99 protein-coding genes, 1 tRNA gene, 1 other RNA gene and 1 riboswitch (1 of these 102 running past the window's edge) are annotated in these 115,343 nt (G+C 29.5%); of the genes, 97 read left to right on the forward strand and 4 right to left on the reverse strand.

Annotated elements, in window-relative coordinates:
- The 58 genes from dnaA (at position 1) to S100390_RS00285 (ending at position 74,643) form a co-directional block, all read left to right on the forward strand.
- Positions 1-1,353 (forward strand): chromosomal replication initiator protein DnaA, encoded by a 1,353-nt coding sequence (gene dnaA / locus S100390_RS00005; protein ID WP_070406263.1) that lies wholly within the window; start codon positions 1-3, stop codon positions 1,351-1,353.
- 160 nt (positions 1,354-1,513) lie between these two features.
- On the forward strand, positions 1,514-2,635 hold the full coding sequence (gene dnaN / locus S100390_RS00010; protein ID WP_070406264.1) for a DNA polymerase III subunit beta: 1,122 nt from the start codon (positions 1,514-1,516) through the stop codon (positions 2,633-2,635).
- A gap of 237 nt (positions 2,636-2,872) precedes the next feature.
- Complete coding sequence (gene gyrB / locus S100390_RS00015; protein ID WP_070406265.1) at positions 2,873-4,795, forward strand: DNA topoisomerase (ATP-hydrolyzing) subunit B; 1,923 nt, start codon at positions 2,873-2,875, stop codon at positions 4,793-4,795.
- Positions 4,796-4,810: 15 nt separating this feature from the next.
- Positions 4,811-7,264, forward strand: a complete 2,454-nt coding sequence (gene gyrA, locus S100390_RS00020; RefSeq protein WP_070406266.1) for a DNA gyrase subunit A — start codon at positions 4,811-4,813, stop codon at positions 7,262-7,264.
- A 13-nt stretch (positions 7,265-7,277) separates the two neighbouring features.
- The gene (gene serS / locus S100390_RS00025) at positions 7,278-8,549 is read left to right on the forward strand and encodes a serine--tRNA ligase (RefSeq protein ID WP_070406267.1); all 1,272 of its coding nucleotides are present in this window, start codon (positions 7,278-7,280) and stop codon (positions 8,547-8,549) included.
- A 118-nt stretch (positions 8,550-8,667) separates the two neighbouring features.
- An RNA gene (gene ffs / locus S100390_RS00030) (signal recognition particle sRNA small type) lies at positions 8,668-8,758 on the forward strand.
- 16 nt (positions 8,759-8,774) lie between these two features.
- Positions 8,775-9,218 carry a deaminase gene (locus S100390_RS00035; RefSeq protein WP_070406268.1) on the forward strand — a complete coding sequence of 148 codons (444 nt, stop codon included), beginning with the start codon at positions 8,775-8,777 and terminating at the stop codon, positions 9,216-9,218.
- A gap of 59 nt (positions 9,219-9,277) precedes the next feature.
- Positions 9,278-11,353: a DNA polymerase III subunit gamma/tau gene (gene dnaX, locus S100390_RS00040; RefSeq protein ID WP_070406269.1), complete on the forward strand. Its 2,076-nt coding sequence runs from the start codon at positions 9,278-9,280 to the stop codon at positions 11,351-11,353.
- Positions 11,354-11,371: 18 nt separating this feature from the next.
- Positions 11,372-11,953, forward strand: coding sequence for a recombination mediator RecR (recR, locus tag S100390_RS00045; RefSeq protein WP_070406270.1), 582 nt, complete (start codon positions 11,372-11,374; stop codon positions 11,951-11,953).
- A 19-nt stretch (positions 11,954-11,972) separates the two neighbouring features.
- Positions 11,973-12,617 carry a dTMP kinase gene (tmk, locus tag S100390_RS00050; RefSeq protein ID WP_070406271.1) on the forward strand — a complete coding sequence of 215 codons (645 nt, stop codon included), beginning with the start codon at positions 11,973-11,975 and terminating at the stop codon, positions 12,615-12,617.
- Complete coding sequence (locus tag S100390_RS00055; RefSeq protein WP_070406272.1) at positions 12,610-13,446, forward strand: DNA polymerase III subunit delta'; 837 nt, start codon at positions 12,610-12,612, stop codon at positions 13,444-13,446. The genes tmk and S100390_RS00055 overlap by 8 nt, the downstream gene beginning before the upstream one ends.
- A 1-nt stretch (position 13,447) precedes the next feature.
- The gene (locus S100390_RS00060; protein WP_070406273.1) at positions 13,448-14,170 is read left to right on the forward strand and encodes a tRNA1(Val) (adenine(37)-N6)-methyltransferase; all 723 of its coding nucleotides are present in this window, start codon (positions 13,448-13,450) and stop codon (positions 14,168-14,170) included.
- Between the two features lie 9 nt (positions 14,171-14,179).
- Positions 14,180-15,487 carry a tRNA lysidine(34) synthetase TilS gene (gene tilS, locus S100390_RS00065; RefSeq protein ID WP_070406274.1) on the forward strand — a complete coding sequence of 436 codons (1,308 nt, stop codon included), beginning with the start codon at positions 14,180-14,182 and terminating at the stop codon, positions 15,485-15,487.
- 72 nt (positions 15,488-15,559) lie between these two features.
- Positions 15,560-17,581, forward strand: a complete 2,022-nt coding sequence (gene ftsH / locus S100390_RS00070) for an ATP-dependent zinc metalloprotease FtsH (RefSeq protein WP_070406275.1) — start codon at positions 15,560-15,562, stop codon at positions 17,579-17,581.
- Between the two features lie 89 nt (positions 17,582-17,670).
- Positions 17,671-18,540 (forward strand): Hsp33 family molecular chaperone HslO, encoded by an 870-nt coding sequence (locus S100390_RS00075; RefSeq protein WP_070406276.1) that lies wholly within the window; start codon positions 17,671-17,673, stop codon positions 18,538-18,540.
- Positions 18,541-18,654: 114 nt separating this feature from the next.
- The gene (locus S100390_RS00080) at positions 18,655-19,590 is read left to right on the forward strand and encodes an ABC transporter ATP-binding protein (protein ID WP_070406277.1); all 936 of its coding nucleotides are present in this window, start codon (positions 18,655-18,657) and stop codon (positions 19,588-19,590) included.
- 92 nt (positions 19,591-19,682) lie between these two features.
- Entirely contained in the window at positions 19,683-20,534 is an 852-nt protein-coding gene (locus S100390_RS00085; protein ID WP_070406278.1) for a hypothetical protein, read from the forward strand.
- Between the two features lie 46 nt (positions 20,535-20,580).
- Positions 20,581-23,931 (forward strand): ABC transporter permease, encoded by a 3,351-nt coding sequence (locus S100390_RS00090; RefSeq protein ID WP_070406279.1) that lies wholly within the window; start codon positions 20,581-20,583, stop codon positions 23,929-23,931.
- A gap of 177 nt (positions 23,932-24,108) precedes the next feature.
- The gene (gene dusB, locus S100390_RS00095) at positions 24,109-25,098 is read left to right on the forward strand and encodes a tRNA dihydrouridine synthase DusB (RefSeq protein WP_070406280.1); all 990 of its coding nucleotides are present in this window, start codon (positions 24,109-24,111) and stop codon (positions 25,096-25,098) included.
- 16 nt (positions 25,099-25,114) lie between these two features.
- Positions 25,115-26,617 carry a lysine--tRNA ligase gene (gene lysS, locus S100390_RS00100; RefSeq protein WP_070406281.1) on the forward strand — a complete coding sequence of 501 codons (1,503 nt, stop codon included), beginning with the start codon at positions 25,115-25,117 and terminating at the stop codon, positions 26,615-26,617.
- Between the two features lie 8 nt (positions 26,618-26,625).
- Entirely contained in the window at positions 26,626-27,630 is a 1,005-nt protein-coding gene (locus S100390_RS00105; protein WP_070406282.1) for an asparagine synthetase AsnA, read from the forward strand.
- Entirely contained in the window at positions 27,631-28,317 is a 687-nt protein-coding gene (locus S100390_RS00110) for an IspD/TarI family cytidylyltransferase (RefSeq protein ID WP_070406283.1), read from the forward strand. It abuts the gene before it with no gap.
- A gap of 113 nt (positions 28,318-28,430) precedes the next feature.
- Positions 28,431-28,880, forward strand: coding sequence for a 30S ribosomal protein S6 (rpsF, locus tag S100390_RS00115; protein ID WP_070406284.1), 450 nt, complete (start codon positions 28,431-28,433; stop codon positions 28,878-28,880).
- A gap of 20 nt (positions 28,881-28,900) precedes the next feature.
- Entirely contained in the window at positions 28,901-29,350 is a 450-nt protein-coding gene (locus tag S100390_RS00120; protein WP_070406285.1) for a single-stranded DNA-binding protein, read from the forward strand.
- Positions 29,351-29,365: 15 nt separating this feature from the next.
- On the forward strand, positions 29,366-29,593 hold the full coding sequence (rpsR, locus tag S100390_RS00125) for a 30S ribosomal protein S18 (protein WP_370281048.1): 228 nt from the start codon (positions 29,366-29,368) through the stop codon (positions 29,591-29,593).
- Positions 29,594-29,681: 88 nt separating this feature from the next.
- Positions 29,682-31,715, forward strand: a complete 2,034-nt coding sequence (locus S100390_RS00130) for an ABC transporter permease (RefSeq protein ID WP_070406287.1) — start codon at positions 29,682-29,684, stop codon at positions 31,713-31,715.
- A 21-nt stretch (positions 31,716-31,736) separates the two neighbouring features.
- Positions 31,737-33,590 carry an ABC transporter gene (locus tag S100390_RS00135; protein WP_070406288.1) on the forward strand — a complete coding sequence of 618 codons (1,854 nt, stop codon included), beginning with the start codon at positions 31,737-31,739 and terminating at the stop codon, positions 33,588-33,590.
- A gap of 107 nt (positions 33,591-33,697) precedes the next feature.
- The gene (locus S100390_RS00140; protein ID WP_070406289.1) at positions 33,698-35,245 is read left to right on the forward strand and encodes a dicarboxylate/amino acid:cation symporter; all 1,548 of its coding nucleotides are present in this window, start codon (positions 33,698-33,700) and stop codon (positions 35,243-35,245) included.
- A gap of 74 nt (positions 35,246-35,319) precedes the next feature.
- Positions 35,320-36,663 (forward strand): FAD-dependent oxidoreductase, encoded by a 1,344-nt coding sequence (locus tag S100390_RS00145; protein WP_070406290.1) that lies wholly within the window; start codon positions 35,320-35,322, stop codon positions 36,661-36,663.
- A gap of 21 nt (positions 36,664-36,684) precedes the next feature.
- Positions 36,685-37,329 (forward strand): nitroreductase family protein, encoded by a 645-nt coding sequence (locus tag S100390_RS00150; protein ID WP_070406291.1) that lies wholly within the window; start codon positions 36,685-36,687, stop codon positions 37,327-37,329.
- An 84-nt stretch (positions 37,330-37,413) separates the two neighbouring features.
- Positions 37,414-37,719: a 50S ribosomal protein L31 gene (gene rpmE / locus S100390_RS05510; RefSeq protein WP_070406292.1), complete on the forward strand. Its 306-nt coding sequence runs from the start codon at positions 37,414-37,416 to the stop codon at positions 37,717-37,719.
- A 99-nt stretch (positions 37,720-37,818) separates the two neighbouring features.
- A riboswitch (cobalamin riboswitch) is annotated at positions 37,819-37,987 on the forward strand.
- Positions 37,988-38,066: 79 nt separating this feature from the next.
- Positions 38,067-38,534 carry a hypothetical protein gene (locus S100390_RS00160; protein ID WP_070406293.1) on the forward strand — a complete coding sequence of 156 codons (468 nt, stop codon included), beginning with the start codon at positions 38,067-38,069 and terminating at the stop codon, positions 38,532-38,534.
- Between the two features lie 51 nt (positions 38,535-38,585).
- The gene (locus S100390_RS00165) at positions 38,586-39,485 is read left to right on the forward strand and encodes a hypothetical protein (RefSeq protein ID WP_070406294.1); all 900 of its coding nucleotides are present in this window, start codon (positions 38,586-38,588) and stop codon (positions 39,483-39,485) included.
- Positions 39,486-39,593: 108 nt separating this feature from the next.
- Positions 39,594-41,519 (forward strand): hypothetical protein, encoded by a 1,926-nt coding sequence (locus S100390_RS00170; protein ID WP_070406295.1) that lies wholly within the window; start codon positions 39,594-39,596, stop codon positions 41,517-41,519.
- Positions 41,520-41,535: 16 nt separating this feature from the next.
- Entirely contained in the window at positions 41,536-42,501 is a 966-nt protein-coding gene (locus S100390_RS00175) for a DHH family phosphoesterase (protein ID WP_070406296.1), read from the forward strand.
- Entirely contained in the window at positions 42,501-43,085 is a 585-nt protein-coding gene (locus S100390_RS00180) for a thymidine kinase (RefSeq protein WP_070406297.1), read from the forward strand. The genes S100390_RS00175 and S100390_RS00180 overlap by 1 nt, the downstream gene beginning before the upstream one ends.
- Positions 43,086-43,102: 17 nt before the next feature.
- Positions 43,103-43,411 carry a hypothetical protein gene (locus tag S100390_RS00185; protein WP_070406298.1) on the forward strand — a complete coding sequence of 103 codons (309 nt, stop codon included), beginning with the start codon at positions 43,103-43,105 and terminating at the stop codon, positions 43,409-43,411.
- Between the two features lie 111 nt (positions 43,412-43,522).
- Positions 43,523-44,599, forward strand: a complete 1,077-nt coding sequence (prfA, locus tag S100390_RS00190; protein ID WP_070406299.1) for a peptide chain release factor 1 — start codon at positions 43,523-43,525, stop codon at positions 44,597-44,599.
- Positions 44,599-45,456 carry a peptide chain release factor N(5)-glutamine methyltransferase gene (gene prmC, locus S100390_RS00195; RefSeq protein ID WP_070406300.1) on the forward strand — a complete coding sequence of 286 codons (858 nt, stop codon included), beginning with the start codon at positions 44,599-44,601 and terminating at the stop codon, positions 45,454-45,456. The genes prfA and prmC overlap by 1 nt, the downstream gene beginning before the upstream one ends.
- 34 nt (positions 45,457-45,490) lie before the next feature.
- Positions 45,491-46,915 carry a polypeptide chain release factor methylase gene (locus tag S100390_RS00200; protein WP_070406301.1) on the forward strand — a complete coding sequence of 475 codons (1,425 nt, stop codon included), beginning with the start codon at positions 45,491-45,493 and terminating at the stop codon, positions 46,913-46,915.
- 20 nt (positions 46,916-46,935) lie between these two features.
- The gene (locus S100390_RS00205; protein ID WP_070406302.1) at positions 46,936-47,475 is read left to right on the forward strand and encodes an L-threonylcarbamoyladenylate synthase; all 540 of its coding nucleotides are present in this window, start codon (positions 46,936-46,938) and stop codon (positions 47,473-47,475) included.
- Positions 47,476-47,485: 10 nt separating this feature from the next.
- Complete coding sequence (locus S100390_RS00210) at positions 47,486-47,830, forward strand: hypothetical protein (protein WP_070406303.1); 345 nt, start codon at positions 47,486-47,488, stop codon at positions 47,828-47,830.
- A gap of 120 nt (positions 47,831-47,950) precedes the next feature.
- The gene (locus S100390_RS00215; protein WP_070406304.1) at positions 47,951-48,964 is read left to right on the forward strand and encodes a hypothetical protein; all 1,014 of its coding nucleotides are present in this window, start codon (positions 47,951-47,953) and stop codon (positions 48,962-48,964) included.
- A 21-nt stretch (positions 48,965-48,985) separates the two neighbouring features.
- Positions 48,986-51,859: a hypothetical protein gene (locus S100390_RS00220; RefSeq protein ID WP_070406305.1), complete on the forward strand. Its 2,874-nt coding sequence runs from the start codon at positions 48,986-48,988 to the stop codon at positions 51,857-51,859.
- A 644-nt stretch (positions 51,860-52,503) separates the two neighbouring features.
- Entirely contained in the window at positions 52,504-53,904 is a 1,401-nt protein-coding gene (locus S100390_RS00225; protein WP_070406306.1) for a BMP family ABC transporter substrate-binding protein, read from the forward strand.
- 18 nt (positions 53,905-53,922) lie between these two features.
- A complete protein-coding gene (locus tag S100390_RS00230; protein ID WP_070406307.1) occupies positions 53,923-55,488 on the forward strand; it encodes an ABC transporter ATP-binding protein in 1,566 nt (521 codons plus the stop codon).
- Positions 55,472-57,637: an ABC transporter permease gene (locus tag S100390_RS00235; protein WP_070406308.1), complete on the forward strand. Its 2,166-nt coding sequence runs from the start codon at positions 55,472-55,474 to the stop codon at positions 57,635-57,637. Before S100390_RS00230 ends, S100390_RS00235 begins: the two co-directional genes overlap by 17 nt.
- On the forward strand, positions 57,637-58,551 hold the full coding sequence (locus tag S100390_RS00240; RefSeq protein ID WP_070406309.1) for an ABC transporter permease: 915 nt from the start codon (positions 57,637-57,639) through the stop codon (positions 58,549-58,551). Before S100390_RS00235 ends, S100390_RS00240 begins: the two co-directional genes overlap by 1 nt.
- Positions 58,552-58,655: 104 nt before the next feature.
- Entirely contained in the window at positions 58,656-60,305 is a 1,650-nt protein-coding gene (locus S100390_RS00245; protein WP_070406310.1) for a hypothetical protein, read from the forward strand.
- Positions 60,306-60,368: 63 nt separating this feature from the next.
- Positions 60,369-60,524, forward strand: a complete 156-nt coding sequence (locus tag S100390_RS05475) for a hypothetical protein (RefSeq protein ID WP_197490512.1) — start codon at positions 60,369-60,371, stop codon at positions 60,522-60,524.
- Between the two features lie 170 nt (positions 60,525-60,694).
- Positions 60,695-64,609, forward strand: coding sequence for a DNA-directed RNA polymerase subunit beta (rpoB, locus tag S100390_RS00250; RefSeq protein WP_070406311.1), 3,915 nt, complete (start codon positions 60,695-60,697; stop codon positions 64,607-64,609).
- A gap of 15 nt (positions 64,610-64,624) precedes the next feature.
- Positions 64,625-68,377 carry a DNA-directed RNA polymerase subunit beta' gene (gene rpoC / locus S100390_RS00255; RefSeq protein ID WP_070406312.1) on the forward strand — a complete coding sequence of 1,251 codons (3,753 nt, stop codon included), beginning with the start codon at positions 64,625-64,627 and terminating at the stop codon, positions 68,375-68,377.
- 135 nt (positions 68,378-68,512) lie between these two features.
- Positions 68,513-68,935 (forward strand): 30S ribosomal protein S12, encoded by a 423-nt coding sequence (gene rpsL / locus S100390_RS00260; RefSeq protein ID WP_070406313.1) that lies wholly within the window; start codon positions 68,513-68,515, stop codon positions 68,933-68,935.
- A gap of 22 nt (positions 68,936-68,957) precedes the next feature.
- Positions 68,958-69,425: a 30S ribosomal protein S7 gene (rpsG, locus tag S100390_RS00265; protein WP_070406314.1), complete on the forward strand. Its 468-nt coding sequence runs from the start codon at positions 68,958-68,960 to the stop codon at positions 69,423-69,425.
- A 23-nt stretch (positions 69,426-69,448) separates the two neighbouring features.
- On the forward strand, positions 69,449-71,527 hold the full coding sequence (gene fusA / locus S100390_RS00270) for an elongation factor G (RefSeq protein WP_070406315.1): 2,079 nt from the start codon (positions 69,449-69,451) through the stop codon (positions 71,525-71,527).
- A gap of 115 nt (positions 71,528-71,642) precedes the next feature.
- Positions 71,643-72,833, forward strand: coding sequence for an elongation factor Tu (tuf, locus tag S100390_RS00275; RefSeq protein WP_070406316.1), 1,191 nt, complete (start codon positions 71,643-71,645; stop codon positions 72,831-72,833).
- A 122-nt stretch (positions 72,834-72,955) separates the two neighbouring features.
- Positions 72,956-73,570, forward strand: coding sequence for a LemA family protein (locus S100390_RS00280; RefSeq protein WP_070406317.1), 615 nt, complete (start codon positions 72,956-72,958; stop codon positions 73,568-73,570).
- Positions 73,571-73,623: 53 nt separating this feature from the next.
- Complete coding sequence (locus S100390_RS00285; protein ID WP_070406318.1) at positions 73,624-74,643, forward strand: DUF3137 domain-containing protein; 1,020 nt, start codon at positions 73,624-73,626, stop codon at positions 74,641-74,643.
- On the opposite strand, the gene S100390_RS00290 is transcribed toward S100390_RS00285, so the two are convergent.
- A complete protein-coding gene (locus tag S100390_RS00290; protein WP_070406319.1) occupies positions 74,633-75,127 on the reverse strand; it encodes a hypothetical protein in 495 nt (164 codons plus the stop codon). The genes S100390_RS00285 and S100390_RS00290 overlap by 11 nt on opposite strands.
- 111 nt (positions 75,128-75,238) lie before the next feature.
- On the opposite strand from S100390_RS00290, the gene S100390_RS00295 reads away from it, so the two are divergent.
- The 6 genes from S100390_RS00295 to S100390_RS00320 all read left to right on the forward strand — a co-directional run bounded on the left by S100390_RS00295 (position 75,239) and on the right by S100390_RS00320 (position 84,975).
- Positions 75,239-76,147, forward strand: a complete 909-nt coding sequence (locus S100390_RS00295) for a type I phosphomannose isomerase catalytic subunit (protein ID WP_070406320.1) — start codon at positions 75,239-75,241, stop codon at positions 76,145-76,147.
- A 139-nt stretch (positions 76,148-76,286) separates the two neighbouring features.
- Positions 76,287-78,494, forward strand: coding sequence for a PTS fructose transporter subunit IIABC (locus S100390_RS00300; RefSeq protein ID WP_070406321.1), 2,208 nt, complete (start codon positions 76,287-76,289; stop codon positions 78,492-78,494).
- 83 nt (positions 78,495-78,577) lie between these two features.
- Complete coding sequence (locus S100390_RS00305; protein ID WP_231918049.1) at positions 78,578-78,823, forward strand: hypothetical protein; 246 nt, start codon at positions 78,578-78,580, stop codon at positions 78,821-78,823.
- Positions 78,824-78,840: 17 nt separating this feature from the next.
- Entirely contained in the window at positions 78,841-79,998 is a 1,158-nt protein-coding gene (locus S100390_RS00310; RefSeq protein WP_070406323.1) for a TMEM164 family acyltransferase, read from the forward strand.
- Positions 79,999-80,065: 67 nt separating this feature from the next.
- A complete protein-coding gene (locus tag S100390_RS00315; protein ID WP_070406324.1) occupies positions 80,066-81,742 on the forward strand; it encodes an MATE family efflux transporter in 1,677 nt (558 codons plus the stop codon).
- 167 nt (positions 81,743-81,909) lie between these two features.
- Positions 81,910-84,975 (forward strand): 2-oxo acid dehydrogenase subunit E2, encoded by a 3,066-nt coding sequence (locus S100390_RS00320; RefSeq protein WP_070406325.1) that lies wholly within the window; start codon positions 81,910-81,912, stop codon positions 84,973-84,975.
- A 33-nt stretch (positions 84,976-85,008) separates the two neighbouring features.
- Here the strand turns inward: S100390_RS00320 and S100390_RS00325 are convergent, their stop codons facing one another.
- The gene (locus tag S100390_RS00325) at positions 85,009-85,614 is read right to left on the reverse strand and encodes a YigZ family protein (protein ID WP_070406326.1); all 606 of its coding nucleotides are present in this window, start codon (positions 85,612-85,614) and stop codon (positions 85,009-85,011) included.
- A gap of 561 nt (positions 85,615-86,175) precedes the next feature.
- On the opposite strand from S100390_RS00325, the gene S100390_RS00330 reads away from it, so the two are divergent.
- The 5 genes from S100390_RS00330 (at position 86,176) to S100390_RS00350 (ending at position 90,083) form a co-directional block, all read left to right on the forward strand.
- Complete coding sequence (locus S100390_RS00330; protein ID WP_070406327.1) at positions 86,176-86,649, forward strand: hypothetical protein; 474 nt, start codon at positions 86,176-86,178, stop codon at positions 86,647-86,649.
- A gap of 333 nt (positions 86,650-86,982) precedes the next feature.
- Positions 86,983-87,058 (forward strand) — tRNA-His (locus S100390_RS00335).
- A 287-nt stretch (positions 87,059-87,345) separates the two neighbouring features.
- Positions 87,346-87,888: a DUF402 domain-containing protein gene (locus tag S100390_RS00340; protein WP_070406328.1), complete on the forward strand. Its 543-nt coding sequence runs from the start codon at positions 87,346-87,348 to the stop codon at positions 87,886-87,888.
- A 163-nt stretch (positions 87,889-88,051) separates the two neighbouring features.
- On the forward strand, positions 88,052-89,458 hold the full coding sequence (locus S100390_RS00345) for a glycoside hydrolase family 1 protein (RefSeq protein WP_070406329.1): 1,407 nt from the start codon (positions 88,052-88,054) through the stop codon (positions 89,456-89,458).
- Between the two features lie 10 nt (positions 89,459-89,468).
- A complete protein-coding gene (locus tag S100390_RS00350; RefSeq protein ID WP_070406330.1) occupies positions 89,469-90,083 on the forward strand; it encodes a hypothetical protein in 615 nt (204 codons plus the stop codon).
- 50 nt (positions 90,084-90,133) lie between these two features.
- On the opposite strand, the gene S100390_RS00355 is transcribed toward S100390_RS00350, so the two are convergent.
- A complete protein-coding gene (locus S100390_RS00355; protein ID WP_070406331.1) occupies positions 90,134-90,328 on the reverse strand; it encodes a hypothetical protein in 195 nt (64 codons plus the stop codon).
- A 148-nt stretch (positions 90,329-90,476) separates the two neighbouring features.
- Here S100390_RS00355 and S100390_RS00360 point away from each other — a divergent pair, with 148 nt between their 5' ends.
- Entirely contained in the window at positions 90,477-90,767 is a 291-nt protein-coding gene (locus S100390_RS00360) for a PTS sugar transporter subunit IIB (RefSeq protein WP_070406332.1), read from the forward strand.
- Between the two features lie 54 nt (positions 90,768-90,821).
- The gene (locus S100390_RS00365) at positions 90,822-92,912 is read left to right on the forward strand and encodes a PTS sugar transporter subunit IIC (RefSeq protein WP_070406333.1); all 2,091 of its coding nucleotides are present in this window, start codon (positions 90,822-90,824) and stop codon (positions 92,910-92,912) included.
- Positions 92,913-92,975: 63 nt separating this feature from the next.
- Here S100390_RS00365 and S100390_RS05375 read toward each other — a convergent pair whose 3' ends face one another.
- Positions 92,976-93,176 carry a hypothetical protein gene (locus tag S100390_RS05375; RefSeq protein ID WP_156768761.1) on the reverse strand — a complete coding sequence of 67 codons (201 nt, stop codon included), beginning with the start codon at positions 93,174-93,176 and terminating at the stop codon, positions 92,976-92,978.
- A 73-nt stretch (positions 93,177-93,249) separates the two neighbouring features.
- On the opposite strand from S100390_RS05375, the gene S100390_RS00370 reads away from it, so the two are divergent.
- The 26 genes from S100390_RS00370 to S100390_RS00495 form a co-directional block, all read left to right on the forward strand.
- Positions 93,250-94,734, forward strand: a complete 1,485-nt coding sequence (locus tag S100390_RS00370) for a glycoside hydrolase family 1 protein (RefSeq protein WP_070406334.1) — start codon at positions 93,250-93,252, stop codon at positions 94,732-94,734.
- Positions 94,735-94,744: 10 nt separating this feature from the next.
- Positions 94,745-95,779, forward strand: a complete 1,035-nt coding sequence (locus tag S100390_RS00375) for a Gfo/Idh/MocA family protein (RefSeq protein WP_070406335.1) — start codon at positions 94,745-94,747, stop codon at positions 95,777-95,779.
- Positions 95,780-95,796: 17 nt separating this feature from the next.
- Entirely contained in the window at positions 95,797-96,750 is a 954-nt protein-coding gene (locus tag S100390_RS00380; protein WP_070406336.1) for an ROK family protein, read from the forward strand.
- A 19-nt stretch (positions 96,751-96,769) separates the two neighbouring features.
- Positions 96,770-97,102 (forward strand): PTS lactose/cellobiose transporter subunit IIA, encoded by a 333-nt coding sequence (locus tag S100390_RS00385; RefSeq protein WP_070406337.1) that lies wholly within the window; start codon positions 96,770-96,772, stop codon positions 97,100-97,102.
- 5 nt (positions 97,103-97,107) lie between these two features.
- Positions 97,108-98,226 carry a MupG family TIM beta-alpha barrel fold protein gene (locus S100390_RS00390; RefSeq protein WP_070406338.1) on the forward strand — a complete coding sequence of 373 codons (1,119 nt, stop codon included), beginning with the start codon at positions 97,108-97,110 and terminating at the stop codon, positions 98,224-98,226.
- Positions 98,227-98,333: 107 nt separating this feature from the next.
- The gene (gene upp / locus S100390_RS00395; RefSeq protein ID WP_070406339.1) at positions 98,334-98,957 is read left to right on the forward strand and encodes a uracil phosphoribosyltransferase; all 624 of its coding nucleotides are present in this window, start codon (positions 98,334-98,336) and stop codon (positions 98,955-98,957) included.
- A gap of 49 nt (positions 98,958-99,006) precedes the next feature.
- A complete protein-coding gene (locus tag S100390_RS05665; protein WP_370281053.1) occupies positions 99,007-99,387 on the forward strand; it encodes an MG406 family protein in 381 nt (126 codons plus the stop codon).
- Positions 99,377-100,195 carry a F0F1 ATP synthase subunit A gene (locus tag S100390_RS00405; protein WP_083258380.1) on the forward strand — a complete coding sequence of 273 codons (819 nt, stop codon included), beginning with the start codon at positions 99,377-99,379 and terminating at the stop codon, positions 100,193-100,195. Before S100390_RS05665 ends, S100390_RS00405 begins: the two co-directional genes overlap by 11 nt.
- A gap of 51 nt (positions 100,196-100,246) precedes the next feature.
- Positions 100,247-100,534 (forward strand): ATP synthase F0 subunit C, encoded by a 288-nt coding sequence (gene atpE / locus S100390_RS00410; RefSeq protein WP_040094327.1) that lies wholly within the window; start codon positions 100,247-100,249, stop codon positions 100,532-100,534.
- A gap of 61 nt (positions 100,535-100,595) precedes the next feature.
- Complete coding sequence (gene atpF / locus S100390_RS00415; RefSeq protein WP_231918050.1) at positions 100,596-101,111, forward strand: F0F1 ATP synthase subunit B; 516 nt, start codon at positions 100,596-100,598, stop codon at positions 101,109-101,111.
- Positions 101,112-101,117: 6 nt separating this feature from the next.
- A complete protein-coding gene (locus S100390_RS00420; protein ID WP_070406342.1) occupies positions 101,118-101,663 on the forward strand; it encodes a F0F1 ATP synthase subunit delta in 546 nt (181 codons plus the stop codon).
- Positions 101,664-101,680: 17 nt separating this feature from the next.
- Positions 101,681-103,252, forward strand: coding sequence for a F0F1 ATP synthase subunit alpha (gene atpA / locus S100390_RS00425; RefSeq protein ID WP_070406343.1), 1,572 nt, complete (start codon positions 101,681-101,683; stop codon positions 103,250-103,252).
- A 15-nt stretch (positions 103,253-103,267) separates the two neighbouring features.
- The gene (gene atpG / locus S100390_RS00430; protein ID WP_070406344.1) at positions 103,268-104,125 is read left to right on the forward strand and encodes an ATP synthase F1 subunit gamma; all 858 of its coding nucleotides are present in this window, start codon (positions 103,268-103,270) and stop codon (positions 104,123-104,125) included.
- A 15-nt stretch (positions 104,126-104,140) separates the two neighbouring features.
- Positions 104,141-105,538, forward strand: coding sequence for a F0F1 ATP synthase subunit beta (atpD, locus tag S100390_RS00435; RefSeq protein WP_070406345.1), 1,398 nt, complete (start codon positions 104,141-104,143; stop codon positions 105,536-105,538).
- 1 nt (position 105,539) lies between these two features.
- Positions 105,540-105,803 (forward strand): FoF1 ATP synthase subunit delta/epsilon, encoded by a 264-nt coding sequence (locus S100390_RS00440; protein WP_070406346.1) that lies wholly within the window; start codon positions 105,540-105,542, stop codon positions 105,801-105,803.
- A gap of 99 nt (positions 105,804-105,902) precedes the next feature.
- Positions 105,903-106,733 carry a Cof-type HAD-IIB family hydrolase gene (locus S100390_RS00445; RefSeq protein WP_070406347.1) on the forward strand — a complete coding sequence of 277 codons (831 nt, stop codon included), beginning with the start codon at positions 105,903-105,905 and terminating at the stop codon, positions 106,731-106,733.
- Positions 106,734-106,747: 14 nt separating this feature from the next.
- Positions 106,748-107,599: an HAD-IIB family hydrolase gene (locus tag S100390_RS00450; RefSeq protein WP_070406348.1), complete on the forward strand. Its 852-nt coding sequence runs from the start codon at positions 106,748-106,750 to the stop codon at positions 107,597-107,599.
- Between the two features lie 84 nt (positions 107,600-107,683).
- On the forward strand, positions 107,684-107,980 hold the full coding sequence (secG, locus tag S100390_RS00455; RefSeq protein ID WP_070406349.1) for a preprotein translocase subunit SecG: 297 nt from the start codon (positions 107,684-107,686) through the stop codon (positions 107,978-107,980).
- 76 nt (positions 107,981-108,056) lie between these two features.
- Positions 108,057-110,174, forward strand: coding sequence for a ribonuclease R (gene rnr, locus S100390_RS00460; protein WP_070406350.1), 2,118 nt, complete (start codon positions 108,057-108,059; stop codon positions 110,172-110,174).
- A gap of 17 nt (positions 110,175-110,191) precedes the next feature.
- Positions 110,192-110,623: an SsrA-binding protein SmpB gene (gene smpB / locus S100390_RS00465; protein WP_070406351.1), complete on the forward strand. Its 432-nt coding sequence runs from the start codon at positions 110,192-110,194 to the stop codon at positions 110,621-110,623.
- Between the two features lie 148 nt (positions 110,624-110,771).
- Positions 110,772-111,530 carry a hypothetical protein gene (locus tag S100390_RS00470; RefSeq protein ID WP_070406352.1) on the forward strand — a complete coding sequence of 253 codons (759 nt, stop codon included), beginning with the start codon at positions 110,772-110,774 and terminating at the stop codon, positions 111,528-111,530.
- 104 nt (positions 111,531-111,634) lie between these two features.
- Positions 111,635-112,636, forward strand: a complete 1,002-nt coding sequence (locus S100390_RS00475) for an alcohol dehydrogenase catalytic domain-containing protein (RefSeq protein WP_070406353.1) — start codon at positions 111,635-111,637, stop codon at positions 112,634-112,636.
- A 28-nt stretch (positions 112,637-112,664) separates the two neighbouring features.
- Positions 112,665-113,651, forward strand: coding sequence for a signal recognition particle-docking protein FtsY (ftsY, locus tag S100390_RS00480; RefSeq protein ID WP_070406354.1), 987 nt, complete (start codon positions 112,665-112,667; stop codon positions 113,649-113,651).
- A complete protein-coding gene (gene ylxM, locus S100390_RS00485) occupies positions 113,651-113,971 on the forward strand; it encodes a YlxM family DNA-binding protein (RefSeq protein WP_070406355.1) in 321 nt (106 codons plus the stop codon). Before ftsY ends, ylxM begins: the two co-directional genes overlap by 1 nt.
- 12 nt (positions 113,972-113,983) lie before the next feature.
- Positions 113,984-114,784: a TIGR00282 family metallophosphoesterase gene (locus S100390_RS00490; protein WP_070406356.1), complete on the forward strand. Its 801-nt coding sequence runs from the start codon at positions 113,984-113,986 to the stop codon at positions 114,782-114,784.
- 16 nt (positions 114,785-114,800) lie between these two features.
- On the forward strand, positions 114,801-115,343 hold the 5' portion of the coding sequence (locus S100390_RS00495) for a hypothetical protein (RefSeq protein ID WP_070406357.1). 402 nt of this gene lie beyond the right edge of the window; only the first 543 of its 945 coding nucleotides appear in the window; its start codon is at positions 114,801-114,803; its stop codon lies off the right edge, out of view.

The raw sequence follows: 115,343 nt of genomic DNA on the forward strand, positions 1-115,343 counted from the left end.
ATGAACACAAAAGAATTATGAAGTGAGGTTAAAGAAATTCTATCCCGCGATGAATCAGTTTCCCCAGAAATTTATAATTATTATATTAGTGATACTAATCTATATACCGTATCTGATAATAATTGCTTAATTACAACAAAATCAGAAATTGCAATTGGAGTTTTTGAAGCAGGATTAAATGATAAAATTAAAAATATCTTAAAAAAATTAACTGGAATTGAATATAACATTTCTTTTGAATTAGAAAAGAATATTAACAAACAAGCATCTGTTATTAATAATATTGATACCTTAAAGGAAAATAATAATAGTACTTATTATGAAAATTATACCTTTGAAAACTTTGTTCGTGGTGATTCTAATCGTGAAGCAATGCAAGCAGCACTAGCTGTTGCGTTAGATTTGGGAAAAAAATGAAACCCTCTATTTATTTATGGTGATTCTGGATTGGGAAAAACACATTTATTACATGCAATTGAAAATAAAGTAAATGAAATTTATAAAACAAATACTAAGGTTAAATATTTAAAAGCTGATGAATTTGGAAAAATTGCAATGGATATTTTAAATCAAGGTCACGAAATTATAGAAGCTTTTAAAACATCATATGATATTTATGATTGTTTACTAATTGATGACATTCAATTATTAGCAAAACGAAATAAAACAAATGAATTATTTTTTCATATTTTTAACTCATATATTGAAAAAAACAAACAAATTGTTATTACTTCAGATAAATATCCTGATGATCTTGGCGGTTTTGAGGCTAGAATTATTTCTCGTTTTTCATATGGCTTAAGTATTGGTTTAGATTCACCTGATTTTGAAACTGCTCTTAAAATACTAGAACAAAAATTAAAATATCAAAATAACTTAGCATTGTTTTCTGAAGAATCATTAGAATTTATTGCCTTAAATTTTAATAGTGATGTTCGAAAATTGGAAGGGGCAATTAAACGTTTATTATTTTTAGCAGTTATGAATAAAAAACCAGATGAAATTATTACATTAGTTGATGTTGAAAAAGCCTTTAAAAATGCTCCTTTGCAAAATAATGAAAAGATTACCCCAAAAAAAATTAAACAAATTGTTGCTGACAACTATAATATTACTGTTAAAGCAATGATGAGTAAATCTCGAGTTAGCAACGTAATGCAAGCTCGGCAATTAGCAATGTATTTTTGCCGAACATTATTAGATGATCCTTTTACAAGAATTGGAACTGAATTTGGGGGAAAAGACCATACAACAGTAATGAATAGTGTAAAAAAAGTTGAATCTCAAATTGCAACAAATAAAGAATTTAAACATTTAGTAAATACGATTCGTAAGAAAATTGAAGGAAAATAACACAATGTTTTCCACCGCTTTTTTCCCAGAAAAAATTATATTATTCAAAATTTTGTAAAGTTTTCCACATTTTCTACATTATAATAATAATAAATAAAAAACAATTTTTAACAATAGTATATAATTTAAGTATACTATATGTTTAGTAAGGAGTAACAAAATGATTGTAAGCATTAAAAGAGATAAAATATTAGACGAATTATTAAAAGTAAGTCGAATAATTTCTCAAAAAACATTAATTCCATCATTATTAGGAATTCTAATTGAAGTTAAAAAAGATAAAATTACTTTTACTACTTCTGATGGTGATACATCAATTAAATCAGAAATATTGGTGGGAAATGATTTAGTTATTAAATCAATTGGAAATGTCTTAATAAAGAATAAATTTATTATTGAAGTTATTCGTAAGATTGAGGATGATTTTATTACCTTAGAAGCAGTGGAAGGTAGTTTAATTAAAATTAAAGCAAATAACTTTGACTCAATTTTAAATACTTTAAATGCAATTGATTATCCGCATTTATCGTTTGATACAGAAGGGAAAGAAATAATTTTTACTAGTGTTTTATTAAAAGAAATTATTTCACAAACAAGTTTTGCAATTGGAGAAAAAGAAAAAAGAATTGTTTTTAATGGTTTAAATATTAAAACTGATCAAAATAATAAACAATTAGTGATTACAGCAACTGATTCATTCCGATTGTCATGTAAAAAAATTAGTTATAACAATAGTTATGATTTTGATGTTATTATTCCAGGAAAGTTTATCAATGAAATTGGGCGATTAATTTCAGAAAATGATCAAGAAATTAGAATGAAAATTACAGATAAATCAGTTAGTGTTATTATTAATAATACAATTGTTCAAACAAAAATTATTGAGGGAAAATATCCTGATACAAGTAAAGTTATTCCAGAAACCTTTAATACTTCATTAACAATTAATAACCGTGAATTAATCAAAATTATTGAACGAGCTAGTGTTTTATCAAATGAAGCAATGACAACAATTGTAACATTAAAAATTAAAGAACAAAAAGTTTTAGTCACTTCATTTACGCAAGAAATTGGAAATACTGAAGAGGAAATTAAAGAATTTAAAATTGAAGGTTCAGATCAAACAATTGCTTTTAATTCAAAATATATTTTAGATGCTTTAAAAGCATTTAAAACAAAAGAAATTACTATTAAAATGATTGATGAGACAAAACCATTGATTATTACGGCAAATGAAGATGATTCATTGCAACAATTGGTTTTACCAATTCGATCATATTAAAAATTGAAATAATAAACAATTTAAATGATAGGAAATAAAATTAATAAAAGGTTAAGTTATATTAAAAATAGAAACTTGACCTTTTATTTTTTATTTTATAAGTTTTTTAAAGGGTAAAATTAGACACTAAAAATAAAAAATATATTTTTTAATATATTTTAAAATATATTTGATAATTTAACCCTAAAATTAGGTAATAATGGTAAAATAATATTGAACAGAAATGGAGAAAATTATATGAGCGATAATTATAATTCAGGTTCGATTCAAGTTTTAGAAGGTTTAGAAGCAGTTCGTAAACGTCCTGGAATGTATATTGGAGCTACTAATGTAAGGGGTTTACATCATTTAGTTTGAGAAGTTGTTGATAATTCTATTGATGAAGTATTAGCAAATTTTGCGAATAAAATTACAATTACAATTAATAAAGATGAGTCAATTACAGTTACTGATAATGGGCGGGGAATTCCAATCGAAATCCATCCAAAAACAAAAGTTTCAACCTTAGAAACTGTTTTCACTGTGTTACATGCAGGAGGAAAATTTGATTCAAACACTTATAAAATTTCTGGAGGTCTACATGGAGTAGGAGCTAGTGTTGTTAATGCTTTAAGTAAATACTTAAAAATTGAAGTTAAAAAAAATAATAAACAATATTTAATGGAATTTCATAATGGCGGTCAAATTTTAACACCAATTAAAGAAGTTGGGACAACCAATGAAACTGGGACAACAGTTACTTTCTTACCGGATGAAAAAATTTTTAAAGAAACAACAATTTTTAGTTTTTCAACAATTCAAAATCGGATTAAACAATTGGCTTTTTTAAACAAAGGGTTAGAAATATCATTAGTTGATTTACGTGAAGAAGATGAAGAAAAATCAGTTGTTTATCAATTTAATAATGGAATTAAAGATTATGTTTTAGAGTTAAATAAAACAATTGGAACGCCATTGAATGATGTTTTTTATGTGGAAGGCATTGAAGATAATATTATCGTTGAATTTGGGTTACAATATAATGATAATTATTCTGAAAATATTTTTTCTTTTTGTAATAATATTAATACCCACGAGGGAGGAACACACGAAGAAGGAACAAAGTTAGCAATTGTGCGCGAATTAAATAATTACTTTAAAAATATTAATAAAAATAATAAGGGAAATGAAGATAAATTTACTTGAGATGATGTAAAAGAAGGAATGACAACAATTATTTCAATTCGCCATCCTGATCCACAATATGAAGGACAAACAAAAACAAAATTAGGGAATAGTGAAGTTAAAAAAATTGTGTCAAATATTGTCGGGAAAGGATTAAATAGTTATTTATTGGAAAATCCAGAAGATGCTAAAAATATTATTGAGAAAATAAACTTGTCTTTAAAAGCACGAATTGCGGCACAACGAGCAAAAGAAACAACTCGCCGAAAAACAGTAATGGATAGTTTTTCTCTACCAGGGAAATTAGCTGATTGTGAAACAAAAGATTCTAATATTGCTGAACTTTATATTGTCGAAGGAGATTCTGCGGGAGGAAGTGCAAAGGCTGGACGAAATCGAAGATTTCAGGCAATTCTACCATTAAGAGGAAAAATATTAAATGTTGAAAAAGCAAAACAATTAAAAGTTTTTGAAAATAATGAAATTAATTCAATTATTACAGCATTAGGGGCTGGTGTTAAAGACAGTTTTAATGAAAAAAAACTACGTTATCAAAAAGTAATTATTATGACTGATGCTGATGTTGATGGTGCTCATATTCGGATTTTACTATTAACGTTCTTTTATCGCTATATGAAAGATTTAATTGAAAATGGAAATGTTTATATTGCACAGCCACCATTATATAAAATTCAAAATGGTAATAATATTCGTTATGCTTATACTGATAATGAATTAGAAACTTATAAAGAAGAATTATTAGTAAAAAATATTAAAAATTATATGATTCAACGCTACAAAGGATTAGGGGAAATGAATCCCGAGCAATTATGAGAAACAACAATGGATCCAGAGCGACGATTATTATTAAAAGTCTCGGTCAATAATGCCTTTGAGGCAAATTTAATTTGTAATGAATTAATGGGAGAAAATGTTGAACCACGTAAAAAATTTATTCGTGAAAATGCAAAATATGTTAAAAATTTAGATATATAAGAGGAGGTGAGTAAATTGAACCCAGAGAACGATACATATGATTATAATGGTAAAATCCGTGATATTGATATTGCTGATGAAATGAAAAGTGGCTTTTTAGATTATGCAATGTCAGTTATTGTTTCACGTGCAATTCCTGATGTTCGTGATGGATTAAAACCTGTTCATCGTCGAATTATTTATGCAATGTGAGACTTAAATATGACATATGATAAACAACATAAAAAATCAGCGCGAATTGTTGGGGAAGTAATTGGGAAATATCATCCCCATGGTGATACTGCTGTATATGAAGCAATGGTGCGAATGGCACAAGATTTTTCTTATCGTTATCCTTTAATTGATGGTCATGGTAATTTTGGATCAATGGATGGTGATGCGCCAGCGGCAATGCGATATACTGAAGCAAGAATGAGTAAAATTGCTGGTGAATTAATTAAGGATATTGAAAAAGAAACAACAATTTTTATTGATAATTATGATGGTAGTGAACAAGAACCAACTTTTTTACCAGGTTATTTTCCAAATTTACTAGTTAATGGTGCAAGCGGAATTGCTGTTGGAATGGCAACTAATATTCCACCGCATAATTTAAATGAAGTAATTGATGGTGTTATTGCTCTTACAAAAAATATGGATATTACAACAGTTGAATTAATGAAAGTTATTAAGGGACCAGACTTTCCAACAGGAGCTTTAATTACTGCTGGAAATAGTCTAATTAAAGCTTATGAGACAGGGAATGGGACAATTACAATTCGTTCAAAAATTGATATTGAAGAAAATAATAATAAACGTCGAATTATTGTTTCTGAAATTCCATATCAAGTGAATAAAGCAAAATTATTAGAACGAATTGCAGAATTAGTACGCGATAAAATTATTAATGGTATTTCTGATCTTCGTGATGAATCAAATATGGAAGGGGTTCGTGTTGTTTTGGAATTAAAACGTGACGCCCAAGAAAATGTTATTTTAAATAAATTATATAAATTAACGCCATTACAAACTAATTTTTCGTTAAATATTTTAGCTTTGTATAAAAATCAGCCAAAAGTAATGGGGTTAAAGCAAATTTTAAAATATTTTATTGAACACCAAATTGATATTATTGTTAAGCGTAGTCAGTTTGAATTGCATAAAAATCAGAATCGGTTAGTGATTTTAGAAGGATTAAAAATTGCCCTTGATCACATTGACGAAGTAATTACAATAATTAAAAAATCGCAGACAACACAAATTGCTTTAGAATCTTTAATTGATCAGTTTAAGTTAGTTACTGAACAAGCACGAGCAATTTTAGAAATGCGTTTACAACGTTTAACAGGTTTGGAAATTGAAAAAATTAATAATGAAACTAGGGAAATTAAACTTGCAATTATAGCATTAGAAGAAATTATTAATAATAATGAAAAACAAATTGAAATTATGATTAATGAGCTAATTGAAATTAAGAAAAAATACGGTGATGAACGTCGTAGTCAAATTATTAAAGAGGAACTAACTGAAATTGATCCAGAAGAATTAATCCGTCGGGAAGATATTTTAATTATGTTAACCCAAGATGGTTATGTTAAACGTGTTGCTGATGATACATTTAAATTACAAAATCGTGGTGGAAAAGGGATTACTGGTTTAGCAAATATGGAAGATAGTTTGAAAAAAATTGTTAGTGCTAATAGTATTGATTCTTTATTGATTTTTTCAAATTTTGGGAAGGTTTATAAACTGCGAGCGTATCAAATTGAAACTTATTCACGACATGCACGAGGATTACCAATTATTAATTTAATTGCAATTGATAAAACTGAAAATATTCAAACAATTCTAGCTTTAGATGAAACAATTTCCGAACAAGATAACTTATTCTTTGTAACAAAAAAAGGATTGATTAAAAAAACAAAATTAAGTGAATTTAATCAAATTCGCCAAACAGGGAAAGTTGCTATTGAATTAAAGGAAAAAGACGAATTAGTAAGTGTTATTATTACAAAAGGAACTGATGATATTATCATTGGAAACAACATTGGGAAAGTAATTCGTTTTAATGAAAAAGAAATTAGGGCCATGAGTCGCCAATCTGTTGGAGTTAAGGGAATTTCTAACGATAAATCAGGGATAACAATTGGGGTAAGTTCTGGCCGATCCGTAAAATATGTGTTATCTGTAACAGAAAATGGTTATGCAAAAAAAACACCAATTGAAGATTACAGGTTGACAGGGAGAAATACAAAAGGTGTTAAGTCAATAAACTTAACAGGAAAAACAGGATATTTAAAATTTGCTCAAACAGTTGTTGGGGATGAAGATCTTTTGGTAGGAACAAAGAATGGAAATGTTATTCGTGTTTCATTAGAACAAATTCCGTTGTTTGGTCGAACAACATCGGGTGTTAAAATTATGCGATTAGATCAAGATGATAAATTAGAAGTTATTGAAATTTTAAAAAAGAAAGATAGTAGTGAATAAGGAGAACAAAACAATGTTAGATCAAAAAAAAGTGGTTGAAAACCTTGACGAAATAATCAAAAAGTTAAGTCGTCGTCAAGATGATTTTTCATATTTACAAGATGTTAAAAAATTATCAGAACAACGTCGTGAACTTATTGTTAAATCAGAGAAATTAAAAGAACAACGAAATCTTGAGTCAAAAAAAGTTGGAGCATTAGTTGCTGAAAAAAAAGATCATGAAGCGGAAAAAATTAAAGAATTAATTGTTACAATGAAAAAAGAAATGGAAATAGTTGATGATCAATTAAACCAAGTCGAAGAAAAAATTAAAGCAATCTTGGAAGTTACGCCAAACATTCCGGATGATTCAGTTCCAACTGGTCAAGATGAAAATGATAATCTTGAAATTCGAAAATGAGGGAAAGCCACATCAAACCTAAACATAAAAGAACATTGAGAAGTAGCTTCAAAATTAGATATTATTGATTTTGAAAGAGGTACAAAATTATCAGGATCACGTTTTGTTGTTTATAAAGGCATGGGAGCTAAATTAGAACGGGCTTTAATGAATTTTATGTTAGATGAGCACACAAAACGGGGGTATGTTGAAATTGAGCCACCAGTGTTAGTACAACCACAAATTATGTATGGTACAGGAAATTTACCAAAATTTAAGGAAGATACATATTATATTGAAAAAGATAATTTGTATTTAATTCCAACGGCAGAAGTACCGTTAACTAATTTATATCGTGAGGAAATCTTGGCAGGAAAAGATTTACCAATTTATCATACTGCTTATACACCATGTTTTCGACAAGAAGCTGGGTCAGCAGGGCGTGATACAAAAGGGATCATTCGTTTACACCAATTCAGAAAAGTTGAAATGGTTAAGTTTACTAAACCAGAAAGTTCATTTGATGAATTAGAAAAAATGGTCCTAGATGCCGAAAATATTTTACAATTATTAGAAATTCCATATCGAGTAATATTATTATGCTCAGGTGATATGGGGTTTTCTTCGGCAAAAACATATGATATTGAAGTATGAATGCCAGGGCAAAATAAATATCGTGAAATTTCATCATGTTCAAATTGTCTTGACTTTCAGGCACGAAGAATGAAAATGCGTTATCGCGATGATAATAATGAAACAAACTTTGTTCACACTTTAAATGGTTCAGGATTGGCCGTTGATCGTTTAATTGCAGCAATTTTAGAAAATTATCAAAATGAAGATGGAACTATTAATATTCCCCAGAAAATACAAAGTTATTTACAAGGGCAAACAGTTATTGCTTAAAATGTTTCACGTGAAACATTTTAAGACAATAGTAGTTTAAACAACATAAATGTTTCACGTGAAACATTTGACTATTTTAATTAAAACATAGTCAAACAAAAATTATATGTTATAATTATTTATGTCATTACAATAGTTACATTTGAAACTGGTCAGGACCGGAAGGTAGCAGCCATAAGACTAAGGACTATGTGTAATGACATTTTTTATGATAAGGGTGAGTTTATGAAGGAAAGCGAACTAATTTTTAATAAATTATATAAATTATCACAACGAGCATACAAGAAAAAACATGTTCCAATTTCTGCATTAGTTGTTGATCAAAAAGGTAAAATTATTGCAATCGGTTATAATAAAACAACAAAAAACTCAGTTACAACACATGCTGAGATTTATGCTTTAAATAAAGCTTGTCGCAAAAAAAGAACAAATAAAATTAATGATTGTTCAATTTGAGTGACTGTTGAACCATGCATGATGTGTTTAGGAGCAATAATTAATTCAGGAATTAAAGTTATTAATTATTATTTATCAAATGAAAAATTTGGTTTCGTAAAATCAAATCATACTTTTGACTTATCAAAAATGAAAGTTCACCATGTTCGAAAAAATGAAGAAAATATAATGTTTAAAAATTTAATGAAAAAATTCTTTGAGCAATTAAGATAGAATATTTTAAATTAAAAGAGTAAAATAAAACTATAAATAATAATTATGGGGGTAAGGAAATGGATTATATTTCGTTATATCGTAAATATCGACCAAATACTTTTGATAAAATTGTTGGTCAAGTTGAAATTAGAAAAGCTTTGAAAAATGCAATTACTAACAACACTTTTTCACATGCTTATTTATTTTCTGGCCCACGTGGTACAGGGAAAACTTCGATTGCAAAAATATTTGCAAAAGCAATTAATTGTACTAGTTTAGATAATGGTAATCCTTGCAATACTTGTTCAAGTTGTAATGAAATTAATCGTGGTGGAGCAGTTGATGTTTTTGAGATTGATGCGGCTTCAAATAATGGTGTTGATGAAATTAGAGAAATCAGAAATAATGTCCAGTTATTACCAACAATGGCAAAATATAAAGTTTACATTATTGATGAAATTCATATGTTAACTAATTCAGCTTTTAATGCCTTGCTAAAAACATTAGAAGAACCACCTCAACATGTTGTCTTTATTTTGGCAACAACAGAGAGCCACAAAATTCCGGCAACAATTATTTCACGTTGTCAACAATATAATTTTCGAAAAATACCAAAAGTTGAATTAGAAAATAACATAATTGAAATCTTACGAAAAGAAGGAATCAATTATGACTTAGTTGCAATCAAAGAAATTGCAATTCTAGCAGATGGGAGCGCACGTGATTCATTAAGTATTTTAGAACAAGTAATTATGTTTTCTGATCGTAATATTACCCTAGAGAGTGTTAATATCATTTTTGCAACAGTTTCAAAAAATGTTAAGTTAAAATTATTAAAAGATATTTTAGAAGATAAAACAGAAGAGGTTTTACTAACTAGTAAAAAAATTTATGAGGCTGGTTCTGATTTTGAAATTTTAACATTAAATTTGTTAGATATTTTAAAAGAAGTTTTTGAATATAAACAAACTGGGAATATTGTTTTTTTAAATTTATTATCAGAAAATCAAGCAAAAGTATTTGCAAATAAAGTAACCTCAGAAGAGTTATTAATGTTACTTGATTTATTTACGGAGGCATCAACCAAAATGCGTAGTAGCAGAACACAAGAAATGTATTTTGAATTAATCTTGTTAAAAGCTTTAGCCATGTTTGAAGGTAATGTTAAAAACTTAGATGATCTGGAATTAAGTGATCTTACTATTGCTACTGGTGTTGAAAAAGTAGCAGATAGTAAAATGGATAATTCAGATATAATTACCAAAAATATAGAAATAATGGAAAATAATTCCGATAGTAATAAAACCATTAGTGAAACACTTTCAGAGCCACAACAAGTTAAGGAAAAAAATGCTGAAAATGTTGAACATCATTCAGAAAGAAAAATACCAAATTCACAACCGTTATTTCGTAATATTTCATTATTTGATGATGAAGAATCAAACAATGTTTCTTTTACACAACCAGCACCATCAACATCAGGAAAAATAACTGAGGATATTATGACAGAATTTAATGCTAGTAAAGGTTCTCAACAGGAAAATAGTTTTCCAACAGAATTAGAACAAACTCCACATGGGAAAGAGTTAGAAGGTATAACTGATTTGCAGAAGTATCGTGATGATATGAAAAATAAAATTAATATTTATGAACTTACTAACATTAATTACTCAATTAATCAAATTTTTAATATTTTAATTAAAGCTAATAAAGAAGAACGAGAAAAGTTTGAAAGTAAGTTTATGGAATTAATCAATGAAAAAGGAAAAGTTGTTAAATTAGATAAACTAATTAGTTTTTATGATGTTAAATATGCTGCTGCATCAGAACAAGGTTTAATCATTGTAACAAATACGAAACCAGAAGCGAATTGAATTAGTTTTGAAATGTGTGATTGAGAGTTCCGCAATAAAATATTTCAGGCATTTGATTTTGATTTTGTTATCATTGCTTTAAGCGAAAGTGAATGAAATAATGTCCGTGATGATTATGTTAAAATTCGTCAAGCAAACAAATTACCAGAAGCAACGCTAACGGATGTGGAGGAATTTTATCAAAATTTATTGGTTAAACAAATTGATAATTATGATGATCATAAAGATCTCCTTGAGACAGGAAAGCAAATTTTTGATAATATTAAGATAATTGATTAATTTATAGGAGACTTAATTATGACTTACGAAGAATTAGTTATGGAATTAAAAACTACTTTAGGTGTTGGTAAAAAAGTGGCAGAAAGAATTTTTAATAAGTTAATTATTAAGCCAGAATTATTTGACTCGTTAGAGAACGTTTTTAAAGAAATAAAAGATAACTTTCAACAATGTCCAATATGTTCAACATTAATGCAAAATAATATTTGTTTATTTTGTCAAAATGATTTACGAGATCAAACAAAACTTTGTGTTGTTAGTAATTTTTTTGATGTAATAAAAATTGAAGCAACAAAAGTTTTTAATGGTGTTTATCATGTTTTAAATGGCGAAATTAATGTTAAAAATGGTATTGCACCGGATAAATTAACTTTTCCTGTTTTAGAATCTCGAATGAATGATAAAATTATAAAAGAGGTTATTATTGCTGTTGGTGCTACTTTTGAAGGTGAAGTAACAGCACAATATTTAAAAACAGTCTTGCAGTCTTTTAATGTGAAAATATCACGTTTGGCTCGAGGAATTCCAATTGGAGGATCGTTAGATTATGTTGATGAAGTAACTTTAAAACAAGCATTAGAAGGTCGAAAAGATATTTAAGAACGGAGAGTGTGTAATAATGCTATTTATAACATTAGAAGGAATTGATGGTTCTGGAAAGACAACAATTTCAAAATTACTAAAAGAAAAACTACGTTCAGAAGGATACCAAGTTGTTTTAACAAGAGAACCAGGAGGCAATGAAATTGCTGAACAAATTCGAAATGTTATTTTGAGCAAACATAATTTAGGAATGGATCCGTGGACAGAAGCTTTATTATATATTGCTGCACGAAAACAACATGTTATGGAAGATATTTTGCCAGCGTTGAAAGAAGGGGCGATTGTTATTTGTGATCGTTTTATGGATTCAACATCAGCTTATCAAGGTTATGCTCGTGGTTTAGGAATTCGGACATTAGATGAAGTTCAATCAATTGTTTTAGGAACGACAAAACCAGATTTAACTTTGTTTTTTGATATTGAACCAGCAATGGCAAATGAAAGGATGAAAGTTAGAAATGAAAGTGAAATGAATCGTTTAGACTTGGAACAAGAATCATTTCATGAAAAAGTATATGAAGGGTATCAAGTTTTAATTAGCGAACATTCTGAGCGAATTAAAGTAGTTGATGCTCGTAAGTCAGTTAACGAAGTTTTAGAACAGGTTTATTATTATGTTGATGAAATAATTCAGAAAATAAAGGATAAGAAAAATGAATAATTTATTTTCGCAAAGTGATGCAGAGAAAATGGCATTATTTAAAAATTTAATTTTAAAAAATAATTTATCAAATCAACTTTTAATTTCTTGTAATAATAAAATTAAGTTAGAAACTTTTACAACTGAAATCATTAAGTTTTTATTATGTCAAGAGAAAAAAGATTCTGATTGTCAATGTGAAACTTGTCAACGTATCAATAATAAAACCTATTATGATTTAAAAATTAGTGGCGATTTTGAAACAACAATTAAAAAAGAGACGATTCAAGAAATCATTCAAACTTTTAGTTATTCAGCATTAGAACAAACTGGAATTAAAGTATATGTTATTAATGGTGCAGATTTATTAACATTAGAAGCTGCTAATTCATTATTGAAATTTTTAGAAGAGCCTAGTAAAAATACATATGCTTTTTTATTAACAACAAATAAAACAAAAGTCATTGATACAATCAAATCACGTTGCTTAAATGTTATTTTAGAAAACACAGCTGATGAATTAGATATTGATGACTTTAAAACAAAGTTTATTCAAACTTTCTTTAAAAATTTTGCAAGCACACCAGAAAATAATTTTATTCATATTCGTCAATTAAATGGTTATGATCATTTAGAGTCTCGTCAACTTTTTTTAGAGATTGCTAATATTTTAAAAAGAAAAGAATGAAGTAAATATGAAATTATAGATCAAACTTTAATTAAAAAATTAAATGATAAAAATACTAAATTAATTGAAATTTCTTATACGATTGCTAATTTATTGTTAGAGAATTTAAATAAAGAGTTAGTTTTAGAAAAAGGATTGATTGATTTATATAACGAGGTGTAAAGTGAAAGTTTTAAATGATTTGTTAGATTATGAAGGAATTAAAATTAACCAACGAACAGATATGTTTAACTTTTCATTAGATACTGTTTTATTGGCACGGTTTGCAACTTTAAATGCTAAAACTAAAAAAATTCTTGATATTGGAACTAATAATGCTGCAATTCCATTAATTTTATCAAAATTAACTTCAGCAGAAATTACTGGAATTGAGTTACAACAAGAAGCAGTTCAATTAGCAGAAGAAAATGTGGTATTGAATCAAAAGACCACGCAAATTAGAATTGTTCATGATGATATTAACGAATATGTTAAGATAAATGCGAATTTTAAATATGATTTGATTTTATGTAATCCACCATTTTTTAAAATTGGTGAATCAAAATTAAATGAAAAAAGTAAATTACTAATTCCAGCACGGCATGAAACAACTTTAACATTAGAAGATATTATTTTAGCTGCAAAGAAATTAATTGCTAACCGGGGTTATTTTACAATAATTCATCGCACAACAAGACTATTTGAAATTACTACTTTATTAACTAAAAATGGTTTTAACATTAAACGGTTACAATTTATTCATCCGTTTCAAGAAAGTGAAGCTAATAATGTTTTAATTGAAGCACGGTTTCAAGGTGGCGATGGTCTTATTATTGAAAGACCAATTATAGTACATAATAATGATTATCAATATAGTGACACAGTTTTAAAATTATTTCGAAAATAGGTGATTAAAATGGATGACAAACTTTTAAATCGTAATGAAAAATATATTATTGGGGTATCAGGTGGTCCAGATAGTATGTTTTTGCTTGACAACATTTATCATAATCCTGAATTAGATATTAATAATTTTATTGTTTGTTTAATAAATTATCAAAAACGAGAGGATAGTGATTATGATGAACAAATTGTTATTGAATATTGTAAAAAACGAAATATTAAAATTTATGTTAAAAGAGTAACACCAGCAGATTACGATCAGTACCAAACAATTTCTCATAATTTTCAAAATATTGCTCGTGATATTCGTTATGATTTTTTTTTCCAAATTAGTAAAAAACATCACTGTCAGGGTGTTTTAATTGCTCATAATTTGACTGATCATATTGAAACATACATCTTGCAAAAACAACGCAACGGAATTGTTGAACATTATGGTTTAAATCAAATTAGTTATTATCATTCACACTTATTAGGTTCTGAACTTAAAATAATTCGAATAATGTTGCAAATAACTAGAGAAGAAATTATTGAATATCTTTTTCATAATCAAGTTAACTATGCAATTGATTCAACTAATATTCTAGGAATTTATAATCGTAATATTATTAGAAATGAAATTCAACAAATTAATTTACAAGATATGTTATTAGAAATTAACCAAAAAAATAGTGAAAATGAGCAATTGAAATTAATGGCAAAAAATTATTTAATTGATAATTTTGGACAAATTAATGTTGCTAGTTTTAATATTATTAATAATATGCAATTGCAAAAGATTATTATTTTTAATTATTTTAAAATGAATAATCTTGTTCAGTTAATTAGCAATAAAAAAAGAAAATTTTTAAATGAAATAATTAAAGAACTAAAAAGTGAAAAACCAAATATTATTATTAAAGTTAATAATGATTATTCTTTAGTTAAATCATATGATAATGTTGAAATTATTAATAATAATGCTTTACAGCCAATAACTGTTAAAATTACAATGACAACAAAGTTTCCTATTAAATGAAAAGAAAAGATAATTTCGCAAGGAACAAACAAAAGTTATGCTTTTAAAATAGGAGTCGATCAATTTCCATTAACAATTACAAATGATGTTCTTTTTTTACAGAAAGTGATTCTTGCAAAAACACCTTTGAATCGATGGTTTATTAAAAATAAGATCCCAATTTTAGCTCGAAAAAGTTATTTTATTTTGGATGCTCAAAATAAACTTGTTTATGTTAATAATTTGATTGATTTAAAAATTAATAAATTTATTAATAATACTTGACCGGAAAAACACAATTTATTTTTTTTTATGATAAAATAGTTTAGAATTGGGTCATTATTTTAAATGACTTAAAAAGATTAGTTTCAGAGTCTTGATGGAGAGGAAATGATTATGAATAAAAAAAGAATGTGGTTTGCTGTTATAAGTTCATTTATTTTTATTGGGTTAATTGTGTTAACAATTCTGTTATGAACACGCTCAGATGTTACAAAAATTAGTGAAGGCGATATGAGAACCATTGGTAATACGCAAAAGTATAATGATAACCAAATTGAGGAAATCACTATTACTGCTGGTGTTGGTCGTAATAGTGTTCAAATGTCAGGTGTTATTAAATATGTTGACAATGGTGTTACAAAAACTGTTCGTTATAGCTCAGAGTGAAATCGTGAAGGATTTAACAATTATTCTTATCCAACAGGTCAAACTCAAAACACTTGAGATAAAAACTTTGCTGATAAATTAAAAGGTGGTCTTGTTTCAGTTGACCGTGAATTTGTCCCACCATGACAAGTAATGTTAATTCAGTTAATTCCATGGTTACTATTAATAGGAGTTGCTGTCTTTATGGTTATGCGATTATCAAAAATGTCAGGTGGAATGGGTGGCGCAAATCCATTCTCAATGGGGAAAAATAAAGCTCGTCAAATTCAATCAACAGTTAAGTTTTCGGATGTTGCTGGAATTAACGAAGAAAAAACAGAATTAGTTGAGTTAGTTGATTACTTAAAAAATCCACAAAAGTATTCAAGTATGGGAGCACGTGCACCAAAAGGAGTATTAATGGAAGGTCCACCGGGAACGGGTAAAACCTTGTTAGCAAAAGCTGTTGCTGGTGAAGCAGGAGTGCCCTTCTTTTCAATCTCAGGTTCTGAATTTGAAGAAATGTTTGTTGGGGTTGGTGCTTCAAGAATTCGTGAAATGTTTATTGCGGCAAAAAAAGCAGCCCCATGTATTATCTTTATTGATGAAATTGATGCTGTTGGGCGAAAAAGAACTGTTTCAATTGGTAGTGGTGCTAATGAACAAACATTAAACCAATTATTAGTTGAAATGGACGGTTTTGGCACTAATACCGGAGTTATTGTGATGGCAGCAACAAACCGTGTTGATGTTTTAGATTCAGCGTTATTAAGACCTGGTCGTTTTGACCGCCAAATTCAAATTTCATTGCCAGATATTAATGAACGTGAAGCAATTTTAAAATTACATGCCCGTAATAAAGCTGTTTCAACTGAAGTTGATTTTAGACGAATTGCAGAAAGAACACCTGGTTTTTCGGGAGCTCAATTAGAAAACGTCTTAAACGAAGCAGCAATTTTATGTGTTCGTAATAATTTAAAAATTATTACAATTAATATTATTGATGAAGCGATTGATCGTGTTGTTGGGGGACCAGCAAAAGAATCACGTAAATATTCAGTTATGGACAAAGACATTGTCTCATATCATGAAGCTGGACATGCTTTAATTGGATTAAAATTAGAAGCAGCTAGTAAAGTTCAAAAGGTAACAATTATTCCACGTGGACAAGCTGGTGGATATACAATCATGACACCAAAAGAAGAAACAATGTTTCATAGTAAAGAAAACTTATATGCAACAATTACTGGTTACTTGGGTGGGCGTGCTTCAGAAGAAATTATTTTTGGAAAAACTAAGATAACAACTGGAGCACATGATGACTTAGAAAAAGCAACAAATATTGCTCGTCATATGGTTACTGAATATGGAATGAGTTCATTAGGATTAGTGCAATTTGAATCACCAAAAGATGAATACACTGGTGCAACAAAACGTTATTCAGAAGATGTTGCTGCTAAAATTGATACGGAAGTTCGTAAAATTTTAGATGACTGTTATGTTACAGCAAAAGCATTAATCTCAGAAAATCGTGAGTTATTAGATTTAATTGCTGAGAGTTTAAAAGTGTTAGAAATAATTACTGCTGAGCAAATTGAATATATTAATAAATATAATAAAGTACCAGATGAAGTAATTCGTGAAAAAGAGCGTGCAGCTAGACATAAAGAAAAAGAAGAAAAAGGTGAAATTTTAGAAGTTAAACCAAAAGAACGAAAAAAAGATCATCCTGAAGAAGAAAATAAAAAAGAATCAGATGATAAAGAGTAGGAATAATCAAAACCTACTCTTTATTTTACTTTTAAAAATAGTTGTACTATAATTGCAGAGTGAACAGAATTATGAAGGAGTTTGATAAAATGAGTAAAGATAAAGTAATTAAGGCAATTAGTAATTCCCACAATGTAAAAATGACTGTTGTGGATGCAACTGAAGCACTAAATAACATTATCAAATTACATGAAACTAATCCATTAGCAACAATTGCTTTGTCAAGAGTTGTATTAGCAACAATTTTAATTGGTAGTGATATGAAAAATGCAACGGATAAAATGACAGCTATTATTAATGGAAATGGCCCAATTGGAACAATTATGGCAGAATATACTGGTCATAAAGTTCGTGCTTTTTGTGGGAATCCGCAATTTGATGTTGAACAAATTGATCGTAGTAACAACGTAATCTCGCAAGTAGTGGGAACTGATGGTTATTTACGAGTAATGAAAGACTTGGGAATGAAAGACAGCTTTTCTGGTCAAATTGAATTGATTTCTGGTGAAATTAATTTAGATTTTACTTATTATTTAGCACAAAGTGAACAGATTAAATCAGTAATTGCTTGTTCAATTAAAATGAATGATGATAATACAATTGCTAAAGCAATTGGCTTTTATGCGCAATTATTACCAGAACATAAGGATGAAGATATTGATTATTTAGAAGAAAAAGTTGGTAATTTAGAAAGTATTAGTCAGAAGTTGATTACCGAAAGTGATCTAACTAATATTTTTAAATTAATTGATGAAAATGCAAAAGTATTGGAAACTGATTCTGTGGCATTTGAATGTAGTTGTTCATATGAAAAAGCCTTGTCATCAGCTAAATTATTAGGTGATGAACAATTGAATGAAATTTTAGAAAAAAATAGCGAAGTTGAAATTGTGTGTGATTTTTGTCGTAAAAAATATGCAATTAAAGCTGCTGACTTAAAAAGTCTTTTAAAAGAATAACTTTAATAAATATAAATAAGTTGATAAAATTAAAATAATTTTGTTATGATATTAATATGATAAAAATTAATTGCAAAATGTAATGTGATATTTACCAGGGGAGGAAAAAACAAAATGGCTGAAATGGGAAAAGCACCTAATACAGAAGAAACAAAAACTAAAGGAAAGCAGTCTAAAGTAAAAGAACCAAAAGAGAAAAAAGAAAAAATCGATTATACTGCAGTTAAAGAATTTAAACAAAAACTAAAAGAACAAAAGAAACAAACTAAATTATATTCAAAACAAATTTTAAAAGGGGAAGTAATTTCAACAACTAGTACAAAACCAGATACAAGTAAGTATGTTATTGAGTTAGTAGATGTTAAAAAATCATATATTACCGGAGAAGTTGAAACACCAGTTTTAAAAGGAATTGATTTAAAATTAGAAAAAGGAGATTTCATTGTTATCTTGGGTCCTTCTGGATCAGGGAAAACAACCTTGCTAAATATTATTTCAGGATTAGATAAAGTTTCAAGTGGTGATGTTTTTGTTATTGGTTATAATTTGTCTTTATTAAAAGATGTTGATTTAACAAAATTCCGAAGAGATAATGTTGGTTTTATTTTTCAACAATATAACTTATTAACTAATTTAACTGCAAAAGAAAATGCCGAAGTTGGTGAAAACCTAAGTAAAAATAAAAATAAAGATATGACAATTAAAGATATCTTTGAGACAATTGGAATGGAAGAACAAATGAACAAGTATCCTCATCAAATGTCGGGTGGTCAACAACAACGGGTTTCGATTGCTAGAGCATTAGCAAAAAATCCTGACATTCTATTTGGTGATGAACCAACGGGAGCTTTAGATGAAGAAATGGGTCGGAAAGTACTTGAGATTTTAGTTGATGTTAATAAAAAATATAAAACAACAGTTATTATTGTTACTCATAACCCAAATATTGCTGATATTGCAAATACAGTTATTCATGTTCGTAATGGATTAATTGATCAAATTAAGAAAAATACACATCCAAAAAAACCAAGTGAAATTGATTGATCTTAATCTATGAAACGCTATTATTAGCGTTTTATAGATTTTTTTATTATAATAAATATAAATGTTTAAAAACAAAAAGGAAAGGAGTAGTGTCAATAATGAGATTGTATCAAGATTATGTTAATGAAAAAATGATTTGAAATAATGATGTTCCTTATTCTTCTAATATTGGTAGTTATGCTTTTTATGTTGCTTCTTTTCTAATCATTACGGGAGTTACTTTATTAATCAACTCCAAGTCAATGTTTAAATATAATAATCATAAGAACCAAAATTTTAACCAAGTAAATTATTTTTTTAATATTATTTTTATAGTTGTATTTTGTCTTCTTAATGCCAGTGTTTTTTTTACACGAATAAAATTTGAAAGTGCAACTTTTTTATTACACACATATTTTTGATATTTTTTTATTCCAACCTGAATTTTATGGATTACTGCCATTTTAACTAAAAACAATTTTTTCTTTTTAATTACAAAAACAATTTTGTTAATTATTTTATTTTTAATTTTAACACCATGAACATTTTTAGTATCATTTAAAACTATTAATTACCTTTTGAATTTTATTTTATTTAATGTCTTAACTAACATTCTACGTAGTATCTTAGTATTATGTTTTATGCTTGTTGTTTTATTAATGGTAAAATTATGTTTCTTAAATTTACTGCAAAAAGTAATTACCAAGATTAGTGCTAATAAAATGGAAAAAACAATCTTTTGCTTACTTAAAATGCAACAAGCAACGGCAAAAACATTAGCAACAACATATGCAATGGATTTCTTTTTAATTTATCTTAATAGTTTGATTAATGATAAGAATAGCAAAGTTAATCTAAATGATGAAGATAATCTTAACGAAAAATGTGAGTTATTATTAACACAAAATGATAATAGTATTAAAGAAACAAAAATTATTATTAATGGTTGAAAGTTAACTTTACGAAATTAATTTTTTCTTATTTTTTAGTAAAAATTTAAGAAAAGAGGAAAAAAAGATGAAGAAAGTTTTAAAAAGTTATATTAGAACCTATCTTAAACAATGAGTTGAATCATTAGGTTTAATTTTATTTGTGACAATTTTATCTTTGGCAGTAATTGGAATTTTAGCATCACCATTACAGTTGTCAGGTAAAAACAAAAGTATTAATCGAGAAGCAAATACTTGAAATTATAGTTTAATTAGTTCACCAACCAAATTTGAAAATGAGTTTACGTATAATTATTTTGTTAGTGAATCAACAGCCTATAATTTAGCACCAATTAAAGATCCAAATGGATTAGGAATTTTATCACAAGTTGGTTATGATGCTTTAAAAAGTAAAGATAATGATCCAATTGGAAATGTTGAAAACCAATTGGCATGGGGAGAAGATTTAAAAAATATTTTAAATAATTATTTTAATTATCCCGAAACACCAACTAATCTTAGTTATGGGGGAAGAACATTATTAGCTAGCGAAGTTTTTAATGATGTTTTTAAAAACATCATTAAAAATTATTATAATGATGCATCTTATTATGTTAATAGTAAGATTATGGAAACATATCAAAATCAATTTGAATTATCAGTTGATTTAGAATTTTATTATGAATCATATCCAACCCCAACAACAATCACCCCGGATGGTTATTATTATATTACAAGTGGAACTAAAAAGGTTAATCCTATTTTAGGAAAATGAATTAATAATTTAGTTATGTTAAAAGGAGAAAATAAAACACAAAATAATGAAATTGTTGTTACTGATAAATTTGCAAAAGATAATAATTATCAGTTAAATGACAAAATTAATTTTTATAGTTTAGGAACATTGGTTCCAGAATTAAATCATCCAGTTATTAGTGGATTTGGAACAAAAGTCGATACTTTATCACAAGCCGATTATTTTTCAATGACTGGTGATGCTTCTAAATATGCTGCAGTTTTTGTTAATGACAATATTTTAAATACAATGTATCAAAAGGTTTGACTAAGTCAAAACAAATTAAAAGGTTTTAATTTTGGAATAAATCAAAAAGTTAATTTTTTAAATAATTCATCATTTGTTACTTTGCGTAATGCTTTTGCTCAAAAAAATAACTTTGATAAATCAGTTTATTTAGCAAGTAGTGGTGTTTTAACGGCCTATGATTCATTAGGGCCAGTTTCAAAGATTAGTTCAATGAAAGTAACAACAACAATTTACACTTTATTAGGAATTGGAATGATTGTTTTAGCATTTATTTTTATTAGCTTCGTGATGAAAAAAGAAATGAATAAAACAAGAAAACAATTAGGAATTTTTAAAGCACTAGGATATCGTACTAGTGAGTTGGTTTGAATTTTTACTGTTAAAACATTAATAACGATTATGGGTGGTCTAATTTTTGGATATTTACTTTCAATTCCGTTGCAAATTTACATGTATGGGCAATTTGAAACAATGGTAACCATTAGTTATGATAAAGTTTATGCTGGATGAGGATTCATGGGAATAATTTTTATCGTAGTTCCTGTCTTCTTCACCATTGCTTCGTATATTACAACCTTTTTATATATTAAAGAGCCAATTCTATCATTAGTAAATAATGTTGCAAAAAGTAATAAGGCAGTTCGTGCTGGTATTATATCACGGTCATTGTCAAAACGCGGCAAAGCATTTACTTGACGGTTACAACTTGCTTTTACTTCTCGGAATAAAGGTAAATTTACTTTAACAATTATTTTATTTTTCTTTTCATCATTATTATTAATATTAATGTTGGGCGCAACAAACATTGCTAAATCAATTACTGGTGGGATGTTTAATATGTTAAATAGTAAATTAGATCATACTTTAACATTTAATAATTTCCCACGAATTAACGGAAATGGTCAGACAAATGGGCAATTGGTTGTTAATGATCAAGAATATCACCAATATGATTTTAAGTTTAAAACTTATCATAACCTTAGTGATATTACAAAAACCAACCAGACAGCAGCGAATTTTCATGATGCCTTTAATAAAATTGATCCAACTTCACCAACGGCAGGACAACAATATATTGTTTTACTACAAAAATATAATGTTCAAAACCAAAGTGGTGATAATCAATATCTGTATTTAAAAGATTTAAAAACAATTTTTAGTGTAATGAATATTAATAATATTTTTCTTCAAAATAGAATTGATCCAAGTATTTATCCAAACTTAATGAGTTTAATGTTGAATGCAATTATGATGGATGATAGTACTAATCCAGTTGTAACCTTTAATGATTTTTGATACAACCCTAACCAAGAAACAACTTTCTATTCACTACCAGTTGTTTTAGACAGCAATCTTGATGAACCAGGGATGACAATTAAGGGACTTAATAATAATGGTAGTGTTGGAGGTTATTATAATAATGCATTAAATTGAGAGGGAGTTTCCCAACAACAAGTTGATGAAATTTTTAAATCAACAAATGCACCAAATAAAATTAAAGGACTGATCTCTTACAAATTAGCACGGAATGCTAACTATAAAGTTGGTGATACTTTTAAAGTAAAAACAGAGACACCAAATAAAACTAGTGTTGAAGTTGAAGTTGTTGGGGTCATTAAAAATAATACGGTTACTGATGACATTTATACTAGTTATAATAATGTTATGTATAATTTATTTGTTGCAAATACAATTGATCCGAAACAACCAGAAACAAATATTTATAATGGTTTGTATTCACAACAAAAAATGTATCATGGTAAAATTGATTTAAAAAATATGGCACAATCAATTAAAAATTTAAAATTTATTGGCAATAATTTAGTAATTGCCGCTACGCATAATCAATCAATTTGAGACGCGTTACTTAACATCAATACGAAAACAGTAACCGCTACCTTAATCAGCAACATGGCAGGGGCAGGAACAACAGGGAATGATTTTGGAATGTTGCCATTAAATATTCTTCGAACATCAGTTGATGAGATGTTAACAAAAATGAATAGTTCAATGTTGATGTTTGAATTATTAGTTGCGTTAATTATTTTAATCTTATTAGTAGTTGTAGTAATGGTTATTATTGATGAGTTAATTCCAATTATTTTAACAATGAAAGCAATTGGATATAACAATGGTAAAATTAACTTTGTTGTTATGGGTAGTTATGTCATTGGAGTTGTTATTACTTTTGTTGTTGCTTGGATTGCTTCAATATTAATTTGACAAGGGATTGGGGTTTTAATTTACAGTCTTTTTAAAATTGTTTTAAATATTCCAATTGATATTAAAGGCCCATTAATTGCTTTAGCTATTATTACTATTATTTTATTAACATCGTGATTTGTTGCAATGAATTCAATTAAAAAGCGACGAGTAACAGAAATTACTAATTAAAATTACTTTGTTATTATAAAAAAGAACTAATTAAAATAGTTTTAATAACAATATTATTAAAACTATTTTTAATGTTGTTTAAATTAATATTAAAAATAACTCTATATTTATTGAATTTGTAGTTATTTTTTATTAAGATTTATCTAATGACTATTAATTAAAGAAGGAATTAAAAAGATGAAAATAGGGAATATTGAAATTAAGGGGCAAGTTTTTTTAGCACCAATGGCAGGGATTACAAATGAGGCATTTCGGATTATTTGTCATGAATTAGGGGCAGGATTAGTTTATGCTGAAATGGTTAGCGATAAAGCAATTTTGCAACGAAATGAACGAACTTTACAAATGATTAAAGTAAATAAATTAGAACACCCAATCTCAATGCAGATTTTTGGTACTGACGTTGAAACATTTGTTGAAGCAGCTAAATATGTTGATCAAAATAGTGACTGTGATATTATTGATATTAATATGGGCTGTCCGGCACCCAAAATTGCAATTAAATCGCAAGCAGGGTCATTTTTATTAAAACATCCCCAACGTGTTTATGAAGTTGTTAAAGCAGTTGTTGAAAACGTTAGTAAACCAGTAACAGTTAAAATTCGCATTGGTTGAGATGAGGAAAATATTAATTGTGTAGAAATCGCAAAGTATTGTGAACAAGCAGGAGCAAAAGCAATTGCAGTGCATGCTCGTACCCGTAATCAATTTTATTCAGGAAAAGCTGATTGAAGTTGAATTAAAAAAGTAAAAGAAAATGTTAGTATTCCAGTTATTGGCAATGGCGATGTTTTTAGTTGTGAAGATGCTAGACGAATGCTAGACGAAACGGGGTGTGATGCGATTATGTTAGCTCGCGGTGCGCAGGGAAATCCCTGAATATTTAAACAAATTCAACATTTTCTTGATACTGGTGAAAAAATTGAACAACCGCCATTAGATGAATGACAAAAAATTATTTTCCGTCATGCTGAATTATTGTTAAATTTAAAAGGAGAACGTGTTGCTGCTAGTGAAATGCGAAAAAATTTAGCATTTTATTTTAAAGGAAAACCAGAGGCAACAAGTTATAAAACACGTGCAACACAAATAAATACAATATTTGAGTTAAAAACGCTTGTTAATGAATATATTGACTATTATAATAGTAGTAGTTTTGTTAAATAATAAAAGGAGAGTTAAAATGGAGAAACGTGATTTTACAGAACAAGAACAAATTAGACGCGATAAATTAGAAAAGTTAGTTAAAGATGGTCATAATCCTTTTATAATTGCAAAGTTTGAACGAACACATACTAGTAAAGAGATTAATGAACAATTTAATAATTTGTCGAAGGAAGAATTAAGTGCAATTGTTGGTAAAACAGTAGTAAAAATTGCCGGACGAATTAAGACATTTCGTGAAGCAGGAAAAGCTACTTTTGCAACATTACAAGATCAAAATGGCATTTTTCAAATTTATGTTCGTAATGATGAAGTTGGTGATGAAAAGTACCAAGAATTTATTGACTTTGATTTAGGTGATATCATTGGTGTTAGCGGGATAATGATGAAAACAAATACTGGTGAATTAACAGTTCGGGTAGAAGACTTTGTGTTATTATCAAAAGCGTTACGTCCATTACCAGATAAGTACTATGGAATGACTGATATTGAAGAAAAATATCGTCGTCGTTATGTTGATTTGATTATGTCAGCTGAAACAAAAGATATTTTTATTAAACGAAGTAAAATAATTGCTTTAATGCGCGACTTTTTTAATAACAAAGGATATTTAGAAGTCGAAACACCAGTTCTTCAACCAATTCATGGCGGGGCTGCAGCAAAGCCATTTACAACGCATCATAATACATTAGATATGAATTTTTATTTACGAGTAGCAACTGAATTACCATTAAAACGATTAATTGTTGGTGGTTTTGAAGGGGTATATGAAATTGGGCGTTTATTTAGAAATGAAGGAATGGATACTCGTCATAATCCAGAATTTACAACAGTTGAAATTTATGTTGCATACCAAGATATGAGTTTTCTAATGCAACTAACAGAAGATACAATTTGTTATATTGCAAAAAACATTTTAAATAAAGATGAAACAGAATATGGTGGAGTAACAATTTCATTTAAGCAACCTTGGAAGCGTTGACATATGGTTGATGCAATTAAAGAAATTGTTGGAGTTGATTTTTGAGAACGAATGACTTTTGAAGAAGCAAAAAAAATTGCTAAAGAAAAAAATGTTCCAATTGAGAAATTTCATACTTCAGTCGGTCATATTATTAATTTATTTTTTGAAGAATTTGTTGAAGATAAATTAATACAACCAACATTTATTTATGGTCATCCTGTTGAAGTTTCACCATTAGCAAAAACAAATGCAGAGGATCCTCGTTTTACTGACCGTTTTGAATTGTTTATTAAAGGTCGTGAATATGCGAATGCTTATTCAGAATTAAATAATCCGGTTGAACAATATGACCGTTTTGTTAGTCAGTTAGCAGAACGTGACAACGGTAATGATGAGGCACAAGAGTTAGATATTGATTTTGTTGAAGCATTGGAATATGGAATGCCACCAACAGGTGGTTTAGGAATTGGAATTGATCGTTTAGTTATGTTACTAACAGGACAAGACTCAATTAAGGATGTCTTATTATTCCCTCACATGCGTCCAAGAGGAAAATAGGTGATTATATGGCATATGATATCCAAATTGGATATAGTTCAATTTTAACATTACGTGAAACAGTAGAAGCAATTAGTTTAGCTAAACGTGAATTGGTTCGTCGTTTTATTATTCAATTTAATCTTTTAAAAGTTGATGCTCCTTTAATTAGTAGCGAAGAAAAAGGATTAAATGATGATTTTCAAATGACAGAGCGGCCAATTGATTTTGATATTTCACCAAGTAATTTAGTTGGTGAAATTTTGCAATCACACAATAAATGACGAAGAAGTGCAATTGTTCGTTATGAGTTAAATGAAAATGAAGGAATTTTAACAACAGCAATGGTGCTTAGACGTGATATTAAACAATCAAATAGTCAGGCCGTAACTTTTAGTGAAATTGGGTTTGACTTATTATTAGATGAGAAAAAGATAACGTTATTAAAAATCCAAGAAACAATTGATAAAGCAGTTAATATTATTAGTGAAGTTGAAGATATTTTATTATTAAAATTTCCGCAATTAAACAAAAAATTTGGAAAGAAATTAAATTGAACAAGCCATACTGAATTGCAAAAAGCAATGCGGTTATTAAGTCATCAGGAACGTTTAAACCGTTATACACGAGAACATGGGGCGACAATTTTATATGGATTAAAAAAAGTTATTACGAACAATACAATTGGGATTAGTGAATCACAAGATGTTTTTAATTGAGAATTATATGCAAAAATTTTTGTTTATGATTTTGTTTTAGAAAAAGCAATCTGTATTGGTTATTGTGCTGCTAGTGTTAATCGTGATGTTTTAAAAGAACAACTAGCTGTAACAAAAGAGACAACTAAGTTAAAAACAGAATATGATGCAAAAGTAGCAACAGATGAACTACCAGTGACATTATCATTTGGTCTTTATAAATCACAGTTAGATTTGTTTTTATTAGAAAAACAACATATTGGAGAAGTAATTGCTTCAGTTTGAAGTGATGATTTTTTAGAATATGCTGAAAAAAATGGAATTGATATTTTATAGATGAAAAATTATACGGCAATTATTGTAGCGGCAGGGAATTCATCGCGGTTTAAACAAACAAATAATAAACTATTATATAAAATTAATGATACTAATACAGTTATTGAAAAAACATTAGCATTATTTTTAAGCGATCCTTTTTGTACGGAAATTATTGTAGGTGTTAATGATGAAATCTTAAACTTTTTATTAAAGAAAAATTATCAATCTCAAAAACTTCACTTTGTGATAGGTGGTTTAGAACGGGTTGATACAATTTATCATTGTTTAATTAATCATAAAATTAAAAATGAAATGGTGATGATTCATGATGGTGTTCGTTGTTTTGTTAGTTTAGATTTTATTAATAAATTAAATCAAACTTTTTCCAAAGCAAATTATGAAGCTTTAGTTCCAATGTTGCCAATAACAGAAACGCTTAAAAAAGTTAATAATTGTCTTGTTGAAAAAACAATTAACCGAGACGAGTATTTTACAATTCAAACACCACAAGTTTTTAAAACAACATTATTATATAATGTTTATGATGAATATTTTCATACTAAAAATAAGAAAATAATTTATGATGATAGTTATTTAGTTGAATTATTTGCTGAAAAAACGGAGATTCATACAATACTAGGAGAAAAGCAAAATATTAAAATAACTTATTTAGATGATTTAAAATTATTAAATTTAGGTAAATAAACCTTACAATTATAGATAATATAAGGTATAATTGACAACGAGTTAATAATGCTTTAATGATGATTATTAGCTCCTTGTCCGAATAGGACCTAGACCAAGAGGAGGAAAATAAAGTGCGCAAGTACGAAGTTATGTATATCTTAAACCCAGAAGCAAATAATTTAAACGAATTAGAAGGTCGTCTACATAAAATTTTAGAAGCTAATGGTGGAGGAATTGAAGAACACGGTAAATGAGGAATTAGAACTCTAGAATATCCGATTAAAAAGAAAACAAAAGGATATTATGGTGTATTAATTGTTAATACGACATCAGAAAATATTGATGAGTTTGTTCGTATCAGTCACATTGAGCAAGATGTATTACGAATTTTAGTAATTAATACTGAAAAAGAAAAAGGATATATTCAATCAACTGTTTATGCAAAAACAGAAGTTAAGAATGATAAACCAGATCGTGAACGCAAACCAGGAAATAAAAGACCAGATTATTACAGACGTAATGAACAACGCGTTGAAGGTGAAGAACCTAAAGCAACAAAACCAGTTGAAGCAAAAGAATAATTGAGGAGGGTGAAAGAGTTATGTTAAATCGAGTTTCATTAGTAGGAAGAATAACACGTGATTTAGAATTAAAAAATTCTGTTAATAATAAGCCTTTTGTAGCTTTTACCTTAGCAGTAAATAATAATTTTAATGATCAAGCATCATTTATTTCATGTTTCGCTTGAAATAAGACAGCAGAAAATATGGCCCGTTATTTAAAAAAAGGTTCATTAATTGCTTTAGATGGTCGTTTACAAACAAGGTCAGATAATGTTAATGGACAAATGACAACAATTATGCAAGTAGTTGCAGAAACTGTTTCGTTTTTAGATTCACGAGGAACAGGAACTGCTGCTAATATGGGAACCCCAGCTCCAAATCCTAATGATTTTAATAATATGACTTCTTTCAATCAAACAGAATCACAAGATAATAATAACAATGATAGTATTAGTTTTGATGGTGATGATGCAATTTTATGAGATTAAAAGGAAAGGAAACAAATAATGAATCCAAAATTTAAACGTTTTAAAAAACAATGTTATTTTACAAAAAATAAGATAACATATATTGATTACAAAGATATTGAATTATTAAAAAAATTTATTTCTGGTAATGGACAAATTTTGCCAAAAAGAGTTACTGGAACAACAGCTAAAAATCAAAGAATGTTAGCGATAGCAATTAAGAGAGCACGTCAAATGGCATTATTACCATTTGTTATTGATTAAAAATACTTACAAAAATAAGTATTTTTTCTTTTTTAGTGTAGAATTAATATGATGTAAGGCACAGTAAAAAAAGTTAAGGGATGACATTATGATAGAGAATCCAAAGTTTAGTAATGTTTTTAAAACAGAAGCAAAAGAGAAAATGGGGAAGAGTCGGTTACAAATAATTAAGTACATCTTAATTTGTTTTGTACCATTTTTATATGGTTTTATTTGTGCATGAGCTTTTTGGAATCCATTAGCTAAAATTGGGAGTATTCCAATGGCAATTGTTGATAATGACAATCCTCCTTGTGTTGCTTATGCCGTTAAAAAAACTGGTACTGATGAAAATAATTTATTAACATCGCCATTTGTTGAATATTTGCATGTCGATAATGCCGCAGAGTGTCAAGAAAAAAGCCAAGAATGGTTTGACAATAATTCAAAGATTGATAAAAATATTTATAAATTACAATATCGTTTTGATAGTATGGTTAATTTATCAGTGACTAATAATGAATTTTATAATGTTAATTCAAAAGCATTAGAATTAAAACAAAATGGAATGACAATTAAATTAAACTATTTACATGATCGTGAAACTAGTTTTAAACCAGCAGACAAATATTGGGCCCAATTACAAGTTAGTCCTGGGTTTACAGAAAATATCTTTAAACTAATGCGTGCAGTTGGTAATCATAGTCCAACCGAAGTTATTAAGAGTTTAGAATATTTGATTAGTAATATGCCACAGTTTTGATCAACATATAAACAAAACTTTTTAGCGGGACAAGTTTTATATACTTTTACTCAAATTAAGACAGCTCTGGTGCATTCGGCTTTACCAGAAGTTTTAGGAACTTCAATGTTTTGGGCTTTTGCAAAATGAGATGAAACAGCCAATGTTCACTATTTAACTGGTCGTGATTTTAGTAATTATTTAGAAAATATTTTATTAATTATTGGTCCAAATACAGCAATTGGAAAAGCAATTTTAAATTATGTGCAAGATAATCATCCACAATATTATGATATTGCTAAGAAAGTTTTAGAATTAGTGGAAACAACTGGAAAACAATTTCTTGATGAGTTTGTTCGTGAGATTTTTCCTAATTTAGATGCCCATGTTACTTGACCTGAATATAGTGAGAAAGCACAGCGCGTAATTCGAGATTGAACAAATTTAAATTCATCGCTTTTCCAAATTCCTGTGCACATTCAAGGTTATCAATATGGTGAATACGGAATTGGTTTAGGAGAATTTTTTATTGCCATTGCGATGTGGGTTGGTGTTTTAATGCAAACATTTATTTTTGACCGTACTTGCCGTACAAAACGGGCAAAATGATATCAACATTATTTTTCAAAATTATTATTAATGTTAATTACAACAACAATTCAAACAACAATTTTAGCTATTTCGTTAGCAATATTAGGATATAGCAAGATAGGAGCTAGTTTTGGTTTATTGTATGTTTGATTATTATTATGCAGCCTTATTTTTACTATTATTGAGCATGCAATTTGGTTTGCTCCTGCTGATGGTGATGTTGGAAAATATTTAATTGTTATTTACTTAATTTTAAATTTAACGGCAGGTTGAGGAACATTCCCATCATTTATGCAAGCTGGTTTCTTCAATGTTGTTTCATTCTTAACCCCGTTCAAGTATGCAATCCATGGAATGGGCAATATTATTTATGGAATTGGAACAGGAGAAGGTTCATTAATTCAATATCAAACTGAAATTTTACAAAATATGGGAATATTATTAATTTGAATTCCAATTTTATTAGTAATTAGTTTAAGTTTAACTTATTTATGACGACAAAAAGAAAAATATGGAACTTTTAACTTGAGAGCATTAAAAAAAGTATTAATGGAAAACAATATCAATATTAATAAAAATGTTGCTCGTACTTTGAATAATTTAAGTAATCAAGAAGTTGAAATAGTAAAAGAACAAGTTCTAATAAGTCAATATCAAACATTTGAAGAACAAAAGAGTCAAAAGATAAAGCGGATGGAAATAAAATTTGATCTTACAAGAAATCCAAAATATTTATATAAAATTAAAAAAATTAAAGCAAAAGGTTATTCAATTGAAACAGAAGAGGAAGACCGCGATAGCATAATATAATTATTGTTGAGGAGAAAAGTTATGGATAACAAAAATAATTTGCCAACTTTTAAAGAAATTTTTAAAAAAGAATGACAAGAACAAACAGTTAAAAATAAGAAACGAATTACAAAATTCATTGCAATCTGTATTGTGCCATTTTTGTATGGTTTCTTTTGTGTTTGAGCTTTTTGAAATCCATTTCTTAAAACAGACCAAATTCCAATGGCAATTGTTAATCATGATGCAAACTTATGTGTGATTTATAAACCTAAAAACGCTACTGATCAATCAATTGCAAATGGAACTGATATTCATTATGTTAATGTAACCGATGAAGCAAGTTGCAACGCTGCAGTTAAACCAAACGAAATTGCACGTTTTACAAGTGTTAGTGATAATGTTGTTACTGGTCCAAACTATTATGATAAAGAACATAATAATGTTAAGATAGATGTTAGCACTATTACATTAAAATTAAATTATTTAAAAAATAAAACCACTAATTTTGAACCAACTGACAAATATTGAGTCCAATTACGAATTCCTGAAAATTATTCTGTTCATCTAATTAATATTTTAAAAAACATTGCTAATTCATCATTTGACCATAATCAATTTTTAACCGATATTACTTGAATGAGCAATAATCCAATTAACTTGTGAGCTACTTATAAACAAAACTTTTTAATTGGTTATTTTGCAACAACTTTTACCAATTTACGAGAAAGTTTTGTTCGTGAAGCTGTCCCCCAACTGATTCTGCCAATGCTTTATACCATTTTGTCTAATCCTGATGGAACAGTAAACCGCACTACTTATGATGATTATGTTAAAAGTATTAAGACAAGTAATTTAATTAATGAAACAAATAATTTAGTTAATCAAGGTAAATTAACTTCAGCCCAAGGGAAGATTATTACTTCGTTGTTAAAAGTATTTGGTCTAGTAAAAGGACAATTAGTACAATTTATTTTTGGCTCAGAAAATGTTGTTAGTAAGGACCAATATTTTACTAATAGTAATGAATTGGGGAAACACTTAAAAGATGTTGGGAGCATTATTGATATCCCATATAATGTTCAGGGTTATCAGTATAATAAATATGGAATTGGATTGGGAGAATTGTTTATGTTAATTGGTGTTTGAGTCGGAGCTTTAACACAAACATTTGTTTATGACCGTAAAGGAAGAACCAAAAACACATTATCTTATCAACATTATTTTAGTAAATTACTTTTAATGTTATCTACATCCTGAATTCAAGTTACAATTATGATGCTTTCATTATTAATTTTAGGTTTTGGACAAATTGGTCCAACTTATGCTTTGCTGTGGCTATGAATGCTCTTTTTAGGTTCACTTTTCAATGTTATTATTTGTTCTATTTGGTTAGCAATTCCAGACGAAATGATCGGCCGTTTTATTGCTGTTATTTATCTAATTATTAATTTATCAGCTGGATGAGGAACATTTCCATCATTTATGCAAAATAAATTTTTTGATGTTTTATCATATATATCACCATTCCGCTATGGTTTGCATAATATTGGCACGATAATATATGGCTTATCTTCGCCAACAAGTATTGGTATTGGTGAATATCAAACTGAAATTGTCAAAAATATGGGGATTCTATTCATTTGGGTTATTGCTTTTGTTATAATTGGATTAGTAGGAACCTACTATCGTTTCTTAAAAATGAAATATGGAACAATTAGAGTAAAAACAATTTATCAGGCAATGAATAACATTGATAATATTAAGGATTATGAAAAAAGTATTAGTACCTTAAACTATTTAACAGTAGAAGAACAAATTCTAATAAAAGCAGAAGTAGCAGTCCAATTATTAGCGAAACAAACAAAAAAGCAGTTAAAAAAGCAACATAAATAATTGTACAGGTAATCTTAATATTTTTTGCCTTCTTTTTTAAATGAATCACCAGCTATTTTATGGTATTATTTAAATACTAATTTATTTTATGAAAGAGAGAAAGTCAAATGTATTTAAATTTATTATATAGTACAGATAATAGTAACCCTTTACATGACTTTTTGTCAATTTCAACTTGGCAATCATTTGTTAGTATTTTTCTTTTCTTTGGGATTATGCTTTTACTATGATTTTGAATTAAGAAAACAAAAATGCGTTTTATTTTTCGTGTTTTATTAGGGTTAGCTCTTGGTTTAGTTTTTGGGATTATTGTTCAAGCAATTAATGGTTTCCCATATAATACAGCTGATCCATCAGGTTCAATGATTAATCCAACGATTCCAGATCCAAGTCCAACTGATCCTAAGAAGACAATTCCAAATGATATTTATGTCCTATGAGTTCATGAATTTTCAATTTGAGTTAACTTGTTTAGAATGATCTTCTTAAATGCGATTTTACTAATGACTGTCCCAGTTGTTTTCCTAGCAATTGCACGAGCAGTATCAAAACCAGGAAAAGATGCAGCGTCAAAAAAAGGAACAATTATTACAATTGCGATTTTATTATTGAATGTTGCAGCAATGTTTATTATTACATTATTTATTGGAATTGCTTTTAATATTGGGAATGGTTTTACAATTTCAGGAAGTGGTAGTTACGATAAAGCGGCGTCTAAACCATTGCCAGAAATTATTTGAGATTATGTACCTTCAAACTTTGTTTCGCCATTCTTTTTGGGAGCAATTATTCCAGTAATGGTTGTTGCCGGATTAATTGGTCTTGCGGTTAAAAAATCATCAAAAAGACACCCTGAAGATATGCAAAAAATTCGTGATGGATTTGACCGTTGATGAACAGTTATCATGTCATGTTTAATGTTTATTATTAAGTTAATGCCTTATGCTGTAATGTCAATGATTACCTATGCTATTGTTTCACGTCCAATTGGATATTTAGCTCAAATTGGAATTGTAATTGGGGTTGGTTACTTATGTTTAGCGGTTGCTTTAGTTTGACATTCATTGTTATTAACATTATCAGGAATTAATCCATTTAAATGATGAAAATATGCTATTAAGCCAGTAATTCAAGGATTTACAACACAGTCTTCAAATGCGACGTTGCCTTTAACAATGGAAGTTTTAAAAGATGAGATAAAAGTGAAAGAAAATTTAGTTGGGATTTCCGCACCATTAACAACGACAATGGGCTTAACTGCTTGTGCAGGGGTACAAGCAGGGATTATTGTTTCATTTATTGTAACAGCAGGATTATTTGACTTAACAGTTGCTAATTTCTTTATTGCTTTAATTGTTGTTGTTGTTGCATCATTAGGAATTGCTGGTGTTCCAGGAACAGCTAGTGTTGTCACAGCTGGAGTGCTGGGGGGGCTTGGCTTAGGGACTTTATATGTTCCTGTTTATGCAATTATTGGGGCATTAGATGGTTTATTTGATATGGGTCGAACAGCAGTAAATGTTGCGGGAGGATTACAAGCAACAACAATTGCCGCCCGGTTAACAAATTGTTTAGAAAACGAAGAGTTAATTCTGTTTAAATGATCACGTTTACGGCGAAAACGAAACAGAAAAAAAGAGTCAAAACAAGAATAAAGGTGCTACCTTTATTTTTATTTTAAAGGGGAAAGGTTATAATATTATTAATAAGACAGAAAGAAGGGAAAAAGATGAAGGTAATTATAATTGGTGGGTCAACCGCCGGAATGACAGCAGCTAGTAAGTTAAAACGAACTTTAAAAGATAATGTTGAAATTATTGCTTATCAAAAATTAAAATATCCATCGCTGGGTAGTTGTGGGATTCCTTATTATGTGGGGAAACATTTTGATAACCCAGAAAGGATGATTGCACGAACTGTTGAACAATTTGAGAATAATAGAATTTTTGTAAAAACTTCATGTGAAGTAACAAAAGTTGATTTTAAAACAAAAACAGTTTATGGAATCAATCTTGAAACAAATGAAGAATTTATTGATACTTATGACAAGTTAATTATTAGTGTCGGAGCAACACCACGCAAATTAAATTTAATGGGTGAAGAAGCATCAAATGTTTTTACAGGAACAACTTTAGAAGCAGCAGTAGCGCTTCGTGATAGTTTAACAAAAATTAAGAATGTTACTATTATTGGTGGTGGTTTTATTGGGCTAGAATTTTGTGAAAGTTTTTGTTTGGCTGGGAAAAATATTACGTTAATTGAAGCTGATAAATGAGTTTCACGAAAATTAATTGATGAAGATATCGCACAATTATTAGTAGCGGATTTAGAAAATAAGGGAATTAAAATTAAGACAAATGCTAAAGTAGCGGAATTTATTATTGAAAACAATAAAGTAAAAAAAGTTAGATTAGCATCTGAAGAAGAGATTGCAACAGACTTAGTTTTAGTTGGGATCGGAGTTACACCAAGTACTGCTTTTTTGAAAGAAACAGATTTAAAAATGAATGAATTTGGTGCAATTTTAGTTAATGACCAGTTTGAAACTAATATTAAAGATGTTTATGCTGTTGGTGATTGTGTTATGACAAAAAATGTAATTGATAATAAGTTACAATATATTTCGTTGGCAACTGTTGCTGCAAAAAATGGGAAGGTTTTAGGTAATATTTTAGCAGGAAAAAAAGACCATTTTCCAGGAGCAATTGGAACTGCTATTATCCAAGTTTTCGATAGTGAAATTGCGCGGACAGGATATACAAAGGAACAAGCAATTGCAAATGGTTTTACTGTTAAAGAAGTCGTAATTACGGGAACTGATCATACCCATTATGTTGCTGATGCTAAACTAGTTACAGTTAAGGTTATTTATGATCAAAAAGCAAAAATTATTGTGGGAGCGCAAATCTTTGGTTATAATAAAGCTAGTTTAAGAATCAATGCTTTAATTCCATTAATTTGAACAAAAACTAAAATTAATGAAATTGAATATTTGGATTTACCATATTCGCCACCATTTGCAAAAAGTGTTGATGTATTAAATGTTGTTTTAGCGAAGATTAATGAAAACTAAAAAAGGAGAAAAAGGTATTAAATGACAGTAAAAAATGCTATTAATTGACGAAAAACAATTAAAAAATATGATAGTAGTAAAACTATTAACAATAATGATTTATCAACAATTATTGAAGCAGGACGTTTGGCACCGTGTTCATTAGGTTTAGAAGTTACTAATGTTGTGACCATTACTAACAAAGAATTAAAAACTAAGTTTGCAGAAGAGGTCATGAGTGGCTCAAATCAGGAAAAAGTTCAAGATGCTAACTGTATTATGATTGTTGCTGGGGTTAATCCAGAACATTTAGTTTCAACGGAATTTTTAACAAAACGATTGGAACGAAATATTATTCAACCTGATGTGTTAAAAATAACAATTGATAAATATCAAACTTTTTTAACGCAAAAAGAAAATTTGTTTGCCTTTGTGTCAGAACAAGCCCACATTGTAACTAGTTTTATTACTCTGCAAGCTGCGGACTTAAAAATTGGGTCAACAATTATGGGAGGCTTTAATGTTAAAAAATGTAACGATTTATTATCACAACATTGTTTTTTTGATCAAACTAAATTACATTCGGTGTTAGTTTTAGCTTTAGGATATTATGATGAAACAGATGAAAAGACAAGTTTACCACGAGTAAGGATTGATTTTAATGAATTTGTAAAGATTATTAAATAATTTTTGTTTTTATTGACAATATGTGTTATCATTATTTACGTGCAAATAATATGCATCCATATTATTAAAAGAGAGGTGAATTATATGGCAAGAGAAGGAATCCATCCAAAATATTTTGATACTAAAATTATGTGTACAACTTGTGGAACAGAGCGGATGAGTGGTTCTACTAAGGGGGAAGAATTAAAAGTTGATACTTGTTCTTCATGCCATCCCTTCTATACAGGTAATCAGCAATTTGCTAATGCCGCAGGACGTGTTGAACGCTTTAAATCTAAATTTAATAAAAAAGAAAAATTAGCGAAGCAAACAGAAGAAGCATCAAAAGTACAAAAAGAACTTAATAAAAAAACAGCAAAACCAAAATCTGATAATCAAAAAGCAGAATAATGGGGGAAAACTTTTATCTTAATAAGATAAAAGTTTTTTTTTTTTTTTTTAAGAATAATTCTAGGTCATTTTATTTTTTTCGTTATAATGAAAATAGACTACTTTAAAAGTTTATAAAGGATTAAAGGGAATTAAGTGCAAGTCTTAAGCTGTCCTAGCAACTGTAAAACTGACGAATGTTAAATAAACCACTGAATAACATATTTGGGAAGGATTAACTAGTAGGATGAAGTAAAGCCAGTAGACCGTCCTTATAAATTTAATAAGAGTCCTACTAGGTAAATAGGATTAATTTATTTTGGAAATAAAATAAAAATATAAGCATAAAAACAAAAGGAGAAAAGAAAATGGTTAAAAATATTTTGACTGTATTAACAAGTTTAACAGTGAGTACAACAACTATAGCAAATGTTACGATGCAACAAGCAACTTCGTTAAGTGGTGAGAAATTATTACAAAAGAATACTGATGGGTACCATGTTAATAGTGTTAAAATCACAGTAAAAAATGAAAGTGGAGCAGTTGTTGATACAGTTACTTTTTATAATTCATTAGTAAGTTTAGGTGATATGTTAGCATCAGATTCGGATTTTTTTGGACTTAACGAAACATCATTTGGACGTTTATTAATTAGAGTTGACAATAGAACAACAGATTTTAATAAGAATTATTGAGCGATTTACTCAAGCACACATCCATTTTGTAAGTTTAATACTAATCCAGCAAATTATTGTTCAGTTGGAATTGATGGTCTAATTTTTCGTGATGTTTGAGAACAAGATCAATTATTTGATTTTGTTTTAACTAAGATTTAATTTAAATAATAATCCTATTTATCCTTTTTAAGAAAGGGGTTTTCAATAATTATGAAAAAAATATTAACTAATTTATTAGTTTTATCGTTGAGCTTAACATCAACAACAAGTTTAATTAGTTGTCAAAATTTAAATCAAAATAATACAAGCAACGAAGATAAAAATGAAGAAGATTTACCAACCTTACCAAATTATTTTACAATTATACAAGGTGATATTTATCCCTCTTTTGGTATTAGTAAACAAGAGGGAACTCAAAAATACTTTTTTAAACCCACAAGTGATCAATTGAGTACCCTTTTTTTAAATTTGCCACAACGTAAAATTGCCCCATTAGGATTTGCAAAGGATGTTGCAACTATTAAGGATTTTCGATTTTATTTAGAATATCAATTTGCGGCAACTTTTACCATTCTTAGTGATCAAGAATTGACACTTGATGAAAATCAAATGGTTAATGTTACTTTGGCTGTAAAGTGTTTAAAAGTAGCAGAAAAATGATTAGAGAGTGGAGTTTGGAAAATGCGTTTTACTGATATGAATGTTGAACAAAAAATAACTTTTAAAATTCCAATTATTCCAAATGAAGCTGATGAGTTAAATAAATTTATTTTTAAAAAATATAATGAATATATTGGGCAAAATGAGATTAAAATTGATAAAAGCAAATTAGATTTTAATGATTTAGATAATGTTGCAAATACAAAGTATTTGCAAGAAGAAGCAACTACTTTCATTAATACTTTTATTAGTAAAAATTCAGGGCTTGACAAAAAACTTAATCTTAAAAAAATTATTCCACCAAAAGGTAATCAAATTAAGAGTTTAGATGAGCCTTCTAATAGTTTAGTAAAAATTAATACAACATTTAATTTTACGTTAAATATTGAAGGACTAAATTATCATCCACGATTAAATTTGGGGATGGAAATTAGATATAAAATTATGTAAGTTACGTAAAACACTACGGAGGTTAATAAAATCATTAACTTAATAATAAGTGTTTTTTTATTATTTTTATTTGGGTATAATAAAAATAATTAGAAGAGTGGTGTTTAAATGGGATTAAAAATTAGTAATTTAAAATATAAACGCTATAAAAAAAATATTTTTACTGATTTAAGTTTTGAGGTTAACAGTCAAGAAGTTTTAGGAACTTATTTTGAAAATAAATTTTCACAGTTATATTTTTTAAAACTTCTACTAGGAAAGAAAAAACCTCGCAGTGGGAAAATTTATTTAAATAGTCGAAACATTACCGCTTTACTTCCAAAAGAGCGAAAAATTGGTTATGTTTCACCAGGAACACTACGATTAGGGTTTTTACCAACTAAGTTACGATTAGCTTATCATATTTTAAAAACACCAAAATTTTTACATGATAGTTCTTTAAAATACATCAAAAATAAATACCGTTATAAAAATTTAGTTTTTATAGGTAATGATTTAAATAAAAAAGACTTAATATTAAAAACAGATAAAATTATTAATGAGTATTTTCATAATTCAATTCGAATTAAGGAAGAATGAATCGAAACCTATTTAACACAAATTAGTGAATTTCATAAAAAGGAAATTGCCAAAATTTTTGAAGATGATAAGGATTCAATTTTAATTCAAAGTTTACATACGTATACTTATAAAAAAGAAGAGATTCGTGTTTACGAAGGTTTTCTTGCGTTTTTGCAAGCCTTATGAGATAAGATTTATTATATTTCAGAATTAGATTACTTATGTGATTGTTATGAAATTGCCAAAAAAAGAAAAATTAAAAATAAAAAATTTGGATTTACTGGGGCAAAACTTGTATGCGAAAAGTATTTAAAAATTTTACAAACTGAAATTCTTTATGAACGATATAAGTTAATTAAAGCAAGGAAAGCTTTAAAAAAATATCGCCTTAATGTTCTTAACACCGTTATGCGTGATAGTGAACGAAAAAATATTATTAAAGGGATTTTGCATAAAAGTAATTCTGTTAATGTTGTTACTTGATTAAAATTAGCAGAAGACCAATGGTTTAATTATAATCAAAAACAAGAGCAACTAATTTCTAATTTGTTGCCAGATGAAGCAACAATTATTAAAGGAAAAGTTTTAGAATATTTTCATAAGTATCATTTAGCATTATTGAATAATAAATTAATCCAACGTGAAGAGGATAATTCTCTTGCGATTGCTGCAGCAAACGAAAAAATTGTAACAGTTTATAATCAGGCGTTTGAACAAGTAAAAGAATTAATGAGTAATTTAAATATTAAAATGAATTGATTTAAAATTACTAAAAATTTAAGTAGTTTTGATCATACAAAAATTAGATTAATTAACGCAATTTTAACTAATAAGGAATTGATTATTTTACACAATACTTTTGATAATTTAACACATAATGAAGCTATTGAATTAAATGAAATTTTATTGACTCTAAAAAATTATAATCCACAAATAACGTTTTTAGTTTTAACAAGAAATATTGAAAATATTAAAAACTATGTTACTAAATTATTGTTCTTTGATGAAAACAATAATTATAAATTAATGTCAAAAGAACAGGCTGAGTTTTTTCCTGAAACAATGCACTTATATCAAACAATGTACAACAGCTCTGAAAATATTTTTTCAGTGCAATATTTTGAAAAAGATAATATGCTTGTAAATGAAAAAATTAAGATTAAGTTACCAAAAGAGATTAAATTAGTTGATCAAAAGGACTATTCATTGGCTATTAACCCAAATTTAATTTCTTTTGAAAAAACAAAATTATTTAATAAGGATTTATATTTAATGTATAAAGGACAAGTTAAAACAATTAAAAAAATTGTTAAGTCAATTGTTTGTTTTTTTGAAACTAATAGTGAAGTAGTTTTTAAAGTCTTAGTTCCTGAAAAAGAATTAAATTTGAAAAAAATGACTACAATATATTTTGATAAGCACGCCTTATTAATTTATGATAAAATTAACAATAATTTAGTTGTTAATATTTAAAGTGAGGAAATTTTAAATGCAAGATTTAAAAAAAGCAATTTTACAAAAAATTAAAGATTATAATACTATTATTTGCTTACGTCATATTTCACCAGATGGTGATGCATATGGTTCGGCGTTTGGGTTAGCACAATTTATTAAGGATAATTTTCCTTCTAAAAAAGTTTTGGTTGATGGTGAATCAAATAAGTATTTGGCTTTTTTAGCAACACCTGATTTTGTTAAACAAGAAGATTATCGTGGGGCTTTAGTAATTGTGACAGATACGGCTAATGTTGAACGGATTGATAGCAAATATTGGCAGGAAGGAAAGGAAATTATTAAAATTGATCATCATCCAAATGTAACACCATATGGAGATTTACAATGAGTTGATGAAAAGAAAATTGCAGCTAGTGAAATGATTGCTGAGTTTGTTTTAACATCAAAATTAGAAGTTTCAGCAGCAGCGGCAAGATTAATCTTTACGGGGATTGTAACTGATTCTAATCGCTTCATGTATAATAAAACTTGTGGTGAAACCTTTATGTTAGCAGGTCAATTAGTTGCAAAAGGATTTGATTTACAAAATATTTATCAAAATTTATATGAAGAACAATGAGCAAATGTTTGTTTTAAAAATTATTTATTATCACAAGTAATGATTTATGATGATCAAATTAGTTATGTTAAAATAACAGATGAAATGTTAAAAGAACATCAAATGGATTATGAAACTGTTAAACCGTGAGTTAATATTATGGCTAATGTTAAGGAATTTAAAATTTGAATGTTCTTAATTGAAAATAAAGTAGAAGGTTATATTAATATTAGTATTCGAAGCAATACTTATATTGTTAATGGCGTTGCTGAAAAATACCATGGTGGAGGTCATCAATTGGCAAGTGGGGCTAAGATTTATCAGTGAAAAGATACTGAGAAAGTTCTAACTGATTTAAGTCTTTTAATTAAAAATAATGTTAAATATGTGGGAGGTCAATAATGTATTTTTTAAATAATAAGGCACAGATGGGGTGGATTGAAGTAATTACTGGTTGTATGTTTGCGGGAAAAACAGAAGAGTTTATTCGCCGTTTAGTACGATTAAGTTATGCTAAATTTAAAATTCAAGTTTTTAAGCCTGAAATTGATAATCGTTATAGTGAGAATAAAGTTGTTAGTCATAGCCAAAATTCAGTTGAAGCAATCCCAGTGAAAGATTCAGCAGCATTATTAGCGCAAGTTGATTCAGCAACAAATGTGATTGGAATTGATGAGATTCAATTTTTTGATAACAATATTGTTAAAGTTGCAGATTCGTTAGCAGATAAAGGAATTATTGTCATTGTTAATGGTTTAGATAAAGATTTTCGTGGAGAATCATTTCTAAATGTTGAACAATTAATGACCCGAGCAGAAGAGGTTAAAAAATTACATGCAATTTGTGTTAAATGTGGGAATTTAGCAAATCGTACTCAACGTTTAATCAATGGTAAACCAGCTAATTATCACGACCCCATTGTTTTAATCGGTGAAAAAGATAAATATGAGGCACGTTGTCGTCATTGCCACGAAGTAACATATTAACTTGGGGAGGAGAAAAAATGTTAACAAAAGCAGGATTAAATGCAGAAGCATATTTTATTACAAATAGTAGACCAAAAACAGTTATTAAACTTAAAGCATATTTTGTTGAAAATTTACCAGTTAATTCTAAAATTACAATTATGGAAGATTTAGTGGTTAAGGAAAACGATAATGTTGTTGTTAATGGAAATGTTTTTAAAATTAGTCAGAAGATTATTAGTAAACATCCCGTTAAAAAAACTTTTGAAAGTTGTGAATATCGTTTAACTTTACTTGACCAATTAAGAAAATTGCCAAAATTTCAAGAAATTATTGCGAACCAGTAAATAAATCATTAATTATTATGATTTATTTTTATATAATAGATTAAATCGGACATTATGATTTAAAATATATTATAATAATTGTTAGGTGTTTGAATAGGTAGAGGTGGTAAAATGAATCAAAAAACAGTTGAACGATTAGAGGCAATGTTAAAACGATCGAATTTAATTAATGAAGAATTAACAAAGCCAGAAATAGTTAATGATGTAAAAAAATTAACTAGTTTGGCAAAAGAACAATCACAATTAGAAGATACTGTTGCTTTGTATTTAAATTATAAAAATGTTTTAAATAATATTAATGAGGCAAAAGCAATTTTAGAAAATGAAAAGGATGAAGAACTAATTGATTTAGCTAAAGATGAAATAAAGGCTTCAGAAATTAGAAAAGAACAAATTACGGCACAGTTAAAAGTGATGTTATTGCCAAAAGACCCTAATGATGAAAAAAATGTTATTTTTGAAATTCGAGGTGCTGCTGGTGGTGATGAGGGAAATATTTTTGCCGGTGATTTATATCGAATGTATCTAAAATATGCTGAACAGCAAAAGTGAAAAATTGAAGTAATTGAGGAAAATGAATCAGAAGCAGGTGGGTTTTCAACAATTTCATTTATTGTTAAAGGTGATCGTGTTTATTCAAAAATGAAATTTGAATCGGGTGCGCATCGGGTACAACGAATTCCAAAAACAGAAAGTAAAGGACGGGTTCATACTTCAACAGCAACGGTTGCTGTTTTGCCTGAAATTGAAGAAGTGGATTTTGAAATTAAAACAGTGGATTTAAAAATCGATACATATCGTGCTTCTGGTGCCGGAGGGCAACATGTCAATACAACTGATTCAGCGGTACGAATTACACATTTGCCAACCGGTGTTGTAGTTACATCACAAGATGGTCGTAGTCAACACGATAATAAAGCATTAGCAATGCAGCATTTACGTAGTAAATTATATGAAGAACAACAACGCAAAATTAATGAAGAACGAGGAACATTGCGGAAAGATGCAGTAGGAACTGGTGATCGCAGTGAAAAGATTCGTACATATAATTATCCACAAAATCGGGTTACGGATCATCGCATTAATTTAACTTTGCAAAAATTAGATCAAATCATGGAAGGTAATCTTGACGAAATTATTACAGCTTTAATTAATGAAGAACAAAGACTGAAAATGGAAGGTAACTAATGACAGTTAACGAATTAATTGAAAAATCAGAAGATTATCTGAAAGAATCTAATATTGTTAATTATCTTGCTGATGTTAAAACTTTAATAGCATTTTTTATGAAAATATCCTTAGCCAAATTGTATGCTGTTCAAAATGAAAAAATTAATTTTAAGGTTGATGATTATTGGCAAAAATTAGTTGAATATCAAAATGGAAAACCAATTCAACATATTACTAACTTACAGAGTTTTTATGGTTATGATTTTTATGTTGACGACAATGTTCTTATTCCTCGGTATGAGACAGAAGAATTGGTGGATAATATTAATGTTTTAATTGATGATATTTTTCTTGAAGGCAAAAAACCATTAACTTTAATTGATGTTGGAACTGGTAGCGGGGCAATCGCAATTAGTTTGGGACTAGAAAATCCAAATTTAACAATTTATGCTAGTGATATTTCGCCGTTAGCTTTGGATGTTGCAAAAAGAAATATTAAGCAATTAAATTGTCGTAATGTTCAATTATTAAAAGGCGATATGTTAGAACCTTTTCTTAAGAATAAGATTAAAGCTGATATTTTAGTATGTAACCCACCTTATATACCAAAAAACCAACAAATTAGTCATCGTGTTAAAAATTATGAACCGCATGTTGCTTTATTCGGTGATAATGATGGCTTATATTTTTATCGTCAAATTTTTCAGAATTGACAAAAAATTGTTAACAAAAATGGTTTTTTATGTTTTGAACATGGATATGATCAAAAAAAGGCATTAGAAAAGTTAGTTAAAGAATATTTTCCAAACCAAAGATATTATTTTAGAAAAGATATAAATAAAAAATGACGAATGTTATTTGTTAATATTTTGTAGTAAAATAAGAGGAGCTCAGGTGTGAGGTGAAAGTATGGATGATAAGATTAAAAATATTAAAAGAATCCGCATTACTAGTATTGCATTTTTAGTAGTTTTATTTATTATGATGCCATATTTTGTTTTTATTGTTGTTTCGCACAGGGATAGTATCTTAAATAATTTCTTTGTATTTACTGAAGCAACACCAAAAGATGTGTTAGAAACTTTTACGACATCTGATTTACCAAACCGATTTTTAATTTTTGGTTTGCCCTATATTGCTTTAGCAACTTTAGCGTGTGCAATTATTAGTACCGTTTTCTATATTTATTATCAAAAACGAACAATTAATTTTAATAATCGTATGTTATTAATTGGAACAATTACTATTACTTCTTTTATCTTTATTACGTGTTTATTGTTTTCATTTGCCGAGTATTACTATGATTTATTTACCGAATGATGTCGTTCCTTAAAAGGGGGATATTCTGGACCAGATTACATTGAAAACATTAATAATATGATTAAACCAGGGACTCCTAATCGCGATGCGATTATTGCAGCGTTAATTAACTTAGCAACAGGTCCTGGAACGAAAAACCCTTATCCGTTAACATGAATTGGAATTAATGTAATTTGATGAATTACAGGTTTACAAATGATTTTTGTTATTTTTATTATGTTAAAAGTTGGTTTTAAATTGGAGTGATTATTAAATACTAATGTTAACCTAGGAAAAAAGGAAGAATTAGTTGTCTTAAAAGATACGTTTAATCAGAGTGTTGCTAAAAAAATTATTAGTCTATTTTTAATTCCAAATGAATTTAACATTTCATTATGAGTTATTTTCTTTTCTAGTATGGCTTTTATTCCACAATTAATTTATACAATCATTGTAGGTAGCAGTTTTACAGATGCAAATCGATTTATTTTGTATTCTTATTTATATCCAGAATTAACGATTAATGTTATTATTCCTGGGACAAATAGTATTTTAGATCAGCCAAATCTTGATTACTTTCATATGACAAGTAAAATGCCAGGATCGCCATTTTTCATTAATATTGCCCCAATTATTTTCTCATCTTTAATTATTTCAATGTTATTTGCATTTAGTTTTGTAATGATTAAAAAACCAAATTTAACCAAAAAAGGATTTATTAGTTTTTATATTAGTTTTTTAATTGTAACTGGAGCGTCCTTGGTAATGTTTTTAATTTCACAGTATCAAATGACACAAGCAGTTGACTATTGAAATAGTCAAGATCAACATTTTAAAGAGACAGTTATGAAACCACTTTTTGGAACTACTAAACTAGATTATTTTTGACTGCAAGGAAGTGAATTAATTGCAAGTGGTATTTTATTATCTTCTTTTATTAGTGTGTTATCAATTATTGCGATTTCACATATTTCAAAAATTAAAAGTAATAATAATCGGGAGGAACAAATTAAAGTGAATTCTAAAAACTTATAAGATGGGAGGCTAGATAGATAATGAAAGTATATACAATAAAAGATCGTAAAGAGGTCATTGCGGGTTATTTGGCAGAAAATGTAATTATTATTCCAACCGATACAATTTATGGGATGACATGTATTATTGGTTCACAAACAGCAAAAGCAAGAATTTTTAAAGTTAAAGGTCGTTCAGAAAGAATGTATTTATCAGTAATCGTTAGCTCTGTTCGAATGGCAAAAAAATTTATTGATTTAACCCGCGAAGACTTAAAAATTTTTAGAAAAAATGAAACTATTACTATAATAGGTAACATAAATAGTGAAATTAATAGTCGTTATAATATTACTAATGATAATACAATTGGACTTCGAATTACAAAATCAAAATGATTACAAAAAATTATTAAAAAAGTAGGACCAATTTATGGGACAAGTGTTAATATCAGTGGGCAAAATTATGCCAAAGAATTTAATGAATTAAAAAAATTTGATGTTGATATTATTGTCAATGATGGGTATTTAGATAATCGTCCTTCAAAAATTTACAATTCTTTAACCAAAGAATTTATTAGATAAGAGGTAAACAATGACAAAAGAATCAAAACTAAAAAAATGATCATGATATAAAATTGTTAATCTTGTTGTTTTAATTATTTTAATTATTTTAACTATTGTTTTTACAGTGTTGTTTGTAATTAATCAAAAAAAATATACAATTGCATTTTTAATTAGCGTCTTGTTGCTAGGAATTTGAGTAACTGGTTATTTTATGGGCCATTTTTTATTTATGAATAAAGAAAACATTAAAGATGGAACAAGAAAGTTATTTGATGATTACCGTAAAAAAGATAAAAATAAAGAATCAAAAGCAGAAAAAATTAAGCAATTAGAAAAAGAACTAGCCGAGTTAAAAAAAGAGGAAGAAGATTAATTTTATAAAAAAAGAATAATATCATACCAAATTGCACTTTAAATTGCAATTTTTTTTATAAGTTTTTTTAGTAAATATGATATAATTTAAATATGGAGAAATGATGCAGGAGGGCTAAACATGTACATCAATCCATTCGAACGAATGAAAAATTTAAAATTAAATACAGAAGAAACAAAACCAAATAATTCAAAGAACAATGAACAAAAAATGAATTCAACACAGGTTGTTAATGGGGACAAAGATATGACAGTAGAGTTATTTAAAAATAGTGGTCATGAGGTTAAAAAAAATAAAAACGAAGAAGAATTAGGTAAGATTGATGGCATGGTATTATCAAATTATGAAATTGTTCGTGATTTAATAAAAACATTTAAAGAAAAAAATAATGAGATGCAGTTTTTCTTAACAATAGTTGATAATCAACATCAAGATTCAATGCCCGAAATTGTTAGTTCATTTTTTTCAATGCCACTGGTTAATATTGATTTGTTACGTATTGAGTTATATGCTTCACCATTCTTATTCTTGCTTAAAAGAATTATTAAAGGGTTACCAAAAGTTAGTTTAGAAGATAAAAAAGTTTTATGAGATCGTGTTAAATTGTTTGCAAGAACTTTAAAAAACAATGAATTATCAGAACAAACTAATGATTCAAATTCAGTGGTAATTATTAATGAATTAGAATTTGATGATCCACTAGAATATATTAAGAAAGAATTTGAAGAAATTTTACGAGCATATGAAATTAAAGATAATATTGTAATAATTTTTAATAACATTGATTTAGTTGGATATGCTAAGTTTAAAACGGTTTTTAGTTTAGTGCACGCAATTTTTAAAGGAATTATTCAATTCAAGTTTATTGTTGCATTGAATCCAGTCTTAATTGAAACTTATGTTAAACAAATTTATGGTAATAATTTAACGGACCAATTAATAAAACATGAAATTAGTGTTTTTAATAAATGCTATATTATTAGGGATGATGATGAAGGTAGTTCTGTAGAAAAAGTAACATCAAAAGTAGAAGAAGAGACGCAGCATTCAATGCAAAATTTTGCCCCAGTTGAAGAGGAAGAAGATGACGACACAATTGGGTTTGATTATTGAGCTATGCGTGGCGGAAAGTAAATTAGAGGAGGATAAGTTGATATGTTTACATTTTTAGTAACTTTAGGATGAGTCCTAATCATAATTGGCGCAATAGTTCAAATTTTTGCGGCAATATTAAATCTTTTGGTAATTCAACAAGTTGCGCTTCCAACAATTTTAAATTCAATAAACGATATTTTTCAAACATCAATTTTTAAACAAGAAGAAATTTTAAACCAGTTAACTGGGGATGCATGAGCATATACTATTATCGCATTATCAATCTTTGTTGCTTTAGCAACAATTACATTAGTATCATTTCAAATTAACCGCGTTAAAAAAGGACAACGAATTGCAAAACCATATATTAAGATGATTTTTGTGGCATTAATTATTGCTTCATTAGTATATGGAAAAGTAGCTGTTTTAGTTCTTGCTGCATTCATCTTTCTTGGTTTATTATTTATTGAATCATCATTATTTGATGTAGAAGCTTTACAAAATTTTGTTGAAGAACGAAACATGATTGTTATTTACCATCAGGATAAAAAACTTGAAAGAGAGGTAAATAAAGAGGGAAAGTATCATGGAAGCGCAACTATGGGAGTTGGCGCGACTACCGCAGGGATCGAAGATACCGGAAAAAATTTCAAAGACAATGATTACGTAAACGTGGATGATAATAAAAAATTATTTACGCAGAAATCAAATGCAATTTTTACATCAAATGAATTAAATAATTTATTTAATTCCGGTAAAAATGATGTTGATGAAAATGAATTAGCTAATTTAATTAGTGATATGACACACACAGTGTCTAGTACTTCTAATTCAGAATTGAATAAACCTAATGATTTAACAAAACCACCATTGCCAACAGATATTGTTAAGGATGTAACAATAGAAACAGCAAAGGCGGAAGAACTATCGGTTGCACCAACAGCAGATGTTGAACCTGAGGCAAGTACGTTAGAAAATAAAGATGTTAATGTCTTTAACAAAGAAACTAATATTAACGCTGATTATGCAGTTAATGCTGATGTTGAGTTTTTTGTTGATAAAACAACAGCTTTAGAAGAAAATGATAACTTAAGTGATGAGGGGTCAAAAGAAGATTCAACGGCAGCTAAAGAAATTGATTTTGATTTCTTAAACGATGAATTATTAAATCCTTCATCAGTATCTGATGCAAGAGTATTAACAAAAAAAGAGAAAAAACTTTACAATAAATGAAGTGAAATGTACCAACAAGCTCTTAATATCAAAAACTTGATAGAAGAAGAAGTTCAAAATAATAATGCGCCAACTAAATCAATTAAAAAGAAAACTAAAATTTATAATTTAATTGCGAAAGAAGCAAATGGGTTGGTAACAAAGTTAAAATTGGGGGCTGACCAGCATTTGGAAATAATGCATATTGCTGAAATCTTCGGGGATAATTCACAAGCAACAACTGATTTTCTTAACGAAAACGTTATTGCACCAACCGATGATCTTTTAGATAACATTTCTAATGAAACAATTGCTAGGGAAGAAGATAATAATGTTGTTGATAGTTCAATAAAAACAGATGATCTAGTGCTTGATGAATTCAATGATGGTAGTGATGCTACTACAATAGAAAATTCTAAAAATGATGCAGTTATTCTTGAAACAACTGTTGCAGTAGAAACAGCACAAGATAGTCCACAAGAAGATCTTACCTTTATTCCAAAAAAATATAATATTGATAAATTGGAAGGGGAATTATTATCGGATATTCAAACTTCAGATAATCAGACGAAGGAAGTTATTAATTATGTTGATGATAGCCATGGTTATACATTTGCTGAATTAGAAGGATTAGATGATTTTAATAATGAAGCAGATTCAATTGTAACTGCAAATAAATTTGATGATGATAAAGTTGCAACATTGAAAAATGATGAACATGTTGAAGAAATGTCAAAAGAAGCAGCCGGAAATGTAAATGATTCAAGTTTACCCGAACAGCCAGAATCTCCTGTTGAGCCAGAAACGACCACAGCAACTACTGAAAAAATAGCAAGTTTTAGCGCAACAGTTACCGATAGTAAAATAGCATCTTTTCCAACAGAAGCAGCAACAGTAAATAATTTGGAACATATTAAAGATAAGTTAGTTATGAACAATGTCGATAATGAAGGTGAGTTATTAGATGATTTGGTTTTAAGTGGACCAATTAAATCATCACCATCAGAAATTAAACCAATTTTAGATGATGAAATATCATATAGTTTAGATGAATTAGATAATAAAATTTTGAATGGTGATTTTTCAAATCTTGATGATGAAGTAATTGAATATGAAACTGAGCAAGTAGCCGCACCAGTGGCCAAAACAACAATGAAACAAGAACTAGGACCAGAACAGGTGCCAGTACCATCTCAACCAGAAGGTGATAATAATCTTGAATGTCGATTTGAAAAACTGGAAGACTTAATTAAAAATTCAATTGATTTACAATCAGCACATACAAAAACACTAGGTGAAGTACAAGAATATTTAACTAGTTTAACTTTAAAAGTGGAAACATTGGAGACAAAAGCAGTTGATTTTGCAAAAAAAATTGCCGATGTTGAAACAAAAAAATATATTAATTATCATGGGGTAGTTCCAATTGATCAGTTTTATCCACAAATTGATAATCTTAACTTAGCTTCAACACGTTATAATTTATACAATAAAAAGGGATATTCAAATACATATGGCGCAGCTAGTGCTAGTGATGTCCCGTATGGTTTGGGAAGTTATTATCGTGCAAAGAATCCTTCATCAGGACAAGATGAAGTGATGATAAATAATAATCAACGTGTCGATTATAATCATCTTAATTTACATAATATTTCAAAATATACAAAACAAGATATTCCTTTTGAGACCAATTGTCCATTTTGCAAAAAGAATAGTAAATAAAAAATACCCTAGTTTTATCTAAGGTATTTTTTTATTAAGGTAATTTATTATAATTTTAAAATGGAATATTATACCATAAAAAATAGTAAATTTGACAATTTTATTTTTTTCTGTTATACTTACCTTAGTAGATAATCAGGATATCTACATTAATGGAGGTGTTATGTATGAACTTCCCTTCATTAATGGCTTTACCAGTTAAATTACAAAATCATGTTGTTAATGTTTGTATTAATATGAATATTAACTAAATTAACCTAATAAAAAACTCAGTCGCTTTGGAAACCTGACTGAGAATCGTAGTTTATTTGACTGGTAAAGTCATTTTTTTAACCACAAATTAATTATATATAAATTTTAATAATAATGCAATATTTTTTAATTTTTTGTTATAAATTATGTTATTTTTGGCAAATAGTTAAAATAATAATAAATTTATCAAAAAATAAATCCAGATTAAGATGGATTTATTTTTTATTAGCAGAAAGTAAAATTATTTGCTTTTCTTTCTTTTAAAAATATGTTAAAAATAAATTAGCAATGATATATTACATTGTTGGGGCGTCAAAAATCATAAATATAATATAAAAGAAAATATTCAATTGCCAAAAGAAAATTAAAAATATAATAGGAGGAAATACACGATGAGAAAATTGCTCAGTTTTTTAACGGCAGCAACGTTAGTAACTACTTCAGGTATTTCTCTTGTCGCTTGTGCAAAAAAATACACTTTTGATAGTGATATTTGGGTTATTACTGATGCTGGAACAATTACTGACGCATCATTTAATGAATCGGCATGAGATGGAGCAAGTAAATATGTTGTTTCACAAAAAGACCCGAAAGTTTCCGCTGCAGATTGGAAAAAAAGTAATTGACGGGCTAGTTATTTTGAACCAGCAAGTCAAACCCCTTCTGACTTTAGAGCGGCCTATGTAACAGCAAACATTGCTGGAGCTAAAACTATGATTTTACCAGGGTTTGCCCATGGTAATACAATTGGTTGGGCAGCAGAAGTGGCACAAAATATTATTTATATTGATGGAAGCAGTCAAAACATTCACTTGGGAATGGATGCAACAAGACCATTAGCGAAAAATATTATTGGAATAACTTATGAAGCTGAATCTTCTGGTTTCTTTGCTGGAATTGCAGCAGCCTTGTGATTGAATGCTAATCAAGAAAGATATCCTGATGGTTTAAAAATTGCAACTTATGGTGGAATGGATAACCCTGGTGCTGTTTCAAACTATATGTGAGGTTTTATTGTTGCAGCTGATATCTTTAATACTATTATTAATAATAGTAGTTTTCCGAAACTACATCAGATTAAAAATGATGTTTTAAAACAAGTTCAAAAAATGAATCCAAAGGTTAACACATTACAACCAATTGGCAAAGTTCAAAATGTTGTTAAGAGTAATGAATCGTGGTTTTCACAATCATTTGAGGTTGGACATGGAAAAGATATTTCTGACGAATTAATTTCCCGTAAAGCAAATATTATTTTCCCAGTTGCTGGACCCCAAACACAAGACACAATTGATCGCATTAAATATAATAAATCAATGGCAAAAGTTATTGGAGTTGATACTGAGCAATCAAAAATTTATGGGGAAGAAATTATTGTGACAAGTGCTTTAAAAGAAATTGCAACTTCAACTTCAGAAGCATTAAAAAATATTTATTCATCAACATGTGGTTATCAAGAAAATAATAAAACATGAGATAATAGTAAAGCAACTTCTGATTGTTGAATTAATACTGATCAATCATCAATTCAGCATCCAACTTGAACGGGAATTGAAAAAACAAAAGCAATTAATGCAGATACTGTTGCGTTCATTCATAATGAAACAGATGAACACGCAAAAGATACTGTTTTTGATAAAATCGTTGAAGTATTACAAGATGTTTATTCACGCGGAATTAGCGGGCAGCCACCAGTTGCTGCTGAAGCATTTTCACATACATTAACAAATACTTACCAAAGTAGTGATAAATTAAAAGATTATATTTTAAATGCAATTGAAGCAGCTTTATAGTTAAGAAAGGACATAATAATGGCAAATAATAATGAATATGCAATTGAAATGAAGTCAATTACAAAAGTTTTTGGTGATTTAATTGCAAATGATGATATTACCCTGAAAGTTAAAAAAGGTGAAATTCATGCTTTAATTGGTGAAAATGGTGCTGGGAAATCAACCTTAATGAGTATTTTATTTGGGTTATATGAACCAACTAAAGGTGAAATCCTTGTTAATGGTAAACCCGAATATATTAGTGATCCAATTAAAGCAAACAAATTAGGAATTGGAATGGTTCACCAACATTTTAAATTAATTGATATTTTTACTGTTTTAGACAATATTACATTAGGGCATGAAAAAGTAGTTGGTAAAGTGTTTCTTGATCGACAAAAAGAAACACGAGATATTGCACAAATTGCGATTAAATATAATTTACAAGTTGATTTTCGTTCGAAAATTGCCAATATTTCAGTTGGAATGCAACAACGAGTAGAAATTTTAAAAATCTTATATCGTGGTGCTGATATTTTAGTGTTTGATGAACCAACAGCAGTTTTAACACCGCAAGAAATTGAGGGGTTATTAAAAATTATGTTAGATTTAAAAAAGGATGGAAAAACAATTATTTTTATTTCGCATAAATTAGATGAAGTTAAAAAAATTGCTGATCGGGCAACTGTTATTCGGCGTGGAAAAGTTATTGAAACATTTGATGTTAAAGATAAAAATGAAAAAGAAATTGCAGAAGCAATGGTGGGGCGAAATTTGGTTGCCATTAAAAATGCTGGAAAAGCACCACGAAAGGAAACCTTATTAAAAATTGAAAATTTGTCAGTAAAGAAAAAAGGTTTAACCCGTCTAATGGCTTTGGATGATTTTAATTTGACAGTCCAAGCTGGTGAAATTGTTGCTATTGCTGGTGTTGAAGGAAATGGTCAAACTGAGTTAGTTAATGCTTTAGCAGGATTAGAAAAAGTAACATCAGGAAAAATAATTTTTAATGATATTAATGTTACAAAAAAAAGTATTTATGAACATTATCAAAATGGAATGTCACATATTCCTGAAGATCGTCATAAATATGGTTTGATTTTGGATTTTAATGTAATTGATAATGTTGTGTTACAAAATATTAATCAAAAACCATTTTCGAATTATGGGTTATTAGATAAAGCTGCAATTCAGTTATATGCCCAACAAATTGTTACAAAATATGATGTCCGAGGGGCGAATTCAGGTTTTGCTATGACAAGAGGGTTATCAGGTGGTAATCAGCAAAAATTAATTATTGGTCGTGAATTATCACGCCAACATAATATTTTAGTTGTTGTTCAACCAACGCGGGGATTAGATGTTGGGGCGATTGAATATATTCATAATAAAATTTTAGAAGAAAAGGCACAAGGTAAAGCAGTTCTCCTTGTTTCTTATGAATTAGAAGAAATTATCAGTTTAGCTGATCGGATTGTTGTTTTACATAATGGTCGGGTGACAGGAGAAGTTTTTGGAAACAAGGTTAAACGTGAAGAAATTGGGCTAATGATGGCTGGCACATATCAACAGAAAGGAAGTCAAATTGATGCAAAAACAAATTAAAAGTTATGGTTGATTGTTAAGACAAAAAACTAAAATTTTCTTTCGTTCAAATGAATTCAAAACAAAAATGAATTATTTTAAGGCATCTATTTGTGCCATTATTGCTGGAGCTATTCTTAGTTTTATTATTATTGGTATAAATGCTTCAAATCCATTGCTATTTTTTAGTTATGTTTTTCGTTTAGCTTTTCATCCTTTATTAAAAGATCAAACGTTAACATATTGAGCAATTTATATTGTTGCAGGATTAGCTGTTGCGGTAGGGTTTAAAGCGGGATTATTTAATATTGGAGTTCCTGGACAAATGCTACTTGCTGGTAGTATGACGATTGTTTTAGGACTAAAAAACCCAGCTATTAGTCAAGGGGCTGGTGTTGTTGGAGCGTTACTTATTTCAATTTTAGTTGGAGCAGCTTTAGCAGCGATTGCTGGAGCATTAAAAGCGTATTTTAATATTCATGAAGTAGTTTCAACAATTATGTTAAACTGAATTGTTTGATATGTAATGAAATGAATGTTTATGAATCCAGCTCATGGAATGTGAAATTCAAATCATAACTCAACAATTGACATTGTTACAGCAGCACCTAATTTTAATTTAATATTAAATGGTCAAACATGGATCATTCCGTTTATTATTGCAATATTATTGTTAGTAACAATTATTTTTATTATGAATTACACAGTATTAGGATTCCGCATTAAAGCGGTTGGAAAATCAAAAAATGCATCATTATATGCTGGAACAAATGTTCGTGCCTATATGATTGTTTCAATGGCCTTATCAGGTGGTCTGGCTGGGGTCTTGGGAATGTTATATTATATGACCCAATCAACAGTTTTACAGTTTACAACGGATGCTTTACCAGTGGTCGGGTTTGATGCGATTGCTGTTGCGTTAGTTGCTTTTACCAATGGAGTTGCAATTTTACCAATTGCCTTATTATGAGGAATTATTAAGACAGCAGCTTTACAAGCAACACAATTACCAGATTTTCAAATGTCAAAACAAATGGGACAGTTAATCTTTGGAATTATTATTTATATGACTGCGATTTCGGCATTGTTTATTTACTTTAAACCAATCTTTTGAATTCGTCGTTGGTGAAATATTCGGCATCATGTTGATTGAAAACAGGAATATGATGAATATAAACAACAAATTAGAACATATGAAAAAGAGATTAAAGCGCTTAATAAAACCTATCGGGCTCAAATTCATAAATTAAAACAACAAGGGGATAAGGAACTAATTAAAAATTATCGAAATGAAATTAATGATCAGTTAACATTATATGTTGGGAAGATTACAACTTTAAAAACAGAAATGCGTTTTTTTAAAAATTCAAAATATAAAGAAGCGGCAAAAATTGGTCAACGAGGAATTAAAACAAAATATGATTTAGCTGTTTTTATTGCTCTTGGTTCAGCAATGGATCATTTTGTGCAAGTAAAAAACGAGTATTTAGTAAAAAAACAAGAAGCCACTTTTTTAAAACGAAATTATGCTCAAGCAGTTAAAAAATGCAAAGGACAAACAAGACAGGAACTTTCACAGCTTTATAGTTTGCCTAAAAAAGATTTATATGCTAAATTAGCGCAATTACAAACACAATATGGTGATTTAGTCTTAAGACAAGAAGAAGTTATTAAAAAATTACGAGAAAGTTATTATCCTGTCTTTGATGAAATTCAACAAAAATATTTAACTGATTTTAAAACATTGCAAAGTAAAGAAAAGGTTGTTATTAAACAATTAAATCAAGAAATCAAAAAACTAAAACAACAACAGCGGCAAGAAATGCATCAGTTTAAAATAACAAATCGTCAGGTGCGAAAAGAAATTAAGCAGGAATTAAAAACAATTGATGTTAAATTAAGAAATGATCCTGGTGTTCAAAAAGAAGTGATGGTGTTAAAACAAAACTTAACAACACAATTAGCAACAATGAAACAACAATTTAATGCTGAAAATAAAGTTGCTCAAGAAAAACATCGTCTAAATTTACCACAATGAAGAAATGAATTAAATCAAAAGTTAAATACAATTATTACGGCTGTTGGTGAAGATAATAAAATTTTAAAAACAGAGTATCTTCGTCAAAAGACGGCATATCATAAATTAATGCAAGAAGGAGGAAAAAACTAATGGAAGCAGTTTCACAATTATTTGCCAATGGTTCAGTCCTTTTTGCTGTACTATTAATTGCTGCAATGGCTGGATTATATTCTGAACGAGCCGGTGTTGTGAATATTGCGATTGATGGAATGATGATTATTGGGGCTTTAGTTTATGCTCTATTAGGAAAATTTCTTTCGCAATATGGCAATGGTATGCAAATTATTGCTTTACTAATTGCAACGATCGCTGGCGGAGCATTTGCCTTATTACATGGTTTTGCTTCAATTACTTTAAAAGCACAACAAGTAATTTCGGGGACAGCCTTAAACTTATTAGCAACTGGATTAGGATTATTCTTTGTCAGTATTCCAGCTTTAGCTGCCGGAAATATGATTCAAACTGGTTTTAGTACAATTGGGATTGATCGAGCGCAAATTATTAATATTTTCTTAATTATTGCAATTATTCTAGCCATTTTTACCTTTGTCTTCTTTAAATTTACTAAAACAGGAATTCGTTATGCTGGGTGTGGAGAAAACCCAAATGCAATTGATGCTGCTGGAATCAATGTGATTAAAACAAGATATAAAGCAGTTATTATTTCAGGATGTTTAGCTGGTTTGGCAGGAGCAATGTTTACCCATTATGTTTCAGGTCAATTTCGTGGCGATGTGCAAGGACAAGGTTATATTGCCTTAGCAATTATGATTTTCGGTCAGTGAAGAATTCAATACATCACTTTGGGGGCCGTTTTATTTAGTTTCCTAATTGCGTTAGCAGGAACATTATGACGATTTACTGGTTGAAATATTGCTGACCCATCAAACCAATTGCTAAAAATCTTACCATTTGTTTTAGCATTAGTAACAATGGTCGCGTTCTCCAAATACTCTAAAATTCCAAAAGCATCAGGAATTCCTTTTGACAAGTCCCTTCGTTAAAAAACAACCATTGGTTGTTTTTTTATTAATTATTGTTCATTTCCTTGCTTTTTTTTTTTTTTTTTATAATATAGAAAAGGTATTCTTTTTGGAGGAAATAAAGTATGAGAAAACTATTAACTATTTTAACCATTTCGGTTATAACAACTAGTGGAACAGTCAATATGGTTGGTTGTTATAAGAAAAATGTTGTTAATGATTATGACAATTCGAATTTGCAAAATGATATGATAAGTTTAACTAAAATTGCTAGTAAAGTTAGTTCTGTTATTACTGATTATGATAACAATGGTAATGTAAAGGATTCAAATGCCTTTCCAGAATTAACAGCGTTTTATGATTTAGTTAACAAAGATCAGTCGACCGTTGAACTTGATCAAACAAATCCAAATATTAGTTCGGGGTTAGAAAATATTGAGAATGGTTTTCGTTCTGTTTTTGATAATCTAAATTTTGAAATCATTCGTGAGTATTCGAATTATTATTTAGATACGGTGCCATTAACTTTTGACAAAAACCAAACTAAGTTTGTCCTAAATTATATTGATTTAGATAAAATTGGTAAATTAACCAATATCCCAGTAGCAGGTGTTAAAGCGGTACAATTACAATACAAGTTTGTATTAAATTTAAGTTTTAAAAATTTAAACCAACTGATGCCTTTTACTGTGACCTATATTATTACAAATAAACCAGAAGAAATTCAAAAACTTTTACAAAATTCGATTCAAGTAGTAACTAAAATTTTAATTAAATTCTTTAATAATTATCAAAAAGTGGTTATTGATAACGATGACAAGTTTCGCTTACTTTATACTAATTTTCAGATTAATTATAATACAGATGTGAAACCATTGGATGAGATTTTTGTTAATAATTTAAAGAAGATGATTAGAGAAGATTCTGAGATTGAGCAGGCAGTTCGTGATGCGATTGTATTTGACGATAATGGCAATAAAAGATTAATGCGCTTAGTTTCTGGAACAATAACAGCAGAAAATTCCGGCCAAATTCCAGAAAAGGCGGATATTGGAAATTATCAACCTGCGCTTTGAGCGGGTGAAGGTGTTAATCCACCTGGTTTAACAGCAGAGAACTTTGTGACAGCATATAAGAAAAGTCTGCCAATTTTTAATGTTGATCACAACAATATGATGTTAGCAAAATTAAATGTTAATTTAAATTATATTTCATTATATGGCTTACCATTAGCGGGGGCTTTAAAAATTAATAATCAAACTTTTGAAAGTAATATTTTAATTAGTCGGCAAGGGTTAGAAAACAAATTAATTAATTTTGGAAAAATTATTGTAGCATTTCATCAATATTATAATATTGAGTTGAAAAAACGAGTTCTTGGAAGCAATGATGCTAGTAATTTTAAAAATAGTAGTGTCTTCCATGTTGGTGATATCTTTACAGAATTTAAAAATGATATTAGCAGTGCAAATGCAATCTTTAAAAAACTTCTGACTAATTTTAAACGTAGTCAGATGGCAAAAGAATTACCTGACCTTGGGTTATTTAATATGTATAACCTAGTTAAAGACAAACCATTGTGGATTGGGGGGCAAAATGATTATGAATCAATTCGAGACAAAATAGTTTTCAATTTTAAAAACGGGTCATTTTGTTTAGCATTTGCTTTTGGACAAGATCGGATAAATTCAATTTTTTATACGGCATATGGTTCAAATGCGGGGGATATTAAGGTACAACACGGATGATGAGCATGAATTTTAATTGATAAATAATTAAGTTACTAAACTTAATTATTTTTTAGTAAAATTAAGGAGACCTTAAAGGAGGTAAAACAGATGGCAAATTTTAATCCAAAATGTTTTAAATGTGTTGCAGAACAAGAAAAACAAGGTGTCGCTGGCGGCGCAGCAGGAGTTTTATTTGGAAAGATGAAACAAGCAATGGTTGGTTCAGTTGATGATGAGATTTTTGTCTGTGATCGTCATAAGTAATAAAACTTGTGATAATTAAAAAAAGCACAATGTGCTTTTTTTAATTATCACAACAAGAAGGAATAAAAAACTTATAAAAAAAATAATGAAATAACAAAAATGATTGACTTTTCTTTTAAACCAATATAAAATTTATAAGCGTATATTGTGAAAAGTGAGGTTAATAATTAATGGCATTAAAAGAAAAAGAATTTGGGCATTACGCTAAAAGAATTGATTATACGAAAGTAAGTGGGAATTTAGATTTACCAAACTTAATTGAAATTCAAACCGAAACATATGATTGATTTAAGAAAATCGGTATCAGCGAAGTGTTCAGTGAGGTATTTCCAATTGTGGGACATGAGGGAAATATTGTTTTAGAGATGTTAAATTGAGAATTTAGAGAGCCACGACGAACTATTTCTCAAGCAAAAGATGAATCAAAAATTTTTGAAGCACCAATTTATTCCAATTTAAAATTAACAATTAATTCAAAAGATTTAGAAGTAGAAAAATTAATTGTTAAAGGGGAACCAGAATTAATTAAATCATGAATTGAAGAACGTGTTGGGCACATGATCACAATTTTAAAAAAATCAACAGATGTTATTTATTATGATATTCACTCTGGCGATGAAACAGCAACATGTACGGTAACAATTAAGGAAAGACTAGAAGATAAGTTATTAGTGGATATTACAATTGAAAAAGAAGGAGAGGTCTTTTTTGGCGACTTTCCATTAATGACTGGAAAAGGAACTTTTATTGTTAATGGTTCAGAAAAAGTTGTTGTTTCACAATTAGTTCGTTCACCAGGAGCATATTATAAAATTGATTTAAACCGTAAAAATGGAGAAAACGTTTATTATGTTGATTTAATTCCATCGCGAGGAACATGGTTAGAGTTTGAATCAGATCATAAAAAAATTAAAGTTGGGAAAGAAGAACGCTTTGATAATGTTTTTTATGTAAAAATTGATAAATCACGAAAAGTTTCGGTTGCTAATTTCTTAACAGCATTAGGAATTATTAAAGAAGATGCGTTAGATATCTTTGGGGATAATAAACTAGTAAAAAGTACTTATGAATTAGACCCATATACTGGTGATATTGCATATGATCAAAGTGTTGCTGTTCAAGAAATTTATAAAAAAATTCGTTCGGGAGAGACAGCAACCCCTGATGGAGCAACAAAATATTTATATGGATTATTATTTGATAAACGTAAATATGATTTAACAAAAGCGGGACGCTTTAAATTAGTTCAAAAATTATCAGTTGAAAACCGAATTTATAATAAAGTTTTAGCTGAAGATATTAAAGATGTTAATGGTAAAGTTGTTTTTAAAGAAGGAACTTTAATGGATAAAGAGGCCATTAATAAATTAAAAGGAATTTTAAAAGCAGGAGCTTGTTTAGAAGAAGTGAAATTTAGTGATGAAATTTTTTGTTCAAATAAAATCCAAAAAATTAAAGTTTATGTTGATAATGAGGTTCGCACTCGCGTAGCGAATATTATTGGAATCGATCCAAATGCAACAGATGAATATGTTACTGTACCAGACATTTTGGCAACATTTTCATACTTATTAAATTTAACAGATGGAGTTGGTGAAGTTGATGATATTGATCATTTAGGAAACCGTCGTGTTCGAACAATCGGGGAATTGTTACAAAATCAATTTCGTATTGGTTTATTAAGAATTGAAAAAAATGTTAAAGAAAAAATGTCAACATCAAACTTATTTAAAATGAAACCATCAAATATTATTAATAATAAACCGTTGTCTGCTATTATTGGAGAATTTTTCAATTTGTCACAGTTATCACAATTTATGGATCAGACAAATCCATTAGCAGAGTTGACAAATAAACGTCGTTTAACAGCTTTAGGACCAGGGGGGTTATCAAGAGAACGTGCTGGATTAGAAGTGCGGGATGTCCATTATTCACATTATGGTCGAATTTGTCCAATTGAAACACCAGAAGGACCGAATATTGGGTTAATTAATAATTTAGCAACATATGCTAAGATTAATGCCTTTGGGTTTATTGAAACACCATACCGTCGTGTGATTGATTGTAAGGTTACTGCTGAAAATGATTATTTAACAGCAGATCAAGAAAAAAATTATGTTGTTGCGCAAGCAAATATTCGTTTAAGCGATAAAGGAGAAATTCTAGACGAGCAAGTAGTTGCACGGTTCCAGGGAGAAAATATTATTGCAACACGTAATGATGTTGACTATGTTGATGTTTCGCCAAAGCAAATTGTTTCAATTGCGACAAGTTGTATTCCTTTTTTAGAAAATGATGATGCTAACCGTGCGTTAATGGGAGCCAATATGCAACGTCAAGCAATTCCTTTAATTTCGCCAAATTCACCATATGTTGGAACAGGGGTTGAATATGCGGCGGCACGTGATTCAGGATTAGCAATTGTGTCACAATATGATGGTAGTGTTGATTATGTTGATGCAACAAGAATTGTTTTAAAAACAAAAGAAGGTCTAAAGAACTATAATTTAGATACTTTTGTGCGTAGTAATCAAGGAACTTCATTAACACATGTTCCATTAGTAAAACATGGGCAAAAAGTTGAAAAAGGCCAAGTTTTAGCTGATGGACCATCAATTGATAAGGGTGAGTTAGCGTTAGGGCAAAATGTTGTTGTTGCCTTTACGACTTGAAATGGTTATAACTATGAGGATGCTATCATTGTTTCTGAACGTTTAGTATCAGAAGATGTTTTTACATCGATTCATATTGAAGAATATACAATTGAACGTCGTCAAACAAAACAAGGGTCAGAAGAAATTACCCGTGAAATTCCAAATATTTCAGAAAATGCTCGTAAATTCTTAGATGATGATGGTTTAGTTATTATTGGAACAGAAGTTAAACCAGGTGACATTTTAGTTGGAAAAGTAACCCCAAAAGGTCAAACACAATTATCACCAGAAGATAAATTGTTACAAGCAATTTTTGGTGAAAAATCAAAAAATGTTAAAGATAATTCATTACGAGTACCAAATGGTGGGGAAGGAATTATTCAAGCAATTAAACGCTTTCCGCGTGAAAAATATGAACTATCTGCTGATGTTTTAGAAGTAATTAAAATTTATATTGTTCAAAAACGAAAAATCCAAGAGGGAGACAAAATGGCCGGACGTCATGGGAACAAAGGGGTTATTTCGAAAATTTTACCATTAGAAGATATGCCACATATGGAAGACGGAACACCAATTGATATTATGTTAAATCCATTAGGAGTACCATCACGGATGAATATTGGTCAGGTGTTAGAAATTCACTTAGGAATGGCTGCCAAAAAATTAGGACAAAAAGTTTCTACTCCTGTTTTTGATGGAATGACAAATGAAGAATTAATTGAAATTATGGAAAAAGCTAATATGAAAAACTTTGGGAAAGAAGTTTTAATTGATGGTCGTAGTGGTGAAAAATTTGATAATCCAGTTTCGGTTGGAGTAATGTATATGTTGAAATTATCACATATGGTTGATGATAAATTACATGCCCGAAATGTTGGACCATACTCATTAATTACCCAACAACCATTAGGAGGAAAAGCCCAAAATGGGGGACAACGTTTTGGAGAAATGGAAGTATGAGCGTTAGAAGCTTATGGAGCGGCACATACATTACGAGAAATTTTAACAATTAAATCAGATGATATTAAAGGAAGAACTCGTGCTTATGAATCAATTGTAAAAGATAAAAAAATTCCTGAACCAGGTATTCCAGAATCATTTAATGTTCTAACTCGTGAAATTCAAGGGTTAGGATTTAATATTCATATGATTGATGAAGAAGGAAACATTAAAAATATTAAAAGTTATGATGAATCAGATTATGTTGATGAAGACTTATTAACAGATAGTGATGAATTTGAAGATGAATTTGATATTGACAATTTTATTTTAAATACAAATCGTGAACCACAACAAGATGACATTTTAGATGGCTTTGCTAAAATCGAAGATGAGTTTGATTTGCAAGATAATTTAGAAGAAGATTCTTATGGTAACGGTGATATTGAAAGTGAAGTTGATTATGTTGATGATCAAGAAGAATTAAATTAAGGGGGAAAGAAAAAAATGATTGAAAATAATGAAAAAAATAATCGTATGATTAAGATCGGTTTAGCGAACCCCGAAGATATTCGCAGTTGATCATATGGAGAAGTAAAAAAACCAGAAACAATTAATTATAAAACTTTAAAACCAGAACGAGATGGTTTATTTGATGAAAAGATTTTTGGGCCAACTAAAAATTTTGAATGTGCTTGTGGAAAGTATAAAAAATCAAAAAATAAAGGAAAAATTTGTGAACGTTGTGGGGTTGAAATCACTGAAGCAATTGTTCGCCGTGAACGAATGGGACACATTGAATTAGAAGAACCAGTTAGTCATATTTGAATGTTAAAAGCAGCGCCAAGTCGAATTGCGTTAATTTTAGATATGAAAACAAAAGAACTAGAAGAAGTTGTTTATTTTGTGTCGTATATCGTTTTAGATTCTGGTGATGCTAAATCATTAAAACAAAAAATGGTTTTAGATTTAGGAAATGCTAAAACTTCGGCGGCAACTCGTCAACGTTTAACAAAAACCTTACGAGAAATTTTAGATACATTAGAACAAGGCACTATTGCTTATGAAGCTGGTGAAACAATGATTGAAGATTTAAAAAATACTTCATTACCTTTTTCAATGGATGAATGTGCCCAGTTTATTAATCGTCATACTAATGCTCGATTTGGAATTGGAGCTGAAGCAGTTGAAATATTATTAAAAAATTTAAATATTGATGATGAGATTGAAAAAATTAAACAAGATTTAAAGGATAAAAAAACGCAATTAGATCAAAATAAATTAATGAAACGTTTAGAAGTGTTAGACTCATTAAAAAAATCAGGTTCACGCCCAGAATGAATGATTTTACGAGCAGTTCCAGTTATTCCACCAGATATTCGTCCAATTATTCAATTAGATGGTGGTCGTTTTACTACTTCAGAAATTAATGATTTATATCGTCGTATTATTATTCGAAATGAACGATTAAAAAAAGTTAAAGCAATGGGGGCTCCAAGTGTTATTGTTAATAATGAAAAAAGGATGTTACAAGAAGCTGTTGATGCATTATTAGATAATGAACGAAAAGCACGTCCAGTAACCGGAAAAGACAAACGACCATTAAAATCATTAACAAGTATTTTAAAAGGAAAACAAGGTCGTTTCCGTCAAAACTTATTAGGAAAAAGAGTTGATTATTCAGGGCGTTCAGTTATTGCGATTGGTCCCGATTTAAAAATGTATCAATGTGGGTTACCTCGTGATATGGCAATTACATTGTTTAAGCCATTTGTTATTAGTAAATTAGTAAAAGATGGTTTAGCAGCAAATATTAAAGTTGCGGAAAAATTAATTTTAAACCAAGATGACAAAGTATGAGAAGTTTTAGAAGAAGTAATTAAATCACGACCAGTGTTATTAAACCGTGCCCCAACATTGCACCGTTTAGGAATTCAGGCTTTTGAACCAAAATTAGTTAAAGGAAAAGCAATCCGTTTGCACCCCTTAGTAACAACAGCTTTTAATGCTGACTTTGATGGTGACCAAATGGCGGTTCATGTGCCAATTACAGATGAAGCAGTTGCTGAAGCACGTAGTTTAATGTTAGGAAGTCGTAATATTTTAGGACCAAAAGATGGGAAACCAATTGTAACGCCAACCCAAGATATGGTGTTAGGAAATTATTACTTAACATACGAGGAAAAAGGACAGTTGGGGGAAGGAACAATTTTTAAAGATTTAAACGAAGCAGTTATTGCTTATGAAACTGGAGCTGTAGCTTTACATGCCTTAGTTGCAATTCCTGCTAGTGGTTTTGTTAATAAAAAATTTAAATCTGAGGAAATGAATGATTACATCATTACAACACCAGGAAAAATTATTTTTAACCAAATTTTTAAAGAAGAGTTCCCATATTTAAATGAACCAAATGTTGAAAACTTATCAGCATTACCAGCCCGTTCATTGATTAAAGATAATGTTAATTTAATTGAATATTTAGAAAAATGGGAAGTAAATCCACCATTTAAGAAAAAAGATTTATCAAATATTATTGATCGTTATTTTAAAATTTATGGTGCTAACAAAACTGCTGAAATGTTAGATAATATGAAAAATCTAGGGTTTAAATACTCAGGAAAATCAGGAGTAACTGTTTCAGCGGGCGATGTTAAGGTTTATGATAAAAAACAAGAAGAGTTTAAAGAAGCAGATAATAAGGTTAAAGAAATTAATGAATACTTTAAAATGGGAATGTTAACAAGTCGTGAAAAACAACACCGAATTATTAATGTGTGATCAAAAGTAAAAGATAATATTCAAACAGAATTAGAGCATGTTTTACGAGAAGACCCTAAGAATCCAATCTTTATGATGGCTGATTCAGGAGCACGGGGGAATGTTTCAAACTTTACACAGTTAGTTGGAATGCGGGGCTTAATGAATAACCCTAAAGGAGATATTATTGAATTACCAATTAAGTCTTCGTTCCGAGAAGGATTAACCGTATCAGAGTTCTTTATTTCAACCCATGGGGCGCGAAAAGGAATGGCTGATGTGGCGTTGAAAACCGCCGATTCAGGTTATTTAACAAGACGTTTGGTTGATGTTTCACAAGAAATTATTATTACAATAAAAGATTGTAATGCTCGTCGTGGTTTTGTTGTTTCTGATATTATTGAACAAAAGCACTCAAATATTATTGTGCCATTATTTGATCGCCTAGTCGGACGTTATAATTTAAAAGACATTAAATTAAAAAATGGTAAAGTAATTCCAGCTAATACATTGTTATCAGAAGAAGATAGTGCAGCGATTGTTGCTAGTGATATTAAAGAAGTAATTATTCGTTCTGTTTTAACTTGTGAAGCTGAAAAAGGAATTTGCCAACGTTGTTATGGGAAAAACCTTGCAACAGGAATGGAAGTTGAAATTGGTGAAGCAGTTGGAACAATTGCCGCACAATCAATTGGAGAACCAGGGACACAGTTAACAATGCGTACTTTCCATACTGGAGGGGTTGCCGGGGGAGCTGATATTACTCAAGGGTTACCACGGATTAAAGAATTATTAGATGTTACAACACCAAAAGGATCAATTGCTGTTATTTCAGAAATTGATGGTGTTATTAGTGACATTCGTGATGAAAGTGGAATCCATACCATTTATGTTGCGTCAGATAGTGATGAACGAAAATATAAAACACAATATAATGCTGTTTTAAGAGTTAAAATTGGTGATAAAGTTGTCCGTGGTCAAAAATTAACGGAAGGTTCAATTAACATTAAAGAATTATTAGAAGTTGCTAAAATTGAAGATGTTCACAATTATATTTTAAAAGAAGTGCAACGTGTTTATCGTTTACAAGGAATTGAAATTTCAGACAAATATATTGAAATTATTGTTAAACAAATGTTGAATAAAGTTAAAATTATTGATGCGGGAGATACTGAATTATTACCAGGTGAGATTGTGACAATTAAACGTTATCGTAATGAAACAATTAAAGCTGTCCGCTCAATGAAAAAACCACCAACAGCTAAACATGTTATTTTTGGAATTAAAAAAGCACCATTAGAATCAGAGTCATTCTTATCGTCAGCTTCATTCCAGGATACAACGCGGGTATTAGTTAAAGCGATTATCAAAGGAAAAGTTGATCGTTTAGAAGGCTTAAAAGAAAATATTATGTTAGGACATTTAATTCCAGCTGGAACAGGATTAAAAAATCCCAAAGATATTATTACCGCCGGAATTGCTGCTAAAGCTGAAGAATATTAGAGAAAAGACCGTATGGTCTTTTTTCTAATAAACCGTTAAATAATTATTGACTTAATTTTGGGTTTTATGTAATATTATATATGGATTGTATTCTTTGATACACTCGGATATGTGAAAAAGAAAGGAGCAAGTTTAATGCCAACAATTAACCAATTAGTTCGTAAACCACGTAAAGATAAAGTGTGAAAAACAAAAGCCCCCGCTTTAAATAGAGGGTTAAATTCTTTGCAAAAGAAACCAACTAATATAACCTCACCACAAAAAAGAGGGGTTTGTACACGTGTTGCTACAATGACACCAAAAAAACCAAACTCAGCGTTACGAAAATATGCCCGTGTTCGTTTAACAAACGGAATGGAAGTAACAGCATATATTCCAGGTGAAGGACATAACTTACAAGAACATAGTGTTGTCTTAATCCGTGGAGGAAGGGTTAAAGACTTACCAGGGGTACGTTACCATATTATTCGTGGAACATTAGATACTGCCGGAGTTAATAACCGTCAACAAGGAAGATCACTATATGGTACAAAAAGACCAAAAGCAGCGAAAGCTTAGTTAAAAAGAAAGGAGGAATTTTATGCGTAAACGCCAAGCAGAAAAAAGAGATGTTTTACCAGATCCAATTTATAATTCAAAATTAGTGACTCGTACAATTAACAAAATTATGGTTGATGGGAAAAAAGGAAATGCTCAAACAATTTTATATGGTGCATTTGATATGATAAAAGAAGAAACAAATAGTAATCCATTAGATGTGTTTAATAAAGCAATTGAAAACATTACACCACATTTAGAATTAAAAGTTCGTCGAATTGGGGGAGCTAATTACCAAGTTCCAGTTGAAGTAAATGATGATCGTAAAGTTACTTTAGGATTAAGATGATTAATTAGTTATGCAAGATTGCGTAATGAAAATAGTATGATTGATCGCTTAGCGAGGGAAATTATTGATGCATCAAATGGAATTGGTGGAGCAGTAAAGAAAAAAGATGATACTCATAAAATGGCCGAAGCAAATAAAGCTTTCGCCCATTATCGTTGATAAGAGACATAGAAAGGAATATAAAAATGGCAAGAGAATATTCTCTAGAAAATACGAGAAATATTGGAATTATGGCGCACATTGATGCTGGAAAAACCACAACAACAGAGCGGATTTTATTCCATACTGGTAAAATTCATAAAATTGGAGAAACACATGATGGGGCTAGTCAGATGGATTGAATGGCTCAAGAACAAGAACGTGGGATTACAATTACTTCAGCGGCAACAACAGCCTTTTGAAAAAATATGCGATTAAATATTATTGATACTCCAGGTCACGTTGACTTTACCGTGGAAGTGGAAAGGTCATTACGAGTACTAGATGGGGCCGTTGCAGTTCTTGATGGACAGTCAGGAGTTGAACCCCAGACAGAAACTGTTTGAAGACAAGCATCAACTTATGGGGTGCCACGTGTTGTCTTTGTTAATAAAATGGACAAAATTGGAGCTGACTTTTTATATTCAGTAAAAACAATTCATGATCGTTTACAAGCAAATGCACATCCAGTGCAAATTCCAATTGGAGCTGAAGATCAATTTTCAGGAATTATTGATATCATAGAACGAAAAGCTTATCATTACGATGGTGCAGCGAATGAGGATGCTCAAGAAATTCCAATTCCTGATGATTTAAAAGATTTAGTGGAAGAATATCGTACGAAATTAGTTGAAGCAGTTGTTAACTTTAATGAAGAGTTAATGCTAAAATACTTAGATGGAAATGAAATTTCAGTTCCTGAAATTAAAAGTGCAATTCGTGCCGCAACATTAACCGGAGAGTTTTTTCCAGTCTTTTGTGGAAGTGCCTTTAAAAATAAAGGAGTTAAATTAATGTTGGATGGGGTAATTGATTACTTGCCTTCACCAGTTGATATTCCATCGATTAAAGGGGTTTTAGAAGACGGAACCGAAGTTGAACGTCATGCTGATGATAGTGAACCATTTTCGGCTTTAGCATTTAAAATTATGACCGATCCTTTTGTTGGAAAATTAACATTTTTCCGTGTTTATTCAGGAGTGTTAAAAAAAGGAAGTTCTATCTTAAATTCAACAAAAGATAAGAGTGAACGAATTGGACGGTTATTAAAAATGCATGCTAATAATCGTGAAGAAATTGAGGAAGTTTATGCTGGTGATATTGCAGCAGCAGTTGGACTAAAATTAACAACAACGGGAGATACACTTTGTGATGAAAAAAATGAAGTAATCTTAGAATCAATGGTCTTTCCAGAACCAGTTATTAGTTTAGCCCTAGAACCAAAAACAAAAGCAGACCAAGAAAAAATGAGTTTAGCATTACAAAAATTAGCGGAAGAAGATCCAACATTTAGAACATGAACAGATGAAGAAACGGGGCAAACAATTATTGCTGGAATGGGTGAGTTACACTTAGACATTCTAGTTGATCGAATGAAGCGTGAATTTAAAGTGGAAACCAATGTTGGAGCACCACAAGTTTCATATCGTGAAACCTTTAAAGATAGTGCAGATGTAGAAGGAAAATACATTAAGCAATCAGGGGGACGTGGACAATATGGACACGTATGAATTAAGTTTGAACCAAACCATGATAAAGGTTTTGAATTTGTTGATGGAATTGTTGGAGGAAAAATCCCAAAAGAATTTATTGGATCAGTTAAAAAAGGAATTGAAGAATCAATGCAAACTGGGAAATTAGCTGGTTATCCAATGATTGATATTAAAGCAACTTTATATGATGGGTCTTACCATGATGTCGATTCATCACAAATGGCTTACGAATTTGCTGCTAGTTTAGCATTAAAGGAAGCAGCAAAAAAATGTAAACCAGTTATTTTAGAACCAATTATGGCCGTTGAAGTTACTGTTCCAGAAGAATACTATGGAGATGTAATGGGGAACTTATCATCACGTCGTGGTCAAATCGAAGGAAACGACCAACGTGGAAATGCTCAAGTTGTTAAGGCAAAAGTTCCATTATCAGAAATGTTTGGATATGCAACTGATTTACGAAGCTTTACCCAAGGGCGAGGAACATACACAATGTTATTCTCACACTATCAAGAAGCACCAAAATCAGTTACTGAAGAAATTATTAAAAAAGCTGGAAAATCAGCCGAGTAAGTTTATTAAAAACATGGTTTCATCCACCATTATAAAAAAAGGATTGCAAAGCAAGACAAATTAATTTACAATAGTTATGACATTTGTCTATTAAATATAGGAGGAAAAGATTAAAATGGCAAAACAAAAATTTGATAGAAGTTTACCACACGTAAATGTTGGAACAATTGGTCACGTTGACCATGGTAAAACAACTTTAACAGCGGCTATTACAACTGTATTAGCTAAAAAAGGATTTGCAGAAGCACAAGGATATGATAATATCGATAAAGCGCCTGAAGAAAAAGAACGTGGAATTACAATTAATACTTCACACGTTGAATACCGTACTGATAAAAGACACTATGCTCATGTTGACTGTCCAGGGCATGCCGATTATGTTAAAAACATGATTACAGGGGCTGCACAAATGGATGGTGCGATTTTAGTTGTTGCTGCAACTGATGGGCCAATGCCTCAAACAAGAGAACATATCTTATTATCAAGACAAGTTGGTGTACCAAAAATGGTTGTTTTCTTAAACAAATGTGATATGATGGGTGACGATACTGAAATGATCGACTTAGTTGAAATGGAAGTTAGAGACTTATTAAGTGAATATGGATTTGATGGAGAAAATACCCCAGTTATTAGAGGATCAGCATTAAAAGCACTTGAAGGTGATCCTCAATGAGAAGAAAAAATTATGGAATTAATGAAGGCAATTGATGAATGAATTGACGAACCAGAAAGAGATATTGCAAAACCATTTATGATGCCAGTTGAAGATGTTTTCACAATTACAGGACGTGGAACAGTTGCAACAGGACGTGTTGAACGTGGGGTTGTTAAAGTTAATGAAGAAGTTGAAATTATTGGATTAAAAGAAGAAACAAAAAAAGTTGTTGCAACAGGTTTAGAAATGTTCAGAAAATTATTAGATGACGCTAAAGCTGGAGACAATGTTGGGGTTTTATTACGTGGAGTAAACCGTGACGATGTTGAACGTGGACAAGTTATTGCAAAACCAGGTTCAGTTAAACCACATAAAGAATTTAAAGCACAAGTTTATGTTTTAAGTAAAGAAGAAGGAGGGCGTCATACGCCATTCTTTGGAAACTACCGTCCCCAATTTTATTTCCGTACAACTGATGTTACGGGTTCAATTAAATTACCAGCCGGAGTAGAAATGGTTATGCCAGCTGATAATGTTGAAATGACAGTTGAATTAATTGCCCCAGTTGCGATTGAAGAAGGAACAAAATTCTCAATTCGTGAAGGTGGTCGTACAATCGGTGCTGGAACAGTTGTTTCAATCATTAAATAATTAACTTTTTAAAAATAGCTCGCTTAAGAGCTATTTTTTATTATTTAAAAGTTTATATCTTGTTTTTATTATTGTTTTCTTATATAATAACTTACAAATAGGCCCGTAAAGGAGGAGCAAAAATGGGATATAATCCAACAGTAAATAATGCAGAAGTTGCAGCGAAAAGTAGTTTTCTAGGCAAATTCTTTGTTTATATTTGGTTTATTTTAATTTTTCCAATTTTCTTATTTATTTTATCAAGAAATAATTTGATTCGTAATAAAGAAAAAATTGAAGAAACAGCATCAGATATTGATGTACAATTAAAACGAAGAGTTGATATGTTAACAAAGTTAATTGATAGCACAAAACAATATATGAAGTATGAAAAAGATACCTTAACAACAATTGTTGAATTAAGAAGTCAAACTAATCAAAACTTAAATGTGAAAGAATTAGACAAGGTTAATAATGCAATTACTAGTCAAGCAGGAAAAATTAATGTTTTATTAGAAAATTATCCAGATTTAAAAGCAAACAACAGTGTTATTGAGTTACAAACAGGAATTAAAGATTGTGAAGATAATATTGCAGCTGCTCGTCGTTTTTATAATTCAGCAGTTCGTGATTTTAATGCCAGTTTAAAAACTTGGCCATCAAATGTTGCGGCAAGTTCATTACGTTTGAATACGTTCTTATATTTTGAAGCAGATGTTGCTGATCGCCAAGATGTTAAAATAGATTTAGGACAATAATTAATTGTTTCTAATTCTATTTTTTAAATTAATGAAGGAATTAAAATTAGCAAATGGAAAATAATATAACATCTTTAGAAGCGGTTGTTACAGAGAAATTTACTGAACTGGTTATGAAACATAAACTAACAAACATTAATTTTAAGTATTTAAAAAAACGCTATATGTATTTAAATTGATTTTTAATGACAATTACTTTTTTATTATGATTTTTGTTAATAATCAGTTTTATTAATATTCGATTCTCCTTTTTAACTGTATTAAGTTCCTTGGGAGTGATTGGACAAGTTATTCTTATTCTTGTAAGTTTAGTTACATTAAGTTGTGCGGGATACCTAACATTTAAATATTGAAAAGCAATAAAATTACAGAAACTTATCATTCAAGAATTACCTCTTGCAGAATTCTATCAAATAGCGATGGATGCTATTGCAACAAAGAAATATCAAGTTGATACAGTTAAAAAAGAGTTTAACCTTTTTCCTCGTGTTGGGGTGCCATCAAAAAGTGAAATTAGACAAGATTATGTTATTAATTTTCAAACAACAAATGTGAATTATTCATTTGGAACTTTAACAAGAAAAGAAGTAATTGATGCTGGTAAAAGTAAAGATATTATTTATACTCGTTATCCATATTTAACAATTGATGTTAATGAAGCATGAGACTTAGTTGCAACAATTAAAGCCATGCGGACTTTTTTAAAAATCTTTAAATCAAAAGATAATACTGATTTGGAATCAACAGAATTCGAAAAAATATTTGCTGTTAATGCAAATGATCAAATTTTAATTCGAAAGTTATTAACACCAAAGGTAATCGTTAACCTAATCGAATTAGCTAATGACAATAAAAAAATCCCCTTAATGCAATTTAATGGGGGATATATTACAATTGTTTTTAGCAATTACAATGTGAATAGTTTTAATGATATAACTGGCTGCTTACTTGGATTTTCTTTTGTTGGAACTTACCAAGAAGCAATAACGAATGTTATTAATGTTATTTGTAAGGACCTAGAATGATTATTAAGATCATTACAATGAATTGAAGCGTATGATTTTAAGCAGTAGTTTTTGATGGGGGAATTGGTCGGTTTAAAATAATTAGATTAACAGTGTTAAAACCACCGATAATAGAACAACTTCATAAAGCATAGCCTAAACCAGCATATCATAACTGTTTAATTGCATTATTAAAAGTTGTTTTTAAAATTAATTGTATTGAAACAATTGTTAAGAAGAAAAAAACAAGGGTAATAATAAAAACAAAAATATAAAAGTACAAGCTTAAACTTAATCTATTTTTATCATTATCATAGTGATAAATTTTTGAAAAAACAAAGGGGTTTTTAATAATTAAATAGTTAATAAATAATAATAGTAGATTAATGACAATAAAAATTGAGCAGTACATTAATTTATCTTGGGCGGACATTTTTTTTTGTAATAAAAAGATAATTAGAAAAATAATTGTAACCAAACCCAAAGCGGCAAGAAGCCATAATAAATGTCATTTTATTTTTTTAAGATAACTACGAATATTAATAATTTCCATTCTGAACTCCTTTTCTGCTAGTTGGTTATATCTTACTATAAATTTATAAGATAATATTATTTTTTCGGTTTTTATGGTTAAATATAAATGGAAAACTTGAGGAGGACATTTATGTATAAAGTGATTAAAGTAACCCCGTTTTTTTCGGAACGATTATGAGGTGGCCACAAGTTGGCTGATTTTGGGTTTCAATTACCAACAAATGATTTATATGGCGAAGCATGAGTTATTAGTGCTTTAGATAATGGAATGAGTTATATTGCAAGTGGAAAAGAACAAGGGGTTTCTTTAAAATCCTTTTATCAAAACCATCCTGAATATTTTGGCACTACGGAAAAAGAATTTCCGTTATTGTCAAAAATTATAACGGCAAATGATTATTTATCAGTGCAAGTGCATCCTGATGATGAATACAGTTTAAAACATAATAAAATGTTAGGAAAACCAGAATGTTGATATATTCTTGATTGTCCACCTGATGCTAAGATGATTTATGGACATCAAGCACAAACAAAAGCTGAATTAATTACAATGGTTGAACAAAAAGCATGGAAGCAATTATTTACCGAAGTAAAAGTTCAAAAGGGGGATTTTTTATATGTTCCACCGGGGAAAGTACATGCAATAACACCGGGGGTAACTGTTTTTGAGTTACAACGTTCATCAGATGTTACATATCGTTTTTATGATTTTGATCGTATGGATAAAGATGGAAACTTGCGCCCCTTGCATTTGCAAGAATGTTTTGATGTAACAACAGTTCCCGATTCAAATGAGCAAGTACAACATATTATAGAAGGAATTTTGGTTGATAATCAATATTTTACTTTACATTTACTAACAAAAACGCAAGAACTTGATTTATCATCCGTAAAATGAGGACAAGTAACAGTTGTCGAAGGGGAAATTATTATTGGGACAGTAAACCTTAAAGCCGGTGAATCAGCAATTATTGTTGATTTAAATCAGAAGATTACTGTTACTGTTAATGGTAAAGCACTATTAAGTTATAAAAAATAAATGGTTTAGGCGAAACTGTTTTTTTTTTTTTTTTTATAGAAAAAAGTTCCAGTTTATTTAAAAAAATAGATTTTTTTAAGTATTTTATTGCTTTTTAATGTTTAACATAATAAACTACTTATAGAAAGGAAAAAACTATATGTATAATGAAATTTTTAATGAGAAACATATCATTTTAGATTCAGCTGCAAAAACTAAAGAAGATGCTTTTTTAGAACTTGCTAAGTTGGCTGAAACATTAGGATATGTTTCTGACCCCAACGAACTTGTTAAGGGTTTTGAGGCTCGTGAAAAAGAATCTTCGACAGGTTTTGAAGATGGTTTTGCAATTCCGCATGCACGGATTGAAGCAGTTAAAAAAGAAGCAGTATTATTTATTCGTTTCAAAGATTCTGTTGATTGAAAAGCAATGGATGGAAAACCAACAAAAGTTGCAATTGCTTTAATTATTCCTGAAGCTAAATCAGGTGATATTCATTTAGGAATTTTAAGTGAAGTTGCACGGAAATTAATGGATGAAAACTTTAAAAAAGAAATGAAAGTTGAAACAAATAAGGCTAAGATTCAAGCAGCACTGTTGGGTGGTTCTGATCAAAATGATCCTAAAAAACCATTAAAACCAACTGGCGAAAAACCGTTGATTTTAGCAATGACCGCTTGTGCAACGGGAGTAGCACATACTTTCTTAGCTGCTGATAAATTAAATCAAACTGGTCCAAAATTAGGATATGACATTAAAGTTGAAACGCATGGGGCAGAAGGAATTCGCAATGATTTTACTGAAGCAGAAATTAAACGTGCGGAAGTAATTATTGCGGCAACTGATATTGGTCTTGATATGGCAAGATTTGGTGGGAAAAAAGTATATATTTGTCCTGTTGCTAAAGCAATTAAAGACCCCGAAGGAGTTATTAACGCTGCTTTAAAAGAGGGAAAAACCGAACCAGTTGGAGAATTTGCAACAAAAAGTGCCGGTAACAATGGTCAAAAAGTTGGAATCATGAAACACTTGATGGCAGGGGTTTCATATATGGTGCCAATTGTTATCTTGGGGGGGATTTTTATTGCCATCTCATTAGGATTGGCTAAAGCAATTTATGGTCCTAACTATGAGAACTTCCATGGTTCTTCAAAAGGAATGGGTTGAATTCCTGACCCAACAGGAAAAACAGCACATTGAGGAGAGTTATTCTATACTGATCCATTAACTGATCCTAAAAACTTTTTCTATTATTTAAATATCTTGGGGGCATCAGCATTTACCTTAATGATTCCTGTTTTAGGAGCATTTATTGCTAACTCAATTGCTGGTCGTTCTGCAATTGCACCAGCAATTGTTGTATCATTTATTGGTAACAATGCTGCTAACTTTTATCCTTTGCCCGGGATTGAAGCAGTTAATACTCCGACCGGATTTATTGGAGCGATTGCGGCGGGATTAGCTGTTGGTTATACGGTTAAATGGATTAATACATGAAACGTACCAAAAGGTTTAAAACCAGTAATGCCAATCTTCTTTATTCCAATTGTTGTTGGATTTGTCTATGGAATGATTATGATGTTCGTAATTGGTTCAACAGTTGGATGAGTAATGGGAAAATTCCAAGATTGAATTTCAAAAACATGAGGAAATACTACAAATGCTGCTAATGTAGCAATTGGATTAGCCTTTGGTTTATTAATTGGAGCAATGGCTGGATTTGATATGGGAGGACCAGTTAATAAAGTTGCTTTCTTAGCATGTACTGGATTAATTGGTTCGAAAATTTATACTCCAATGGGAGCAATGGCAGTTGCTATTCCAGTTGCACCAATGGGAATGGGAATTGCAACATGAATATTTAAACCATTCTATAATGAAGAACAACGAACAATGGGTTCAACAGCATTCTTTATGGGTTGCATCGGAATCTCAGAAGGAGCTATCCCGTTTGCAGTAAATGATCCAAAACGTGTTATTCCAAGTAACATTGTTGGTTCAGCAATTGCTGGTGGTTTAGCTGGAGCAGTAGGTATTGCTGATTTAGCGGGTCATGGTGGTCCAATTGTTGGATTCTTGTCAGCTTTAGGTCGTGGAAATGGTGATACTGGAGTTTATGGTTGAGCTGGTGCTTGAGGATGAACATTATTAGCATTCTTATTTATGGCGATTGGAGCGTTAATTACTGCCTTTATGTACGGATTTTGACAAATTGCAGATAAAAAACGTACAGGTGAAACAATTTCAATGAAACAATTTGTTTTAAAAACACGTTCCGATAAAGTTGCTGCTGATAAAAAAATCAAAGCAGCTAAAAAAGAAAACAAAAATAACATTGCTAAAAAACAATCTTCAAAGCGAAACTAAACAAGTAAAAAATTAATAACGTATGTTATTAATTTTTTATTTTTGTGTATAATGGAAGATATTACAAAGGAGGAAATTAAATTATGTTAATGGTAAAATCATTGTTTGATGTTCTTCCGTGATGAGCAGCATTATTAATTGTCATTGTAATTTTAACAGTTGTTGTTGGACTTGTTTTGTTCTTTAAACGAAAAACAGATCAAATTGAAAATCATGGTGAAAAGGTTGCGGTTGAAAGTTTATGACAAAAAATTCATAAAAACCGTAAGAATAAGAAAGCAAAAAAACTAGCAATTAAGAAAAAAACGGAAAAGAAAAAACAAAAATAGTAAAAATGGAGGCACTAATGAATTTCACGAGTTATAGTTTTGGTGGATGAAAGGGGCCATGAGGTTTTTTTGACCCTTTAGGTAGTCAATGAGCACAACCCAAGGGACCTGTTACTTTTGGGATTGAATTTGGAATTGGTTTAAGTATGGTTGTTGTTTTATTATTAATAGTGTTTTTGTTGCCAAAGTTTAATGCTAAGTTAGCAGCAAAAAACGCCTTTCGTTATGGTCTGGGTAGTTATTTAATTTTTGCGTGATTAATTTTTTGATTGTTAAAAGTTATTTATTATTATAAAGTTATTCCAGGTTTAATGTTTAATGATAATAATATCTTAATTAATGGTTTAGAATATGGACAAAATAATATTGTAGAATATCAAGGTCAATTATATGCGCATTTTTTTGACACTGGAACTGTTGATCGTTTGCACTTACCAATTTACAAAGCTTGAGTTAAACTCAGATTAGTTAGTCCGGGTGTTTATGAAACAATTTCTAGTGGTTCAACAATTCGTGCCGATAATTGAACGGATGCTGTACCATTAGAGTTATGTAAATGATTAAATTTAATTTATGGAATCTTATTATTGTGTCCGCAAAATAATAAAGTAACTAGAAGGTTGTATTCATATTATGCGCCGTGGGGAGTGTGATTACCAATCTTGGCATTAGTTTTTCCACCAGATGCTTATACTTTTGGGAATTATTATTATTGAGCGCATTATGGGAATCACGCTTTAATTATTGCTGTTTGTTGGTGAATGCATCTTTATGGAACACCAAGTTATGATAAAAAACAAATTTTAGGAAGTTTAATAATGTTTTTAATATATGCTCTAACTGCATTCCTATTTTCAGCAGTTTTAAATGAGAATTTTCAATATATGGGTAAAGGTGGTTGAAGTTTTGGTGGCACTAATGTTCGTGATTGACTGGGTGGTTATCCATCTCAAATTATCCCGTTATTTACTTTAGGGGCATTGGGAACAATTAGCGGTCATTTAATGCTAAATGCTTGTGGACAGTGGTATCAAGTTAACTTTAATAACCATACAGCACAATTAATTCGAACAAAGAACAATAAATTGGGGTTTTCAAAAGATGAATGAACATATCGTAATTTACTAAGTAATCAATTATACCAAAAATACCGTTCAAAAAAAATAAAAAAATAATGTTTTTTTATTTTTTTATATTATAATATTTGCAGTGTAATTTAAGCTGGATGGAAAGGGGGATACAATGACACAAATTCAAAGCAAAAGACGACCAAAATTTTTTGCTTCCAAAAAGTGATATGCGACAGCCTTAGTTTTAATTTTATTAGCAACACTGCAAGAGATTATTATGGAGTCAACAGATTTAGTTGATAATTTTTTTGCAAGTTCAATTAAAAGTAACGTGCATGGTTTTCAACATTTAGCTGATGACATTAAAACTATTTTTGGAGCGGATGATGTTTATAATGTAAAAGAAGTTTGAGAACAATGAGGCTTAGGAAACTATGTTGGGTTTCATTATACGGCAGGCCAATTAGCAATGAATGGAGTTGCTGCTTCAAATCAACTTTATTTTATTATGTTTGCTATTTTAAGTGGAACTTGTTATGGATTTGGTGTTTTTAATGCACAATATTTTGGAGCGCAAAAATACAAGGAACTACAAGAAGTTACCTTATTAAAAATTTATGTTTGTTTAATTATTTGTTTTATTGTGTTAATTTTATCGCAACTTTGTGGTTATCAGTTAATTAGTTTTACGACAACACCTAAATATGCCCCACGACCAGATGTTTTTAAACAATTACAACCAGGTGATAAAGATTTAGCAATTCAATGGTTTAAGTACTTTGAATATCAAGCAGCAACAATTTCAACGCAAGAAGGAGCAGAGTATTTTAAAATTATTGCTTTATCATATCCACTATTAGCAATTAATATTGCTTTTATTACAACACTTCGAGAAACGGGGCGAGCTGGTTTGGCGGTTTGAATTTCAGTTATTGCTTTAAGTACAAATTGTTTTATGAATCCTTTTTTAATTGAGCCACATTTTCTTGGCGACTTTAAAGGAATTGGTGTTCAGGGCGCAGCAATTGCGACCTCTGCTTCACGAATATTACAGCTTGTTTTTATTATTCTTTTGTTTTGATATAAACGCTATGAATTTATTCCGCGTAATTGATATCGTTTTGATGGCTATGTTACCCGCCGCGCTTTTCAAAAAGCATGGCCAATTGTATTAAATGAAATCTTTTGATCAGTTGGAATGGTTTTACAAGTTAAACTACGAGCATATTATAGTTTAGATGCTTTAACAGCAAATGCAATTTTTTCAACAATAATTGCTGCTTTGTACACACCATTATATCATGGGTTCTCGGCTGGAACTTCGGTACTGGTTGGAAGCCGGTTGGGAGCTAATAATTTAGAAGAAGCAGAATATAATGGAAAACATTTAGTGATTTTAGCCTTCTTTGTTGGAATTATTTCAGGTTTAATTTTAGTTGCGGGGGGTTGATTTTTACCAGAATTATTATTTAGAAATAATACTCCAGAAACATTTAGAATTGCCCATTGAATGCTCTTTGCTTATGGACTTTGATATCCTTGCTTGATGATTGCTGCAACAAGTTACGCGATTATTAGAACCGGTGGGGCAGTTATGAATGCATTTATCTTAGATGCTTTATTTACATGATTACTCCCTGTTCCATTATTAGCAATTTTAATTTTTACATCAAATTTAGATATTGTTTATATTGTTTTAATTATGCAAACAGTAGATAGTTTAAAAGCAATTTGAGCAATCGTAATTTTAAGTCGCAAAAAATGAGTTAAAAATCTAACAGCAGCAAAACATATTACTGAATTTGATAATAAAGTAAAAGAATTAAAAGAAAATGCAAAAGAAATTTAAAAATTTTGCATTTTTTTATTTTTTGTGTATAATATTATTTTTAATTTTGGCAGGTATAAATAGGGAATATATGATATAATTATCTTGTAATAAGAATGGGTAGAAAAACGGCTAGGCAAAATTTAATAAAACAAATTAAATTTTTTTGAATGGGGTAAATTGGAACAATGGAAAAAATTAAAGTATCATTTTTAGAAAAAAAAGGAATTTTAAAAGAATTCTTATATCAAGATGTTGCTGTCAAAGCGGGGGATGATATCGCCCTGATTGAAAGCGACAATGGTGAAGCTATTATTAAAGCCCCAATGGATGGAGTCATTGTTAAACCAATTAAAGCCGGCAGCAAAATTAAGAAAAATGCTGTTATTGCTCATTTATTAACAACAGAAGCTGAAATTGAAAAATATTATTTTAAACATCTTGAAAGTGATGAATTTAGTCATTTAGATAAAAAGGGTGTTACATTTACAACAACAAAAAATGGTGAATTTGGAACAAAATGAAAAGAAATAGAAGAGGATGATTATTCTGGTGCTGATTTTATTAAACCAAATACTTTAAATCCCGCTTTTACACCACCATTATTAGATCAACAACAAGGACAAAGTAGCGGTAGACCAATGCAACCTATGGCCAATGAAATGAATATTAATTCTAAAGCAGAGCTAATTAATGAACAACCTTTTCTAAATGAAAGTTTAAGACAAGGCTTTGAACAAAATAATTTAAGTCAATCATTATCAGAAGGAATGGAATTTAATCAACCAGGACAAAATATTAATAATTCTAATTTAATTGCGAATAATTTTGCACAATCACAAAATAATATGGGTCAACAAGGGCAAGATTTTGGTTCTAATGCAACTGTTCAAACAACACCAGCAAGTGAACAAGAAACAGTTTTAGAAACTAAACCAACTGAAATCAAAAGATGAGATGAAACAGAGCTAACATTTGGCCCTAAAAAAACTCGTCGACTTTCTTTTAAAGATTTAAAAATTGATGATGATCATATTATTAATAACCGTGCGAAAATTCCTTCAATTGATACAATTAAACAACCGACTAATCAAAATGTGAAGAGTGGAGGAGATAATACGATGGTTAATATGCCTAATATAAATGATGTTATGAAAGAAAATAACTTTGATTCATCAGTTAGCAGTTTTGGTGTCAATACACAATCAACTGGGCAAAATATTATTGCTAATGCTGTTCCAATTGGGCAAAAAAAATTAGAAGAAGAAAATCAAGCAAAAGAATATGCTAAGTATTTAGTAAATGAAACAAAACAGCAAGATGAAATGCCAGCTAATGCAGCAGTTCTTTTTGGGGGTCAAGCGGAGAATAGTAGTTTTCGTAATCTTGTGAATCAACGTCGTCAACAGTTACATAATAAAAATGATTTTCATGAATTGTCATTAGAAAGTGATAATTCAAAAAATTCAATGGATTTTTTAGATGAAGATGGGCGACCAAAAATTTTACGTAATATTGTGCAAGGAAGGATGAATGATTTAATTAAAAGGAATGCAACCCCAGAAATGTTAAGTAGTCATGGTGGAAGTAGCGCTTATGGTTATGACCAACCGGATTATCGTGCTAAGGATGAAGACTTATCTGATGAAGTTTATATTTCAGCTGATGGCTATACGATTGACCCTAAGGACTCGGAAAAGGCAACTCCGAAAAAACCAGGTTATTTTTCACCTTTAAAATCTTATCGTGATCGTTTGTATGAAAAATTAAATGATGGGGGACAACGTGAAAAAATTTTAAAAACAAGAAACCAACGCGAATTAATTAAAAAAAGAATGGAACAAATTGCAAAAGGGAATGTTGAAGTTGATTCAGTATTAGGGGAAATTAATAATTATCGTCGTCCTTCTTTTGAAGAAATTGAATCACAATACGAAATGTTGGATAATGAATATTATGGTAATGAGAATCAGCCAGATCAATCATCAACAAATTATCAACAAGATTCTGCTATTCAAAATAAAAACCAACCACCATATGGACAGGTAAACTTTGATGGAAAACAGGGAACAGTTACTGTACCGCCAATCACAAATAACTATCAGTGTCCACCAGTTCAACAATCAACAAGTGATAATAACATGCTTGTTGAGTTAGCTGTTTTAAAAGAAAAACTATCAAATCAAGAACAAAATAATCGTCAAAATGAATTGCTACGTGAAATCCAAGGTTTACGAGAAGCAAATAATAATATGAATCAAAACAATAATACTAACAACTTGGATAAAATGATGCAATATATGTTAGTACAACAAATGTTAAAAACAATGAACGAACCAGATCCAATGGTAAAAGAAATGCTGAAAGAATTTAATTTAAATAATAAACAAATTCTTAACCAAGGAATTGAAAATACTTCTAATGGTAATAACTTACAAGTTAAAAAGTTTAATAACGAAACAAGTTCAATTCCCAATACTTATGGAAATTTAGTTCAACCATTAAACAATAATTTAAATATTGTTAATACGAATAGTAATATTGAACCACAAGGATTAGAAACAAGAGAAGAAATTAAAGCGACAAGATATCCAGCTATTCAATCAATGATTATGTCACAAACGCATGTACCACCATTAACAATTAATGCTGAAATTGATATGTCTTCAATTATTGATCAACAACGAAAATTGAAAAACGCTAATACGGAGTCTGGTGTTCGTTTTTCAACAATGAGTTTTCTTGTTAAAGCTGTTTCATTAGCATTAAGTGAGTATCCAAAATTAAATTCATATTATGATTCAAAAACAAATCAAATTGTTATTAAAAATTCACAACATATTGGTTTAGCAACAGAAACTAGTGAAGGTTTAGTTATTCCAGTTATTAAGTTTGCAGAACGAATGAGTTTAAAACAAATTGCAATTAATATTCAAGAAACAATTGAACGTTTACGTCAAGGTGAATTATATGATTATGAATTACAAGGAAGTACGATTACAATTGCAAACTATGGGACTGTCGGTGCTGTTAATGCGACACCAACGATTTTTTATCCAAACTCAGCGGTAATTGGAATTGGTCGAATTGTTCGTAAGCCAGTTGTTATTAAAGGTGATAAGTTAGTAATTCGTTCAATGATGAACATTGCTTTAACAGTTGATCAACGAATTATTGATGCAGCTGAAGCGGGAATTTTCTTAACACGTTTAAAAGAAATTTTGGAATCACCAGAATTAATTACTTTATCATAAAAAAATCTTATTAATATTTATTAATAAGATTTTTTAATTCTTTAAAATTTTATAACTATATATTATTCCTTTAATAATTAAATTATCTAATTCGATTAAAACACTGTTGTTACGATCGATGATTATAGTAAAAATTAAGTCACCACGATAAATTAGTCTAGATACAATATTGATTTCATATTTGTCTAAAAGTTCTCGTACGAATACTTCGTTCAGTGGGCGTAATAAAATTCCAATTTTAATTTGTTCATTTATTTTTTCTAATTGGGCGGAAGTTAAAATAATACGGGTGATGGTTGCATACCCATTCTTAATTCAGTCTTCGGGTAAATTATAAATGGGATTATAATACCGATGAACTAAGACAATAATATTTGTTAAATTTTTGTCAATAATGTTTTCCAAAATAGTTTTTCCAGCGATATGTCGCACTTCACCATTATCAGTTTTATAAATATTTTCACGTCTACTGCCAATGACATATGCATATGCGTTATGGTTTGCCTTTTTATTTTTATACTTTTTTAAGAAGTTAATAACATCTGTCTCTGTTTGAACGTAACTAGCGAAACAAAGGAATTTAACATTTTGAATTATTAGTTCTTTAGTTAAAATTTTGTTCTTTTTAATTATATACATGTAGTTATTCTTCTTCCATTCGCACTCCTTTGGGTACTGTATATATGTACCTAATACATTATAATATAAAACTATGGATAAGATTTATTGACAACCTAATACTTTTAAAATGTTTGGGTTAACGAAAAGAAAATTTTGAGAAACTAGAAAGAGTTATGATCCTCTGCAAAATAATAAAATGTTAAAATATGCAAATTGTGAAACTAGGATCCTTTAATTTAGAGCTTCAAAGAATAATTAATATATTTAAATTATTATAAAACATTTATAAAAAAGTATTAGACAAAATGAAACATGCACTTAAGAAATTTAAACTCTAAATAAAGTTATATTTTAATTAAAATCATTTTAGATAATTAAAAATATAAAGTTATTATCGAATAAAATATTTACCATAAATTTTCACATCAAACAAATAAAAGAGCAATACTGTTCTAAAACATTATTGTTTTTTTATTAAAGTAGAGTTATAAATAAACTAGGTAAAGGTTTTGATATAACCTTATCTAATCTATCAAAAATGTATAATAAAAATTTAATATCGGAAAGAAGGAAAAAATTATGGGAACATTATTAAGTCTTTTGGGTTCAATTGGAATTATTAGTAGCGGTGTTGGTACTGCGGCAAGTGCTACAGCAGTAGAAGACATGATTGTCGATCAATGATTATCTACAATTCCAAAATATGTTGATCTTGACGTCTGATTAGAATTGACAGCAGCTAAAACAAATTTTGCTGCTTGACTAGAAAATCAAATTGCAGCTGAAAATGCTTTGGTGCTTGATTGATTAGCAGCAGATAGTTTAGCGGTTGCAGAAACAGCAACACTTGAAAATGGTATTCTTGTGGGTTCATTGGGAACGGCGGCTGAAACTTTGGGTATTTCATTAGCAATTGGAGCCGTTATTTATGGTGGTTATTATGCTTATCACCATTGAGATAATATCAAATATTTTACTAGTGAATCGGTAAAAACTGCTGGACATTATATTTCATCTGCGACAAATTATTTAAAAAGTTGATGGGTTTTTTAATTAATTATATTAAAAAATAAAATTAACCATTCTGATATTTTTAAAACTATTGAAAACATTAATAAAACCTTTCTTCTCCAAATAAAATACTTTCTCTTAAAAGGAAAGTACAAGATAGGGTAAGAAAGGTTTTTATGAATAAAGATAAGATATTAGTAAACTAATTATATAAGAGAGTTTTTTATTTTTTCCAAAATTAAAACGTAAGTCTAGAAATTTTTGCTTGATAGTTATTATAAAATTATCACAAAATAAAAACACTTAGGAAATTTTCTATTTACATTTTCTTGTTTTAAGTTATAATAAATAAGGTTATTTGTTTAATCACACGTGGCGGTTGTGGCGAAGAGGTTAACGCTCCGGATTGTGGCTCCGGCACTCGTGGGTTCAAGTCCCATCAGCCGCCCCATTTTTTAACTACAGATGAGTAGTTTTTTTTTTTTTTTTTGTAAATTTGTTAAATGACCAAGACTTTTTTTCGCGCTAGTTACTGCTTTTTTATTTACTTAATAAATATAACTGTTATAATTATTGTGTTGACGTATTTAAAATAATTTTTATTTTAAATTAATTAATATCAAAAAACAAAATTTTATATTATGGCAACTTATAATTTTACAAACATCTTTTTATTGTGTTATTTTTAATTGTTTTTTGTTGTAATTTTTATTAATGGATTAATAGGGAGGCAGCATAATGGACACGTTACAAGTTGGAGATAGCGTTTTAGTACATGCTTACAAACATAATGGTTCGGTTTATCGTAGTTGAGAATCAGCTGTTGTTTTATTATTAGAAGAGGAATATATTGTTTTAGTAAATGAAGATGTGACCGTGACTGAATTAAACGGAAGAAAATGAAAAACAAATGAGCCAGCAATTTGGATTTTTAATCGCAAAAATTGAAGTAATATCATTTGTATGTTCAAAGAAACCGGGATTAATTATTATTGTAATATTGCATCACCATTTATTATGGATCAAAAGACAATTAAATATATTGATTATGATTTAGATATTAAAGTTTTTACTGATGGAAGTTATAAAATTTTAGATTTAAAAGAATTTAATCGGAATCGAATTGCCTGAAAATATACACGTGATATTATTAATGTGATTTGAACAGAAATTGATAATTTAAAATATCTAATTAAAAATAAAAAATTTATTTTTGAGCATGAACGAGCATTGGAATTGTGAAAACAGTATTTAGAATTAAAACCAAAAATTAGAAAATAAATCCGTTATGGATTTTTTTTAATTACAACAAATAATTTGGGGATAGGAAGACAAAGTCAACTAGGAAAGAGATTATTTTTTATTAAAATAATTCTTATTGTTTGTATTGTTTCTTTAAATATAATGGATATAATAAGACTTGTATTTAGAGAGGAGATTTCTGATGGGACAGTATAATTTTGAAAAAAATTTTTTATGAGGGAGTGCCTTTTCAGGACCACAAACAGAAAGTGCTTTTTTTGAAGACGGTAAATCCGCTTCAAATTGAGATCATTGATTTAAAATTGAAAAATATCGTTTTTTCAATCAGCAACCGTGCTTAAATGATTTTTACCATCGTTATCCAGAAGATATTAAAATTGCGAAAGAATTAAATTTTAATTCATTACGAACATCAATTCAATGAACTAGATTAATTCCAGATGGTAAAACAATTAACCCAAAAGGGGTTGAGTTTTATAATAATGTTATCAATGAGATGTTAAAAAATAACATTAAACCAATTATTAACTTATTTCATTTTGATATGCCACATTGAGCACAAGAAAAAGGTGGATGGTTATCACGCGAAGTAGTTGATGCTTTTGTTTTTTATGCTAGAACTTGCTTTGAACTATTTGGTGATCGTGTTGAAATGTTTACAACTTTCAACGAACCAATTGTTGTTATTGAAGGCGGATATTGATATGATTGACATCGACCAAATGAAGTTAATATGCAAGCAGGGATGCAAGCACAATGGAATAGTTTAATTGCTCACTTAAAAGCAGTTAAAGAATATCGTAATTTAAAATTGCCAGGACAAATTGGAGCGATTTTAAGTATTTCACCATCGATTCCTCGCAGTCAAAACAAAGCAGATTTGCAAGCAGCAAAATGATATGATTTGTTCACAACTAATAGCTTTTTAGACCCGATGGTTAAAAACATTTATCCCCAAGAGTTAAAAGAAGTGGCGGAAAAATATCATTTTATGTGAAACATTACAGCCGGAGATGAAGACTTAATTAAGGACGAAAATTTGAAACTTGATTTTTTAGGAATTAATTTTTATCAGCCAATGCGAGTAAAATGTGTTGATTTTATTCCAGATTTTGCCAATGGAGCAATTACACCACATTACTTTTATCAACCATATGAAATGCCGGGACGTCGGATGAATCCTTACCGTGGGTGAGAGATTTTCCCAAAAGCAATTTATTTGGCCTTAATGAATTTAAAAGAAAATTATGGTAATATTCCTGTCTATATTTCTGAAAATGGTATGGGAGTTGAAAATGAAGAACGGTTTTTAGACAATGGAGTTATTAATGACCAATATCGAATTGATTTTGTCAAAGAACATTTGGCATGAGTTCATAAGGCAATTAGCGAAGGATCAAATTGTTTTGGTTATCATTCTTGAGCTTATATTGATAACTGATCATGAATGAATGCTTATAAAAATCGTTATGGTTTTGTTCAATTAGATTTAGAAAATAATGCAAAACGAGTTTTAAAAAAATCAGCAATCTTTATTGCAAAAGTGGCCAAGACAGGTACTTTTGAATATGATAGCGAATTAATTTAAAGGTTTTATAATGAAGATTACAAACCAAGAGCATTTGGATGCGTTACGAAAAGAATATGATGATAATCATGCCAAGTTTAATCAACAAGTTTATGTTTCTCGTTATAGTGAGTCATCACGGATTTTAAAGTTAATTCGTGTTGTAAAAGTAAAAAAACCATTGGATGAAACTTTTCAGACATTACTAACAATGTTAGCGAAAGATATGAACGGAAATTTAACCTATGATGATTTAGAAGATGGCGCATTTTATCGTGCCGGAACAAAGGATAAAAAACGAGAAATGCATTTAGCTGCTTTTCATGAAAATAAAGAAGTTACTTTAGAATGATTTACTCCAGAAGCTTGGATTAGCAAAAATTTTCGTTTTGTTAGTAAAAATAAAGGTAAAACAACAAAAATTATTTATTTAGAAATTGTTAAAAGTTTAAAAGCAAAAACTGGATACTTAGAACAAATTATGCGAAATAATTATATTAAAGCAGAGGTTATTCGTTTTGATATGCAAATGTATGAGTTAAAGAAAAACTTAGCAGTATTATCACCAAAACAAGTAGAGAATTATCAAATTAAAATGAGTAGTTGAAAAGAACGTTTGGGAAGTATTCGCTTATTTTCAAAGTAAATTAAAAAAAGATATATTAATTGACAATGTCAAATATATCTTTTTTTAATTTATTTAATAAAAAAAGAAACAATAATAATAATTAACACTGCTAAACTACAAACTGCACCAGAAATAAAAAGAATATGGTTTTTATAATATAAATACCGATGAAAGTGTTTTTCAATAACACGAATTATCATTCAAATGATAAAAAAGACAGCAGCAGGAATAAATGCAAAATAAATATAAAAAGATGGTGTCATATCTCTTTTTACCTCTCTATCTTATTATTATATCAAAAAATAGAATAATTTTCTTAATTTTATAGAAAGTTTAAAAAATATTGCTTTATTATTATTTCCTAGTATATAATAAAAAAGAAGGTAACTTCAATAGAAAGGTAGCGTTGTTATGAAAAAAATTTTACTAGTATGTTCAGCTGGAATGAGTACTTCAATTTTAGTTAAAAAAATGAAGGAAGCGGCTGAAAATATGGATATTGATGTTGAAATAGAAGCAAAAGCAATGGCTGAAGCACAATCGGTTTTAGAAGATTGAGATGTTATTTTACTTGGTCCACAAGTAAAATATATTGAAAATAATATTAAAAGTATGACAAAAAAACCTGTTTCAGTTATTGATCCTAAGATTTATGCTTTAGGAAAAGGGAAAGAGGCCTTAGAATTAGCTTTAAAATTATAATTGCTTAATTCTAGATTACCATTAAGAAAGAATTAGGAAGGAATTCAATATATAATGGAAAAAAATAATGATAAGTTTACTCCTGATAAGGTTAAAAAAGAGCACAAGGTAGCTTTTAAAACTTGGTGGAATAATAAAGCATTACCAACAATGTCAAAATTAGGAAACCAACGACACTTATCAGCAATTCGTGATTCATTTGGAACGATGATTCCGTTGATTATTGCCGGAGGGATCGGTTTATTAATTGATGCGATTATATTTGGGGGTGCTGGTTCTGGGAAAGTATCTTTATTAGGACTTTTTGCCAGAGCAGCAGGATATAGTTGAGATTCAATTGGGGCATTATTTGCTGACACAACAACTAGTTGGGGAAAAGCATCTCAAATTGGGGCTTTAGCTTTTGGGCAAATTCAAATTGCAACAATTGGGGCAATGTCATTATATTTTGCTTTCTTATTAGGCTATTTTTTAGCTTTATCAAGAAATTATAAATCACCGGTTATTGCTGGTTTAGCATCTTTTGCCGGGTTTATTATTGCAAGTATGGGACAAGTTTCATTCTTTATGGATTCAAAAGGATTATTTACTGCTTTAATTATTGGGATCGCCACAACTGAACTTTTTGTCTGGTTTGGAAATATGAAAAAATTAGAGATTCAATTACCTGCTGGTGTACCACCAGCTGTTGGAAAATCATTTGCGGTATTTTTACCAATGGTTTTTACCTTAAGTATTATTGGTGTTTTTAATATTTTATTTTTAGCACCAGCAATTGCCCTACCAAATATTGGTTTTGAGGTTGAACAATGAAATACATTAGTTTCTTCAGGAAACTTATGAAATGCAAATATGAGTGGGAACGTAACACTTAACAATTTTGCTAATTTCTTATCATCGACTTATGGTGTGGAAATTTTTCAAAAAATTAATGGTGGCTGAGACTTTACAGCAAAAGGAGCGGGTTGAGCAATGATTTTTGGTCAAGCCGATATCACAGCTGTTCAAGCAGCTTTTGGTAACTTTGGAGTAGGAAATCAAGCAACAATGGAAGCTTGATTCGCTAACTTTGATCCAAAGAATGCTGGTGGATTAATGTCTTCAACAGGGTGAAATTCACTAGGACAATTTATTTTAGCACAAGGTGGTAACCATGGTGGTATCATCGGTGGTAATAAAGGCATTGAATTTTTATCAGCAAATATGTTCTTTTCAACAAATGCTGCTGGTGAAGCGTTCTTGACAATTTCAGAACGTTATGTAACTGTTCCAATTGGAGCTAATGCATTTGGGTTTGGAGCAGCAATTTATCGCTTCTTTACTTCATGATTCATTGGTTTTGCAACTGGTAACGGTGGACTAGGTTTAGCTGTTATTTATGTTTTCTTTATTTCATTCTTCTGATTTTTTGGAGTTCATGGTTCAAACATTATGGCTGCTATTTTTGAACCAATTTGATGAATGATTATTGGTGTTAATACCGCATTAATTTCAGCGGGGTTATCAGCAAGAACGAATTTAAATGATCAAGTTGGAATATTTGGGAAACCATTCTTTGATATCTATATGAATATTGGAGGTTCAGGAGCAACATTAGGATTACTAATTATGGTTCTGATTCTATCACGTCGTCGTGAACTAAAAGAGGTTTCTAAATATGCTTTACCTGCTGGATGTTTTAACATTAATGAGCCAGTTATCTTTGGGTTTCCGTTAGTATTAAATCCGACTTATTTGGCACCGTTTATTTTATCACCAATGACAGCGATGTTAATTGGGTGAGTTGCAACAGGACCATTACATCTTGTTAATGTTGTTTATGTTACTGTTCCTTGGACAACGCCGTGATTCTTAGGGGCGATTCTCGCCACAGTTGATCCAATGGCAATTCTTATTGCATTAATATGTTTTGTTGTTTCGACAGCAATTTGGATTCCGTTTATTTTGTTAGATAATATGACATATTATCGTAAATTAAAAAAAACTGATCCAGTTGCATATGAAGAAGAAATGAAATACTTACATGATAAAACATATCGGAATCAAGTTAAAGCAGAAGCAAAAGCAGAAAAAAATCAAGCAAAAATTGATCTTAAAAAAGCTCGTGAAGCAAAAAAAGCAGAACATCGTTCTGCTAAGAAATAATATAATGCGCCTACTGCTAACTAATTAGTGGTTGGTGCTTTTCAATTTTTCTGATAAATTATTTTAAGCAAAAACAGTTACTGCTAGAATTAATAAAATTAGAAAAATGCTAAGACAAACACTATAAGAGACAATTAAAGCAATTTTGTGTCATGCTGAATAACGTTGTAATACTCTTGTTCGAAATCTTGTTATTGTTCAAACAATAAAAGGAATAACAAAGAAGATTACCGCTATAATTATGACAATATATTGTGTCGACATTTTTAATCACCTTATATAATCTTAACGAAATAAAATTGAGAAAACAACAATAAGGTTTAGAAAGAGGGAAATTATGACTGAAAAAAAATTTATTTTTGCTGCATCAACATGTGCTTTTCAAATTGAAGGTGGCCGCAATTTAGGAGGACGAACAGATTCAATTTGAGATGAGTTTACAAAACGTAATTTTTCAATTCCGCCATTAGGAAAAGCAGAACGTGAAATTAATTCAATTGCAGTGGCAGCTGATTTTTATAGTAAATATAAGACTGATGCGCGTATTATGAAACGGATGGGATTGCAAGGGTTTGTTTATAATATGGATTGAACACGAATTTTTCCAAAAAATAGTACAGATTTTAATCCAGAAGGACTTAAGTTTTATGATGATGTTTTCAAGACATTACTTGAAAATGGGGTTAAACCAATCCCAATCTTATATCATTGAGATACTCCAATGTGAGCAGAAGTTCAAGGTGGTTTTGAGAATCGGGATGTGATAGAATGATTTCGAAACTATGTAAAAATTGTTTTTCGTTATTTAGGGAAATATAGTGATTTATGATTTGTTAATGATGAAAATTCAAGTTTTACTTTAGATGGATATTTAAGTGACTATTTACCACCAGCAAAAAATAACAAAACAGCTTTTGTTAAAGCTATTCATCATTTAAATCTTAGTGCGGCGATTGCCAAAGAAGAATTCGAATTAGCAAAAGAAGCTGGTTATATTGCAAAAGATGCTTTATTAGGAATTGATCATGATTGAGCACCACCACACCAATACCAAACCGGTGATGAAACTGCAGTGGAAAAATATAATGCATGATTTAAAGACTTTTTCTTAGATCCAAACTTAAAAGGAACTTATCCAGATGTTTTTTTTCAATGATTACAAGATGAAAAAATTAATTTTGTTATTTCAGAACAAGATTTAGCATTATTAGCAAAAAACCGGTTAGATTTAATTGGGTGAAATTATTATCGCCCCTGTTATATTACAAACGATCAAAACAAAGATGATTTAAAACTACTTCATCAAAAGAGTCATACTTTCTTTGTTTCTGGTTTTAAACAAGTCTTTCCAAAAGATATTGAATATACAAAATGGAACTGGATTATTGATCCATCAATGCTAGCAACGGGGGCTGAAATTTTATGAAAAGAATATCAGAAACCCATTATGATTATTGAAAACGGGATGGGTGATTTTGATGATAAAACGGGACAATTAATTCTTGATAAAGATCGCATTCGTTATTTAAGTCTCCATTTGGCAGAAGTTTTGAAGGCGATTGAACGGGGTGTTAATTTAATTGGATATTCATTATGAACTTACTGTGACATTTTTTCACCAAGTGGTGGCTATCGAAAAGACTATGGTCTAGTTTCGGTTGATTTTAATAGCAAAGTTAAAACACGGACACCGAAATTATCTTATGTTTGATATAAACGGGTAATTGCTTCGCAGGGAAAAAATTTAGCCTTTAATGATGATGAGACCTTAACAGAGCTATTAAAAACGGAATTATCAACATGAGATTTTTGGTATCAATAGGGAGGTTTAAATGAAAATAGTCTTTATTGGCGCAGGGCGAATTGTAAAATGATTTTTAGATGATTTAAAAAATACAAAGTATCACGATAAAATAACATTATTTGGGATTTATAATTTAACATATGAGAAAGCGGTGCACTACCAGACTGAATATCAAATTCAAAAAGTTTATCAATCGTTAGATGATGTTCTTCAAGATGCAGCAAACTTTGATTTAGCCTATATTGGAACAAGTGATGCAACCCATTATGAAATTGCAAAGCAATTGTTAACTAATAAAATTAATGTTTTTTGTGAAAAACCGTTAACTTTATCATATCAAACTGCAAAAGAATTATATGATTTGGCAAGGAGTAATAATGTTTTATTATTTGATGGTATTAAAACTGGTTTTTCGCCAGTCTATCGCTTGATGCGTAAAGATATTGAAACTGGTCTAATTGGAACAATTGAGTATTTAAATGCTAGTCATGCTAAGGTTTCAACTAGTGGTAAGAAACCGCAACCAATTCCAAATGATCCAAGATTTGTTGGGTTACATCTCGCCGGAGGGATGTATGCTTTATTTATTGGTCTTGATTTATTAGGACCAGTCCAATTAATAACCCATTTAAATAATGCTTATCCAACACATCCTGCGATTTCAACTTCTGTTTTGAATCTTCGTCATAAAAATAATGGTATTTCAACAATTTTATCAAGTGATAATTTATCAAGTGATTTATCTGCTCAAATTTTAGGAACAGCAGGCTATATTAAATTAGGTGGTAATTTACAAAAATATAATGTTGATTATCATAAAGATTCGTGCCATATGGCATATACTTATCAAGTTTATGATTTACAAGGAAATTTAATTAAAAATGTTGATAAACAATTAGTAACCAATGGCGAGGGGTTATGCTTTGAAATTGAACATATTTACGAACTATGAAAAAACCAAAAAATAGAATCAGACATTGTCACAAAAGCTATTTCACTAGAAATTATTAAAATTCTAGAATTAACTAATAATACTAATGATAAACAAATTATTGAGTTATAGAAAGGAAATAAATTATTATGAATGTTTTGGCAATTGATTTAGGGGGGACTAGTTCGAAATGTGCGGTCTTTTCAGCAAAAAAAGCAATTCTTTGTGAATTTAAAGTTGCAACAAAAAAAGGAGCAATTTTGCAAAATTTAAAAACAGAAATTGATGAACAATTAATTAAATATCAAATTGATTGAACAACAATAGGACAAATTGGTTTTGCTATTCCTGGTTTTTTAGATGAAAAAAAGGGAATTGTTGTTTTAGCAGGTAATTTAAATTGACATTATTTTAATATTAAAGACGAAGCAGAAAAGATTTTTCAAAAACCAGTTCATATTATTAATGATGCTAATGCGGCCGCATTAGCTGAATATTGAGATCGAATTTATGATAAAAAAGAATCATTAGTATTATATACTTTAGGAACTGGTATTGGTGGTGGAATTGTTTTAGATGGTAAACTATGAACTGGTGCAAATGGCTATGCTGGTGAATTTGGTCATGGTGGTTATTTCCAAGACCGCTTTGCTTGTACTTGTGGATTACCGCATTGCATTGAACCAGTTTCATCTGCAACAGGACTAACAAGATTAATTAATCAAGTGGCTGATGAAAAGTCAGAAAGTTTGTTAGCTACTTTAAAAAATGAATTACAACGTGATTTAAGATTAGTTGATATTAAACCGTTGTTTGATAAAAATGATGAAATTACAATTGTAACCATTACGGAAGGATTAATTCCGTTGGCATACCACATTGTTACAATGCTTTATATTTTAAACCCCGAGGTGATTATTTTAGCAGGAGGGGTTACTAATTTGGGTATAAAATTAAAACAAATTCTTGAAAATTTAGTTAAAGCGCGAATTGGTGATTTTATGTTAAAAACTTTTAAAATTGAAATTTCTAATTTACAAGATAAAGCAGGAATGTATGGAACAGGATATTATGCTCTTTCAAAGATGAATGAGGTAAAATAAAGAAAAGGAGAAAATTATTATGGAACAAGTAAATTTTGAGGAAGTATCATTTGGTATTATTACTTTTGCTGGAATGGCAAAGTCAAATGCTTTAATTGCGATTAAAACAGCAAAAGAAGGAAGCATTGAAAATGCAAATAATTTAATTACTGAAGCAGAACAAAACATTATTGAGGCCGAAAAACAACATATGAGTATTATTCAACAAGAAGCCCAAGGTGTTAAACACCAAGTTCCGGTGTTATTTATTCATGCCGAAGATCAAATGATGACAGCGCAGATGGTTATTGAACTTGCAAAAGAATTTATCGATTTATATGATAAATTGCAAGCAAAAAAGGTTTTAGATTAATTATTATGCGTCTTGGTATTAGTTTATATCCACATTTGATTGAAGCAAACTATGAGTTAGAAGGGTATTTAACAAAGTGTGCAAAAGCACAGATTAAAGTTATTTTTACTACTTTAATTAATATTAAAAAAGGTGACAAAGAGTTATTTCAGCGTTTTATCACCTTAACGAAAATAGCTAACAAGTTAGGCATGGAAGTTTATGGGGATGTTGATAATACGGTTTATGATGAATTTAAATTGGATAAAAATAATCGCGAAGAAATTATGCATTTTTTTACAACAGAATTAGGATTAAAAGGAATTCGATTTGATGCCGGAGTTAGTGCCGAAGGAATTGCAAAATTAACACATAATTGTGCGGATATTAAAATTATTTTAAATAGTTCAAATCCAGCCCAAGAAATCCCGTATTTACTTTCATTACAAGCAAAGAAGAGTAATTTAGTAGCATGTTGAAATTTTTATCCGCAACGTTATACTGCTAGTTCATTGTCATACTTTGTTGAAAAAACAAGAACCTTGAAAGCAGCAGGGATTTTATCACAGGCCTTTGTTGCTTTACAACGTTCTGATGCCCAAGGTCCTTGACAACATAATGATAAATTACCAAGTATTGAAATGCACCGGGATTTATCATTAGATTTTCAAATTCGTCATTTTGTTGCCCTAGGTGTTGATGATATTATTGTTTCAACCCAATTTCTAAATGATGAAGAATTGATGATATTAAATAGTATTAATTTAAATAAAATAACATTAAATTTAAAACCATCGATTGAAATTACTCCAGCAGAAAAAACAATTTTAAGTGATCAAAGTGTCCATTTTGTTCGTCCGGATTTGGCAGAATATATGATTAGGAGTACTTTTTCTCGATTAAAATATCATGATCATGATATTCCTCCTCGTCATTTTGAGGGAAAATATTTTGAGAAAGGTGATATTGTCATTTTAAATAATAAGGCACAGAATTATCGCGGAGAATTACAAATTATTAGCAAACAAATGGTAAATGATGGAATTCGAAATTGAGTTGGACAGTTGGACAAAAGTGAATGAAATATTGTTGACTGTTTAATGCCCAATCGTGAGTTTAGTTTTAATTTAGTAAAAAAATCTTAATGACTTGTTAAGGTTTTTTTATTTTTTGTTGTTAATTGTTTATTAAATCTTGGTATCTTTTCTTAATTTATGTTAAAATCTAATAAATTAAGGAGGAAAAATAATTAATGTCATTTACGGTAATAAAACATCCCCTAATTTTAGATAAATTAACAAGGATGCGGAAGAAAGAAAGTAACTCAAAGGTGTTTAAGGAAAATTTAGATGAAATTGCACAATTAATGGCTTATGAAATATTTCGTGAGATTGAATTAAAAGAATTTGAAATTGATACACCAGTAGCAAAAACAAAGGGATATAAAATTGCGAATGATATTGTTTTGTTTCCAATTTTAAGAGCTGGATTAGGAATGGTTGATGGAATCATTAATTTAGTTCCAAATGCTAAAATTGGTCACATTGGAATGTATCGTGATGAAAAAACACTAGAACCCCATGAATATTTTGCTAAAAAACCAGAAAATATTATGAAAGCAAATGTTTTAGTTTTAGATCCAATGTTAGCAACGGGAGGTAGTGCTAATCTTGCGATTCAAAAAGTAAAAGAATGAGGTGCAACAAATATTAAATTAGTATGCTTAGTTGCTGCACCAGAAGGTAAAGGATATATTGAACAACACCATCCTGATATTGATATTTATGTTGCTGCTTTAGATGAACGATTAGATGAACATGGTTATATTATTCCCGGTCTGGGTGACGCAGGAGACCGTATTTTTGGAACTAAATAAAAAAAATAAATTGCATTGAAAAAAACATTTTAAAGGTGTAGAATATAAAATGTCAATAATAAGTTTAATTATGTTTTTGGGAATATTTGCGATATTGGCGATTATATATTTGACATTAAAACAAGACTGAACTTTATACTCGGGATTAGTCTTAGGGTATTTGTTTTCTCTTATAGGTTTCTTAATCATTTGCTTTGCGGGATGATTGTTAAGTATAAGTTTAAATAAGTACTTTTTTATCTTATTGTACCTAGTTCGCTTAGTTATTTATGCTATACCAATAGTCATTTATGCTAAGAATACTAGTTTTTTTAGTATATATACGGTAATTGTGGGGATTAGTCTTTGCCCATTATCGTCATTATTTGTTAATATTAAATTTCCAAGTCATAAGCACAGAAAGGAAGGGATAAATGGTGATGAAAGCTAATTTTTATCAACTTTTTGCAATGAATTTGGTTCCTGATCCAAATAAAACTGGAATGGAAGCATGAAGTTATACAATTTTATTACCACAACTAATAACGATAGTATTAACTACTTTTATTATTATGCTTTTATCAATTGGTTATTATAAACGGTTAAAAAAAATTGGTCCAACTGATGTTCCAACAGGCTTAGTCCTTTTTGCTGAAATTGCAATTAAATGAGTTGAAAAACAAGTTGTGGATTTAATGGGACCAAAATATAAATTCTTAACAGTTTATGTTATGTACTTATTATTGTATATTGGCATTGGTAATTTAATGAGTGTTGTTGGATTTGATTCACTTGCAACCGCTTATACAGTACCATTATCAATGGGATTAGTTACTTTTATTGGGATATATTATTTTGGGATTAAATATCAAAAAATGATGTATTTTAAAAAATTTGTTAATCCATTAGAATTATTAACGCAATTTGTGCCGTTAATTTCAATTTCGTTTCGTTTGTTTGGAAACATTTTGGGAGGAACAGTTATTATTGCTTTGTTTACTGCTTTGATGGGCTTTATTTGAGGGCAAATTCCTTATATTGGGCCAGTTGATTTATTAGCGGGAGTATTTTTACCATTCTTAAGCATTTATTTTGATGTTTTTGATGGTTTAATTCAGGCGTATATTTTTTCTATTTTAACAATTGCGTATTGAGCAATGGAAATGCACACGGATGAAGAACCAGATAAAGAAAAAACAATTAAATTAAAAAAACATAAAAAAAGAAAAAATGTTCAAAATGTCCACTTAAATGGATAAAAAAGTATTAAAATAAAATTATATATTTTTAAAGAAGAGGAGAATTACAATATGTTAGATTTAATGTCAAATATGATTGGCGTATGATTAATGGCAGGAATTAATGATGGTTTTACCAAAGGAATGTCCTTATTAGGAGCAGGGTTAGCTGCGATTGGATGTTGTGGTTCAGGAATTGGACAAGGATACACTGGGGGGAAAGCAGTTGAAGCGATTGCTCGTAATCCAGAAGTTGAGGGGAAAGTTCGTACCCAATATATTATTGCTGCTGCTATTACAGAATCAGGGTCAATTTATGCATTAGTTATTGCAATTATTTTAGCATTTGTTACTGGTTAAGAATTGATAATATTAAAAGAATTTTAAAACAGAAAGGTTTGGATGTCTTATGTTATGATTAATGTCAAAACCAATTGAACCAGCAGAAATTATTAATCAACTATTTCCGAATTTATGAATTTTTATTGCCCATGTTATTGCAACAGTTATTTTACTAATTTTATTATCAAAATGAGTATACAACCCATTCCGTAAGGCAATGCGTTCTCGTCGTAATAAAATTCGTGAATTAATTCAAGATGCTGCTGATAAGCAAGCAAAAGCAACAATTGACCAAAAGGAAGCTTCAAAATTATTAACAACAGCAAAAGTAGAAGCTAATGGTATTCTTGCTGACGCTCGTACTGAAGCAGAATCAAAGCGACATCAAGTATTAGAAACAGCAAAAGCGGAAGTAGTTCGTTTAAATGAACAAGCGCATAAAGAAATACAAAAAGAAAAAGAACAATATAAAGATGATATTCGAAAATCGATCATTAATATTGCGTTTAATGCAGCGGAACAATTATTAGAAAAAGAAATCACAAAAGAAAAAAATGAGAAATTAGTTGAAGATTTCATTAAGGATTTAGATTAGAATATTATGTTAGTTAGTGAGAAATTTGTTGATAATTATGCCGCGGCTTTAATGGATTTAGCTGTTGAAACAAAAAGACTTGATCATTATTTAGAAGTAAGTAATATGATTGTGGAATTATTTAAACGGAGTCCAGATTATATTAAATTAATGATGAATGCTGATCTTCTTAAAGAAGAACGCAAAAAAATTTTAGCAAAACCATTTCAGAAAGCGGTCGATCCATTAATTCTAAATGCGCTTTTTTTATTAATTGATCGAGAAGCCTTTTGCTATGTACGAAGAATTTTTAAGCGTTTACGAAAAATTATTAATATTAGTTATGATGTTCAATATGGGAATATTTTTTCAACACAGCCATTAACAAAAAAACAAATTGAAACAATTGAAAATAAATTAAGTAAAAAATTTGGATACCATATTGAGTTAGTTAACAAAATTGATCCATCACTACTTGGTGGTGTTCGCGTTAAAATTAAACATGAAATTATTGATGGATCAATTGCTGGACAATTAGAAACAATGCGTCAAAAAGCAATACATAATAAATAGAAGATGGGGTGGAAGAAGTGGCTTTAAATATAAATGAAATTTCTGAAATAATTAAAAAACAGATTAAGGAATATGGAAAGAAAATTGAAATTCATGAAGAAGGAACTGTTGTAACCGTTGGAGATGGAATTGCTTTAATTGATGGACTTGATAATGCGATGATGAGTGAGTTATTAATTTTTCCAAATGAAATTTATGGGATGGTCTTAAACTTAGAAGAAGGAGCCGTTGGTGCTGTTTTAATGGGGGATGACACAACTGTCCGTGAAGGTGACCAAGTTCGTCGTTCAGGAAAAATTGTTGAAACTCCTGTTGGTGATGTCCTATTAGGACGTGTTGTTAATGCTTTAGGTCAACCAATTGATGGGAAAGGACCATTGAAAGCAACAAAAACAAGACCAGTTGAAAGAATTGCCCCAGGAGTTATGACCAGAAAATCAGTTGACCAACCAATGGAAACAGGAATTATGACAATTGATGCTATGATTCCAATTGGAAAAGGACAACGGGAATTAATTATTGGTGATCGTCAAACAGGAAAAACAGCAATTGGAATTGATACAATCTTAAATCAAAAAGGGAAACATGTAAAATGTATTTATGTTGCGATTGGGCAAAAAGCGTCAACTGTTGCTCAAATTGTTGAAAAATTACGTGCGGCAGGAGCAATGGAATATACAACTGTCGTTTCAGCAACAGCAAGTGAATTAGCGCCATTACAATATTTAGCACCTTATACTGGTGTGACAATTGGAGAAGAATGAATGGAATCGGGAGATAATGTTATTATTATTTATGATGATCTTTCCAAACATGCGGTTGCTTATCGAACAATGGCCTTGTTATTGCACCGCCCACCAGGTCGTGAAGCGTATCCGGGGGATGTTTTCTATTTACATAGCCGTTTATTAGAACGAGCAGCACGAGTAACAAAAGAATATGGGGGTGGAAGTATTACAGCCCTGCCAATTGTAGAAACGCAAGCGGGTGATATTTCTGCTTATATTCCAACAAATGTTATTTCAATTACAGATGGTCAAATATTTTTAAATAATGATCAATTTAATGCTGGAATTCGTCCTGCTGTTGATGCTGGATTATCAGTGTCACGGGTAGGGTCAGCTGCACAAATCAAAGCAATGAAACAAGTAGCGGGTTCTTTAAAATTAGAATTAGCACAATATCGTGAATTACAAGCTTTTGCACAATTTGGTTCGGATTTAGATGATACAACCAAGGAAGTGTTAGAACACGGAAAACGGGTAATTGAAATTTTAAAACAAAAACAATACGCCCCTCTTTCACAAATTGACCAAGCAATTATTTTATTAGCAGTTAATAAAAAAAGAATTCGTTGAATTCCAGTTGATAAAATTCAGGAATTTAAAGAAGAAATTATTGAACATTTTAATACAAAAGCAAAAGAATGTTATGCTGAATTAGCGAAAGAAAAAGCTTATAGTGAAACTTTAATGGTAAATGTTGATCATGAAATTATTAGTGTTGTGAAAAAAGTTACTAACAAAATTGCTGATTATAATCCAGAACGATTTGGGCGAATTGAAGAATGAAATACACTGGGACGATAAAAAAGGTTATTCAAAATGGCAGTCGGAACAGGTTTAAAAAAACAAATTACTTCAATTAATTCAACTTCAAAAATAACACAAGCGATGAAGTTAGTAGCTACCGCAAAATTAAAAAAAATTGGAAAACGAATTTCAAATGCAAAACCATATTTTGCTGAAGTTTATACGGTTTTTAACGATATTATTAGTAAAGCGGATGATTCAATTTATCAAAAAAAAGACCCAACTAAAGCTAGTATTAAAACTTGTTGAATTGTTGTTAATTCAAATCTTGGTTTGTGTGGTGGTTATAATATTAATATTAATAAATTAGTTTTAAAAGAGTTGCGATCAAATGATTGTATTATTGCAATTGGTTCAAAAGCAGAATCATTTTATCTTCATAAAAATTTTAAAATTATGCATACAAGAAAAGATATTGATATTAATTTTTCTTATGATGATGCTCGTGAATTTGCGCAAGAAATTCTATCTGGTTTCAATAGTAATACTTATGATGAAATTAAAATTGCTTATACAAAATTTATTAACAATGTTACTTTTGAACCAACCATTTTACAATTGTTGCCAATTGTTAAAGCAAGTAGTACAGAAGAAACTAAACATCTCCATGTTATTACTGAATTTGAACCAGATCCAGCAACAATTTTAGAAAATGCAGTACCAATGTATTTAAACACAATTTTATTTTCAACAATTGTTGAGTCGCAAGTTTCTGAACAAGCATCACGAAGAGTGGCAATGGAAAATGCAACTGATAATGCTAACGCAATGTTAGAAAAGTTATCATTATTATATAATCGTAAGCGTCAAGCAGCAATTACTCAAGAAATTACTGAAATTGTTGCCGGAGCAGGCGCACAAGAAAATTAAGAGGTGATTAGAAAAATGGAGAAAAATGGAAAAGTAGTGCAGGTATTAGGACCTGTTGTTGATGCGCGGTTTGCCGAAGAATATTTACCCGAATTGTATAATGCGATTATGGTCGATAATAATGGAACTAAATTGGTGTTAGAAGTTGTTCAACATATTGGTGATGATACTGTGCGGACAATTGCGTTAGGACCAACGGAAGGAATGGTGCGGGGAATGGAAGTTATTGATACAAAAGCTCCGATTACGGTTCCTGTTGGTGAAGAAGTATTAGGAAGAATGTTTAACGTGCTTGGTGAGGCAATTGATGAAAAACCACAACCAAAAACAAAACTAATGCGACCAATTCATCGTGAAGCACCGTCTTATGAAGAACAACAAACAACTGCTGAGATTTTAGAAACAGGAATTAAAGTTGTTGATTTATTAGTCCCTTTTGCAAAAGGGGGAAAAATTGGGTTGTTTGGTGGAGCCGGAGTTGGAAAAACTGTTTTAGTGCAAGAGTTAATTAATAATGTTGCCAAAGCACACGGTGGAATTTCTGTATTTGCTGGTGTTGGTGAACGAACTCGTGAAGGTAATGATTTGTATTATGAAATGATTGAAGCTGGTGTTATTGATAAAACAGCATTAGTGTTTGGCCAAATGAATGAAACACCAGGTGCTCGTATGCGGGTTGCTTTAACAGGGTTAACAATTGCGGAATATTTCCGTGATGATAAAAACCAAGATGTTCTATTATTTATTGATAATATTTTTCGTTTTACACAAGCTGGTTCTGAAGTTTCAGCTTTACTAGGTCGTATGCCTTCGGCGGTTGGTTACCAACCAACATTAGCAACTGAAATGGGAGCATTACAAGAACGAATTACTTCAACCAAAAAAGGAAGTATTACTTCGGTCCAAGCTGTTTATGTTCCAGCGGATGATTTAACCGATCCAGCACCTGCAACAACGTTTGCTCACTTAGATGCTAAAGTTGTTTTAGATCGTGAAATTGCGGCGTTAGGAATTTATCCAGCGGTTGATCCATTAGGAAGTTCATCGCGGCTATTAGATCCATTGGTAGTTGGTGAAGAACATTATGAAGTTGCGCGGGGTGTCCAAGAGAATTTACAAAAATTTAAAGAATTACAATCAATTATTGCTATTTTAGGAATGGATGAGCTATCAGATGAAGATAAGTTGGCTGTTGCGCGAGCACGAAAAATTCGAAACTTCTTATCACAACCGTTTTTTGTTGCTGAGAAATTTTCAGGAAAACAAGGAAAGTATGTTCCTGTTGTTGAAACAATTCGTGCTTTTAAAGAAATATTAGCGGGAAAATATGATGATTTACCAGAGCAAGCGTTTTTATATGTTGGAACAATTGATGAGGTTATTAAAGCAGCAGAAGCTTTAAAACATAGTTAAGATGGCTAATCAAATTGCTTTAAAAATTATTACTCCACAAGGGGTAATTGTTGATAATCCAGTTGATATTGTAACAGTAAGAACAATTACTGGTTATATGGGAATTTTGTATGGTCATATTCCTCTTGTTTCAACGCTTATTCCATCGGAAATGTCATATAAAATTAATAATCAAGAGCATAAATTAAGCATTGGTGGAGGAATTTTACAAGTTGAACAAGAATTTGTTAAGATTCTAACTGATGAAGTTGAAATTATTAATTAAATAAGAAAAAATAAAATCTCTTTTTGAGATTTTTTATGTTAATTATAGTAAAAACACGATAAGATAATAAGTAATAGGTAATAGAAAGTGGGAATTCCTATGGCAGTAAAAATGATTGTTTGTGATATTGATGGAACATTGGTAACGGATAAAGAAAAAATGATTCCATTAGCTAATATTGAAGCATTAAAAAAGGCCCAAGCTGCTGGGATTTTAGTAACAATTGCATCAGGACGAGTACCAAGTAGTTTATATGATTATGCTATGGCGTTAGGAATTGTTGATAATTGTCAGTATGTTGTTGGTAGTAATGGTGGTGCTGTTTTAAATTTGAAAACTAAAGAGTATGTTTATGATGAAGTAATTTCATATGAAGATACGTTATGAGCAATGGCAATTGTAAAAACATTTGGTTATGATTTTTACTTAGCTCCCCTTGATGAACAAAAAGCTTTTGTTTCGCGAAAAAATGTTATTGAAGAGGATACTTTTTTATTTCGAAATAGTGATATCAAACCAGAACTACTTGATTGAAATAACATTCCACAAATGCGAAAAGTTGTTATTTCTTGTCATGATGAAGAAAAACAAAATTGGTTACGACAACAAATTGTAGTTAGTTCTACCTTACGTACCGAGGTTACAGGTTATGGTTTTATTGAAATTATTCCTAAGAACGTTAATAAATGGCAAGGAATTTTACGATTAATTGCAGCGTTGAAAGATAATGCAAATATTCATATTGATTGAGATGAAATAATGTGTTTTGGCGATCAAATGAATGATTATGAAATGATTAAAAATGCAAAATATGGTATTGCATTAGCTAATGCAACGCCACAACTAAAAGAAATTGCAACAGCTGTTACAAGGAAAGATAATAATGATGCTGGGATTGCTGATTATCTTTATAACACTATCTTAAAATAGAAAATGAGGTCCAAATGTTAAAAATTAATAATCATGAAATTAAGTTAATTGTCACTGATGTTGATGGAACATTGATTACAGATCAACAAGAGTTGCCAGTTATGGTCCAAAATAAATTAATTGTTTTGCAAGAACAAGGGGTTTATGTTTCAATTGCATCAGGACGAATGCCATTGGGTTTTGATGATTATACAACCGCATTAAAAATTAAGGATTACTCACGGTATGTAATTGGGGCAAATGGTTCATTGGTTTATGATGCAAAAAACAGCAAAATTGCTTATAGTAATTTAATGTCTATTAATGATGTTCAAACTGTTGTCACAATTTTATTAAAATATCAGTGTGAGTTTAGCATTTCATATGAAAATGATGACACTTTATATTGTGCTGGGGAAATGCTTTTAAAAATAAAATCTGAACCAGGTGCTTTTTTAGATGGAATGAAAATAGCAAGACCATTTCAACTTGATAAAATTAAACGCGCAAATAAAATTGTTGCTAAGCATACTTCAACAACAGTTTTTGCAGAAATATTTCAGGTGTTAAGACAAATTCAAAATATCAATGTTGAACGATTATCTGATTATGGTTGTGATATTGTTCATGCTCAGTCAAACAAAGGCCAAGCAATTTTACATTTAGTTGATATTTTAAATCAAACCCAAGAGACAAATATTAAAATTGAAAATGTTTTGTACTTTGGTGATAACTATAATGATCGTTCTGCTTTTAAACTTTTACCATATGCTATTGCAATGGAACATGCACCGCTGGAAGTGTTAAAGTTAGCTTTTGATGTTACTGGTAGTAATAATACTGGTGGAATTTATCATTATTTAAATAAAATTGAACAAAATAATTAAAAATTACCGTTAAAATACTATAATTTTTTTGATATTATAGTATGATTAATAAGGACATAAATTAAGTTAGAGAGGACGGTTTTAATGAGCCTATCAAATGTAATGCTTTTAGCAATTGATTCACAAACAGCTAATACAATTATTTATGCTTTTGAAATTGTTGCATTAATTGTTTCAATTATTATGATTATTATTGGTTTGCTACAAAATAAAAAAGCCCAAACTGGCTTAAGTGCTTTAAATGGTGGTAATGATGAATTATTTGCTAATAGTAAAGAAAGAGGATTAGACCGCACATTATCAATTTTTATGTTAAGCTTTGGATCAACATTATTAATTATTACATTATTAATAAGTTTATTGACCAAAGTATTATTTTAAAAAGTAGATTACTAATAATGGCATTAATTTTAAAGAGATTTAAAAATGTCTCTTTTTTCATTTAGGGGGAAGTTGTATGCATGAACAAATCATTGCAATCTTAAGAAAACAAGCAAAACCACTTGATACAATTGAATTGGCACAACTATTGGCAATTAATAATGTTGATGATAACAAGATGATGTTAAAAACCTTAGTTGAACTAGAAAACGATAATATTATTGCGGTTACAAATCACAATTGCTTTTATTATTTAGATCCAAAAGTCTATTTGCAAGGAATTGTTAGTGTTAATAAAAAAGGATTTGGTTTTGTTAAGGTTGCCGATGGCCAAGAAGAATATTTTATTAAGCAAGATGATTTGAATAATGCATTAGACCAAGATACTGTTTTATTTATTTTAAAAAAACATAAACATAATAATAATGCCAAAAAAATTGAGGCACAGGTTATTAAAGTTGTTAAACGAAATAATGAATATGTTGTTGGGATTGTTAAAAAAAATCGTAATAATCAGAAGTATCTAGAAATTTTAAATAATAAATTAACACAGTATCGAGCTGAAATTATTAATTTCAAAGAAGCAATTGAAAATACAATTATCAAAGGTAGTATTGTTAATATTAATAGTAAGACAAATTTAATGCAAGTTAAGATTAATGAAATTATTGGAAATGCTAATCAAGTTGGTGTTGATGTTTTAGCAATTTTACATGAATTTAATATTCCTACTAAATTTAATGAACAAGTCTTATGTGAAGCTAACCAAATTAAACAAGACCTTGATGTGACAGAAGCATTAAAAAATAAATCACGCCGTGATTTGCAAAATGAAATGTTTGTTACAATTGATGGTAATGATTCAAAAGACTTTGATGATGCGATTTTAGTTAAGCAAAATGCAAAAGGAAATTATTTACTATCAGTTGCAATTGCTGATGTTGCCCACTATGTTCCATTGAACAGTGCACTTGATAAAGAGGCATTTGACCGGGGTTGCTCTGTTTACTTAATTGATCGGGTTGTGCCAATGTTACCAGAAAAATTAAGTAACGGAATTTGTTCATTAAATCCTTTTGAACCACGGTTAACATTAACTTGTGAAATAGAAATTGATGGAGAAGGACATGTTGTTACTTCAAGCATTTATGAGGCGGTTATTATTTCAAAAGCACGGTTAACTTATGATGAAGTCAATAAGTTTTTTCAAAATGAAAAAAATCAAATTCCCCTTGAGTTAACAAAAATGCTTTCTTTGGCGCATAAGTTGTACCAAATTTTAGTAAGAAAAAAACAACAAGATGGTGTTGTTGATTTTGATTTAGATGAACCAAAATTTATTGTTGATAAAAATGGCAAAATTAAAGATATTATTGCCCGCGAGCGCGCTGATGCTGAAAAGTTAATTGAAAGTTTTATGATTCGTGCAAATGAAACAGTTGCTGAAACTATTTACTGAATGGACTTACCATTTGTTTATCGTGTGCATAATAAACCAAAACCAAAAAAATTATTTGATTTATATACCCAGTTATCTTATTTAGGACTAAATATTAAAGGCAAGATGGAAAATATTCATTCAAAAGATTTACAACAAATTCTGAATAAATTAAAAGACAAAGAAAACTTCAAAGTTATTTCAGCATTAGTTTTACGCAGTATGGAAAAAGCAAAGTATAGTCCAATTAATGATGGCCACTTTGGATTAGCCTCTTGGTGTTATACACATTTTACTTCACCAATTCGTCGTTATCCTGATTTAATTGTGCACCGGTTATTAAAAGAATATTTGTTTCAAGCAAAAGTTAAAGTTACTGATTTAGAACAAACACGTATGTTGGTTGGCCACGCTAGTCAACAGTCATCATTAGCAGAGTTACGAGCAATGGAATGTGAGCGAGAAGTTGATAAAATGAAAGAAGCTGAATATATGGAGGATAAAATTGGTTATCAATATGATGGGATTGTGGCTGGTGTAACGGCATTTGGGATTTTTGTTGAGTTACCAAATACGATTGAAGGATTAGTCCACATTACGGATTTGAATGATGACTATTATCTTTTTGATGAAAAAAGTTTAAAATTAATTGGAGAACGAAAACGAAAAGAATATTTTTTAGGACAAAAAGTACGAGTAAGAGTTAAGAAAGCAAGTAAGAAATTACGACAAATTGATTTTGAATTAGTTAACTAAGCAAGGAGTTGAGGACAATGTTAATAATTACAATTAATAAAAAAGCACGATATAATTATGAAATTCTTGAAACTTATGAAGCGGGCCTTGCTTTGACAGGAAGTGAAATTAAATCAATTCGAAATAATGATGTTTCTATTAATGAAGCGTTTGTTATTATTCGTAAAAATGAAGCGTTTGTTATTAATATGGTGATTGCGCAGTATAAATTTTCAACAGCTTATTCTCCTGATGCTGATCGTACTAGAAAACTACTTTTACATAAATCTGAAATTAAAAAGATTTTGCAGCGAATTAAATTAGAGCGATTAACAATGGTACCATTAAAGTTATATTTAAAAAATAACTATGCTAAATTAGAAATTGGTCTGGTTCGTGGGAAAAAGAATTATGATAAACGAGAATTAATTAAGCAACGTGATAATGAACGATTACGTCAACAACGTTAATAAACAGATTAAAAAGATATCTTTGGGTGGTATTTTTTTATTTTAAAGCAATTTGTAGGTTGATATTTCAGTTACCTAGTATCTTTCTTTTAGTTGCATTTTGTAGTATAATTAATATGGTAAATTTTCTAACTAAGGGGTAAACAATATGAAATGAGATCCACAGCAAACGATTGAAATATTAAAAGAATATGTTTATAGTAAAAATCGAATTGATGAATATCGTAATCGAGTTGCTTTGTCAAATCTACAATTGCCACCTTTTTATGTCAAAGAAAATAATAATCAGTCGTTGTCATCCGTTGTTGTTCGTTTCATTAATGAAAAAGAAATTAAAAAAACATATGATAAAGAAACCTACCAATGAATTGTGACTAGTTTAGAAGAAACAATTTTAAATTCACTAAAGATGGCAGAAGATATTGTTGGGATTCATCGCCATGAAGATATTTATTTAGCATTATATGAAGATGATGGTGATCTGGATTATTTAATTGAAATTGCTAATTATATTAATACGACTGTTAAAATTATTAACTATACTTTATATGAAAAACATCAAACGGTAAAAGAAGTAAGGGTTGGGATTGGAATTGCAAATGATCCTTCGGAAGCAAAAATTTATGATTTAGAAGATAATTTTTTAGTTCCTTTTGATGATGGTGTTAAAGATAGTGTCCAGTTAGCAGAAATGTATGCTGCAGAAGTTATTATGTTTAATAACTTACCAGTTTGTACTGATGCATGGGTTTTTGTAAATTTAAGTGATGAGAATCAAGAATTGATTCGAAAAAATTCTCGTCAGTATTTTAACACTAAAATGCCACATCAACGATTATTTACTGATTTAGTTGATCCCAATATTGCATTAAAAATCGAACAAGGAACATTACAAGTTTCAGAATAAGTTAAAACAATGTTATTTAAAGTTGTTTTAGCTTGTTCTTTTTTTTGTTTGATATTGTTATTATTTGGGTATAATCATAGGTAGAAAGAAGAGAGGGCAAAAATATGAAAGCGTTAATTTTCAAAGGAAAAGATAAAATTGAATGAACAGAAACTATGGAACCAGTTATTATTGAACCAACGGATATTATAGTAAAAATTGAAGGGTTTACTTTTTCGCATGCCGATTATCGTCCTTATTTGGGCCAAGATGATAGTGTTGCTCCTGATACAATTATGGGACACGAAGGAGTTGGCGTTATTACTGCTGTTGGGGGTAGTGTTATTAATCTTCAGGTTGGTGATCGTGTTGCGATTGGATGTATTATTCATTGTAACATTTGTCAGTGGTGTCTTCGAAAAGCTTTTGCCAAGTGTGTTAATGGTGGTTTTATTTTGGGAACAAAAATTAATGGGACGCATGCTGAATTCGTTCGTATACCATATGGTGATAATAGTGTAATCAAAATTTCTTCAGCAATGAATTTAGCGGATGCGTTAATGCTTAGTGATGTTTTACCAACGGGTTATGAAAATGTTATTAAAAAAGTTGATTTTCAAAATATTAATAATATTGCAATTATTGGTGATGGACCAATTGGACTTGGGATTCTTTTATTAATAAATAAATATAATAAAGAAGTTGATGTATATGGTCATCATAGTAAAAAGTTAGATTATTTTGAAAAACTAGGAGCACATAAGGGATATAATAGTACCAAAACTAGTTTTGATATTAAATATGATTTGGTGATTGAATGTGTTGGTAATGATCGTGGAACCTTTGAACAAGCTCAACAAATGGTTAATTTTAATGGTACAATTATTACAATCGGTGTTTTTAATAAATCTGTTGTTTTTAATTTACAACAATTATGATACCAAAACATTACTGTTCACACTGGGATTTTAAATGTTTACACCCTTGATGAATTAGTTGCAAAAATTGAAACAAAAGAAATTTCACCAATGCAGTTAGTGACAAAAGCCTTTAATAAGAATCAAGTTTTACAAGCGTATGAAGCTTTTATGGACAAAGATATGTTTAAAGTTATGGTGAAGTTATAGCAAGAAATAGAATAGGGTGAAGTTAAAAATGGGTTTTTTCCAAAGATTAAAAGCAAAACGAGAAGAAAAAAAACAAATTAAATTAGAAAAGGCGTTACGTAAAACAAGGTTAACTTTTTCAAGTGATATTAAAAAATTAGCAAATAAATATAAAGAATATGATGATGAATATTTAGAAGATTTAGAAACAATTTTAATTGCTAGTGATATGGGAATGAATATGGTTTTGCAAATTACTGATCAGATTCGAAAAAAAGTGCAAAAAGGATGAAGTATTGATGATACTAATGACTATTTGGTTGAAGTAATTATGGATTTATATAATGATCCCAAAAGTAAACAAAACCAATTAAATTTAAAAGACAACCGTTTAAATGTTATTTTAATGGTTGGTGTTAATGGTTCTGGAAAGACAACGACAATTGCTAAATTAACTAAACAATTTCTTGACCAAGGTAAAACCGTTTTATTAGTTGCCGGTGATACGTTCCGTGCTGGAGCAGTTGAACAATTAAATCAATGAGCAGCACGTTTAAATGTTAATATTGTTAAACCAGTTAAAGAAGGACAGGATCCAGCCAGCGTAATCTATGATGGTTTAATAAAGGCAAAAAATGAGCAAGTTAATGTTGTTTTAATTGATACTGCTGGTCGTTTACAAAATAAAGTTAATTTAATGAATGAGTTAAATAAAATTAATCGTATTATTAAACGTGAAATTCCTGATGCTCCGCATGAAACATTATTAGTGATTGATGGAGTGACTGGCCAAAATGGCATTTCACAAGCAAAGAATTTTTCGGAAGTAACAGATGTAACTGGGATTGTTTTAACGAAGATGGATGGAACTGCTAAAGGCGGTGTTGTCTTAGCAATCAAAGACCAATTAAATATTCCAGTTAAATTAATTGGTCTTGGTGAGCAACCAGAAGATTTACAAGAGTTTGATATTGAACAATATATTTATAATCTAACAAAGGATTTATTTAATCATGACGAAATGGATGAGGCATAATGAAAGATTTAGAAAAATCAAATGAATTAATTATTTTATATGATTTATATAGTTCGTTACTAACCCCTAAGCAAATTGAATATTTTGAATTATATTTTTTTGATGATTATTCTTTAAGTGAAATTGCTGGACAAAAAAATGTTTCTCGTAACGCAGTTTATGATTCATTATTAAAAATTACAAATGCTTTGCATAAATTTGAGAAAAACTTGCAATTAGGATATAAACAACAACAACGTGAAGTTATTTGTCAACAGTTTGATAAAGTTGATGAATGTGTTCCATTAATAAAAAAGTTAAAAGAAATTGATAATGATTAAGGAGAAACTCTAATGAAAATTTTAATGATTGGTGATATTTATGGGAAGGCTGGCCGAATAGCAGTCAATAAATATTTGCCCTTAATAGTAAAAAAATATCAAGTACATTTAGTTATTGCAAATGGTGAAAATACAACTCATGGAAAATCGATTTCAAAGTATCATTACAATGAATTAAAATCATATGGTATTAATATTATTACATCTGGTAATCATATTTTTCGTAATCCCGAAGTATTAAACTATATTGAGGAAGTTAATGATTTATTGAAACCAGCAAATATGAATTCATTTACACCGGGAAACGGGACTGTTACGATTAAAGTTGATAATAAGAAAATCCGGATAACTAATTTAATGGGGCGTAGTTTTATGGACCCTGTTGATAATCCGTATACTATTTTTGAAGAAATTATTGCAAATGATGATAGTGATTTACATTTTGTTGATTTCCATGCAGAAGCTAGTGCTGAAAAATTGGCATTTGCTTGGAATTACGATGGTATTATTACTGGTTTTTTTGGGACACATACGCATGTGCAAACAGCAGATAATCGATTATTACCGCAAGGAACAGCATATATTACTGATGTTGGAATGTGTGGTAGTTATAATTCAATTATTGGTGCTAATCCAGATGAAATTATTATTAAAGAAAAAACGGGATTACCAGTACGGTTTGAACCAGCAGAAAATGATGATCAATTAATTTTTTCTGCTGCTTTATTAGAAGTTGATGACAAAACAGATAAAGCAGTTAAAATTGAACGAATTTTAATTCGTCCCGAAAACGAAGCAGACTTTTTAGGATAAAAAAGGAGAAATTTAAATGGCTAGTTTTATTAAAACAGATCTTATCATTATTATTGTTTGCACCATTTTAGGAATTTTTCTTTGTTGTTTTTTGTTTTTTCGGTTTTACCGCCTGTTAAATAAAAAAGCGAAACCAGGGCAAATTCAATTACCAGAATATATTGAGAATAAGCATTTTCTTACTGCTGATCAGTATGAATTAGCAACATTGGGAGCAATTAATAAAGATAGTGAATATATTATTTTAGCAGTGCATGACTTATATGGTGCAAAAGAAAATTTTGCGGGATTAATTAATAATGACAAGTTATTAAAAAATAAAATAAGCATTATTACTTTTAACCAACGAAATGTTAAAGATAATGTGCCAGCTTGTATTAAAAATGTTGGGGTTTTAGTTAATGATATTTTTGATGTTATTATAGCATTAAAAAATAAATACGAACAACAGAAAATTATTTTGTTATTAGAAGGGTTTTCTAGTAATTTAATTGGCTTATTGTTAAAAAAACAACCATTAATTGAAAAAGTTATCTTAGTTAATCCAGTTACTAATCAG

This window comes from Spiroplasma sp. NBRC 100390, from assembly GCF_001886495.1.
Taxonomy (GTDB): Bacteria; Bacillota_I; Bacilli_A; order Mycoplasmatales; family Mycoplasmataceae; genus Spiroplasma.